This is a genomic window from Frigidibacter sp. ROC022, from assembly GCF_024723735.1.
In the GTDB taxonomy this organism is placed as follows: Bacteria; Pseudomonadota; Alphaproteobacteria; order Rhodobacterales; family Rhodobacteraceae; genus SLM-1.
Map to the genome: position 1 here is coordinate 1 of NZ_JANQDU010000005.1, position 112804 is coordinate 112804.

The 112804-nt window shown below is 67.6% G+C and carries 100 protein-coding genes, 1 tRNA gene and 1 pseudogene (1 of these 102 cut by a window edge); 54 read left to right on the forward strand and 48 right to left on the reverse strand.

The window, feature by feature from the left end; genetic code table 11:
* Positions 1 to 209: 209 nt before the first annotated feature.
* From NUW50_RS18360 to NUW50_RS18400, 9 genes are all read left to right on the forward strand, one after another.
* Positions 210 to 1118, forward strand: coding sequence for an AAA family ATPase (locus NUW50_RS18360; RefSeq protein ID WP_258290635.1), 909 nt, complete (start codon positions 210 to 212; stop codon positions 1116 to 1118).
* On the forward strand, positions 1115 to 1468 hold the full coding sequence (locus NUW50_RS18365) for a DUF4260 domain-containing protein (RefSeq protein ID WP_258290636.1): 354 nt from the start codon (positions 1115 to 1117) through the stop codon (positions 1466 to 1468). Before NUW50_RS18360 ends, NUW50_RS18365 begins: the two co-directional genes overlap by 4 nt.
* A gap of 89 nt (positions 1469 to 1557) precedes the next feature.
* Positions 1558 to 2805: a vWA domain-containing protein gene (locus tag NUW50_RS18370; RefSeq protein ID WP_258290637.1), complete on the forward strand. Its 1248-nt coding sequence runs from the start codon at positions 1558 to 1560 to the stop codon at positions 2803 to 2805.
* A gap of 92 nt (positions 2806 to 2897) precedes the next feature.
* The gene (locus tag NUW50_RS18375) at positions 2898 to 3410 is read left to right on the forward strand and encodes a DUF1203 domain-containing protein (protein WP_258290638.1); all 513 of its coding nucleotides are present in this window, start codon (positions 2898 to 2900) and stop codon (positions 3408 to 3410) included.
* A 4-nt stretch (positions 3411 to 3414) separates the two neighbouring features.
* Positions 3415 to 4371, forward strand: a complete 957-nt coding sequence (locus NUW50_RS18380; protein ID WP_258290639.1) for an XdhC family protein — start codon at positions 3415 to 3417, stop codon at positions 4369 to 4371.
* Between the two features lie 31 nt (positions 4372 to 4402).
* On the forward strand, positions 4403 to 5389 hold the full coding sequence (locus tag NUW50_RS18385; RefSeq protein WP_258290640.1) for a molybdopterin-binding protein: 987 nt from the start codon (positions 4403 to 4405) through the stop codon (positions 5387 to 5389).
* 236 nt (positions 5390 to 5625) lie between these two features.
* On the forward strand, positions 5626 to 6108 hold the full coding sequence (locus tag NUW50_RS18390; RefSeq protein WP_258290641.1) for a (2Fe-2S)-binding protein: 483 nt from the start codon (positions 5626 to 5628) through the stop codon (positions 6106 to 6108).
* Between the two features lie 37 nt (positions 6109 to 6145).
* Positions 6146 to 8518, forward strand: coding sequence for a xanthine dehydrogenase family protein molybdopterin-binding subunit (locus tag NUW50_RS18395; RefSeq protein WP_258290642.1), 2373 nt, complete (start codon positions 6146 to 6148; stop codon positions 8516 to 8518).
* Between the two features lie 9 nt (positions 8519 to 8527).
* Positions 8528 to 9322, forward strand: a complete 795-nt coding sequence (locus NUW50_RS18400) for an FAD binding domain-containing protein (RefSeq protein WP_258290643.1) — start codon at positions 8528 to 8530, stop codon at positions 9320 to 9322.
* Between the two features lie 72 nt (positions 9323 to 9394).
* Here NUW50_RS18400 and kynU read toward each other — a convergent pair whose 3' ends face one another.
* Genes kynU through NUW50_RS18415 form a run of 3 tightly spaced genes read right to left on the reverse strand, consistent with a single transcriptional unit; the run spans position 9395 to position 11710 of the window.
* Positions 9395 to 10588: a kynureninase gene (gene kynU / locus NUW50_RS18405; protein WP_258290644.1), complete on the reverse strand. Its 1194-nt coding sequence runs from the start codon at positions 10586 to 10588 to the stop codon at positions 9395 to 9397.
* Between the two features lie 3 nt (positions 10589 to 10591).
* Complete coding sequence (locus NUW50_RS18410) at positions 10592 to 10948, reverse strand: DUF1304 domain-containing protein (RefSeq protein ID WP_258290645.1); 357 nt, start codon at positions 10946 to 10948, stop codon at positions 10592 to 10594.
* A 12-nt stretch (positions 10949 to 10960) separates the two neighbouring features.
* Entirely contained in the window at positions 10961 to 11710 is a 750-nt protein-coding gene (locus NUW50_RS18415) for an SDR family NAD(P)-dependent oxidoreductase (RefSeq protein WP_258290646.1), read from the reverse strand.
* A gap of 215 nt (positions 11711 to 11925) precedes the next feature.
* Between NUW50_RS18415 and NUW50_RS18420 the strand changes: the two genes are divergently transcribed.
* The 4 genes from NUW50_RS18420 to NUW50_RS18435 all read left to right on the forward strand — a co-directional run bounded on the left by NUW50_RS18420 (position 11926) and on the right by NUW50_RS18435 (position 17180).
* A complete protein-coding gene (locus tag NUW50_RS18420; protein WP_258290647.1) occupies positions 11926 to 13500 on the forward strand; it encodes a Re/Si-specific NAD(P)(+) transhydrogenase subunit alpha in 1575 nt (524 codons plus the stop codon).
* 10 nt (positions 13501 to 13510) lie between these two features.
* Positions 13511 to 15019, forward strand: coding sequence for an NAD(P)(+) transhydrogenase (Re/Si-specific) subunit beta (locus tag NUW50_RS18425; RefSeq protein WP_258290648.1), 1509 nt, complete (start codon positions 13511 to 13513; stop codon positions 15017 to 15019).
* Between the two features lie 163 nt (positions 15020 to 15182).
* Positions 15183 to 15791 (forward strand): DUF922 domain-containing Zn-dependent protease, encoded by a 609-nt coding sequence (locus NUW50_RS18430; protein WP_258290649.1) that lies wholly within the window; start codon positions 15183 to 15185, stop codon positions 15789 to 15791.
* Positions 15792 to 15911: 120 nt separating this feature from the next.
* On the forward strand, positions 15912 to 17180 hold the full coding sequence (locus NUW50_RS18435) for a DUF3422 family protein (protein ID WP_258290650.1): 1269 nt from the start codon (positions 15912 to 15914) through the stop codon (positions 17178 to 17180).
* Between the two features lie 18 nt (positions 17181 to 17198).
* Here NUW50_RS18435 and NUW50_RS18440 read toward each other — a convergent pair whose 3' ends face one another.
* From NUW50_RS18440 to NUW50_RS18460, 5 genes are all read right to left on the reverse strand, one after another.
* On the reverse strand, positions 17199 to 18134 hold the full coding sequence (locus NUW50_RS18440; protein WP_258290651.1) for an ABC transporter permease: 936 nt from the start codon (positions 18132 to 18134) through the stop codon (positions 17199 to 17201).
* The gene (locus tag NUW50_RS18445) at positions 18127 to 19428 is read right to left on the reverse strand and encodes an ABC transporter permease (protein ID WP_258290652.1); all 1302 of its coding nucleotides are present in this window, start codon (positions 19426 to 19428) and stop codon (positions 18127 to 18129) included. Before NUW50_RS18445 ends, NUW50_RS18440 begins: the two co-directional genes overlap by 8 nt.
* Positions 19429 to 19513: 85 nt before the next feature.
* On the reverse strand, positions 19514 to 21211 hold the full coding sequence (locus NUW50_RS18450) for a peptide ABC transporter substrate-binding protein (protein ID WP_258290653.1): 1698 nt from the start codon (positions 21209 to 21211) through the stop codon (positions 19514 to 19516).
* Positions 21208 to 22296, reverse strand: coding sequence for an ABC transporter ATP-binding protein (locus tag NUW50_RS18455; protein WP_275982228.1), 1089 nt, complete (start codon positions 22294 to 22296; stop codon positions 21208 to 21210). The genes NUW50_RS18450 and NUW50_RS18455 overlap by 4 nt, the downstream gene beginning before the upstream one ends.
* A complete protein-coding gene (locus NUW50_RS18460) occupies positions 22289 to 23293 on the reverse strand; it encodes an ABC transporter ATP-binding protein (protein ID WP_258290654.1) in 1005 nt (334 codons plus the stop codon). The genes NUW50_RS18455 and NUW50_RS18460 overlap by 8 nt, the downstream gene beginning before the upstream one ends.
* Positions 23294 to 23560: 267 nt before the next feature.
* Between NUW50_RS18460 and argE the strand changes: the two genes are divergently transcribed.
* Positions 23561 to 24712, forward strand: a complete 1152-nt coding sequence (argE, locus tag NUW50_RS18465) for an acetylornithine deacetylase (RefSeq protein ID WP_443135121.1) — start codon at positions 23561 to 23563, stop codon at positions 24710 to 24712.
* 70 nt (positions 24713 to 24782) lie between these two features.
* Here argE and NUW50_RS18470 read toward each other — a convergent pair whose 3' ends face one another.
* The 4 genes from NUW50_RS18470 to purB form a co-directional block, all read right to left on the reverse strand.
* Entirely contained in the window at positions 24783 to 24947 is a 165-nt protein-coding gene (locus NUW50_RS18470; RefSeq protein WP_258290656.1) for a hypothetical protein, read from the reverse strand.
* 3 nt (positions 24948 to 24950) lie between these two features.
* Complete coding sequence (locus tag NUW50_RS18475) at positions 24951 to 25994, reverse strand: flagellar motor switch protein FliG (RefSeq protein ID WP_258290657.1); 1044 nt, start codon at positions 25992 to 25994, stop codon at positions 24951 to 24953.
* Positions 25995 to 26071: 77 nt separating this feature from the next.
* Positions 26072 to 26230 carry a hypothetical protein gene (locus tag NUW50_RS18480; RefSeq protein ID WP_258290658.1) on the reverse strand — a complete coding sequence of 53 codons (159 nt, stop codon included), beginning with the start codon at positions 26228 to 26230 and terminating at the stop codon, positions 26072 to 26074.
* A gap of 65 nt (positions 26231 to 26295) precedes the next feature.
* Positions 26296 to 27603, reverse strand: coding sequence for an adenylosuccinate lyase (purB, locus tag NUW50_RS18485; protein ID WP_258290659.1), 1308 nt, complete (start codon positions 27601 to 27603; stop codon positions 26296 to 26298).
* A 516-nt stretch (positions 27604 to 28119) separates the two neighbouring features.
* On the opposite strand from purB, the gene NUW50_RS18490 reads away from it, so the two are divergent.
* Together NUW50_RS18490 and NUW50_RS18495 are read left to right on the forward strand one after the other, a co-directional pair.
* Positions 28120 to 28479, forward strand: coding sequence for a hypothetical protein (locus tag NUW50_RS18490; protein WP_258290660.1), 360 nt, complete (start codon positions 28120 to 28122; stop codon positions 28477 to 28479).
* A gap of 446 nt (positions 28480 to 28925) precedes the next feature.
* Positions 28926 to 29567, forward strand: a complete 642-nt coding sequence (locus NUW50_RS18495) for a hypothetical protein (RefSeq protein ID WP_258290661.1) — start codon at positions 28926 to 28928, stop codon at positions 29565 to 29567.
* Between the two features lie 306 nt (positions 29568 to 29873).
* Here the strand turns inward: NUW50_RS18495 and typA are convergent, their stop codons facing one another.
* The gene (gene typA, locus NUW50_RS18500) at positions 29874 to 31691 is read right to left on the reverse strand and encodes a translational GTPase TypA (protein ID WP_258290662.1); all 1818 of its coding nucleotides are present in this window, start codon (positions 31689 to 31691) and stop codon (positions 29874 to 29876) included.
* Positions 31692 to 31865: 174 nt separating this feature from the next.
* Between typA and NUW50_RS18505 the strand changes: the two genes are divergently transcribed.
* Entirely contained in the window at positions 31866 to 32267 is a 402-nt protein-coding gene (locus tag NUW50_RS18505) for a hypothetical protein (RefSeq protein WP_258290663.1), read from the forward strand.
* An 11-nt stretch (positions 32268 to 32278) separates the two neighbouring features.
* On the opposite strand, the gene NUW50_RS18510 is transcribed toward NUW50_RS18505, so the two are convergent.
* Both NUW50_RS18510 and acnA read right to left on the reverse strand, forming a co-directional pair.
* Positions 32279 to 32881: a YitT family protein gene (locus NUW50_RS18510; RefSeq protein ID WP_258290664.1), complete on the reverse strand. Its 603-nt coding sequence runs from the start codon at positions 32879 to 32881 to the stop codon at positions 32279 to 32281.
* A gap of 78 nt (positions 32882 to 32959) precedes the next feature.
* On the reverse strand, positions 32960 to 35647 hold the full coding sequence (gene acnA, locus NUW50_RS18515; RefSeq protein WP_258290665.1) for an aconitate hydratase AcnA: 2688 nt from the start codon (positions 35645 to 35647) through the stop codon (positions 32960 to 32962).
* A 318-nt stretch (positions 35648 to 35965) separates the two neighbouring features.
* Here acnA and NUW50_RS18520 point away from each other — a divergent pair, with 318 nt between their 5' ends.
* The gene (locus NUW50_RS18520) at positions 35966 to 36688 is read left to right on the forward strand and encodes a DUF1223 domain-containing protein (RefSeq protein WP_258290666.1); all 723 of its coding nucleotides are present in this window, start codon (positions 35966 to 35968) and stop codon (positions 36686 to 36688) included.
* A 241-nt stretch (positions 36689 to 36929) separates the two neighbouring features.
* Here the strand turns inward: NUW50_RS18520 and NUW50_RS18525 are convergent, their stop codons facing one another.
* The 7 genes from NUW50_RS18525 to zwf form a co-directional block, all read right to left on the reverse strand.
* Positions 36930 to 37856: a lysophospholipid acyltransferase family protein gene (locus NUW50_RS18525; RefSeq protein WP_258290667.1), complete on the reverse strand. Its 927-nt coding sequence runs from the start codon at positions 37854 to 37856 to the stop codon at positions 36930 to 36932.
* 78 nt (positions 37857 to 37934) lie between these two features.
* On the reverse strand, positions 37935 to 38609 hold the full coding sequence (gene nthA / locus NUW50_RS18530; protein WP_258290668.1) for a nitrile hydratase subunit alpha: 675 nt from the start codon (positions 38607 to 38609) through the stop codon (positions 37935 to 37937).
* Entirely contained in the window at positions 38599 to 38907 is a 309-nt protein-coding gene (locus tag NUW50_RS21465) for an SH3-like domain-containing protein (RefSeq protein ID WP_338001368.1), read from the reverse strand. Before NUW50_RS21465 ends, nthA begins: the two co-directional genes overlap by 11 nt.
* A complete protein-coding gene (locus NUW50_RS21470) occupies positions 38885 to 39217 on the reverse strand; it encodes a ScnB-like protein (RefSeq protein ID WP_338001369.1) in 333 nt (110 codons plus the stop codon). Before NUW50_RS21470 ends, NUW50_RS21465 begins: the two co-directional genes overlap by 23 nt.
* A 130-nt stretch (positions 39218 to 39347) precedes the next feature.
* Positions 39348 to 40952, reverse strand: a complete 1605-nt coding sequence (gene pgi, locus NUW50_RS18540; RefSeq protein ID WP_258290669.1) for a glucose-6-phosphate isomerase — start codon at positions 40950 to 40952, stop codon at positions 39348 to 39350.
* A gap of 25 nt (positions 40953 to 40977) precedes the next feature.
* A complete protein-coding gene (pgl, locus tag NUW50_RS18545) occupies positions 40978 to 41649 on the reverse strand; it encodes a 6-phosphogluconolactonase (protein WP_258290670.1) in 672 nt (223 codons plus the stop codon).
* Positions 41646 to 43097 carry a glucose-6-phosphate dehydrogenase gene (zwf, locus tag NUW50_RS18550; RefSeq protein ID WP_258290671.1) on the reverse strand — a complete coding sequence of 484 codons (1452 nt, stop codon included), beginning with the start codon at positions 43095 to 43097 and terminating at the stop codon, positions 41646 to 41648. Before zwf ends, pgl begins: the two co-directional genes overlap by 4 nt.
* 351 nt (positions 43098 to 43448) lie before the next feature.
* Between zwf and NUW50_RS18555 the strand changes: the two genes are divergently transcribed.
* The gene (locus NUW50_RS18555; RefSeq protein WP_258290672.1) at positions 43449 to 44066 is read left to right on the forward strand and encodes a VPLPA-CTERM sorting domain-containing protein; all 618 of its coding nucleotides are present in this window, start codon (positions 43449 to 43451) and stop codon (positions 44064 to 44066) included.
* A gap of 150 nt (positions 44067 to 44216) precedes the next feature.
* Here NUW50_RS18555 and infC read toward each other — a convergent pair whose 3' ends face one another.
* Complete coding sequence (infC, locus tag NUW50_RS18560) at positions 44217 to 44729, reverse strand: translation initiation factor IF-3 (protein ID WP_258290673.1); 513 nt, start codon at positions 44727 to 44729, stop codon at positions 44217 to 44219.
* A gap of 269 nt (positions 44730 to 44998) precedes the next feature.
* On the opposite strand from infC, the gene NUW50_RS18565 reads away from it, so the two are divergent.
* Complete coding sequence (locus NUW50_RS18565) at positions 44999 to 46057, forward strand: hypothetical protein (protein WP_258290674.1); 1059 nt, start codon at positions 44999 to 45001, stop codon at positions 46055 to 46057.
* A gap of 106 nt (positions 46058 to 46163) precedes the next feature.
* Here the strand turns inward: NUW50_RS18565 and NUW50_RS18570 are convergent, their stop codons facing one another.
* The 6 genes and pseudogenes from NUW50_RS18570 to cysG form a co-directional block, all read right to left on the reverse strand.
* A complete protein-coding gene (locus NUW50_RS18570; protein WP_258290675.1) occupies positions 46164 to 46967 on the reverse strand; it encodes a ferredoxin--NADP reductase in 804 nt (267 codons plus the stop codon).
* 89 nt (positions 46968 to 47056) lie between these two features.
* The gene (locus tag NUW50_RS18575) at positions 47057 to 47593 is read right to left on the reverse strand and encodes a DUF934 domain-containing protein (protein ID WP_338001372.1); all 537 of its coding nucleotides are present in this window, start codon (positions 47591 to 47593) and stop codon (positions 47057 to 47059) included.
* Positions 47576 to 48352: pseudogene (locus NUW50_RS18580) on the reverse strand (phosphoadenylyl-sulfate reductase); the annotation flags it as partial. The pseudogene NUW50_RS18580 and the gene NUW50_RS18575, both read right to left, overlap by 18 nt.
* Positions 48342 to 50006, reverse strand: a complete 1665-nt coding sequence (locus tag NUW50_RS18585) for a nitrite/sulfite reductase (RefSeq protein ID WP_258290676.1) — start codon at positions 50004 to 50006, stop codon at positions 48342 to 48344. The pseudogene NUW50_RS18580 and the gene NUW50_RS18585, both read right to left, overlap by 11 nt.
* A complete protein-coding gene (locus tag NUW50_RS18590) occupies positions 49999 to 50304 on the reverse strand; it encodes a DUF2849 domain-containing protein (protein ID WP_258290677.1) in 306 nt (101 codons plus the stop codon). Before NUW50_RS18590 ends, NUW50_RS18585 begins: the two co-directional genes overlap by 8 nt.
* Complete coding sequence (gene cysG, locus NUW50_RS18595) at positions 50301 to 51704, reverse strand: siroheme synthase CysG (RefSeq protein ID WP_258290678.1); 1404 nt, start codon at positions 51702 to 51704, stop codon at positions 50301 to 50303. Before cysG ends, NUW50_RS18590 begins: the two co-directional genes overlap by 4 nt.
* A 145-nt stretch (positions 51705 to 51849) precedes the next feature.
* Between cysG and NUW50_RS18600 the strand changes: the two genes are divergently transcribed.
* Positions 51850 to 52311, forward strand: a complete 462-nt coding sequence (locus NUW50_RS18600) for an Lrp/AsnC family transcriptional regulator (RefSeq protein ID WP_258290679.1) — start codon at positions 51850 to 51852, stop codon at positions 52309 to 52311.
* A 118-nt stretch (positions 52312 to 52429) separates the two neighbouring features.
* Complete coding sequence (locus NUW50_RS18605) at positions 52430 to 53029, forward strand: superoxide dismutase (protein WP_258290680.1); 600 nt, start codon at positions 52430 to 52432, stop codon at positions 53027 to 53029.
* A 65-nt stretch (positions 53030 to 53094) separates the two neighbouring features.
* On the opposite strand, the gene NUW50_RS18610 is transcribed toward NUW50_RS18605, so the two are convergent.
* Positions 53095 to 53646, reverse strand: coding sequence for a TIGR00730 family Rossman fold protein (locus NUW50_RS18610; RefSeq protein ID WP_258290681.1), 552 nt, complete (start codon positions 53644 to 53646; stop codon positions 53095 to 53097).
* Positions 53647 to 53789: 143 nt separating this feature from the next.
* Here NUW50_RS18610 and NUW50_RS18615 point away from each other — a divergent pair, with 143 nt between their 5' ends.
* Positions 53790 to 56006 (forward strand): LysM peptidoglycan-binding domain-containing protein, encoded by a 2217-nt coding sequence (locus NUW50_RS18615; RefSeq protein WP_258290682.1) that lies wholly within the window; start codon positions 53790 to 53792, stop codon positions 56004 to 56006.
* An 81-nt stretch (positions 56007 to 56087) separates the two neighbouring features.
* Positions 56088 to 57926 (forward strand): ABCB family ABC transporter ATP-binding protein/permease, encoded by a 1839-nt coding sequence (locus NUW50_RS18620; protein ID WP_258290683.1) that lies wholly within the window; start codon positions 56088 to 56090, stop codon positions 57924 to 57926.
* A gap of 25 nt (positions 57927 to 57951) precedes the next feature.
* On the opposite strand, the gene NUW50_RS18625 is transcribed toward NUW50_RS18620, so the two are convergent.
* Both NUW50_RS18625 and NUW50_RS18630 read right to left on the reverse strand, forming a co-directional pair.
* Positions 57952 to 61716, reverse strand: coding sequence for an efflux RND transporter permease subunit (locus tag NUW50_RS18625; RefSeq protein WP_258290684.1), 3765 nt, complete (start codon positions 61714 to 61716; stop codon positions 57952 to 57954).
* 2 nt (positions 61717 to 61718) lie between these two features.
* Positions 61719 to 63089: an efflux RND transporter periplasmic adaptor subunit gene (locus NUW50_RS18630; RefSeq protein ID WP_258290685.1), complete on the reverse strand. Its 1371-nt coding sequence runs from the start codon at positions 63087 to 63089 to the stop codon at positions 61719 to 61721.
* Positions 63090 to 63333: 244 nt separating this feature from the next.
* Between NUW50_RS18630 and NUW50_RS18635 the strand changes: the two genes are divergently transcribed.
* From NUW50_RS18635 to NUW50_RS18660, 6 genes are all read left to right on the forward strand, one after another.
* A complete protein-coding gene (locus tag NUW50_RS18635; protein ID WP_258290686.1) occupies positions 63334 to 63966 on the forward strand; it encodes a hypothetical protein in 633 nt (210 codons plus the stop codon).
* A 100-nt stretch (positions 63967 to 64066) separates the two neighbouring features.
* Positions 64067 to 65449, forward strand: a complete 1383-nt coding sequence (locus tag NUW50_RS18640) for a PQQ-like beta-propeller repeat protein (protein ID WP_338001370.1) — start codon at positions 64067 to 64069, stop codon at positions 65447 to 65449.
* Positions 65450 to 65659: 210 nt separating this feature from the next.
* Complete coding sequence (gene der / locus NUW50_RS18645; RefSeq protein ID WP_258290687.1) at positions 65660 to 67144, forward strand: ribosome biogenesis GTPase Der; 1485 nt, start codon at positions 65660 to 65662, stop codon at positions 67142 to 67144.
* A gap of 172 nt (positions 67145 to 67316) precedes the next feature.
* On the forward strand, positions 67317 to 68141 hold the full coding sequence (gene rpsB / locus NUW50_RS18650) for a 30S ribosomal protein S2 (RefSeq protein WP_258290688.1): 825 nt from the start codon (positions 67317 to 67319) through the stop codon (positions 68139 to 68141).
* 102 nt (positions 68142 to 68243) lie between these two features.
* Positions 68244 to 69119: a translation elongation factor Ts gene (gene tsf, locus NUW50_RS18655; RefSeq protein ID WP_258290689.1), complete on the forward strand. Its 876-nt coding sequence runs from the start codon at positions 68244 to 68246 to the stop codon at positions 69117 to 69119.
* Between the two features lie 303 nt (positions 69120 to 69422).
* Positions 69423 to 70604 (forward strand): LysM peptidoglycan-binding domain-containing protein, encoded by a 1182-nt coding sequence (locus tag NUW50_RS18660; protein WP_258290690.1) that lies wholly within the window; start codon positions 69423 to 69425, stop codon positions 70602 to 70604.
* A 10-nt stretch (positions 70605 to 70614) separates the two neighbouring features.
* Here NUW50_RS18660 and NUW50_RS18665 read toward each other — a convergent pair whose 3' ends face one another.
* From NUW50_RS18665 to NUW50_RS18680, 4 genes are all read right to left on the reverse strand, one after another.
* A complete protein-coding gene (locus NUW50_RS18665; protein ID WP_258290691.1) occupies positions 70615 to 71535 on the reverse strand; it encodes a DMT family transporter in 921 nt (306 codons plus the stop codon).
* A 119-nt stretch (positions 71536 to 71654) separates the two neighbouring features.
* Positions 71655 to 72764, reverse strand: coding sequence for an OmpP1/FadL family transporter (locus tag NUW50_RS18670; RefSeq protein WP_258290692.1), 1110 nt, complete (start codon positions 72762 to 72764; stop codon positions 71655 to 71657).
* 130 nt (positions 72765 to 72894) lie between these two features.
* Entirely contained in the window at positions 72895 to 73770 is an 876-nt protein-coding gene (locus NUW50_RS18675; RefSeq protein WP_258290693.1) for a DMT family transporter, read from the reverse strand.
* A gap of 231 nt (positions 73771 to 74001) precedes the next feature.
* Positions 74002 to 74682, reverse strand: a complete 681-nt coding sequence (locus NUW50_RS18680; RefSeq protein WP_258290694.1) for a PAS domain-containing protein — start codon at positions 74680 to 74682, stop codon at positions 74002 to 74004.
* A 203-nt stretch (positions 74683 to 74885) separates the two neighbouring features.
* On the opposite strand from NUW50_RS18680, the gene NUW50_RS18685 reads away from it, so the two are divergent.
* The 12 genes from NUW50_RS18685 (at position 74886) to NUW50_RS18740 (ending at position 86688) form a co-directional block, all read left to right on the forward strand.
* Positions 74886 to 75764 (forward strand): YicC/YloC family endoribonuclease, encoded by an 879-nt coding sequence (locus NUW50_RS18685; protein ID WP_258290695.1) that lies wholly within the window; start codon positions 74886 to 74888, stop codon positions 75762 to 75764.
* A 2-nt stretch (positions 75765 to 75766) separates the two neighbouring features.
* Positions 75767 to 76429, forward strand: a complete 663-nt coding sequence (gene gmk, locus NUW50_RS18690) for a guanylate kinase (protein ID WP_258290847.1) — start codon at positions 75767 to 75769, stop codon at positions 76427 to 76429.
* A complete protein-coding gene (locus NUW50_RS18695) occupies positions 76426 to 76947 on the forward strand; it encodes a gamma carbonic anhydrase family protein (protein ID WP_258290696.1) in 522 nt (173 codons plus the stop codon). Before gmk ends, NUW50_RS18695 begins: the two co-directional genes overlap by 4 nt.
* 93 nt (positions 76948 to 77040) lie before the next feature.
* A complete protein-coding gene (gene ctaA / locus NUW50_RS18700; RefSeq protein WP_258290697.1) occupies positions 77041 to 78189 on the forward strand; it encodes a heme A synthase in 1149 nt (382 codons plus the stop codon).
* On the forward strand, positions 78186 to 79676 hold the full coding sequence (locus tag NUW50_RS18705; RefSeq protein WP_258290698.1) for a carboxypeptidase M32: 1491 nt from the start codon (positions 78186 to 78188) through the stop codon (positions 79674 to 79676). The genes ctaA and NUW50_RS18705 overlap by 4 nt, the downstream gene beginning before the upstream one ends.
* Entirely contained in the window at positions 79673 to 80893 is a 1221-nt protein-coding gene (locus NUW50_RS18710) for an MFS transporter (RefSeq protein WP_258290699.1), read from the forward strand. The genes NUW50_RS18705 and NUW50_RS18710 overlap by 4 nt, the downstream gene beginning before the upstream one ends.
* Positions 80894 to 80956: 63 nt before the next feature.
* Positions 80957 to 82354 carry an aminotransferase class III-fold pyridoxal phosphate-dependent enzyme gene (locus NUW50_RS18715; RefSeq protein WP_258290700.1) on the forward strand — a complete coding sequence of 466 codons (1398 nt, stop codon included), beginning with the start codon at positions 80957 to 80959 and terminating at the stop codon, positions 82352 to 82354.
* Entirely contained in the window at positions 82354 to 83313 is a 960-nt protein-coding gene (speB, locus tag NUW50_RS18720; protein WP_258290701.1) for an agmatinase, read from the forward strand. The genes NUW50_RS18715 and speB overlap by 1 nt, the downstream gene beginning before the upstream one ends.
* A 5-nt stretch (positions 83314 to 83318) precedes the next feature.
* Positions 83319 to 83705: a DUF1499 domain-containing protein gene (locus NUW50_RS18725; protein WP_258290702.1), complete on the forward strand. Its 387-nt coding sequence runs from the start codon at positions 83319 to 83321 to the stop codon at positions 83703 to 83705.
* Between the two features lie 130 nt (positions 83706 to 83835).
* Positions 83836 to 84885 carry a peptide chain release factor 1 gene (gene prfA, locus NUW50_RS18730; protein ID WP_258290703.1) on the forward strand — a complete coding sequence of 350 codons (1050 nt, stop codon included), beginning with the start codon at positions 83836 to 83838 and terminating at the stop codon, positions 84883 to 84885.
* Complete coding sequence (prmC, locus tag NUW50_RS18735) at positions 84882 to 85718, forward strand: peptide chain release factor N(5)-glutamine methyltransferase (protein ID WP_258290704.1); 837 nt, start codon at positions 84882 to 84884, stop codon at positions 85716 to 85718. The genes prfA and prmC overlap by 4 nt, the downstream gene beginning before the upstream one ends.
* Before the next feature lie 202 nt (positions 85719 to 85920).
* Positions 85921 to 86688 (forward strand): DUF4167 domain-containing protein, encoded by a 768-nt coding sequence (locus NUW50_RS18740; protein WP_258290705.1) that lies wholly within the window; start codon positions 85921 to 85923, stop codon positions 86686 to 86688.
* A gap of 12 nt (positions 86689 to 86700) precedes the next feature.
* On the opposite strand, the gene rsmA is transcribed toward NUW50_RS18740, so the two are convergent.
* From rsmA to lptF, 6 genes are all read right to left on the reverse strand, one after another.
* Positions 86701 to 87540 (reverse strand): 16S rRNA (adenine(1518)-N(6)/adenine(1519)-N(6))-dimethyltransferase RsmA, encoded by an 840-nt coding sequence (gene rsmA / locus NUW50_RS18745; protein WP_258290706.1) that lies wholly within the window; start codon positions 87538 to 87540, stop codon positions 86701 to 86703.
* A complete protein-coding gene (pdxA, locus tag NUW50_RS18750) occupies positions 87530 to 88516 on the reverse strand; it encodes a 4-hydroxythreonine-4-phosphate dehydrogenase PdxA (RefSeq protein WP_258290707.1) in 987 nt (328 codons plus the stop codon). The genes rsmA and pdxA overlap by 11 nt, the downstream gene beginning before the upstream one ends.
* Positions 88513 to 89742 carry a peptidylprolyl isomerase gene (locus tag NUW50_RS18755; RefSeq protein ID WP_258290708.1) on the reverse strand — a complete coding sequence of 410 codons (1230 nt, stop codon included), beginning with the start codon at positions 89740 to 89742 and terminating at the stop codon, positions 88513 to 88515. Before NUW50_RS18755 ends, pdxA begins: the two co-directional genes overlap by 4 nt.
* A 125-nt stretch (positions 89743 to 89867) precedes the next feature.
* Complete coding sequence (locus NUW50_RS18760) at positions 89868 to 92012, reverse strand: LPS-assembly protein LptD (RefSeq protein WP_258290709.1); 2145 nt, start codon at positions 92010 to 92012, stop codon at positions 89868 to 89870.
* The gene (lptG, locus tag NUW50_RS18765) at positions 92012 to 93112 is read right to left on the reverse strand and encodes an LPS export ABC transporter permease LptG (protein WP_258290710.1); all 1101 of its coding nucleotides are present in this window, start codon (positions 93110 to 93112) and stop codon (positions 92012 to 92014) included. Before lptG ends, NUW50_RS18760 begins: the two co-directional genes overlap by 1 nt.
* Positions 93109 to 94254: an LPS export ABC transporter permease LptF gene (gene lptF / locus NUW50_RS18770; RefSeq protein WP_258290711.1), complete on the reverse strand. Its 1146-nt coding sequence runs from the start codon at positions 94252 to 94254 to the stop codon at positions 93109 to 93111. The genes lptG and lptF overlap by 4 nt, the downstream gene beginning before the upstream one ends.
* A 129-nt stretch (positions 94255 to 94383) precedes the next feature.
* Between lptF and NUW50_RS18775 the strand changes: the two genes are divergently transcribed.
* The 6 genes from NUW50_RS18775 (at position 94384) to NUW50_RS18800 (ending at position 100397) form a co-directional block, all read left to right on the forward strand.
* The gene (locus tag NUW50_RS18775; protein WP_258290712.1) at positions 94384 to 95877 is read left to right on the forward strand and encodes a leucyl aminopeptidase; all 1494 of its coding nucleotides are present in this window, start codon (positions 94384 to 94386) and stop codon (positions 95875 to 95877) included.
* Positions 95878 to 95882: 5 nt separating this feature from the next.
* The gene (locus NUW50_RS18780) at positions 95883 to 96347 is read left to right on the forward strand and encodes a DNA polymerase III subunit chi (protein ID WP_258290713.1); all 465 of its coding nucleotides are present in this window, start codon (positions 95883 to 95885) and stop codon (positions 96345 to 96347) included.
* 63 nt (positions 96348 to 96410) lie between these two features.
* Entirely contained in the window at positions 96411 to 97022 is a 612-nt protein-coding gene (gene ccmA / locus NUW50_RS18785; RefSeq protein ID WP_258290714.1) for a heme ABC exporter ATP-binding protein CcmA, read from the forward strand.
* The gene (gene ccmB, locus NUW50_RS18790) at positions 97019 to 97675 is read left to right on the forward strand and encodes a heme exporter protein CcmB (RefSeq protein WP_258290715.1); all 657 of its coding nucleotides are present in this window, start codon (positions 97019 to 97021) and stop codon (positions 97673 to 97675) included. Before ccmA ends, ccmB begins: the two co-directional genes overlap by 4 nt.
* A 59-nt stretch (positions 97676 to 97734) precedes the next feature.
* Positions 97735 to 99255, forward strand: a complete 1521-nt coding sequence (locus NUW50_RS18795) for a UxaA family hydrolase (RefSeq protein ID WP_258290716.1) — start codon at positions 97735 to 97737, stop codon at positions 99253 to 99255.
* Positions 99252 to 100397 (forward strand): fumarylacetoacetate hydrolase family protein, encoded by a 1146-nt coding sequence (locus tag NUW50_RS18800; protein ID WP_258290717.1) that lies wholly within the window; start codon positions 99252 to 99254, stop codon positions 100395 to 100397. Before NUW50_RS18795 ends, NUW50_RS18800 begins: the two co-directional genes overlap by 4 nt.
* A 243-nt stretch (positions 100398 to 100640) precedes the next feature.
* Here NUW50_RS18800 and glyS read toward each other — a convergent pair whose 3' ends face one another.
* The 3 genes from glyS to NUW50_RS18815 form a co-directional block, all read right to left on the reverse strand.
* On the reverse strand, positions 100641 to 102854 hold the full coding sequence (gene glyS, locus NUW50_RS18805) for a glycine--tRNA ligase subunit beta (protein ID WP_258290718.1): 2214 nt from the start codon (positions 102852 to 102854) through the stop codon (positions 100641 to 100643).
* A gap of 54 nt (positions 102855 to 102908) precedes the next feature.
* Complete coding sequence (locus tag NUW50_RS18810; RefSeq protein WP_258290719.1) at positions 102909 to 103352, reverse strand: DUF6446 family protein; 444 nt, start codon at positions 103350 to 103352, stop codon at positions 102909 to 102911.
* A 70-nt stretch (positions 103353 to 103422) separates the two neighbouring features.
* Entirely contained in the window at positions 103423 to 104352 is a 930-nt protein-coding gene (locus NUW50_RS18815; protein WP_258290720.1) for a glycine--tRNA ligase subunit alpha, read from the reverse strand.
* Positions 104353 to 104582: 230 nt separating this feature from the next.
* Between NUW50_RS18815 and NUW50_RS18820 the strand changes: the two genes are divergently transcribed.
* On the forward strand, positions 104583 to 106289 hold the full coding sequence (locus NUW50_RS18820) for a serine protease (RefSeq protein ID WP_258290721.1): 1707 nt from the start codon (positions 104583 to 104585) through the stop codon (positions 106287 to 106289).
* Between the two features lie 48 nt (positions 106290 to 106337).
* Here NUW50_RS18820 and NUW50_RS18825 read toward each other — a convergent pair whose 3' ends face one another.
* A complete protein-coding gene (locus NUW50_RS18825; RefSeq protein WP_258290722.1) occupies positions 106338 to 106601 on the reverse strand; it encodes a hypothetical protein in 264 nt (87 codons plus the stop codon).
* 181 nt (positions 106602 to 106782) lie between these two features.
* On the opposite strand from NUW50_RS18825, the gene NUW50_RS18830 reads away from it, so the two are divergent.
* Entirely contained in the window at positions 106783 to 107046 is a 264-nt protein-coding gene (locus tag NUW50_RS18830) for a DUF2312 domain-containing protein (RefSeq protein WP_258290723.1), read from the forward strand.
* A 16-nt stretch (positions 107047 to 107062) separates the two neighbouring features.
* On the opposite strand, the gene NUW50_RS18835 is transcribed toward NUW50_RS18830, so the two are convergent.
* Positions 107063 to 107986 (reverse strand): aminoglycoside phosphotransferase family protein, encoded by a 924-nt coding sequence (locus NUW50_RS18835; RefSeq protein WP_258290724.1) that lies wholly within the window; start codon positions 107984 to 107986, stop codon positions 107063 to 107065.
* A gap of 67 nt (positions 107987 to 108053) precedes the next feature.
* The gene (locus NUW50_RS18840; RefSeq protein WP_258290725.1) at positions 108054 to 108926 is read right to left on the reverse strand and encodes a hypothetical protein; all 873 of its coding nucleotides are present in this window, start codon (positions 108924 to 108926) and stop codon (positions 108054 to 108056) included.
* 168 nt (positions 108927 to 109094) lie between these two features.
* Between NUW50_RS18840 and NUW50_RS18845 the strand changes: the two genes are divergently transcribed.
* From NUW50_RS18845 to NUW50_RS18860, 4 genes are all read left to right on the forward strand, one after another.
* A complete protein-coding gene (locus tag NUW50_RS18845; RefSeq protein ID WP_443135122.1) occupies positions 109095 to 110786 on the forward strand; it encodes an ABC transporter permease in 1692 nt (563 codons plus the stop codon).
* A complete protein-coding gene (locus NUW50_RS18850) occupies positions 110783 to 111325 on the forward strand; it encodes a gluconokinase (RefSeq protein ID WP_258290726.1) in 543 nt (180 codons plus the stop codon). Before NUW50_RS18845 ends, NUW50_RS18850 begins: the two co-directional genes overlap by 4 nt.
* 11 nt (positions 111326 to 111336) lie before the next feature.
* Positions 111337 to 111412, forward strand: a tRNA-Thr gene (locus tag NUW50_RS18855).
* A 271-nt stretch (positions 111413 to 111683) separates the two neighbouring features.
* Positions 111684 to 112804: the 5' portion of an ABC transporter substrate-binding protein gene (locus NUW50_RS18860; protein WP_258290727.1), read on the forward strand. It continues 421 nt past the right edge of the window; only the first 1121 of its 1542 coding nucleotides appear in the window; it begins with the start codon at positions 111684 to 111686; the stop codon falls past the right edge of the window.

A 112804-nucleotide genomic window follows, 5' to 3' on the forward strand; every position in this document is an offset into this window, starting at 1 on the left:
CATGGGGGATTTCCTCCAGGGATTTCGGTTGCAATCTCGGCGTCTTGGTAGGCGAGCCGGAATGGCTGTGCAATCCGGACAGCGCTAACAATTGCCCGACTGGCGGAAGAAAATTTCGCAAACCGGCGGCCGATGCGACAGGCCGGCAGGCCGCCGCCCCTTGACCTTGCCGGGCGGGCATGCAGCCTTGGCGCGAGGCAGGAGGCAGCATGGCGGACACTCAGACAATCGACGATGTGGCGGCGCTGCTGGCCGGGCAGGGCTATGTCGCGGGCCGGGCGCTGGCCACGGTCATCTTCCTGGGGCTGCGGCTCGGCCGGCCGCTGTTCCTGGAGGGTGAGGCCGGGGTCGGCAAGACCGAGATCGCCAAGGTCCTGGCCTCGGCCCTCGGCCGCCGGCTGATCCGGCTGCAATGCTACGAGGGGCTGGATGCGGCCTCGGCCGTCGCGGAATGGAACTTCGCCGCGCAGATGGTGGCGATCCGCACCGCCGAGGCTTCGGGCGGCGCCGACCGCGACGTCCTGACCGACGAGCTCTTCACCGAACGCTACCTGATCGAGCGCCCCCTGCTTCAGGCGATGCGGCCGCAGGCCGGCGGCGCCCCGGTGCTGCTGATCGACGAGGTGGACCGTACCGACGAACCTTTCGAAGCCTTCCTTCTGGAGGCGCTCAGCGACTTCCAGGTGACGATCCCGGAACTCTGCACGATCAAGGCGCCGGAACCGCCGATCGTGATCCTGACCTCGAACCGGACCCGCGAGGTGCATGACGCGCTGAAGCGCCGCTGTCTGTATCACTGGGTCGATTACCCGGATTTCGCCCGCGAGATGGAGATCCTGGCCGCGCGGGCGCCCGAGGCCAGCGAGACGCTCAGCCGCGAGATCGTCGGCTTCGTGCAGAAGCTGCGCACCGAGGACCTGTTCAAGAAACCCGGCGTGGCAGAGACCATCGACTGGGCGAAATGCCTGCTGGCGCTGGATGTGCTGACCCTCTCGCCCGAGGTGATCGCCGACACGCTCGGCGCGGTGCTGAAATACCAGGACGACATCGCCCGGCTCCAGGGCTCCGAGGCCAAGCGCCTGCTCGATGCGGTGAAGGCCGAGGTGGCGCAGCCATGACGCGGCTGCTCAGGGCCGAGGCTGCGGTGCTGGCGCTGGTCCTGCTGGCCATGCTGGTGCAGATCGGACCGCCCTGGTGGCTCTGGGTGCTGGTGCTGGTGACGCCCGACCTGTCCCTGTTCGGCTATCTGCGCGGCCCGCGGCAGGGGGCGGTGATCTACAATCTGGCGCACAGCTCGATCGGCCCGGCGCTGCTGGGCCTCGTCTCGATCCTTGCCGGCCCGGCGCCGCTGCTCTCGGCGGTGGCGATGCTCTGGGGCCTGCATGTCGCGGTGGACCGGGCGCTCGGCTACGGGCTGAAGCACAGGACCGTCTTCCGGGACACCCATCTCGGGCGGATCGGGCGATGAACGGCATGCATCTTTGGGTCTCAAATACTCATGCGACGACGGCGGCCGGAAGCACGACGGGGACGGGGCCGCGCCCCGGTCGCGGCTAGGTGGAATTCCCGGCGCTCGATATCCCCGACGACGGCAAGCTGACCGCGAACATCACCCATTTCGCGCGGGCGCTGCGCAAGGCCGGTCTGCGGGTCGGCCCGGCCCGGACGCTGGACGCCATTGCGGCGGTGGCGGCGGCGGGGTTCTCCAGCCGCAGCGATTTCTACTGGACCCTGCATGCCTGTTTCGTCTCGCGCCCCGAGGAGCGGCTGACCTTCGCCCAGGTGTTTCGGCTATTCTGGCGCGACCCGCGCTATCTGGAACACATGATGTCGCTGATGCTGCCTGCGGTGAAGGGGGCGCAGGAGGCCCGCGCCGCCGCCGCGGCCGAGAAGCGCGCCGCCGAGGCGCTTCTCGACGGGGCCAATGCGCCGGTGGATCAGCCCGAGGGCGAAGCGCCGGAAGAGCTCGAAATCGACGCCAGCCGCACCGCTTCGAGTGCCGAGCAACTGCGCAGCCTCGATTTCGAGCAGATGTCGGTGGCCGAGATGGCCGAGGCGCGGCGCATGCTGTCGCAGCTCAGCCTGCCGGTGAAACCGCGCGATTCGCGGCGCTGGCGGTCCGCGGCCGGGCGGCGGATCGACCGTGCGGCGACGCTGCGGGAGGCGATGCGCCGCGGCGGCGAGATCGGCGCCCTGAAGACCCGGACCCAAAGGCCGCGTGCCCCGGTTCTGGTGGTGCTCTGCGACATCTCGGGGTCGATGTCGGCCTACAGCCGGGTGGTCCTGCATTTCCTGCATACCGTCGCCAATGCCAGGGGCCAGGGCTGGGCCCGGGTGCATGGCTTCACTTTCGGCACCCGGCTGACCAACATCACGCGGCATCTGGCGACCCGCGATGTCGACGCGGCGCTGGCGGCGGCGGGCGCGCAGGCGCAGGACTGGCAGGGCGGCACGCGGATCGGCGAGGCGCTGCACCGCTTCAACCGCGACTGGTCACGGCGGGTGCTGGGCGGCGATGCGGTGGTGGTGCTGATCTCGGACGGGCTGGACCGCGGCGACCCCGAACTGTTGTCGCGCGAGGCGGAACGGTTGCAGAAATCCTGCCGCCGGATCATCTGGGTCAACCCTCTGCTCCGGTGGGACGGGTTCCTGCCCCAGGCGCAGGGAATCCGGGCGCTGCTGCCGCATGTCTCCTCGTTCCGGGCCGGGCACAATATCGAGGCGCTCGAGGCGCTGGCCGATGCGATCGGACGACCGGGCGACCAGGGCGAGAAGGCCCGGCTGATGGCGCTGCTCGAGCCCTGAGCGCGGCGGGGCAGGGGCCGGACCCGCAGGAAACGGGTCGCCACGGCGTGGGACCGTACCCAGGATGGGGCATCCAACAACCGGAGCCTCCCATGCCGATCCGCTGTCACCCCTATGATGCCGAATTCGTCGCCCGCGTCCGTGCCGGCGGGCCGGATGCCCACGGCATGCCCGCCGAGCGCCATGTCTCGGATGGTCAGGGCAATCCCTGCCGCGCCTGCCTGCACCCGATTCCGGAGGGCGCCGCGATGCTGATCCTCGCCGCGCGCCCCTTTCCCGAGCCGCAGCCCTATGCCGAGACCGGGCCGATCTTCCTCTGCGCCGATCCCTGCCTGCCCTGGTCCGGCGCCGGGCTGCCGCCGATCCTGCGCGAGGCGCCCGACTTTCTGCTGAAGGGCTATGGCCCCGACAACCGCATCGTCTACGGCACCGGCAGGGTTGTGCCGGGGGGCGACATTCTGGCTCGGGCCGTGGCCCTTCTCTCTGACCCCGGCATTGCCTATGTTGACGTAAGATCATCCCGCAACAACTGTTTCCAGACCCGGATCACCCGTGCCAACACCGCCCCCATCCTCCCCCTCCGCCCAATCCACCCCGAAACATGACGCCGTGCTCGAGGCCGCGCTCGACTGGCACAGGGCCGGCAAGGGCGCGGTGCTGGCCACCGTGGTCGAGACCTGGGGTTCGGCGCCGCGCCCGGTCGGCGCCAATCTGGCGGTGTCGGGCGATGGCGACATGGTCGGCTCGGTTTCGGGCGGCTGCGTCGAGGGTGCGGTGGTGGCCGAATCCTTCGATGCTCTGGAAAGCGGCGAGAGCAAGCTGCTGAACTACGGCGTCAGCGACGACGACGCCTTCGCGGTCGGGCTGGCCTGCGGCGGCAAGATCGGCGTGCAGGTGCAGCCGGTGGGCAAGCCCGGCGGCATCCCCGAGGCGATCCTGGCCGAGCTGGTGGCCGCCCGTGCCGCCCGCAAGCCGGTCGCCTATGTCGTCGATACCGAAAGCTGGGACCGGCGGCTGGCCGGCCCCGAGGAGTTTCCCGACCGGTTCCGCGCCGACCGCTCGGGCTTCGAGCCGGACGGAAAGACCTTCGTGGCGGTGCACAACCCGCCGCTGCGGATGGTGGTCGTCGGCGCGGTCCATATCGCCCAGCCGCTGATGCCGATGGCCCGGCTGGCCGGCTATGATGCAACCCTTGTGGACCCGCGCGAGGCCTTCGGCGCCGCGGCGCGCTTCCCCGGCGAGACGATCATGAACGACTGGCCGGACGAGGCGTTGGCCGAACACGGGCTCGACGCCCGCACCGCGGTGGTGACGCTGACCCATGATCCGAAGCTGGATGATCCGGCGATCATTGCGGCGCTGAAATCGGATGTCTTCTACCTCGGCTGCCTCGGTTCTCCCCGGACCCATGCGAAACGGGTCGAGCGCCTGACGGCGGCGGGGTTGAGCGAGGCGCAGATCGGCCGGATACATGCGCCGGTCGGTCTGGACATCGGTGCCAAGTCGCCCGCCGAGATCGCGGTGGCGATTCTGGCCCAGATGACGCAGGTGCTGCGCCAGCGATGACCATGGCGCTGCGCCAGGACCGGGGGCAGGGATGAGGTTCGGGCCGCTGCCTCTGGACCAAGCGCTCGGCGCGATACTGGCCCATTCCCACGCGGTTCCGGGTGGCCGGCTGCGCAAGGGCAAGGTGCTGACGGTCGAGGACATCGCGGCGCTTCGTGCGGCGGGCGAGGTCGAGGTGGTGGTCGCCCGGCTCGATCCGGAGGATCTGGCAGAGGACGCGGCGGCGGCCCGGATCGGCGCGGCGCTGCTGGGCGATCCCGAAGGGCAGGGGCTGCGGGCGACCCCGGCGGCGACCGGCCGGGTGAACCTGATCGCCACGGGGCCGGGCATTCTCGATCTCGATCCGGCCGGGGTGGCGGCGCTGAACGCGATCGACCCGGCGATCACCCTGGCCACGCTGCCGCGCTACGCGCGGGTCGGACCGGGGACCATGGCGGGCACGCTGAAGATCATTCCCTACGGCGTCGCCGGTGCCTCGGTGGCGCGTGCCTGCGCCGTGCCGGTCGGGCTGCGGGTCCGCGGGCCGGTCTTTCGCAACGTCACCCTGATCGAGACCCATCTGGGCCCGCACGACCCGCAAAAGGGCGAAGCAGCGATCCGCGCCCGGGTCGAGGCCCTGGGCATGGCGCTGGATGAGGTGCTTTCGGTGCCGCATCGCTGCGCCGAGGTGGCAGGGGCGATCCGGGCGGCCGGCGGCGGGCTGGTGCTGATCCTGACCGCTTCGGCCACTTCGGATATCGCCGATGTCGCGCCGCAGGCGCTGCGCGAGGCCGGAGGAACCGTCACCCGCTTCGGAATGCCCGTCGATCCCGGCAACCTGCTGTTTCTGGGCGAGGTCGGCGGCCGCGCCGTGATCGGCCTGCCGGGCAGCGCCCGCTCGCCGGTGCCGAACGGGGCCGACATGGTGCTCGACCGGATCGCCTGCGGGGTGGCGGTGAGCGATGCCGACATCGCCGCGATGGGCGTCGGCGGGCTGCTGAAGGAGACGCGGGCACGGGGCCGGCCGAGGGCCGGGTGAGTCGTTCGGGGACCGCCCCGCAAAGCCGCATGACCGATCGGCTGAATCCGGCCGACCTGTCCTGCAAGTCCAGAAGAACGCGCGGAAAACCCAGCAGGGGCGGGCTCTGCGCCGACTGCCGGCGCCCCGGCGGCCACGCGCGTCGCCCCCGCTCACGAATTCCTTTGCATTGGGGTGTTCCCATCTTCCGGGCTTGGTGCTTTAGTGCTGGTCAAACGGCATCCAGGGAGAGAATGATGACCAAGGTGTCCATGACCGTGAATGGCAAGACCGTCTCGGGGGAGGTCGAGGGGCGCACGCTCCTGGTGGAATTCCTGCGGGAAGGGCTGGGACTGACCGGCACCCATGTCGGCTGCGATACCAGCCAGTGCGGGGCCTGCGTGGTGCATGTGAACGGCGAGGCGACCAAGTCCTGCACGACCTTCGCCAGCCTCTGCGACGGGGCCGAGGTGACCACCATCGAGGGCATGGCCAATCCGGATGGTTCGCTGGGCAAGATCCAGCAGGCCTTCCAGGATCATCACGGGCTGCAATGCGGGTTCTGCACGCCGGGCATGGTGATGTCGGCGGCGGCGCTTCTGAAGGACAATCCGAAGCCGACCGAGGCCGAGGTGCGCCACTATCTCGACGGCAACATCTGCCGTTGCACCGGCTATCACAACATCGTCAAGGCGATCATGGCGGCATCCGGTCAGGATGTCTCGATCGCGGCGGAATAACAGACCCAATTCGGACAGTTTTTCAGGGAGGAAGACTATGCCAGATGGCGGCATCGGCGCACCCACCAAGCGGCGCGAGGACCTGCGGTTTCTGACCGGCAAGGGCCGTTACACCGACGACATCAACCTGCGGGGGCAAAGCTACTGCGTCTTCGTGCGCAGCCAGGTTGCGCATGGCAGGATCGTCTCCATCGACACCAGCAAGGCCGCGGCCATGCCCGGTGTCATCCAGGTCTTCACCGGCGACGATTTCGCCGAGGTCGGCAGCATTCCCTGCGGCTGGCAGATCCATGACCGCAAGGGCGAGCCGATGCTGGAGCCGGCACACCCGGTGCTGGCCCGCGGCAAGGTCCGCTATGTCGGCGATGCCTATGCCGCCGTCGTGGCCGAGACCGAGGCCCAGGCACGCGACGCCGCCGAAGCCGTCGAAGCCGAGATCGAGGAACTCCCGGCCGTGATCGACATGGTCAAGGCGGTCTCGGACAAGTCCAACCTCGTGCATGACGAGATCGGCTCGAACCTCTGCTACGACTGGGGCTTTGTCGAGGAGAACCGCGAGGCGACCGCCAAGGCGATCGACGAGGCCTATCACGTCACCACGCTGGAACTGGTCAACAACCGGCTGATCCCGAACGCGATGGAACCGCGGGTGGCGGTCGGCGACTATGACGAGACCAACGACCATTCCACGCTCCACACCACCTCGCAGAACCCGCATGTGATCCGGCTTCTGATGGGCGCCTTCGTGCTGGGCATCCCCGAGCACAAGCTGCGCGTCGTGGCGCCGGATGTCGGCGGTGGTTTCGGCTCGAAGATCTTCCACTATGCCGAAGAGGCCTTCGTCACCTTCGCGGCCAAGCAGATCAAGCGTCCGGTGAAATGGACCTCGACCCGGTCGGAAGCCTTCATGACCGACGCACATGGCCGCGACCATGTCACCAAGATCGAACTGGCGCTGGACAACGAAGGCCATTTCCTGGCGCTTCGGACAAACACCTACGCCAACATGGGCGCCTATCTCTCGACCTTCTCGACCTCGGTGCCGACCTATCTGCACGGCACCCTGATGGCGGGGAACTACAAGACCCCGCATATCTACGTGAACGTGAAGGCGGTCTTCACCAATACGGTGCCTGTCGATGCCTATCGCGGCGCCGGACGGCCCGAGGCGACCTTCCAGCTGGAACGGGTGATCGACAAGGCGGCGCGCGAGATGGGGATCGACCCGATCGAAATCCGCCGCAGGAACTTCATCCAGCCGGACGAGTTCCCCTATCAGACCCCGGTCGCGGTGTCCTATGACACCGGCAACTACCAGGCGACGATGGACAAGCTGATCGAGATCGCCGATCTGGACGGATTCGAAGAGCGCCGCGCCGCCTCTGCCGCCAGGGGCAAGCTGCGCGGTCTGGGCGTGAACTGCTATATCGAGGCCTGCGGCATCGCGCCGTCGAACCTCGTCGGCCAGCTCGGCGCCCGCGCCGGCCTTTACGAAAGCGCCACGGTCCGGGTGAACGCGACCGGCGGGCTGGTGGTGATGACCGGCAGCCACAGCCACGGGCAGGGGCATGAAACCGCCTTCCCGCAGGTGATCGCCTCGATGATCGGCATCGACCCTTCGATGGTCGAGATCGTGCATGGCGACACCGCCAACACCCCGATGGGCATGGGCACCTATGGCTCGCGCTCGCTGGCGGTCGGCGGTTCGGCCATGGTCAAGGCCACCGAGAAGATCATCGCCAAGGCCAAGAAGATCGCCGCCCATATCCTCGAGGCGTCGGATCAGGACATCGAGCTCAAGGACGGCATGTTCACCGTCAAGGGCACCGACAAGTCCAAGGCCTGGGGCGACATCACCCTGGCGGCCTATGTGCCGCACAACTACCCGCTGGAAAGCCTGGAACCGGGGCTGGAAGAGACGGCCTTCTACGATCCGTCGAACTTCACCTATCCCGCCGGCGCCTATGCCTGCGAGGTCGAGGTCGATCCCGAGACCGGGCAGGTGGAGATCGCCAGCTTTGCCGCGGCGGACGATTTCGGCAACATCATCAACCCGTTGATCGTTTCCGGCCAGGTCCATGGCGGGATCGGGCAGGGCATCGGCCAGGCGCTTCTGGAACAGGCGGTCTATGACGACAACGGCCAGCTGCTCTCGGGCAGCTACATGGACTATGCCATGCCGCGCGCCAGCGACGTGCCGTCCTATGTCGTGGATCATTCCTGCCAGACGCCGTGCACCCACAACCCGCTCGGGGTGAAGGGCTGCGGCGAGGCCGGGGCGATCGGTTCGCCGCCGGCCGTGGTCAATGCCGTGATCGACGCGCTGCACCGCGGCGGCCACACCCATGTTTCCCATATCAACATGCCGCTCAGCCCGTCCCGGGTTTGGGCCGCGATGCAGAAATCCTAGGAGGCGCGCATGTACGCATTTGAAATCGAGACCCCCTCGACCGTGCAGGACGCGGTGGCGGCGCTCAAGTCCGAGGGCGCCCAGGCCCTCGGCGGCGGGCATACGCTGATCCCGACCCTGAAGTCGCGGCTGGCCGCGCCCGAGAAACTGGTGGCGCTGTCCGGAATCGACGAGATCAAGGGCGTCCGTATGGGCGATGACAGCCGGCTCTGCATCGGCGGCGGCACCACCCATGCCACCGTGGCGGCCGAGGCCGCCGGGCATTATCCGGGCCTGGCCCGGCTCGCCTCGCTGATCGGTGATCCGGCGGTGCGCAACCGCGGCACGATCGGTGGTTCGCTGGCCAACAACGACCCGTCGGCCTGCTACCCGGCCGGCACCCTGGCCTCGGGCGCGACCATCGTCACCAATGCCCGCGAGATCGCGGCGGATGACTTCTTCCAGGGCATGTTCACCACGGCACTGGACGAGGGCGAGATCATCACCGAGGTCAAGTTCCCGATCCCGGAGAAATCCTTCTACGCCAAGATGTTGCAACCCGCTTCGCGGTTCCCGCTCACTGCGGTCTTCGTGGCGAAATTCGCCGACGGGGTGCGGGTCGCGGTCACCGGCGCCTCGGAAAGTGGCGTGTTCCGCTGGGCCGAGGCCGAGGCAGCGCTGTCTAGCGATTTCTCGAAAGCCGCGGTGGATGCGCTCAGCGCGCCGCCGGCCGACGGAATGATCGGGGATATCCACGGCACGCCGGAATACCGCGCCCATCTGGTCAAGGTGATGACCGGGCGCGCGGTCGAGAACGCCGCCTGAGGGCCGGGCGGCTTCGCCGCCCTGCCTGGGAAATATCCACGGGGCCGGGGGGCAGTCAGCCTCCCGGTCTTTTCATGTCACTCGTGCCCGCTGGTGATATTCAGGCCGATCCCAGAGCCTGCCGCCCATCACCTCGGCGATGATCCCGGCGGCGCGGCTGATATCCGCCTCGTCGAGATAGAGCGGGCAGATGCCGAAACGCATGATGTCCGGGGCCCGGAAATCACCGATCACGCCCCGCGCGATCAGCGCCTGCATTGCCGGGTAGCCCTGCGGATGACGGAACGAGACCTGCGAGCCGCGGGCCTGCGGATCGGCCGGCGAGGCCAGGTGCAACTCGGGTGTGCTCTGGCTGACAAGCTGGATGAACTTCTCACTCAAAGCAATTGATCTTGCTCGCAATTCATCCATGTCCACATGGTCCCATATGTCCAGCGCCGCGGCCAGGGCCGCCAGTTGCAGGACCGGCGGTGTGCCGACCCGCATGCGCTCGATCCCGGCGCCGGGACGGTAGGACGGTTCGAAGGCAAAGGGCGCGTCATGCCCCAGCCAACCCGAGAGTGCCGGGCGGATGTGTTCCTGCAGGCCGGGCCGGACATAGACAAAGGCCGGGGCGCCGGGGCCGGCGTTGAGATACTTGTAGGTGCAGCCTAAGGCCATATCGACGCCGCAGCCGGCCAGATCCACCGGCAGGGCGCCGGCGGAATGCGCCAGATCCCAAAGACTTAGCGCGCCATGTTCATGGCTCAGCGCGGTCAGGGCCGCCATGTCGTGCAGCCGCCCGGTGCGGTAATCGACCTCGGTCAGCATCACCGCCGCGACATCGGGGCCGATCGCCCCGGCGACCTCCTCGGGGGCCACGACGCGCAGCTCATGGCCCTGTTTCAGCGCCGCAATCAACCCTTCAGCCATGTAAAGATCAGTCGGGAAGTTCCCGGAATCACTCAGGATTATCTTCCGGTCCGGCCGCAGTTCCAGGGCTGCCGCCAGGGCCTGATAGACCTTGATCGACAGGGTATCGCCCAGCACCACCGCGCCCGGCTCGGCGCCGATCAGACGTCCGACCCGGTCGCCCAGAGCGGTCGGCCAGCCCATCCAGCCGGCCTTGTTCCAGCCGGTGATCAGCATCTCGCCCCATTCCCGGGTGACGGTCTCGGCAATCCGCGCCGCAGCACCGCGCGGCAGCGGCCCAAGGGAGTTGCCATCGAGGTAGATGATCCCGTCGGGCAGTTGAAATTCGGCCTTCAACGCTTTGAAATCCATCATGTTTCAGGCCACCCACCAGGCCAGGAGCGCGATCAGGGCCGGGGTGGCCTGAGCAAAGAGAATGCGCAGATTGACGGTCACCCCGCCGTAGACCCCGGCGACCAGGATGCAGGCCAGAAGGTAATAGACAAGATCGCGGCCCGAAGCGCCGGTGAGAAGTCCCAGCAGCAGCCCGACTGCGAGAAAGCCGTTGTAAAGTCCCATGTTGGCCGCCAGGGCCTTGCTGTCAAAGGCGAATTCCGGCGTGATCCCGAAGATCTTCCGGGTTCGCGGCCGTTCCCATTCGACCATTTCCAGCCAGAGGATATGGCCATGCAATGCCGCGACCCCCAGGGTCAGTATCCAGGCGATATAGAACAATTCCGCTTCCCCTCAGACTTGGCCGCCAGCGATTTCGATGGCCTGACCGTTGACGCTGGACGCGGCGTCCGAGGCCAGCCACAGCGCCGCCGCCGCGACCTCGTCGGCGTGGATCAGCCGTCCATGGCGATTGGCCGAGACCATGATCTCCATGGCCGCATCGGCGTCGATCCCGGCGCGGGCGCTGATGCTTTCGACATTCCGGGTGACGATATCGGTATCGACATAGCCCGGGCACAATGCGTTGAAGGTGATCGCGCTGCCAAGATGGTCCTCGGACAGGGACCGGATCAGGCCGATCATGCCGTGTTTCGAGGCGCTGTAGGCCGGGGCGCCCTTCAGGCCCCGCAGCCCGGCGATGGAGGCGACCGCGATGACCCGGCCGCGGCCCTCGGCCTGCATGTCGGGCAGGCAGGCGCGGATGCTCAGATAGGCGCCGTCCAGGTTGGTCGCCATGATGCTGCGCCAGAACTCGGGCGTGGTCTTGCGCAGCGAGCGGCCCTCGGCGATCCCGGCATTGGCGACATGGATCAGGATCGGTCCCCGCGCGGCCCGGGCCGCCGCGACCCCGGCCTCGACGCTTTCGGGCTCGGTGACGTCCATGACCTGCGGGAAAAGCCCCGGCGTCTCGGCCGCGGCGGCCTCCAGCACCTCGGCCCGGCGTCCGGTGATGGTGACGGGATGGCCCTGTGCCGCCAGCGCCCGGGCGATGGCCAGGCCGATTCCGCTGCCGCCTCCGGTGATCAGGACATGGTCAGGCATGGTCGGGTCCTTTCGACGGAGCCTTGGGGGAATTCCGGAGCTCCCGCGCAGATTAGCCATGCTGCCCGGCAGTGGAAAGGCGGATCACGGGCCGAAGGCGGTTGCAGCCCCATGGCCGGCAATGTCATGTATCTTCAGAACTTTGCCGTTCGGCTCCTTGTTTGCCGTTGCGGCAAAGTGTTTAATCACTCGAAACAGCTTTGGGGGATTGCAATTTGAAGATCGGTACGCCGAAAGAGAGTTTTGCGGGCGAGGCGCGGGTGGCGATGACGCCGGACAGCGCCAAGGCTCTGGCCAAGCTTGGTCACAGCTGTGTCATCGAGAGCGGTGCCGGCCAGGCGGCGGGCTTTACCGATGCGGCCTATGAAGCGGCCGGGGTCGAGGTGGCCAAGACCGCGGCAAGCCTCTGGAAGATGGCCGATGTCGTGGCCAAGGTCCGGCCCCCGTCGATCACCGAGGCCAAGCGGCTGACGGCGGGCAAGACGCTGATTTCCTTCTTCTACCCGGCGCAGAGCCCGGAGTTGCTGGAGCTTTGCAGCAAGCAGGGCGCGACGGTGATCGCGATGGACATGGTGCCTCGGATCAGCCGGGCGCAGAAGATGGACGCGCTGTCCTCGATGGCGAATATCGCCGGCTACCGGGCGGTGATCGAAGCCGGCAACAACTTCGGACGCTTCTTTACCGGGCAGGTCACGGCGGCGGGCAAGGTGCCGCCGGCCAAGGTGCTGGTGATCGGGGCCGGGGTGGCCGGACTGGCGGCGATCGGCACCGCGACCAGTCTCGGCGCGATCACCTATGCTTTCGACGTGCGCCCGGAGGTGGCCGAGCAGATCGAGTCGATGGGTGCCGAATTTGTCTATCTCGATTTCGACGGTCCGGCCCAGGACGGCGCCGCGACGGGCGGCTATGCGGCACCTTCCAGCCCCGAGTTCCGCGAGAAGCAGCTGGAGAAGTTTCGTGAACTGGCGCCGGATATCGACATCGTCATCACCACGGCGCTGATCCCGGGCCGCGATGCGCCCAAGCTCTGGCTGGCCGACATGGTCGCGGCGATGAAGCCAGGCTCGGTCGTGGTCGATCTTGCGGCGGAACGTGGGGGCAACTGCGACCTGACCGTGGCCGACGAGAAGGTGGTCAGCGACAACGGCGTGACGGTGATCGGCTATACCGATTTCCCAAGCCGGATGGCGGCCCAGGCCAGCACGCTTTATTCCAACAATATCCGCCACATGCTGAGCGATCTTACACCGGCGAAGGACGGCGTGATCCAGCATGACATGGAAGACGACGTGATCCGCGGCGCGACCGTGACCAAGGGTGGCGAGGTGACCTATCCACCACCGAAACCGAAGGTGGCGGCGATCGCGGCGCAGAAGCCGAAGGAAAAGCCGCGCGAGCTGACGCCCGAGGAACGCCGCGCGCAGGAAGTGGCCGAGTTCCGGGCCCAGACCCGCTCGCAGGTGACGTTGCTGGTCGCCGGTGGGCTGTTGATGGGGCTGGTCGGGGCCTATGCGCCGGCCAGTTTCATGAGCCATTTTATCGTGTTCGCACTGGCCTGTTTCGTCGGTTTCCAGGTGATCTGGAACGTCTCGCACAGCCTTCACACGCCGCTGATGTCGGTGACCAACGCGATCTCGGGCATCGTGATCCTGGGGGCGCTGTTGCAGATCGGTTCCGGCTCCTGGGTGGTGATGATCCTGGCCGCATTGTCGATCCTGATCGCGACGATCAACATCGTTGGCGGCTTCCTGGTCACGCGCCGGATGCTTGCCATGTTCCAGAAATCGTGAGGGGACGGGCATGAGCATCGGACTTGTCGGAGCGGCCTATGTGGCGGCCGCCATTCTGTTCATCCTCGCACTGGGCGGGCTGAGCGGGCAGGAGAGCGCCAAGCGTGCGGTCTGGTACGGCATCGCCGGGATGGCGCTGGCGGTCGGGGCGACGATCTTCGGCCCCGGGGTCGGCGCCTATGCGCTGGTGATCCTGATGCTGGCGATCGGCGCCGCCGTGGGCAGCTATGTGGCGATGCGGGTGCAGATGACCGAGATGCCGCAACTGGTGGCGGCGCTGCATTCCTTCGTCGGCCTGGCTGCGGTCTTCATCGGCTACAACGCCCATATCGAACTGGGCAACGTGCTGGCGCTGAAGGCCGGCTTGTCACCGACGCTGAACGATGTCGGGCAGCTGGCGGCGCTGCAGGAGGCCGGGGTCAAGGGCTTTGCCCTGGTGCTGGCGCAGAAGGACGCGGTCGAGATCAACATCCTGCGGGTCGAGGTCTTCCTGGGCGTCTTCATCGGCGCGGTGACCTTCACCGGCTCGGTCGTGGCCTTCGGCAAGCTGGCCGGCAAGATCGACGGCAAGGCGAAGAAGCTGCTGCTGCCGACGGCCGAGTCGCCGGTGCCCTTCATCTCGGGCCATTACCTGAACGCGGCGGCGGCGGTGCTGTCGGCGCTGCTGCTGATCGCCTATTTCTCGGGCGGCGGGCTCTGGGCGCTGCTGTTGATGACGCTGCTGGCCTTCTTCATCGGCTGGCACCTGATCATGGGGATCGGTGGCGCCGACATGCCTGTCGTGGTCTCGATGCTGAACAGCTATTCCGGCTGGGCGGCGGCGGCGATCGGCTTCACCCTCGGCAACGATCTGCTGATCGTCACCGGGGCCCTGGTCGGATCGTCCGGTGCGATCCTCTCCTACATCATGTGCAAGGCGATGAACCGCAGCTTCATCTCGGTGATCCTGGGCGGTTTCGGTGCGGCGGCCGGCCCGGCGCAGGAGGTCGAGGGCGAGCAGGTATCGATCGACGCCGAAGGCGTGGCCGCGGCGCTGAACGATGCCGACAGCATCATCATCATCCCCGGCTACGGCATGGCGGTGGCCCAGGCGCAGCAATCTGTCAGCGAGCTGACCCGCAAGCTGCGCGCCGCGGGCAAGGAGGTGCGCTTTGCCATCCACCCGGTCGCGGGCCGGCTGCCGGGGCACATGAACGTGCTGCTGGCCGAGGCCAAGGTGCCCTATGACATCGTGCTGGAGATGGACGAGATCAACGACGACTTCCCCGACACCGACGTGGCGATCGTCATCGGCTCGAACGACATCGTTAATCCGGCGGCGCAGGACGATCCGAACAGCCCGATTGCCGGCATGCCGGTTCTGGAATGCTGGAAGGCCAAGCAGGTCATCGTTTCGAAGCGGGGCCAGGGCACCGGCTATTCCGGGATCGAGAACCCGTTGTTCTACAAGGACAACACCCGGATGTTCTATGGCGATGCCAAGAAATCGGTGGACAGCCTGCTGCCTCTGATCGACTGAACCGGGTAGGGTATTCCCGCCCCTCGAAGGCCCCTGACCGTGATTGTCAGGGGCCTTTTTCGTGCCTAATTAGGTCTCAGTTCAAGACGAAGAGAATTTTTCATCAAGGCCCCGCCGCCCCTTGGCATCGGGTTCTTGCGTCATATTCGGGAGAGAGAAAGCCATGCCCACGAAGATCATCAACGGCGGCAACAAGTTCAAACACATCGATCTCAAGGGCGAGACGCTGGAGGCGATCGACAAGCAACGGCGCAAGTCGGGTTGCAAGGATCCGAACTCGCCCGGCAAGAGGTTCTATGGCCTCACCGAGGCGACGATCGCGCTCACCCCGGGCGAGATCATTCCGATCTTCCAGTCAATGATGGGGCTGGGTGCCCAGGTGACGGTCAAGTTCAAGGACGTGGAGGCGAAATACTCGGCCGTGACCACCCTGTGCCGGCCCGCCAACAAGGCCAAGCTGACCCCCAAGGCCAAGGCCGAGTGGGAGCGCTTCGAAAAGGAACTGATCAAGCACGAGAAGCTGCATTTCGACGACGCCAAGGCGCTGGCCGATACGGTCGCCACCGAGGTTCACAAGATGTCGGTGACCGGCAAGGGCAAGACCCTGGAGGAAGCCGGGGTGAATGCCGCGAAGGCGCTGAAGTTCGAATACAGCAAGACCTTCACCGGCAAGAAGCTGGTCGATCGGATCAACAAGGGCATGGCCAAGCGCGACTCGATCGACGGCCATGGCACGGGGTCGGGCGCCAAGCTGAAATACGCGATCAAGTAGGGTCGGCTGTGCCCTGATTGCCAGTCGACAATTGCATACCTGCCTGCGACCCCTTGCGCGGTTGTCTCGCGGGGGCGCTTCGGGGAAGTCTGGACCCCACGCCGCTGCTTCGAGGCCCCGATGATTGCCGACCACGACCTGCGCTATACCCTGTCGAACGAGCTTCACGCCCGCCCGTTTCCGGTGGTCTCGGCCCCTTCGGTCGTGGCCTGGCTGGCGATCAAGGCGCCCGAGGATGCCGCCGGGCGCGACCGTGAGGCCGACCGGGCCCAGCTTCTGGCGCTGCTCGACCGATATGGTGCGACGCATCCACCCCCCGGGGCGACGCATTGGTCGGGGGCGCTCGGCCGGCACCAGCTGAAATGGGAATGCCATACCGAGTTCGTGACCTACAGCGCCTTCGCGCCGGGCGCCGGGGCGCGGCCCTTCGATCCTTCCGCCTTCGATGTCTTTCCCGCCGACTGGCTGGACCGGATGCCGGGGGTGCGGATGACCTCGGCGCTGATCGAGGTCTCGCGCGGGGACGATGATCGCTGGGCCGCCGGACTGGAAACCGGGTTCGAGGCCGAAAGCCTCGCCGTTTCCTCGGTGCTGGACGGGGCGGCGAAGATTGCCGGGGATTTCCGGATCGACCCGGCCGGGCATGTCCGCTTTGCCCTGCATGTCTCGGAAGGCACCGGCGACCGCCGCGTCGGCCGGATCGTGCAGCGCCTGGCCGAGATCGAGACCTACAAGGCGATGTCGATGCTGGGCCTGGCCCGGGCGCGTGAGATGTCGGGCCGGATGGGCCTGCTGGACCGTGACCTGGCGCGGCTGATCGCCGAGATGCAGCATGGCGCCGACCCGGCCGCGACCCTGGCCGGGTTGCTGGGCGTCTCGGCAGAGCTCGAGGCGATGGTACAGGGGGCCTCGTTCCGCTTCGGCGCCACCGGGGCCTACGAGGCGCTGGTGCTGTCACGGATCGCCGCCCTGCGTGAGACCCGCTGGCAGGGCCGGCAGACCTTCGCCGAGTTCATGGCCCGGCGTTTCGATCCGGCAATGCGGACGGTGAAATCCACCGAGAGCCGTTTGATGCGGATGACCGAGGCCGCCAGCCGCGCCGGGGAACTGCTGCGGACCCGTGTCGATGTGGACCGCTCGGCGCAGAACCAGAAGCTGCTGGAAAGCATGGACCGCCGCGCCGATCTGCAACTACGGCTGCAACAGACCGTCGAGGGGCTCTCGGTGGTGGCGATCAGCTATTACGCGGTCAGCCTGGGCAGCTATCTGCTGCTGCCGCTGGCCGAGGCCTGGCACTGGCCGAAAAGCTGGCTGAGCGCCGCGTTGGTGCCGCCGGTGCTGGCCGGGGTCTGGCTGGCCATGCGGCGGATCCGCAAGCGGCTGCACTAGGGGGTTTCCCCGCGCGGCTCAGCGCCCGCGAATCCGCGGGTCCAGCGCGTCGCGCAGCCCGTCGCCGATGTAGTTCACGCTCAACACGGTCAACGAGATCGCCACCCCCGGCAGCACCACCCGCATCGGATAGAGCTGCAACTGGTCCACCGCGTCATAGAGCAACCGCCCCCAGGTCGGAAAATCCGGCGGAAAGCCGAGGCCGAGGAAGCTCAGCGCGCTCTCTGTGATGATCGCGTTTGCGATGCCCAGTGTGGCCGAGACCATGATCGGCGACAGCACGTTCGGCAGGATGTGGCGCGAGATGATCCGCCGCGACGGGGTGCCGATCGATTTCGCCGCCAGGACATATTCCCGCTCTTTCAGTGCCAGCACGTCACCGCGCACGATCCGCGCGGTCTGCATCCAGGAGGTGACGCCGATGGCGCTGACGATCAGGATGAAGATGCCGGTCTCGGGGCCGAAGCTCTGCGACAGGGTCTCGCGGAACAGCATCACCATGACCAGCAGCAGGGGCAGCAACGGCAGCGCCAGGAACAGGTCGGTGAAGCGCATCAGCGGCCCGTCGAGGCGGCGGAAATAGCCCGCCAGCACGCCGATCAGGGTGCCCAGCACCAGGCTCAGCGCCATCGCCATCAGCCCGACGAAGATCGACACCCGCCCCCCTGCCATCATTCGGGCCAGGAAATCGCGGGCCAGTTGATCGGTGCCCATCGGATGCGCCAGGCTGGGCGGCTGGTTGCGGCCCCGCAGCAGGTCGATCGCCTTGCTGGGCGATTCCGAGGGGTCCAGTTGCCAGATCCAGGGCCCGATGCTGACGAACAGGACGATCAGGATCATGATGACGGCGCCCAGCATCGCGCCCTTGTGGGTCTTGAACTGATCCCAGACATCCCACCACTGGTTGCGCGGCGGGCGGTGGCTCATGTCGGTTCCGGCCAGCTCGTCAGTCATAGCGGATCCTCGGGTCGAGCATGCCGTAAAGCACGTCTGCAATCAGGTTGAACAGCACGATCAGCACCGCGAAGATGAAGGTCAGGGTCTGGACCATCGGAATGTCGCTGCCCTGGATCGACAGGATCAGCTGCTGTCCCAGCCCGTTCACCTTGAAGACCTGCTCGGTGATGATGGCGCCGCCGAAGATCGTCGGCACCCCCAGGGCGATCACCGTGATGACCGGGATCATCGAGTTGCGCAGCACATGGAGCAACACCACGACCCGCTCGGTCAGCCCCTTGGCGCGGGCGGTGCGGACATAGTCCTGATGCAGGTTGTCCAGCATCGAGGCGCGCATGAAGCGTGAAATCTGGCTGGCGTTGAACAGTGCCAGCACCGCCACCGGCATCGCCATCTGTTTGACCTGTTTGACGAAACTGGGCCAGTCCACGACCTTCAGCGTGGTGTCGTAGATCGACGGGAACCATTGCAGCTTGACCGAGAAGATGATGATCAGCAGCACCCCGGTAAAGAAGGTCGGCACCGAAAAGCCGATCATCGAGATGAATGTGCCCAGCTGGTCGAACCAGGAATACTGGCGATAGGCAGAGATGATCCCGATCGGCAGCGCGATCAGCACCCCGACGAGATAGGCGATGCCGACCACCTTGAGGGTCTGGGGCATCCGCTCCAGCACGATGTCCATCACCGGGCTGCGGCTCTGGAACGACAGGATGCGCTGCCGGGGCCGGGTGCCCTCGGTCACTTCGACGGTAAAGCCGTCGCCGGGCACAAATGCCGTGTCGCCCTGCTTCAGTTCGAACCCGATCGAGCCTTCCAGCGGCTGGCCGACCCGGACCTCTCCCAGCGTCTTGCCGTCCGGTCCCCGAACCTCGAAGGCCGGCCCGTCGGGGCCATCGGTTCCGGCCAGCGCCGTCAGCGCATAGCTGCCCGCTGTGCCGGCGGCGGGGGCGGCAACCATCAGCGTGCCGTTGCCGGTGTTGCCGGGGCTGACCGCGACCACGGCATCGACGAAATCGGTCATCCGCAGATTGGTGCCGAACCAGTGGTCGATCAGATACATCGGTTCGGTGATGAAGAAATTGCCCAGCCATTTGACATAGCGGACATAGACCGGCTCCCCGAGACCCAGGCTCTCGCGGATACGCTCGCGGACCTCGGGCGGGATCGTCAGCGGCATGTTCGAGACCGGATCGCCGGGCGCAAGGTCGAGCAGCAGGAAGATCACCAGAGAGATGAACAGCAGGGTCGGGATCGCCAGGACCAGTCGCCTGATCGTGTAATTCAGCATCAGCGCCTCGCATCAGCCCGGGGCCAGAGGGCAACGGGAAGGGCAGGGTGGGGCGGTCCGTCGCCGGGCCGCCCCGGTTTTCCGGCTACTTGATCCGGTACCAGTCGGCAGCGTTCCAGATCTCGCTGTCCCAGACATTCATGATCACGCCACCCAGGGTGTTGGAATGGGCTGCGTTGCGGCCGCGGTAGACCAGCGGGATGATCACGTATTCCTGCATCAGCATGTCGTTCATCGCCTTGGCCAGGCGACCCCGCTCGTTGATGTCGCCGGTCTGCGCCATTTCGGCACGCAGGGCGTCATACTCGGCCGAGCAGAAGCGCGGCATGTTGTTGCCCTGCCACTGGTTCTCCGGCGCCGGGATCTGGCCGCAGGTCCAGTTCGACATGTAGGCTTCCGGATCCGTGCCGTCGAAGTTGTTGGTGAACATCTCGATATCGGCAAAGAACTTCTGGAACGTGTCGGGCGAGCCCGGGTCCGATCCGAAGAATACCGAGGCGTCGATGTTGCGCAGTTCGACCTCGACACCGATCTCCTGCCACCAGCCCTTGATCAGGGCCTGGAAGTCCTGGCGCACGGCATTGGTCGATGTCTGGAAGACCACCGACAGCCGCTTGCCGTCCTTCTCGCGCACGCCATCGGGGCCCGGCACCCAGCCGGCATCGTCGAGCAGCTTCTTGGCGCCCTCGATGTCCTGGTTGACGCAGTCGTCATTGGCGGTCGAGGCATAGACCGCCGGGGCCGGCAGCACGTTGCAGGTCAGCCGTCCGAAGGAGCCATAGCCGATCTCGACCAGCAGCGCCCGGTCGATGGCCTTGGACAGGGCCTCGCGGACCGGCTTCTCGGTCAGGAAGGGATGCGGATGCTTGATCGTTCCGCGCTCGTCACCGAGCGCCGGGTCCACGTCGGTCAGGTTGACCAGGATCCGTTCGACCGAGGTGCCGAAGGCGACGATGTTCTTGCCCTTGCCCACCGATTCCATCTGCTCGAGCACTTCCGGCGCCAGCTGAAGGTTCCAGGCATAGTCGAATTCGCCGGTTTCCATCACCGCACGACCGGCCGCCGCCGCATCGCCGCCGCCCTTGAAGGTCACCGTCGCGAAGGCCGGCTTGTCCGGATCGCGATAGTTCGGGTTGGCTTCCAGCGAGATCACGTCATTGGTCCGGAACTCGGTGACGACGAAGGGGCCGGTGCCGATCGGGCCGAAGTTGGCATCGGTGCATTCCGGCGCCTTGGCCCCCATGCAGTCCTTGAACTGGGCCTTCTGGATGATCGGGGCCTGGGCGCCGACGAAGGGTCCATAGGGGAAGGGCTTGGGCACGCTGAAGTGCACGATGACCGTCTGCGGGTCCGGCGTATCGACCGAGACCACGTCATTGAATTTCTCGATCTGGGCGCAGCCGCCGCCATCGGCGGTGCAGTATTCCCAGGTGAATTTCACGTCTTCCGAAGTCACCGGCGTGCCGTCGGACCACAGGAGACCGTCCGACAGCTTCCATGTGATGCTCTTCAGATCGGCCGAGACGCCGCCGTTCTCGACGGTCGGGATTTCATCGACAAGCCAGGGCGTCAGGGCGCCGTCCTGGTCATAGCGGGCCAGCGGTTCGATGATCAGCGACGAGGATTCCAGGTCCTTTGTGCCGCCGGACAGATAGGGATTCAGGATCGAGGGCGCTTGCCAGTAGATGATGTTGAGGTGGCCATCCGATCCGCGCTCGGCCATCGCGGCAGGCGCGATGACGGCAACGGCGGCAGCACCTAGCAGGGCTGTCTTCAGTTTCATGATCGTCTCCTTGTTGGGTGCTCGTTGGCCTCGGATGCCGCGGTTTCTTCCACGGTCCCGCTCTTTGGGTCGACATAGAGATGGCAGGCGACGAAGCGGCCCGGCTGCACCTCGCGAAACTCTGGGTCCTCGACATGGCAGCGTTCCACCGCCACCGGACAGCGGGTGCAGAAGTTGCAGCCCTTCGGCGGATTGGCGGGCGAGGGCACGTCGCCTTGCAGGATCACCCGCTCGACCTTGTCCTCGATCCAGGGGTCGGGCTCGGGCACCGCCGACAGCAGCGCCCGGGTATAGGGGTGGAACGGATCGGAATAGAGCTCTTCGCGCGGCGCCAGTTCCACCACCTTGCCCAGGTACATCACCGCCACCCGGTCGGCGATGTGGCGGACCATGGAAAGGTCGTGGCTGATGAACAGATAGGTCAGCCCCAGCCGATCCTGCAGGTCTTCCAGAAGGTTCACCACCTGGGCCTGGATCGAGACGTCCAGCGCCGCGATCGGCTCGTCGCAGATGATGAACTTCGGGTTCAGCGCCAGCGCTCGGGCGATGCCGATCCGCTGCCGCTGACCGCCGGAAAAGGCATGCGGATACCGGTTTGCAAAGCTGCGCGCCAGGCCGACGGCATCCATCAGCTCGTAGATCCGGGCCAGCTTTTCCTTCTTGCTCAGGCGGGTGTGCTCATCCAGCGGCTCGCCGATCAGCGCCGCCACGGTCATCCTCGGGTTCAGGCTGGCCTGCGGGTCCTGGAACACCATCTGCATGGTCGGGCGCAGGTCGCGCAGATTGGCCTGCGGCACCTTGGCGATTTCCGCGCCATCGACCACGATCGAGCCATCAGTTACGTCATACAACCGCAGGATCGCCCGGCCGCAGGTGCTCTTGCCGCAGCCGCTTTCGCCGACCAGCCCCAGGGTCTCGCCTTCATATATGTCGAAGCTGACCCCATCGACCGCCTTGACCTCGCCGACCCGGCTGCGCAGCACCCCGGCATAGATCGGGAAATGCATCTTCAGCCCGCGCACCTCGACCAGCTTGCGTTGCGTTGCCCCGCGGGCCGGAGCTTCGGTCGTCGCGATATCAGACATGCCGGGCCGTCCCGGTCTTGGCGTCCCAGAAACAGGCGGCGTCATGGCCCGGACCGGTGGCATAGCGGGGCGGGTTCCGGCTGGCACAGATTTCCAGAGCATGGGTGCAGCGTCGCCGGAACGGGCAGGAGCCGGGCTGCGCGGTCAGCATCGGCGGCTGACCCTCGATCACGCTCAGCTTCGGCTCGCGGGCGCCGCGCACCCGTGGCACCGTCTTCAGCAGCGCCCGCGTATAGGGATGCTGCGGATTCTTGAACAACTCGCGCACCGGGGCCTGCTCGACCACCTGGCCGCCATACATCACCATCACCCGGTCGGCGATGCCGGCAATGACGCCCAGGTCATGGGTGATCCAGACGATCGCCATGCCCAGCTTGTGCCGCAGCTCCTTCACCAGTTCGAGGATCTGCGCCTGGATCGTCACGTCCAGCGCCGTTGTCGGTTCGTCGGCGATCAGCACCTCCGGGTCGCAGGCCAGCGCGATGGCGATCATCACCCGCTGCCGCATCCCGCCCGAGAACTGGTGCGGATAGTCGGCCAGCCGCGCCTCGGGGTCGGGGATGTTGACCAGTTTCAGCAACTCTGCCGCCCGCACCCGCGCCGCCGCCTTGTCCATTCCCATGTGTTTGCGCAGCGGCTCCATGATCTGGTAGCCGACGGTGAACACCGGGTTCAGGCTGGTCATCGGGTCCTGGAAGACAAAGCCGATCCGGGCACCCCGGATCTGGCGCAGCGCATCCTCGGGCAGCCGCAGCAGGTCCTGGCCGTCGAACAGCACCTGGCCGTCGCGGATCTCGGCCGGCGGCATCGGCAGCAGCCCGATCAGCGACATCATGGTGACCGACTTGCCCGACCCGCTTTCGCCCACGACGCCCAGCAATTCGCCCGGCTTCAACTCGAAGCTTACGGAATTGACGGCATGTATCTCGCCGGCGCGTGTCCGAAACACGGTCTTGAGGTCCTTGACATCAAGGACGGGCAAGGCCCCATCGGGCATAGGCGACTCCCCAGTCGGACGTTTTTTGTTCTTGTTATTGTTCTTGTCTTTTTGTCTGGCCGGGTCTGACGCCCGATCTCAGGATTACCGGGACGTTAGCACCAATTCCCCGTCCGACAACAGCTAATCAGCGGAAATGGCGTAACGGTATGCATATGCCCGTTTGACTGGCAGGACCGCGTCGGAAAGCGGCGGCAGCGCTTGACCTCGGGCGCAGCCGGGGCCACCGTTTGCGCGCAGCCCGGGAGAAAGCCATTGGCCAAACACATGACAGCACGGGAAATTCTGGAACGGCTGGTGGCCTTCCCGACCGTCTCGCGCGATTCCAACCTGGCCCTGATCGACTGGGTCGAGGACTATCTGGCCAGCCACGGCGTCAGCGCACATCGGGTCTATGACCCGACCGGGCAAAAGGCCTCGCTCTTTGCCAATATCGGCCCCGAGGTCGCCGGGGGCACGCTGCTCTCCGGCCATACCGATGTGGTGCCGGTGGACGGGCAGGACTGGGCCTCGGACCCCTGGGTCGTGACCGAGCGTGACGGCAGGCTCTACGGGCGTGGCACCTGCGACATGAAGGGGTTCGACGCGCTGGCCCTGGCGGCGGTGCCGCTGGCGCTGGAGCGCGATCTCAAGCGGCCGCTGCAGATCGTGCTGACCCATGACGAGGAGGTCGGCTGCATCGGCGCGCCGCTGGTGATCCCGCATGTGCTGAAGACCCTGCCGAAAGCGGCAGCGGTGATCGTGGGCGAGCCGTCGATGATGGACTGCGTGACCGGGCACAAGGGCGGCACCGGATTCAAGGTTCATGTCCGGGGGGTCGAAATCCATTCCTCGATGATGCACCGGGGGGTCAGCGCGGTGATGTGGGCGGCGCGGCTGATCGACTGGGGCAACCAGGAGAACGAGCGGCTCTGGGCCGAAACGCCGTCCGATCTTGCGGCGCTGTTCGATCCGCCCTTCACGACGCTCCATACCGGCATGATCCAGGGTGGCACTGCACATAACATCACCGCCGGCGACTGCTGGTTCGACTTCGGCTACCGGGTGGTGCCGGGAGAGGATATCGAGGCGCATATGGCCCGGTTCCGCGCCAAGGTTGCCGAACTCGAGGCGCAGATGCAGGCGATCCACCCCGACGCAAGGATCGAGGTCGAAGGTCGCTGGCCGGTACCGGGGCTGAAGCCCGAGACCGATGGCGCCGCCGAGACCCTGGCCCGCAGCATCACTGGCGACAATGGCCGCCATGTCGTCAGCTACGGCACCGAGGCGGGCCAGTTCCAGGAGGCGGGCTATTCCGCCGTGGTCTGTGGCCCCGGCAGCATCGACCAGGCGCATCAGCCGGACGAATACATCGCCCTCGACCAGTTCGCCCGCGGCGAGGCTTTCGTGCGCCGGGTCGTTGATCGGCTCTGCGACTGAGTTCCGGCGATCCGGTCACTCCGGCCGGAGGGCCGCCACCGCCGGGGCGCATGGGGCAGGGACGCCGCTCTCAGCCCCGCCTCTGGCCCGGCCGTTTCGTAAGGGCCGGTTCCCGCACCGCCAGCAGGGGATGCCGGGCCGGGATCGACCGCCCCTGTGCCCGCAGCCAGACCCACAGATAGATCAGCGCCCAGATCAGCCCGACGAGCCCCTGGCCGGCGAGGTCCGGCAGCATCACCTAGTCCTCGCCCGCGATCAGGAAAATCTCGCCCGCCGCCTCCAGTTCGCGGATCGCAGCGACGACCGCATTCATCGCCGTTTCGCCGTCCTTCTCGCGCACCTTGCCCAGAGCCTCCATCTCTTCCCGCAGTGTCGCCGCCATGCGTTGCGACATGTTGCCCAGGATGAACTCGACCGTGCGGCCCAGATTGCGCTGGCCGGCGGCCTGAAGGGCGGTGACGAGCACCGCCTGATCGATGCCCCGCACGATCCGGGCGACATCGCGACTCTCGATCCGGTCGGGGATATTGGCGAATGTGAAGATTGCCAGCCGCACCTCTTCCGCCAGGGTCCGGTCGGTTTCGTCCAGGCCGGCCAGCACGTCGTCGCGGGTGTTGGACGGCGAGAAGTTCAGGATCGCCCCGATCCGTTCCACCGGGCCCTTGGCAAAGGCGGGAACCGGCATCGCGTCGATCTGGTCCAGGATGGTGCGCCCGATCCGCTGCACGATCGCCGGCCGCACCGCCTCGGTCAGCGACATCGCATAGGCGATGCGGCGTGCCCTTGGCCCCGGCAACCGGCCCAGGATTTCGGCGGCCTTCGAGACCTTCAGCTTGGCCAGGACCACCGCCCCGACTTCGTTGCTTTCGGCTTCGATCAGCGGCAGCAGCTCATCCGTGGACAGCGCCGCGACCCGCTCCCACGGGTCGCCCATCGCCTCGGCCCCGAGCTGTCGGCGGAACCGATCGGCTGCCACGGGCGAGATGGCCGGACCCAATGTGCCGAGCGCCCCGGCGATCCCGCGCGGAAAGGACAGGCCGATGCCATCGACCTCGCTGGCGAATTCCGAGGCGACCGCGGCAAGGGTGGCATGGTCGATGGTGCGCATCTTCGACATCTGCACCACCAACTCGTCCTGCAACGCGTCGGGCAGGTCGGCCAGCGACAGTGATGCTCCCTCGGCCAGCAAGAGCCGAACGATGACCGCGGCTTTCTGCGGTCGCGTCAAACGGCGCGGCAGCGGCGGCTCCGGCGCCCCTGCGGATTCTGGCTGGACCTGCATCCGGCACACTCCCGATCCTGTCGGATCAGGAAAACCAGAACAGGCTTAAGACCGGGTTAACCGCGCCGGGGCCGGTGTCAGCTCGAGGCGATCGGCACGCAGGCCGAGGCTTCGGCGTCCCAGGTGTGTCCGTCGGCGCAGGTGGCGGCGGCCTGTCTATCGTGCTCGCAGCCCTCTGCCGTTGCGGCAAGAGGCGAAAGCGCAAGGATCAGCGCAACAGAGGCGGTCTTCAGCATCGGGAACCTCCTTGGATACTGTGCGCCCCCAGCCTAACACGATTCTCGCCGCGCCGCGCCGGTTTTCACTCGGCGCCGAAGACCCGACGGAAGATCGTCTCGACATGCTTGCGGTGATAGGCGAGGTCGAACATCTCGTCGATCTCGGCATCGCTCAGCGCGGCGCGGACTTCCGGGTCGGCTTTCAGTTCGGCGGCGAAGTCGGCACCCTGTTCCCAGACCTTCATCGCATTGCGCTGGACTGCGGCGTAGGACGCCTCGCGGCTCAGCCCCTTCTGCGTCAGCGCCAGCAGCACGCGCTGCGAATTGTGCAGGCCGCCGAGCCGGTCGAGGTTGGCCTGCATGCGTTCGGGGTAGATCACCAGCTTGTCGACCAACCCGGTCAGACGGCCGAGTGCGAAGTCGAGTGTCACGGTGGTGTCGGGACCGATCATCCGTTCGACGGAGGAATGCGAGATGTCGCGTTCGTGCCAGAGCGCGACATTCTCCAGCGCCGGGGTCACCGCCATGCGCACCAGCCGCGCCAGCCCGGTGAGGTTCTCGCTCAGCACCGGGTTGCGCTTGTGCGGCATTGCCGAGGACCCCTTCTGGCCGGGCGAGAAGAACTCTTCCGCTTCCAGAACCTCGGTGCGCTGCATGTGGCGGATTTCGATGGCGATGTTCTCGATGCCGCTGGCGATGACGCCGAGCGTGGCGAAGAACATGGCGTGGCGGTCGCGCGGGATGACCTGCGTCGAGATCGGCTCCGGGGTCAGGCCGAGCATCTTGCAGACATGTTCCTCGACCGAGGGGTCGATGTTGGCGAAGGTGCCGATCGCGCCCGACAGCGCGCCGGTGGCGATCTCGGCGCGGGCCGCCTGCAGCCGGCGCTTGTTGCGGTCCATCTCGGCGTAGAACCGCGCGAAGGTGAGTCCCATGGTCGTCGGCTCGGCGTGGATGCCGTGGCTGCGGCCGATGCGGGTGGTGAACTTGTGCTCCATCGCGCGGCGTTTCAGCGCCGCCAGCAGCGCGTCGAGATCGGCCAGCAGCAGGTCGGCGGCACGGGTCAGCTGCACGTTGAAGGCGGTGTCGAGCACGTCCGACGAGGTCATCCCCTGGTGCACGAACCGGGCCGCGTCCTGGCCGACGATCTCTCCCAGATGGGTCAGGAAGGCGATCACGTCATGCTTGGTGACGGCCTCGATCTCGTCGATCCTCGCGGTGTCGAAGGTGGCGTCCTTCGCCTTCCAGACGGCTTCGGCGTTCTCCTTCGGGATCACCCCGAGCGCCGCCTGGGCGTCGCAGGCATGGGCCTCGATCTCGAACCAGATCTTGAAGCGGGTCTCGGGAGACCAGATGGCGACCATCTGGGGGCGGGAATAGCGCGGGATCATCGGGCCGTCCTTGGCTGCGGCGGGGTCGGAGCGGGTTTAGACTCCCCCCATGCAGAGGGCAAGAGCCGAGGCGTCCCCATGGGGACGGGGGTCAAGGGGTTGATTTTGTTGAGAAAGCCGTGCGGACGGGGGTTGTGGTTAATGGGAGGTGAAGGGGGATGGGGGGTGTAGGGTGCGTGTTTACACGCACCAAGGGAGCGGAGGCGCGGTGAGTGGGTAGCTTTAGGTGTGGCAAGCCACTCGGTTTGCTATCCATTTCCTTGCCGTCATCCGGATCAATTTAAAGTTGTTCGTGCGATTGAACTGCTTTCCAGCAGCTAGTAGAGAATTCGCAGGAAGAGAGGTCTTGGGAGTTCCCTTTTTTGGAGACGCGGTGGGAAGATGCCTTCCTAGCTCGTCGTCGGGTTGTCTTTGGATGTGCCGACCAATCTTGTTTTGGTTTTCCCCAAATCAAAATTGGTTCCCATTCTTGGGATGATTTTCCAGAAAATAAGGTTCCACGTAGGAGTAGAATATATGGCGGTTTACCGAAGGCGCTATCATGTCGCGCATCGATATCTTGTAGGCAGGCTTGTTTGCTGGATTCTCGAGCTCTTGGGATGGGTCATCGTGGCTGCTGGATGCCTTCTGATTATTGCAGGCTGGATCAATGGGGAAATGGTCGTGCAGTTCTTGGATATAGCCGATACAACTGGCCCACGGTTCATCAATATCGTGGCGTCAATCTCGGGTGGCATTATCATAATGACGGGTTTGATCATGGTCGCGGTGTGCCAATATTTCGTGGCGACCTTTGACAACTCCATGACTACGCAAAAGCTGCTAGTGTTGGCCGAGGAAGAAGCCTCGGCATGGGAGGACGAGGAGTCCTCTTGAGTGCCGACGATATCGCGTGCAGCGGTGAGGATAAGGTGCCTAGCGCCACAACATCTCGGTGCTCCCGTTGTGTGAGTGAATTCGATAAATCCGAATTGTCGGGGTCACGATACATGGTGCGTGATGTCACGCGCATATGGGATCGCGGATGCATGGTGCGTGCGAGCACGCACCCTACGGGTGTGCGGGGCGGTTCATGCGGGAAGTGCGGCGGTTGGTGGGGTGCGTGATGTTGTGCGCCATGTGAGGTCGCGGGGGTGTGGTGCGTGCGAGCACGCACCCTACGGGTGTGCGGGGCGGTTCATGCGGGAGGAGTGGCGGTTGGTGGGGTGCGTGATGTTGTGCGCCATGTGAGGTCGCGGGGTGTTGTGCGTGCGAGCACGCACCCTACTTGACGTACCCGACAGCTACGTGAAAGCTTCGCCTATCTTCTAGGAGGCGAAATCATGATCGCTACGTGCCCCCGGTGCGGGTTGATATTTCCTAGCGCATTTACCAACGGCAGCGTTTTCGGAAACATCCGCCAAGGCACTATCGTAACTTCGAACAGCGCCGAGCAATGCCCTCGCTGTGGCGCGATGGCCCGCACAGGGGACGGTACAACGGAAATCAGGGACGGTATCGCGCGAGTTGTATCGGCAGACTGGGCGACGATTGAGAATATTCGGAAGCTTCAAACTCTCTTTGCCGCAGCACAACAAGGGAACATTGAGAAGACAGCCGCAATCAGCGCCGCTGAAAAAATCCACCGCGAGGCCGCCATAACGCTTAAGGACGTTTTCAACGCGGGGCCGAATTGGGGCATGCTACTTCTTAGCGCCATCATGCTTTACTTGAACAGTTGCGTTTCTAACCCACCCCTTACCGATGAGGATGTGGAGAGAGCCATAGTATCCGCCGTTGAGGCCGCCGCGCAGGCGGCGTCGGAGGAACAGATGGCTAAGGCGAGAAACAGAAATCTAGACGCCGAAGAAAAGCATCCTAGTTCCGTACGAAACTACACATCCGAGCGTGAACCCACGTATGAAAATCGTAAAGCGAGGAGAGCAAGAAAGGCGAAGGAGAGAACCAAGAGCAGAACACGATAGAGCGAATAGCCCCCTTCTAGCTATCATCTTTGTCATCAGTAGCCGCGCGCAGCCGCGACGTCCACACCGTTGGAGCGGTGCGCGCCGGGGGGGGCGGGCGTGCAATCGGTGCGAAGTAGCGTGCGTGATGTCACGCGCCATATTGGACCACCGGGGGGGTGGTGCGTGCGAGCACGCACCCTACGGGTGCGCCGGGCGGGGGCATGCTCTCGGTGCGGAGGTAGGGTGCGTGATCTCACGCACCCTGTCGGATCGCGGAGGTGCGCCGAGGACGGGTCATGCGGAAGGGATGGAGGGCGGCGGCGCTCAGGCCACCTTGCCCTGCCGCTTGCGCTCATGCGGGTCGAGCCAGCGTTTGCGCAGGCGGATGCTCTTCGGCGTCACCTCGACCAGCTCGTCGTCGTTGATATAGGCAATCGCCTGTTCCAGCGACATCCGCACCGGCGGGGTCAGGCGCACCGCCTCGTCGGTGCCCGAGGCGCGGACATTGGTCAGCTTCTTGCCCTTCAGCGGGTTCACTTCCAGGTCGTTGTCGCGGGCGTGCTCGCCGATGATCATGCCGCCGTAGACCTGTTCCTGAGCGCCGATGAACATCTTGCCGCGCTCTTCCAGGTTCCACAGCGCATAGGCGACCGAGACCCCGGCATCCATCGAGATCAGGACCCCCTGGCGGCGGCCCTCGATCGGGCCCTTGTGCGGCGCCCAGCCGTGGAACACCCGGTTCAGCACCCCGGTGCCGCGGGTGTCGGTGAGGAATTCGCCGTGATAGCCGATCAGCCCGCGCGAGGGGACATGGGCGATGATCCTCGTCTTGCCGGCGCCGGCGGGCTTCATCTCGACCAGCTCGCCCTTGCGGGGGCCGGTGATCTTCTCGATGACCGCGCCGGAATATTCGTCATCGACGTCGATCGTGGCTTCCTCGATCGGTTCCAGAGTCACGCCGTCCTCTTCGCGGAAGATGACGCGGGGGCGGGAGATCGACAGCTCGAAGCCCTCGCGGCGCATGTTCTCGATCAGCACGCCCATCTGCAGCTCGCCGCGGCCCGAGACCTCGAAGGCGTCGCCCGAGGGGGTGTCGGCGATCTTGATGGCGACGTTCAGCTCGGCCTCCTTGAACAGCCGCTCGCGGATCACCCGGGACTGGACCTTGGAGCCGTCGCGGCCGGCCAGCGGGCTGTCGTTGATGCCGAAGGTGACCGAGATGGTCGGCGGGTCGATCGGCTGGGCGGGCAGGGCGGTCTCGACCGAGAGGGCGCAGAGCGTGTCGGCGACGGTGGCCTTGGACATGCCGGCGAGGGTGACGATGTCGCCGGCCTGTGCGGTCTCGATCGGGGCCTGGGAGAGGCCGCGGAAGGCGAGGATCTTGGAGACCCGGAACTGTTCGATCTTGTCGCCGGTGCGGCTGAGCGCCTTGATCGTCTCGCCGGTCTTCAGGGTGCCGCTCTCGACCCGGCCGGTGAGGATGCGGCCGATGAACGGGTCGGCGGAGAGCGTGGTGGCGAGCATGCAGAAGGGCTCGTCCTTCGCGGCCAGCTGCTTCGGGGCCGGGACATGGGCGACGATCATGTCGAAGAGCGCGTCCAGGTTCTCGCGCGGGCCGTCCAGTTCGGGATCGGCCCAGCCGGCGCGGCCGGAGGCGTAGAGATGCGGGAAGTCGAGCTGCTCGTCGCTGGCGCCGAGATTGGCGAAGAGGTCGAAGACCTCGTTCAGGGCGCGGTCGGGTTCGGCGTCGGGCTTGTCGACCTTGTTGAGCACCACGATCGGGCGCAGGCCGAGGGCCAGCGCCTTGGCGGTGACGAACTTGGTCTGCGGCATCGGGCCTTCGGCGGCATCGACCAGCAGCACGACCCCGTCCACCATCGAGAGGATGCGCTCCACTTCGCCGCCGAAATCGGCGTGGCCGGGGGTATCGACGATGTTGATCCGGGTGCCGCCATGTTCGACGCTGGTGCATTTGGCGAGGATGGTGATGCCGCGCTCGCGCTCGATGTCGTTCGAGTCCATCGCCCGTTCGGCCACTGCCTGGCCGGTGCGGAAGGCGCCGGACTGTTTCAGCAGTTCATCCACCAAAGTGGTCTTGCCGTGATCGACGTGGGCAATGATGGCGATGTTACGAAGGTCCATGGGTCGCTTTCCTGAGGTCGCGCGGGGCTTATCGCGCATGCGCAGAAAAGGCTAGGGGAAAGCGGTGCAACGCCCCGTCAGAGCGCCATATCGGGGCGGAAAGCCGGGGCGGGGCGCCGGGGGGCCGCGGAAATCCGGACTATGCCGGGCGGCAATCCGTGCTAGGCTGGCGCCATGATCCGTTGTCTTCGCCTGTCGATGATCCTCGGCCTTGTCGCCACGACGGCGCTGGCCGACCGTCCGCCGCCCGAGTTCTTCCAGGGCCGCTACCGCGTCGTCGGCCGGGATGCCGCGACCCCGCCGAAGCTGATCGACGAGGATGTGCGGCTGGAGGTGGCGGGCAAGGGGCTGACCTCGCATCTCTGCGGCCGGCCCGAGGGGCGGATGGATTACGATTCGATCTTCGAGGCCGACAATTTCCTGCATGGCGGTGTCGGGCCCTGGGTGGTCTGGTGTCTCTACACCAACAACGGCTCGAACTATCCGATCCTGAACTGCGGTGGCGATGCCGGAGAGCTGTTCACCCTGTTCCCGGACGAGGGCGGCTTTGCCGAGCCGCTGGACTGCGGCGACTAGGCCGGGGCGGCTCAGGTCGCGATATAGCGGTCGCGGCGGTGGTTGATCGCCAGGGTCAGGTTCAGCACCAATGCGCCGAGGAAGGACCAGCCGACGATCTGCGCCGGAACCAGCGTGAAGGCGAGCCCGAACATCACCGCGTCGAAGGCGAGCTGGGTCCAGCCGGCGCGAAAGCCGGTATGGTCCTGGATCAGCAGGGCGAGGATGCCGATGCCGCCGAGGCTGGCGCCATGCCGGAACAGCGCCAGCAGCCCGGCCCCGGTGATGCAGCCGAAGATCACCGCGGTGGCTCCGGGCTGGATCGCGCCCAGCGGGATCAGGCCCGGAATGAAGCTGGTGAACAGGGTCAGCAGGGCGACGGCGATGAAGGTCTTGATGGTGAAGGCCAGTCCGAAGCGGCGGTAGCCGAGCCAGTAGAACGGGATGTTGACCACGAAGAAGACCGGGCCGAAGGCCCAGCCGGTGGCATAGGAGATCAGCACCGCCATGCCGGCGGTCTGGCCGGTGACCAGCCCGGCCGACAACAGGAGATGCATCCCGAAGGCCGCCATCAGGGAGCCGAAGCCGAGCCCCTGGGCGTCGTCGAGCAAGGTGTGACGTGGCGCGTCGCTCATCGCGTGGTGCGGCCCGGTCCTGCGGGGGGCAGCGGTGCCGGGCCGAAGCCGCAGGGGCCCGGGCCCGGCACGCCCAATTCAGCCGGCCTTGGCAAGGTTGCGCAGCACATAATGCAGCACGCCGCCGTTTTCGACATATTCGATCTCGATCGCGGTATCGATCCGGCACTTGAGCTGGATCACCTTTTCGGTGCCGTCGGCATAGGTGATCGTGCAGGGCACCTCGGCCAGCGGGGTGACATCGGTCAACCCGGTGATCGAGAAGCTCTCGTCGCCCTTCAGGTTCAGGGTCTTGCGGTTGTCGCCGCCGGTGAACTCGAAGGGGATCACCCCCATGCCGACGAGGTTCGAGCGGTGGATGCGTTCGAAGCTCTCGGCGATCACCGCCTTGACGCCCAGCAGCGCGGTGCCCTTGGCCGCCCAGTCGCGGCTGGAGCCGGCGCCGTATTCCTTGCCGCCGATGACGACCAGAGGGGTGCCCTGCGCCTGCCAGGCCATCGCGGCGTCGAAGATCGCCGCCTGCTGGCCGTCGGGCCCCTTGGTATAGCCGCCCTCGACCCCGTCCAGCATCTCGTTCTTGATCCGGATGTTGGCGAAGGTGCCGCGCATCATCACCTCATGGTTGCCGCGGCGCGATCCGTAGGAGTTGAACTCGCGCGGCTGGACCTGGCGTTCGATCAGATATTTTCCGGCCGGCGAGGTGGTGGGGAACGACCCCGCGGGCGAGATGTGGTCGGTGGTGACCATGTCGCCGAGGATCGCCAGTTCGCGGGCGCCGGTCAGATCGGTGATCTTGCCGGGGGTCTTGGACATGCCCTGGAAGTAGGGCGGGTTCTGGATATAGGTGCTGGTCGGGGGCCAGTCGTAGGTTTCGCTGTCGACGGTCTCGACCGCCTGCCATTTCTCGTCGCCCTTGAAGACATCGGCGTATTTCTTCCGGAAGGCCTCGCGCGTCACCGTGGCGTGGACCAGATCGGCGATTTCCTTGGTGCTCGGCCAGATGTCCTTGAGATAGACCGGGTTGCCGTCGCGGTCCTCGCCCAGCGGCTCGGATGTCAGGTCGATGTTCATGTCGCCGGCGATGGCATAGGCGACCACCAGCGGCGGGCTGGCCAGGTAGTTGGCGCGCACGTCGGGGCTGATCCGGCCTTCGAAGTTGCGGTTGCCCGAGAGCACCGCGGTGGCGACCAGATCGCCATCGGCGATGGCCTTGGAGATTTCCGGTTGCAGCGGGCCCGAGTTGCCGATGCAGGTGGTGCAGCCGTAGCCCACGAGGTTGAAGCCGATGGCGTCGAGATCCTCCTGCAGGTTGGCCGCTTCCAGATATTCGGACACGACCTGCGATCCCGGGGCCAGAGATGTCTTGACCCAGGGCTTGCGGTTCAGGCCCAGAGCGCGGGCCTTGCGGGCGACGAGCCCGGCGCCGATCATCACATAGGGGTTCGAGGTGTTGGTGCAGGAGGTGATCGAGGCGATCACCACCTTGCCCGAGGACATGGTGTAATCCTCGCCCTCGACCGGGACTTCCTTGCCCAGCGGGCGCTTGAAGGTCTCTTCCATCTCGCGCGCGAAGGCGGCCTTGGCGCCGGTCAGCGGCAGGTAGTCCTGCGGCCGTTTCGGGCCCGAGATCGCCGGGACGATGGTGCCCATGTCGAGTTCCAGCGTCGAGGTGTAGACCGGCGCGTAATCGGCATCGCGCCACATGCCGTTGGCCTTGGCATAGGCTTCGACCAGGGCGATGCGTGCCTCGTCGCGGCCGGTCTGGCGCAGGTAGCGCAGGGTTTCGCCGTCAACCGGGAAGAAGCCGCAGGTTGCGCCGTATTCGGGGGCCATGTTGGCGATCGTGGCGCGGTCGGCGAGCGGCAGGTGATCCAGGCCCTCGCCGTAGAATTCGACGAACTTGCCGACCACGCCATGCTTGCGGAGCATCTCGACGACCTTCAGCACGAGGTCGGTGGCGGTGGTGCCCTCGACCATCTGGCCGGTGAGCTTGAAGCCGACCACTTCCGGGATCAGCATCGAGACCGGCTGGCCCAGCATCGCGGCTTCGGCCTCGATCCCGCCGACGCCCCAGCCCAGAACCGCAAGGCCGTTGACCATGGTGGTGTGGCTGTCGGTGCCGACGAGGGTGTCGGGATAGGCGACCTCGGTGCCGGACTGGTCCTTGTCGGTCCAGACCGTCTGGGCCAGATACTCAAGGTTGACCTGGTGGCAGATGCCGGTGCCCGGCGGCACGACGCGGAAGTTCTCGAAGGCCGACTGGCCCCATTTCAGGAACTGGTAGCGTTCGATGTTGCGCTCGTATTCGCGGTCCACGTTCATCTGGAAGGCGCGCGGATTGCCGAATTCGTCGATCATGACCGAGTGGTCGATGACCAGATCGACCGGGTTCAGCGGGTTGATCTTCTGCGCGTCGCCGCCGAGACCGATGATCCCGTCGCGCATCGCGGCCAGATCGACCACCGCCGGAACCCCGGTGAAGTCCTGCATCAGCACCCGGGCCGGGCGATAGGCGATCTCGCGGCTGCTCTTGCCGCCGTCCAGGGCCCATTGCGCGAAGGCGCGGATGTCGTCCTGGGTGACCGTCTTGCCGTCCTCGAAGCGCAGCATGTTCTCGAGCACCACTTTCAGCGCGGCGGGCAGGCGGGAGAATTCGCCCAGGCCGGCGGCTTCGGCGGCGGGGATCGAGTAGTAATCGACGCTGGCGCCAGCGGCGGTGAGGGTCTTGCGGGTCTTGGCGGAATCGTGGCCGACGGTGATGGTCATGGCGGTCTCCCGTGAAGGGTTGGCTGATGTCCCGGAATTTTCGGGTTCCAGGATCGGGTCCGGTGTAAGGGGTCCGAGGCTCGTGCCGCATGTGCCAAATCGGCGACCGCGTTGCAAGGATCGACTGAGCGAGCGGCCTGCGTGCGGCGTCGGAAATGGTCCGGTCCGGCGACTCGGTCCCAATTGGTATGCAATTGCATACAATGACCGTCACGGCGATGCAACGGCCTCGAATATGTCGCGCCTATCGCAAAACCTTGATTGGCCCGGCGCCGGGCATGGGGGTAGGAAGGGGGACCACATGGGGAACCAGGCAGCATGAAGACCCTCGCGATCGCCCTTGGGGCGGCTCTAGCCATCGGCTCGGCGGCCCAGGCGCAGGTCGGCCCGGAGAAGGACGCGGCTGCGACCCCCCTGGTGGTGGTCGAACTCTACACCTCGCAGGGCTGTTCCTCCTGTCCGCCGGCGGATGCTTTGCTCGAGAAGCTGGCGGCGCGGAGCGACGTGCTGGCCCTGGCGCTGCATGTCGATTACTGGGACTACATCGGCTGGAAGGACACCTTCGCCTCGCCGCAATACACCCAGCGGCAGAAGCTCTATGCCCGGGCCGCCGGGCATCGGACGATCTACACCCCGCAGATGGTGATCGAGGGGCAGGATCATGTGGTCGGGTTCCGCCCGATGGAGGTGGCCGACCTGATCAGCCGGCACCGCGACGTGGCGCCCGAAGCCGGGATCACGCTGAGCCGGGACGGCGACCAGTTGACGGTGCGGCTCTCGCCGACCGGCAAGGTCAGCGGGCCGCTGGTGGTGCAGCTGATCCGGTTCACCCCGTCGCAGGATGTCGAGATCGAGCGCGGCGAGAATGCCGGCAAGCGGATCCATTACGCCAATGTGGTGACCGAGTGGAGCCGGATCGGCGAATGGGACGGCCGCGCCGACATGGCCATCGAGGCTCCGGCGGCCGGCGATGCGGGCGTGGCGGTGATCGTGCAGAAGAAGGACATGGGGCCGATCGTGGCGGCGGCGATGCTGAAGTAGGGCCTGTGGCCTGATTTCCGGCGCCGGTCCTTTCCGGTTCATCCTGGCAGCGGGCATTGCCCGGCCGAGTCGGATGTGTGCGGAGGGGTCGGGGCGGAATGGTGCGTGAGATCACGCACCCTACGGCGTGAATCGCGATGCCCCGTGCCGTGGCTTTGACGATGGGTGGTGGCGCGCGCGGGCCTGCATCCTGTCGGCCACGGTCGGCAACCGCACCCGCCGGCGGTGCGGGCGGTGTCCTTCAGGCCCCGGGTTTCGTGACCTGCTGGTGGCGCTCGGGCTTCCAGCGCCGGTGAATCCAGAACCATTGGTCCATGTGGTCGCGAACCAGCGCGGTCAGGCTGTCGTTCAGCGCCTGGGTCATGGTCACCGGGTCGGACGCGGGGATCGGCGGTTCGATCCGGATGTCGAAGCCGAGCCCGTCGGGCTGGCGGATGCCGTAGATCGGGACCAGCAGCGCGTCGTATTTCAGCGCCAGTTCGGCCGCCGAAAGCGCGGTCGGCGCGGGCTGGCCGAGAAAGTCGAGCAATTCGCCATGGCTCATGTACTGGTCGATCACCATCCCGACCATGCCGCCGGATTTTAGGAACCGGATCATCTCGGCCATGCCCTTGCGGCTGCGGGGAAAGACCGGCGTGCCGATGCCCGAGATCGCGGCCACATAGTGATCGTTGAACCAGGCGTTGCGCATCGGGTTGTAGAGCCCGCCGACCTTGTAGCCATGGGCGATCAGCCAGGCGCGCGGAGCATCGTAATTGCCGAAATGCCCGGTGACGAGGATCACCGGCCGGCCCGAGTCGCGGGCCTCGCGCAGCGCCTCGACCCCGGCGCCCGTCGGGGTCAGGTCGCGGACCCGCGCGATGAATTCGGGGGCCGAGTAGATCTCCATCAGCGCGCGTCCGAAATTGTCGGGCACGCGGCGGATCAGGCGGCGGATTTCGGCCTCGGGCAGATCGGGCGTGGTATGGGCGAGATTGCCGCGCACCCGTTTGCCCCAGCCGGCCAGCGGCGCGATGACCCGGGCGGTCAGCCAGCCCATGGTGGCGATCCGGGCCCGGTAGGGCAGCAGCCGCACCGCGCCGATCATGCCGCGCACCGCCAGATCCACCGCCAGCCGGGGCAGGCTGCGATCCTGGGTCTTGCTGTCCTTGGGTTTCCTGCCTGCCATCCCCGGCCCCTGCCATTCGGTGCCGAGATTTAGGCCGGGCGGCCCGGGTTCACAAGCCGCGCGGCGCCGCGGCGCCGGTCACGCGCCGGGGCTGCGCGGCAGGCCGGTGCCGATCATCGAATCGCGGGTGACCAGTTCCGCCAGCGCCTCGGCCGTCATGCCCTCGGTGCCCTCGGGACGGGCGGGCAGCACGATATAGCGCATGTCGGCGGTGGAATCATGGACCCTGACCGTGGTGCTTTCGGGCAGGGTCAGGCCGAATTCGGCCAGCACCCGGCGCGGCTCCTTGACGGTGCGCGAGCGATAGGCGCGCGACTTGTACCAGTCCGGCGGCAGGCCCAGAAGGTTGCGCGGGTAGCAGGAGCAGAGCGTGCAGACGATGACGTTGTGCACCTCGTCGGTATTCTCGACCGCGATCAGCCGCAGCGGGCCGATGTCGAATCCCATTTCACGGCTGGCCTCGGAGGCATCGGCCAGCAGGCGGGCCTTGAAGGCGGGATCGGTCCAGGCGCGGGCCACGACCGCGGCGCCGTTGGCCGGGCTGCGGGCATCCATCGTCTCGATCTGGGCGGCGATCTCGGCCGGGGTGATCAGGCCGCGCTCCACCGCCAGTTCGCGGACCGCGATTTCCATCACCTGCCAGTAGCTGAGCGCGGTGTCCTGGTCCGGGCGGTAGGGATGGCCCGAGGGCGACATGCCGGTATGGTCGTGCGGCACCGCGCCGTCATGGCTGTGGTCATGGTCATGCGGCATCGAGTGGCTCCAGCCAGTGGGCGAAGATTTCGGCGTCGAGCGTATCGGTCGGGGTCTCGGCCGCCTTGCCCCAGACCTCGGCCATGGTGAAGCGGACCCGGTAGAGTGGGACCGGGTCGGCGGGCTGGCGCAGGGCGAGCTGTTCGGGGTTCGGGAAGGCACCGAGCGCCCGTTCGATCCGGCCCTCGCGCCCGCGCAGATACCAGGGCGTACGGATATGGCCCGGTGCGGCCCAGCTGCGGACCCGCACCCGGGCCCGGACCGGAAGCTGCGGCTCAGACACGGTTGGCGCCGCCATAGGTGCCGCCGCGGCGGGCGACCTCTTCCATCTTCGCCGCCAGTTCGGCGGTGCTCCAGGCCCCGGCCTCGACCATGTTGCGGCTGACCGAGGCGATCCAGCGTTCGTAATAGGTCATGGTCTCGAATGCCTCGGGGCCGAGATCCTCGATCGCCCGGCGCAGCCCGTCAACGGTGAAATGTCCCTTGCCGGACAGGAGCACCATCAGCGCGTCCACCCGTTTTTCCCACAGCGCATAATCATGCGTCGAGAGGTCCACCGCTCCGGCGGCCTCACCGCCCATGTCATGCCATGCGTGTCCGGGTTCCATGAGGCGAGCCTATGCAGGCGGATGCGGGCTGTCCAGAGGCGTGACGCCGCGCGGGTCGAGAGGGCAGGCGCCTCCGGCGGGAGTATTTGGGACCCGAAGATGGGGCGGCCGGCCCCAAGGGGATGCGGGGTCAGCCGCGCAGACGGGCGAGCAGCATCCGGGTGGAGCCGTCCTTGCCGGCGGGGTCCTCGCTGCCGTCGACCATGGGCCCGAGCGCGGTGGCGAGTTCCTTGCCCAGTTCCACCCCCCATTGGTCGAAGGAGTTGATCCCGAGAATTACGCCTTCGACGAAGACCCGATGCTCGTAGAGCGCCAGGATCCGGCCCAGGGTGGCCGGGTCGAGCAGGTCGTAGACCAGCGTGGTCGAGGGGCGGTTGCCGGGGAAGACCCGGTGCCGGGCCTGGCGGTCGAGCTCGGCGCCAGTCAGGCCGCGGGCCGCCATCAGCGCGGTGGCTTCCTCGAGCGAGCGGCCGCGCATCAGCGCTTCGGACTGGGCCAGGCAATTGGCGATCAGCAGCCGGTGCTGGGCTGCGAGTTCGGGCTCGTGGCCGCGGGCGCCGATCATGAATTCGCAGGGCACCACCCGGGTGCCCTGGTGGATCAGCTGGTAGAAGGCGTGCTGGCCATTGGTGCCGGGTTCGCCCCAGACCACCGGGCCGGAATCGCAGGGCAGGTCGGCGCCGTCCATGGCGACGCTCTTGCCGTTCGATTCCATCTCGAGCTGTTGCAGATAGGCGGGCAGCCGGGCCAGGCGTTGTTCGTAGGGCAATACCGCGCGGGTGGCATGGCCGCAGATCTGGTTGTGCCAGATCCCGACCAGCGCCAACATCACCGGCATGTTGTCGGCGCCCTCGGCCTGGCGGAAATGCGCGTCCATCTCGGCGGCGCCCCGGCAGAAGGCGCGGAACCGCTCGGCGCCGATGGCCAGCATCAGCGACAGGCCGATCGGGCCCCAGACCGAGTAGCGGCCGCCGACCCAGTCCTCGAACCCGAAGACCCGCTCGGGCGCGATTCCCCAGTCGGCGGTCCTGTCCAGGTTCGAGGACAGGGCGCAGAGATGCCCGCCCGCCGAATCGGCCCCGACCTTGGCGGCCAGCCAGTCGCGCGCGGCGGCGGCATTGGTCATGGTCTCGATCGTGGTGAAGGTCTTCGAGGCGATGATGACCAGCGTGGTCTCGGGCGGGCAGAGCGCCAGCGTGTCGTGGATATGGGCGCCGTCGACATTCGATACGAAATGGCAGCGCGGCCCGTCGGCATAGGGCGACAGGGCGATATGGGCCATCGCCGGGCCGAGGTCCGAGCCGCCGATGCCGATGTTCACCACATCGGTGAAGCGGCGGCCGCCGGGGGTGGTGATCTCGCCCTCCCGCAGGCCGGTGGCGAAGCGTGCCATCCGGTTCCGGGTCGCCACGACGCCGGGCATGACATCGGTGCCGTCAACCAGTATCCGGGCATCGTCGGGCGTGCGCAGCGCGGTATGCAGCACGGCGCGGCCCTCGGTCTCGTTGATCTTCGCCCCGGAGAACATGGCGTCGCGTTTCCCGGCCAGGTCGGCCCGTTCGGTCAGGTCGAGCAGGGCGCGACGGATCTCGGCGTCGATATTGGTCTTGGAATAGTCGAACAGCATGCCGCAGGCCGTGACCGAGAAATCCCGCGCCCGGTCCGGGCTGTCGAACAGCGACAGGATGCGGCGGCCGGAACTGGCCGAATGGAGCGATTTCAGCGCGGCGAACATCGGATGTCCTCTTTCGGGAATTGGCCTAGTCGGCGTAGTGGATGGTGGCGTTCGCCAGCACCCCGGCGACCGGCGCCTGGGCCGGTTCGAGGTCGCGGGCGCGCATCAGCGCCTCCTTCTTGTCCTCGCCGAGCAGCAGCAGATGCAGCGACATCGCCGAGGTCAGATAGGGCAGGGTGATGGTCAGCCGGATCTCCTCTTCGCCGGGGCGGCGCATCGGCATCAGCAACGGCGCGTCCGGGGCCAGCGCCTCGGCCAGGCGGTCGGAGTCGGGGAAGATCGAGGCGGTATGCATGTCGGCGCCCATCCCGAGCCAGAGCAGGTTGAAGGGCAGATGCGGCGTGACCATTTCGGTCAGCTCGTCGAGCACGTCCTCGGGCTGCGGGGTGTCGCGCCAGAGCGGGTGGAAACGCGCCGCGGCGGCGTGGCCGGTCAGCAGGCGGCGGCGGATCAGCCGTGCATTGGAACGGTCCGAGCTTTCCGGCACCCAGCGTTCGTCCGAAGGCAGGATGTCCACCCGGTCCCAGTCCAGCGCGACGCCCGCGAGCGTGTCGAAGATCGGCCCCGGGGTGGTGCCGCCGGGAACCCCGAAGCTGACCCGCTCCTCGTGCCCCAGGGCGGCGCGCAATTCGCTGGCCATCATGTCGGCGGCCCGCATGAACAGGAAGTCACGGTCCGGATATTCGATCATCTTCATGGCTTGATCTCCCGCCAGCGGCGTCCGTCGCGATGCAGAAGCATCATCGAATCCTCCGGACCGTTGGAGCCCGGGTCGTAGGGTTTCGGCACGTCATGCCGGGCTTCCCAGCCCTCGATGATCGGGTCGGTCCAGGCCCAGGCGGCCTCGACCTCGTCACCACGCATGAACAGGGTCTGGTTGCCGCGGATCACGTCCATGATCAACCGCTCATAGGCATCCGGCGCCTCTTCCAGCTCGGGGCCGAGCGCATCGGCGAAGGTCATGTCCAGCGGCACGTCGATGAGCCGCATCCCGCCCGGTCCCGGTTCCTTGATCGTGACGCCGAGCGTCATGCCCTCGTTCGGCTGCAGCCGGATGGTCAGGATGTTGCGGTGCTGGCCGGCATCGTCGCCGAAGATCGAATGCGGCGCGTCCTTGAACACCACGGCGATTTCCGAGGCGCGGCTCTTCAGCTTCTTTCCGGTGCGCAGATAGATCGGGGTCCCGGCCCAACGCCAGTTCGAGATATGGATCTTCAGCGCGATGAAGCTTTCGGTGCGGCTCTTCGGATCGCCCGCATCCTCGCGGTAGCCGGGTTCGTCGCCGGCGGCATACTGGCCGCGGACGATCTCGTGCGGCTCCAGCGGATCGAGCGCGCGGATCACCTTCAGCTTCTCGTCGCGCACCGCGTCGGGGTCGAAGCGGGCCGGCGGCTCCATCGCGATCAGGCAGAGGAGCTGCATCATGTGGTTCTGCACCATGTCCCGCATGGCGCCCGCGTTGTCGTAATAGGCGCCGCGGCCGCCGACCCCGACCGTCTCGGCCACGGTGATCTGGATGTGATCGACGTAATGCGAGTTCCACAGCGGCTCGAACAGCATGTTGCCGAAGCGCAGCGCCATCAGGTTCTGCACCGTTTCCTTGCCGAGGTAATGGTCGATCCGGTAGACCTGACTTTCCGCGAAATGCGCCGCCAGCGTGGCGTTCAGCGCCTTGGCCGAGGCGAGGTCGCGGCCGAAGGGTTTCTCGACCACGATCCGGGAATCGGGGGTGGCGATCTTGTGCTTGTGCAGGCGTTCGGCCAGGGCACCGAAAAGCGAGGGACCGACCGAGAAATAGAAGGCCCGGATCACCCCCGGCCGCATCCGCTGTGCCAGCTCGGCCCAGCCGTTTTCGCCGGTGGCGTCGATGGTGACGAAATGCAGGCGGCCGAGGAAGGCCTTGACCTGTTCGGGGTCGCGGTCGGCGTCGGGGACGAATTCGTCGAGCGCCTCGCGGATCATGGTGCGGAAGTCGGCATCGCCGATATCGGCGCGCGCGGCACCGAAGACCCGCGCCTCGGGCGGCATTTGTCCGGCGACGAAACGGTGATAGAGGCTGGGGAAGATCTTCCGCCGCGCCAGATCACCTGTGCCGCCAAAAATCACCAGATCAAAATCCTCGACGGGAATGACTCGTGCGACCATGGTGACCTCGATACCTGTTAGCGCTAACTAAGCCCGTCTTAGCTGTGTCGTCGCGACGAGTCTAGCATCAGCGCCGCCCGACACAATCGCCGGAGACCGAATTCATGCCGCCGGTCCTGCGGGACACTGTTTCGGAACCGGCGGTGGATTGTTTCCGCCGGGCCTGCAATGTCAACCATGGATTGATCCCGCGCAATGCCGCGCGCCTCGGGCGGGCGGACCCGGGAAGTTTCGGCCCTGACTGACGCAACGTGAGAAGGAATTCCTTTGTTCTGCATGGCGACATGACCTATGTTGTCCGGAACGGTTTGGCGGCGTGTCGGACTGCCGAGCCTGGACATGGGGTATTCTATGAATTTTCTGAAGACATTTGCTGCGGTCGCACTGTTGGGGGCCGGGATGGCCGGTGGTGCGGTGGCATCGACGGTCCACGACGTGGTGATCGAAGTCAATTCAGCAAGCAACACGGACGTTGTTTCCGACGTCTTCACTTTGTCGAACCCGATCGGCAGCAACAGCGGTCCGAACTGCCCGTCGGACGCGGGTGAAAGCGTCGAGGCGCCCTGTGGCCTGGTCAACAACGGTCAGATGGGGACACTGACGGCGGCGCCGCCGGTGGTGGAATTCGATCTGGTGTCGATGTGGATCGAGCGGGTCTGCAACGGACAATGCACGGTTCCCACCTTTGTCGTTAAGGGCTACTATGCGAATGGCACGACGATTGCGACCTACTTCTCTGCCGGCTTCGCGGATGGCAAGATCGATTTTGACGACATCGGTAGCGGCGGCTATTGGAACGGGTTGACCAAGGTCGAGTTCTCCCAGATCGATGGCAGCGGCAACGTGCGCTATGACAATATCGCCGTGCGCTACACCACGGCAGCTGTTCCGCTGCCGGCGGCCGGTCTGCTGCTGCTGGGGGCCTTCGGTGCCCTGGGGGCGGTCCGGCGTCGGCGCAAGGCCGCCTGACCGAAAACTGGCTGCGGCCACGGACCGAGCAGGATGCAGCGCCCCGCGGGGCGCTGTTTTCGTTTGTCCGGGGCGCCGTGCCGCGCCCGGCAAGCAAACGGCCCGGACAGAGCCGGGCCGCGATGTCGCGTTGAAATTGTCTCCGAGGCCCTATTTGGCCGGACCGACCATCATCACCATCTGACGGCCTTCGACCTTGGGCATCGATTCGACCTTGCCGATCTCTGCGATGTCGCGGGCGACCCGTTCCAGCAATTCGCGACCCAGTTCCATATGCGCCATCTCGCGGCCACGGAAGCGCAGGGTGACCTTCACCTTGTCGCCGGCCTCGAGAAACTTGACCACCGAGCGCATCTTGACCTCGTAGTCATGGGTATCGGTTCCCGGGCGGAACTTGATCTCCTTGATCTCGATGGTCTTCTGCTTCTTCTTGGCCTCGGCCTCTTTCTTCTGGGTCTCGTACTTGAATTTGCCGAAATCCATGATCTTGCAGACCGGCGGCACCGCGTTCGGGCTGATCTCGACCAGATCCAGCCCGACCTCCTGGGCCATCATCATGGCGCGGGACGGGCTGACGACACCGACATTCTCGCCGTCGGCACCGATCAGGCGGATTTCATGAGCACGGATTCGGTCGTTGACCTTGGGGCCGGTATCGCGCACCGGCGGGGCGTTGTGAGGTCTGCGGGCTATGACGCTTGTCCTTTTGCGATTAGCTGAAAGTATCGCGCAAATTAGCGGCAGCGGGCCAGCTTTTCAACCGGATTCTAAGCATGGCGGCACGGGGCGGATTCCCGGTGGCCGGGGCCGGGCTGCGGACTTTCCAAGCGCCGGGCAATCTGGCATAGGACCGCGCAAGGCAGGGCCGGCCCCCGGGGTGGGGATCGAAAGCCGTGCCACAGAGCCGTCTCATAGGACTGGGGGATAGTAGAATGAATAGAAACGGATTGATTGCAGCCCTGATCGCGGCCGCCGTCGTGGTCGGGGGCGCCTGGTACATGAAGGCGCAGAAGGACGCCGAGATCGCCGCCGCCGCGGAAGAGAAGGCCGCGGCGGAAGCCAAGGCCGCCGAGGAAGCCGCCGCGGCCGAGAAAGCAGCTGCCGAGGCCAAGGCCGCCGAAGAGGCCGCCGCTGCCGAGAAGGCCGCTGCGGAAGCCAAGGCCGCAGAAGAGGCGAAAGCCGCCGAGGAAGCCGCCGCCGCCGAGGCCAAGGCTGCCGAAGAGGCTGCGGCCGCCGAGAAGGCCGCGGAAGAAGCCGCCGCCGCCGAGAAGGCCGCCGCTGAAGCCAAGGCCGCCGAAGAGGCGAAAGCCGCCGAGGAAGCCGCTGCTGCCGAGAAAGCGGCTGCCGAAGAGAAGGCGGCCGAGGAAGCTGCCGCCGGCGAGGCGGATGAGGAAAAGGCCGCCGAGGAAGCCAAGGCGGCCGAGGAAGCCGCCGCCGCCAAGAAAGCCGCGGAAGATGCTGCCGCGGCCGAGAAGGCTGCGGCCGAGGCGAAGGCTGCCGAGGAAGCCGCCGCTGCCGAGAAGGCCGCCGAAGAGGCTGCCGCCGCCGAGCAGGCCGCGGCCGAGGCCAAGGCTGCGGAAGAAGCGGCCGCCAAGGCTGCGGAAGAGGCTGCTGCCAAGGCCGCCGAGGAAGCCGCTGCGAAGGCCGCGGAAGAAGCCGCCGCGAAGGCTGCCGAAGAGGCCGCTGCCGCTGCGAAAGCGGCAGAGGAAGCCGCCGCGGCCGAGAATGCCGCTGCCGATGCCAAGGCTGCAGAAGAAGCCGAAGCTGCCGCCAAGGCCGCCGAGGCGGCTGCCGCCGAGGCGCTGCCGGACCCTGCGGTGGTCTTCACCAAGGAAGGCTTCAACCTGGAAGACGCTCAGAAGCTGATCGATGCCTCCTCGCTGTCGGACAGCGACAAGGAGATGCTGAAGAAGGCGCTGGAGCGGACCGAGAACCTGCCGTCGCTGCTGCCCGACGTTCTGACGGCGGCGCGGGAGAAACTGGGGCTCTGACCCGGTTCATCCGGAACATCGGACGGGCGACCCATGCGGTCGCCCGTTTTCGTTCGCGGTTGCGCGTGGGGCCGAAGGTGCCGCGCCCGGCTGCCCCGGGGACAGGCTAGATTCCGTCGCCGACGAAGGACTTCTCGACCACATATTCCCGAGGTTCGGAATTGGCGCCCTCGCGCAGGCCGAAACCTTCCAGCACCGCCTTCAGGTCGATGTTGAGCGCCATCGAGCCGCAGACCATGGCCCTGTCGGTCTCGGCCGACATCGCCGGCAGGCCGAGATCGGCAAAGACCTTGCCCGAGGACAGGTTGTCGGTGATCCGGCCCATGTGCCCGGAGGTCTCGCGGGTGGTGGTCGGGTAGTAGAGCAGCTTGCCCTTGACGAATTCCCCGATCAGCGGGTCGTCGGGCAGGCTCTCGATCAGCTTCCGGCCGTATTCCAGCTCTGCCGTTTCCCGGCAGGTATGCATCACGATCACCTGCTCGTAGCGTTCATAGGTCTCGGGGTCGCGGACCAGAGAGGCGAAGGGCGCGATGCCGGTGCCGGTGGCCAGCATCCAGAGCCGCTTGCCGGGCAGCAGCGCGTCGAGCACCAGGGTGCCGACCGGCTTGGGCCGCAGGATGATCTGGTCGCCGGGCCGGATATGCTGAAGCTTCGAGGTCAGCGGCCCGTCGGGCACCTTGATCGAGTAGAACTCCAGTTCCTCGTCCCAGCTCGGCGAGGCGATCGAATAGGCCCGCAGCAGCGGCTTGCCGTTGTCGCCCAGCAGGCCGATCATCACGAACTCGCCCGAGCGGAAGCGCAGGCTGCGCGGCCGGGTGACCCGGAACGAGAACAGCCGGTCGGTCCAATGCGTGACCTCGGTGACGGTCTGGGCATCGGGCAGGGTCTGGATCGGTTTTGCGTCGGTCATGGGCGAGACGGCACTCATCTGGTTCCGGGGCATGGTTTCGGGTCGCTGGGGCGCCTCATAGTGAAAAGCAAGGGATTGGGAAAGATGTCTCAGGCGCGCAGGCGCGACTGATAGTCATGCGCGCGCCAGTTTGCGCGCCGCTGCCACTGCGGCCAGGGCTGGCGGCGAGCCAGCTCGGCGGGGATTTCGACCTCGTCGAAACCCGAGCGGCGGGCCATGGCATATTGATCGGCGATCACCGGCCCGGCGGCGCGCAGCCGGCCCTGAAAGCCCATCAGCCGCAGCTGCCGGGCATGGGTGAAGCCGCGCCCGTCCGAGAAGCTGGGGAAGCGGACCCGGATCATGTCGATCTCGGGCAGATGTCGGGCCAGCAGCTGCGGGTCGTCCTCGGGGCCGATCTCGATGGCCGTCACCGGGCCGGTGGGGCCCGAGAACTCGGCCAGCGGCGTTACCGGATGCGACCAGTCGTCAGCGGCAAACCCCTGATCGGTGACGATCACCGGCGCGTCGGGCTGCGGTGCCGGGGTGGCGTCGGCGGTGTCCTCCTGCGGTGCGTGCTCGTCGTTGCGGACCAGCACCGGGCGCGGGGCCGGCATCGCATCGGCGGGCACCGGGCCGCGCACCATCCGGCCGTTGACGAAATGGATGCCGCACTCCTTCTTGCCGGTGCCGCGCCAGCGTCCGGCGCGTTCGTCCTCGCCCTCGGCCACCGGCGAGGTGCAGGGCGCGCAGCCGATCGAGGGATAGCCCCGGGCCACCAGCGGATGCCGGGGCAGGCGGTTGTTTTGGATGTAGTCCTGCACGTCGGCCTTGGTCCAGCGGGCCAGCGGGTTGACCTTGATGCGGGCCTCGGCCTCGTTCTCGAAGAACTCCAGCGCCGCGCGGGTGCCGCCCTGAAAGCGCTTTCGCCCGGTGATCCAGGTGTCGAAGCCGCTGAGCGCGCGTTCCAGCGGCTCGGCCTTGCGCAGGAGGCAGCAGGCGTCCATGTCGCGCCGGTGCAGGCTGTTGTCCGGGTCGCGGGCCCGGAGCGCCTCGGGATCGGGATGGATCAGCCGCACGTCGCGAAGGCCCAGCCGCTCGGTCAGGTCGCGCTGATAGGCGAGGGTTTCGGGAAACAGCAGCTCGGTCTCCAGGAACAGCACCGGGGTTTCGGGCCGCATCACCGAGAGCATGTGCAGGAGCACCACCGATTCCGCCCCGAAGGAGGAGACCAGCGCGATCCGCCCGACCTCGGGGTCGTGCAGGGCGCGTTCCATCACCGCGGTGGCGCCGTGGTGGCGATAGCGGGCGTTCAGGCTGGCGACGCGGCGCGCCACCGGGGCCAGGGGGGGCAGGTCGAGGACCCGGTCCAGCGGTGACCGGTCCGGCGCGGAATCATGCGGCATTGGCATCGGCCTCTTGATAGAGCGCCGACTTGAAGGGCGCGGGGCCCAGGCGGCGATAGGTGGCAAGGAAGGTCTCGGAGGGGTCGTGGCGCATTTCGAGATAGGCGCGGACGATCCGTTCCACCGCGTCGGTCACCTCGTCATAGGCAAAGCCGGGCCCGGTCTTGTCGCCCAGCACGGCGTCTTCGGTGCCGTCGCCGCCGAGGGTGATCTGGTAGTTCTCGACCCCGGCCCGGTCGAGCCCGAGAATCCCGATATGGCCGACATGGTGGTGGCCGCAGGCGTTGATGCAGCCGGAAATCTTGATCTTCATCGGGCCGATCTCGTGCTCCAGCTTCAGCGCGTCGAAGCGCTGCGCGATCTCCTGCGCGACCGGAATCGCGCGGGCCGTGGCCAGGGTGCAGTAGTCCATCCCCGGGCAGGCGATGATGTCCGAGATCAGGCCGATGTTGGCGGTCGCCAGCCCGGCCGGCTTCAGCGCCGCGTGCAGGGCCGGCAGGTCGGCGCGGTGGACATGCGGCAGGATGATGTTCTGCTCGTGGCTGACCCGCAGTTCGGAATGGCCATAGGTCTCGGCCAGATCGGCCATGAGCCGCATCTGCGCGGCGCTGGCATTGCCGGGGGTCTCGCCATGCGCCTTGAGCGAGATCGAGACCACGGCGTAATCGGGGTTCTTGTGCGGGCTCAGATTGGTGTCGGCCCAGGCCCGGAACACCGGATCGGTCAGGGCCGCGTGATAGGGCGCGAGCGGTTTCTGCACATAGTCGGGCGGGGCGAAGGCGCGTTCGATCTCGGCCAGCAGGGCCTGATCGGCGCCGCCGAACTGGGGCCGGAGCGCCTGGAACCGTTCCTCGACCAGGGCCCGGAACTTGTCGAGACCGTTCTCGAAGACGGTGATCTTGATCCGCGCCTTGAACTTGTTGTCGCGGCGGCCGAGCATGTTGTAGGTGGCGACGATGGCCTCGCAATAGGGCAGCAGGTCGGCCTTGGGCAGGAAGTCGCGGATCACCGGGCCGATCATCGGGGTCCGGCCCAGGCCGCCGCCGACGATGACCTCGAAACCCGGCTCGCCGCGGTCGTTGCGGATCATCCGGAGGCCGATGTCATGCGCCCGGGTCACGGCGCGGTCGTTCGGGCTGCCGGTGACGGCGATCTTGAACTTGCGCGGCAGGAACTGGAACTCGGGATGGTCGGTGGACCATTGCCGCAGCAGTTCCGCCACCGGCCGGGGATCTTCGATCTCGTCCGCCGCGGCGCCGGCAAAATGGTCGGCGGTAACGTTGCGGATCGTGTTGCCCGAGGTCTGGATCGAATGCATCCCGACATCGGCCAGTGCCGAGAGGATTTTCGGCACATCCGGCAGTTTCGGCCAGTTGAACTGGATGTTCTGCCGGGTGGTGAAATGGCCGTAGCCGCGGTCCCAGGTCTCGGCGATCATCGCGAGTTGGCGCATCTGGCGCGGGTTCAGGGTGCCATAGGGCACGGCGATCCGCAGCATGTAGGCGTGCAGTTGCAGGTAGAGCCCGTTCATCAGCCGCAGCGGGCGGAATTCCTCTTCGGTGAGGCTGCCGTCGATCCGCCGCGCCACCTGGGCCGAGAACTGGGCCACGCGCTCACGCACGAAGGCGGCGTCGAAATCGGTATAGTCATACATTCTGGGTTTCCTGCTTGCCGTGCGGATAGTTCGAGGGGCCACGGGCCCGGAACGCCTCGCGGAAATGCACCGGCTCGGGGCCGTTCGGGCCGGGGCGTGCCTCGGCCAGATAGGGGCCGACGACCTCGGAATCGCGGGCGGAGGCGTCGAGCAGGCGCAGCTCGGCAATCGCCTCGTCTTCGATCAGCTCGGCTTCGGAATGGACCCGGCTCCAGCGGTTGTCGGCGGTCAGATAGACCACGTCGCCTTCCAGCAGGGCGTTGGCGGTGACGACCTTGGGGGTGAATTTGCGGCTCATGACAGGGCTTCCAGTTGCGGGGAAAGGCGCGCGGTGCTGCGGGCGGCCTCGCGCGGGGCGAGGCCGACAAGGACGATGGCCGGTTGGCCGGACCCGGTGCCCGAGATCGTCGCATCCAGCCCGGCCAGATCGCAGGCCAGGATCCGTTGATCGGGGCGCGAGGCATTCTCGACGATGCTGACCGGGGTCGCGGGATCGGCACCATGCATCAGGAGCCGGCCCTGCACGAAACGGGCCGCCTTCCGGGCCATGTAGATTGCCGCCACCGCGCCGGGCCGGGCCAGCGCCCGCCAGTCGTGCTCGGCATAGCCCTGCATGTCATGGCCGGTGATCAGCCGCATCTCGGCATTGCGGCCGCGCCGGGTCTGGCTCTGGTCCAGCGCCGCCACCGCGGCCGAGGCGGCGGTGATCCCGGGAATGACGGCATGCGAGAGCCCGGCCCCGATCACCGCGTCGAGTTCCTCGTCCAGCCGCCCGAACACCGTCGGATCGCCGGATTTCAGCCGCACCACATGCAGACCCTGCCGCCCGTGTTCGACGATCAGCGCATTGATGTCGTCCTGCCGTACCGAGGGGCCGAAGCCCTGCTTTCCGGCGGCGATGATCCGCGCCTCGCGCCGGGCCAGTTCCAGCACCGGGGCCGGAACCAGCCGGTCGTGGATCACCACGTCGGCGCGGTCGAGCGCCTTGCGGGCCTTGAGGGTCAGAAGCTCCGGATCGCCCGGCCCGGCGCCGACGAAATCGACATGGCCGGCACTTGGGGCCCGGCCCAGGTGGCTGTCCAGCAGGTCGCCCAGGCTGTGCCGCACCGCATCCTCGCCGCCGCGGGCAAGGGCGCGGGGGCCGGCAGTGTCGTAGTATTCGGCCCAGAAGGCGCGGCGGGCCCGGCCATGCGGCAGGGCCGCCGCCAGCTTGCGGAAACCCTTGCCGATCCGGGCCAGCGGTCCGAGTGCGGCGGGCAGGCGGTCTTCGAGATCGGCCTTGATCATGCGGGCCAGCACCGGGGCGGCGCCCTCGGTGCCGATGGCGATGGTGACAGGGCTGCGGTCCACGATGGCGGGGGTCAGGAAGTCGGACCCGGCGAGGTCGTCCACGATATTGACCAGCGCCCCCTCGGCCCGGGCGATGGCGGCAACGCGGGCATCCTCTGCGGGATCCTCGGTGGCGCCATAGACCAGTGTCGCCGCGCCTGCGTCGCCCGCCGCGAACCGGCGCCGGTGCAGGATCAGCCGGCCGGCATCGGCCCAGGCGGCGATCTCCGGGGCGGGCGACTCGGCATGGACGGTGATCCGCGCCCCGGTGCGCAGCAGCAGCCGCAACTTGGCCAGCGCCGCGTCACCGCCGCCCGCCAGCACCACGCGACGGTCCGAGAGATCCAGGAAGATCGGAAAATGTTGCATGTTGCGGGGCCTGATGCCGGGTTGCTCTTGGGCGCAATATAGAACATTGTCCCGATAATCTGCCACCGGCGGCGGCGAATAAGGACGCACGTTCCGATATGCGCCGCAGCCGGGAGGAAATCGCCGTCACGGAAGGAAAAGCGGAATGGCTGTCCGAATTGATCAAACCGACCGGAAAATCCTGATCGAGCTGCAACGCGACGCGGGCCGTTCGCTGGACGAGATCGCCAAGGCGGTGGGCAGTTCCAAGACCCCGGTCTGGAACCGGATTCGCAAGCTTCGCGAGGCCGGGGTGATCGGGCCGCAGCGGGTGACGGTGGACCCGGAGGCCCTGGGCTTCGAAGCCTGCTTCTTCGTTCTGGTCCGCACTTCGGAACATGATCTGGAGTGGGAGCAGAAGTTTCTCGAAGCGGTCTCGAAGCGCCCCGAGGTGCTTGAAGCGCATCGGCTGGCCGGGGAGATCGACTATATCCTGAAGGTCCGGGTCAGCAACGCCCGGGCCTATGACACCTTTTATCAGGCGCTGATCTCGGAAGTGAAAATCCACAACGTGACGGCGCTCTTGTCGATGCAGGAGATCAAGGCGACGACGGAACTGCCGATCTGAGCCGGAACCCGGCGCCGGCCGTGCGGGTTTCCCCGACGTCGCCGGTCGGGGTTGACGATGCCCCCGGACCGGCACAGGTATATGGCCAGCGAACACCCCCTCAGGAAAGGACTCCGAAATGGCTTTCTCACTTCCCGATCTTCCCTATGCCCATGACGCGCTGGCTGCGGCCGGCATGTCGAAGGAAACGCTCGAGTATCACCACGACCTGCACCACAAGGCCTATGTCGACAACGGCAACAAGCTGATCGCCGGGACCGAGTGGGAGGGCAAGTCGGTCGAAGAGGTCGTCAAGGGCACCTACAAGGCCGGCGCCGTGGCGCAGTCGGGCATCTTCAACAACGCCTCGCAACACTGGAACCACACCCAGTTCTGGGAAATGATGGGGCCGAAGTCGGGCCCGATGCCGGGCGAGCTGGAGAAGGCGATCACCGAAAGCTTCGGCTCGGTGGACAAGTTCAAGGAAGAGTTCGCCGCTGCCGGCGCCGCGCAGTTCGGCTCGGGCTGGGCCTGGCTGGTCAAGGACACCGACGGATCGCTGAAGGTCACCAAGACCGAGAACGGCGTCAACCCGCTCTGCTTCGGCCAGACCGCGCTACTGGGCTGCGACGTCTGGGAGCACAGCTATTACATCGATTTCCGCAACAAGCGGCCGGCCTACCTGTCGAACTTCCTCGACAATCTGGTGAACTGGGAAAACGTGGCCTCGCGTCTCTGAGCCGCGAGCCGACGAAATCCGGGGGGTCTGCCGTTTCGGCGGGCCCTTCTTCGTTCAGGGCGGGGTCAGCCCGCGGCGGCCTTCAGAACCTTCCGGGCTTCGGCCACATCCGGCACCACGGTGATCGCGGCGCGCAGCGAGGGATCGGCGAAGCCCTCGGCGATGCAATGGTCGATCAGGGCCAGCAGTGGCTGCCAGTAGCCCTCGACATCTATCAGGACGATCGGCTTGTCATGCAGGCCGAGCTGCGCCCAGGTCAGCACCTCGAAGAATTCGTCCAGCGAACCGGCGCCGCCCGGCAGCATGGCCACCGCGTTGGCATTCATGAACATCACCTTCTTGCGCTCGTGCATGGTCTCGGTGACGACAAAGCGGGTGAGGTCGCGCTTGCCCTGTTCGGCCTGGATCAGGTGGATCGGGATCACCCCGAAGGTCTCGGCCCCGTCCCTCTGTGCCGCCCGCGCCACCGCGCCCATGATCCCGACATCTCCGGCGCCATAGACCAGTTGCCAGCCTTCGGCGGCGATGAGCCGGCCAAGGTCCTCGGCGGCGGCGACATATCCGGGCCGGGCGCCGGGGCGCGAACCGCAATAGACACAGAGAGAGAAGTCGGGCATCGGCGGGACCTTTCACGGATGGATCAACAGGCCGTGCGCAACAGCACGTGTCGCAATCGGCTTTTGACCCCTGATAGACGGGTTGCTATGGTCGCTCAAGCGCCGCCTGACCAGGGCAGCGCGGCCATAGGGGGCCATGGGTTATGGCGAAGGCGGCGGCCGGTGCTGGACCGGCCAGAATTGCGGTATGGGTCGGCGCGGCGGCCGTTGTGGCGGCGTTGGGCTGGTTCGGCATGGCCCGGTTCGGCGGCGATGCGAAGCAGGCGGGCTCTGGTGAGGCCGATGCCGGGCAGCTGCCGCAGGCCGGGGCGGAGACGCCCGAGGCGTCGGCCCTGGCCGATGTGACACCGGACAAGCCCGCAGCCGATGCCGCGCCCGAAACGGCGGCCCCCGAGACCATCACCTCGGCGGCGCCGGCGCCACCCGCCGTCGCGCCGGTGCCGGAACCGCGTTTCGACGTGGTGCGGGTCGAGGCCGACGGCAGCGCGGTGATCGCCGGAACCGCGGCACCGCAAGCGCTGGTGTCGCTGCTGGTCGATGGGGAGCCTCTGGCCGAGGTCGCGGCGGATCGCCGGGGGCAGTTCGTCATCCTGACCACCATCGCGCCCGGTGATGCGGTGCGGCAAATCCGGCTGAGTGCCGCCCAGCCCGGGGCCGAGCCGTTGCTGTCCACCGAAACCGTGCTGCTGGAACCCGCGCCGCCGGTCGTGGCCGAGGAGGTGCCGGCGCCCGATGCTGCGGATGGGACCGGCGAAGCGGGGGCGGCCGAACTGGCTGCCGCCTCGCCGGTCGATTCCCCCGCCGGGCCGGAGGAAGCCGGTGGCATGGCGGCGTCGGAGGAACTGGCCGAGGACATGGCGGCCCGGGAACCCGCGGCTGTGGATGTCCCGGCCGACAAGCCTGCCGCCACGGAACTGGCGGAGGGGCAGGGCGCACCGCTCGGTGCCGATCTGGCATCGGTTGAGGACGCCGTGCCCGAAGCCCCGGATGCGCCGGACGAACCGGCCTCGGCCAAGCCCGACATGCCCGAGGAGGCCGTGCCGGAGGTTGCCGACGCGGGGCCTGCGGTCACGCCCGATGCGGGTTCGGTGGAAGTGGCCGAGGCAGAGGAGGCTCCCGAGTTGCCCGAGGAGGCCGCGCCGGAAGCCGCCGACGCGGCGCCTGCGGTCACGCCCGATGCGGGTCCGGTGGCGGTGGCCGAGGCGGAGGCGGCTCCCGAGTTGCCCGAGGCGGCCCGGGCCGCGGTGGCGGCGCTGGTCGCACCTGATCTCGAAGTTCCCGATGTGGCCGGTTCACTGGCCGCTGCGGGGGATGAGGACGCCCTGGCCCTGCCGCGCGGCCCGGAAGGCCCGGTGCTGGGCATGGCCGCGGCGCAGGCGCTGGCCGCGGACACACCGGCGCTCGGCGAGGCGGCGGCAAGGGTTCTGCCGGACGAGGCTGCACCGCTCGGGGCTGCTGCCGTCGCTGCGGTTTCCGAAGAAGGGCCCGATCCGGTCGGGGCCGGGGCCGCCGCGGCTCTGGCCGAGCTCACGCCTGGTTCAACCGTGCCGGCGTCGGGTGAAGCCGTCGCGCGTTTGCTGGCAAACCCGGCCCCCGAAACGGCTCCGGAAGTGGCGGAAGACCCGAGCCCGGCCGAGACGGCAGAGGCGGCGGCACCGGAACCTGCACCCGCCGTCGCGCCCCGCGTCGCAGCGCTCGCGCCGGACGAACCCGCGCTGCCCGGGGCCGAAGCGGCACCGCCGCAGGTCGCCGTGGCGCCGCTCGGCCCGGCGCCGGCCGCCGCCGCCAGCCCGGCCCCGCCCCGGGTGCTGCTGGCCGACGAAGCCGGGATCAAGGTGCTGCAGCCTGGGGGTGCGCCTGCGGTGCTGGACTCGGTGGCCATCGATTCGATCGCCTATGACACCGAGGGAGAGGTGATCCTGACCGGGCGCGGCACGGCGGACGGCTTCGTGCGGGTCTATATCGACAATTCCGAGGTCATCACCGCCGCCGTCGATGCCGATGGCCAGTGGCGCACCGACCTGCCGGATGTGGACAAGGGCGTCTACACACTGCGGGTTGACGAGATCGACGCCGAGGGCGCCGTGACCAGCCGGGCCGAGACGCCGTTCCTGCGCGAGGCCGCCGCCGATATCGTCGCGGCCAATCCGGAGCTGCGCGAGGTCGGCACCGGACCGGGGGCGCAACGGATGTCGGTGATCGTGCAGCCGGGCAATACTTTGTGGGGAATCGCCAAGGAAAACTACGGCCAGGGGGTGCTCTACGTCCGGGTCTTCGAGGCCAACCGCGACCGGATCCGCGACCCCGACCTGATCTATCCCGGCCAGGTCTTCGACGTGCCAAAGGCCGGGGCCGAATAGCGATTTGCCGGGCCGATAGCGCCTCTGCCTCTGGTCATGTCCGCGGCTCGCGCCTATGTGAGCGGCGAGCGAGGGCGGATATTGCGACGAACAACGGTAAGCGAGGCGCGGCTGGACGGGCGCTACAAGGGCAGCGGCTGGCGCACGGTCAAGCGTGTGGCACCCTATCTCTGGCCCGAGGGTCAGGCCTGGGTCAAATACCGGGTGGTGCTGGCCATCGCGGCGCTGATCCTGGCGCGGGTTGTCTCGGTCATCACGCCTTTCTTCTACAAGGCTGCGGTGGATGCGCTGTCGGGCGACGGGCAGGCGGACATCGCCTGGACGCTGGGCGCCGGGGCGGTCGGGCTGACGGTCGCCTATGGTATGGCGCGGCTGATGTCGGTCGGGTTCCAGCAGCTGCGCGACGTGATCTTCGCCGCCGTCGGCCAGCGGGCCCTGCGGCAATTGGCGCTGGAGACCTTCCGGCACATCCATGCGCTCAGCCTGCGCTATCACATCACCCGCAAGACCGGCGGCCTGTCGCGGATCATCGAGCGCGGCGTCAAGGGGGTCGAATTCCTGCTGCGCTTCATGCTGTTCTCGATCGGTCCGCTGATCCTGGAACTGCTGATGATCGCCGGGGTGCTCTGGTATCTCTTCGACGCCTGGTATCTGGTCGTCGTCTTCGTCACCATCGCCTTCTACACCTGGTTCACCTTCGCGGTCACCGAGATGCGGGTGAAGCAGCGCAAGGTGATGAACGATCAGGATACCGACGCCAACCAGAAGGCGATCGACAGTCTGCTGAACTTCGAGACCGTCAAGTATTTCGGCGCCGAGGCGCGCGAGGCCGAGCGCTATGACGGTGCGATGGAGAAATATGTCGCGGCGGCTCTGAAGACGACCTATTCGCTGAGCTTCCTCAACTTCGGCCAGGCGGTGCTGATCACCTGCGGGCTGGTGGGGGTGATGGTCATGGCGGCGATCGGGGTCGGCAAGGGCGTGATGACGGTCGGGGACTTCGTCATGGTCAATGCCTACATGATCCAGATCACCATGCCGCTGAACTTCCTCGGCACCGTCTATCGGGAAATCCGCCAGGCGCTGATCGACATGGCCGACATGTTCGACCTGCTGGGCCAGCCCCCGGAAGTGGTGGATGCGCCCGGAGCCCCGCCGCTGAAGATCACCGGCGGGGCGTTGCGCTTTGACGATGTGCATTTCGCCTATGACCCGGACCGGGAAATCCTGAAGGGCGTGACGCTGGAAGTGCCGGCCGGTCAGACCGTGGCCATCGTCGGGTCCTCGGGTTCGGGGAAATCGACCATCGGGCGGTTGCTGTTCCGGTTCTACGATGTCACCGGCGGCAGCATCACGATCGACGGCCAGGACCTGCGCGACGTGACCCAGGTCAGCCTGCACAGGTCGATCGGCGTGGTGCCGCAGGACACGGTGCTGTTCAACGACAGCGTCGGCTACAACATCGCCTACGGCCGCCCCGAGGCCAGCCAGGCCGAGATCGAGGAAGCGGCACGGGCGGCGAATATCCACGATTTCATCTCCGGCCTGCCGCAGGGCTACGAGACCAAGGTGGGCGAACGGGGGCTGAAGCTTTCGGGTGGCGAGAAACAGCGGGTGGGCATCGCCCGGACCTTGCTGAAGGACCCGCCGATCCTGCTGCTGGACGAGGCGACATCGGCGCTGGATACCGAGACCGAGCAGAGCATCCAGGGCGAGTTGAAGGCGATGGGCCGCGGCCGCACGGTGATCGTCATCGCGCACCGGCTTTCGACCATTGCCGACGCCGACCGGATCGTGGTGCTGGAAGATGGCCGGATCGTCGAGCAGGGCAGCCACGAGGCGCTGCTGGCCAAGGGCGGGCGCTATGCGGTGCTCTGGCAGCGGCAGGCGGCGGAAGAGGACGAGATCGCCGCGGAGTAGGGTCGGGGCATGGCAGCGCCGGGCCCTATTCGGCGGCCTTCATCGGCGGGCCGCCGCTTTCGTCATCGCCGGGGTCGCCGTCGCCCGGGTCGCCGTCGCCGGGGTCCTCCTCGCCTTGCTGCGGGCCATCCCCGGACTGATCCGGGCTCGGCGGCTGCTCTTCGGTTTCGTCCCCGGCCTCCGCTTCCGCCAACCGCCGGGCGCGCTCCATCAGGGCCGTGGTCGGGGCGTCCAGCGGCGGCAGGTCGTCATGCTCTTCGCCGTCTTCCGCGCTGCCCCATGCCGCGTCCTGCTGCGGCGGCGGCCAGGCGGTGTCCCAGAGGATTTCCGGCGATGTCACCTCGCGGGCGGCCCGGCGCTGTGCCAGGTCGCGGGCCGGGCGTGATTGGCGTCCCAGCATCAGCGCCGCGCCGACCGCCCCCAGCCGATAGGCTCCGGCGCCGATCCAGACCGGCAGGCTCAGCATCGCCGGGGTCAGCACCAGGGTCAGCACCGTGGCAATGCCGAGACCGAAGACCACCGCCGTGGCCAGCTGGGTCCACCACTGCGCTGCCGGCGAGTTGATCGAATAGCCGCCGTTGATGAAATCCAGCGACAGCGACAGCATCATCGGCGCCAGCCCCGCCATCGTGGTGATCGTGGTCAGCAGCACCGGACGGATGCGCATCTCGGCGGTGCGGATGATCGCCTCGATCCGGGGCATGTAGCGGGCCAGGTCCTGATAGGTGTCGATCAGCACGATGTTGTTGTTCACCACGATCCCCGCCAGCGCGACGATCCCGGTGCCGGTCATGATGATGCCGAAGGGCTGATCCATCACCAGCATCCCGATCAGCACCCCGGTGGTCGAGAGCACCACCGCCAGAAGCACCAGAACCGCGTTGTAGATCGAGTTGAACTGGGCCAGCAGGATCACGAACATCAGCCCCAGGGCGCCGAGGAAGGCCTGCATCAGGAAGGTCTGGCTGTCGGCCTCTTCCTGCTGGTCGCCGGTCCATTGCCACGAGACTCCATCGGGCAGCGGATCGGTTTCCAGCCAACGGGTCAGCCCGGCGATGCGCTCGGCCGGGGTGATCGCGGTGCCGTCCTCGGTGGTCTGGCCCGGCGCCACGCCGGCCTTGACGTCATAGAAGCGCTGCTGGTCGAAGCGGTCGATCTGGCCGACCTTGCGGACCGCCTTTCTGGTGATGAAGTTGGACAGCGGCACCAGCCCCGAACTGGTGCGGACCTTGAGCGTGTCGAGCGTGCTCAGCACCCGGTCGGATTCAGGCAGCCGGACCCGGATCTCGATCTCCTCGTCGGAACTGTCGACCCGCATGGTGTCGAGCAGGATGCCCCGTGTCACCAGCTGCACCATGCCGCCGACCGAGGCGACATCGGCGCCGAAGCGGCCGGCCTTCTCGACATCCACGGCAATCTGCCAGTCGATGCCGGGCAGCGGCAGGGTATCCTCGATCCCGGTCAGGGCCGGGGTCGCCTCGAACTTCTCGCGGACCCTGATGGCGGCCTCGGTCAGGGCGTCCCAGTCCTCTCCGGTCAGCCGCAGATGCACCGGTTTCGACGAGGCCGGCCCCATGGCGAGATTCAGCACCTCGGTCTTGATGCCGGGGATTTCGTCCATTCGCGCCTGCAGACGTTCCAGCACCAGATCGCCGTCAAGTTCGGGAATGTCGCGGCGGTCCTCCCAGGGCACCGTCTCGATCTGGATCTGACCGATGGAATCGCGCGGTCCCTGTGCAAAGGCGGCATTGCCCAGACCACCCGCTCCGGCAAAGGCGAAGGCGGTATGCACCCCGGGTTCGGTCAGGGCCACCTGTTCGACCTGGGCCACCAGCCGGTCCTTCTCTTCCAGCGACAGGTTGCCCCGGGCCCGGACATAGATGATCGCCTGCTCGGGCTCGGTCGCGGCGAAGAACTCGACGCCCTTGTTGTTGGCGCCATAGACCTGGAAGGTGATGACCACGAAGGTCAGCACGGCGCCGATGGCCACGAAGGGCATGACCGGGTTGCCGGTGATCAGGGCGATGAAATGGCCGAAGGGGCTGCGGCGATACCCGGCGCGAATCCGGGTCGGCTTCCGGGTGATCGTCACCGCGCCCATGGTGATCGAGGTCAGCGCCGCCCCGGCCAGGAACATCGCCCCGCCGGCCAGGCTGCCCAGATTGCCCTGCAGCCCGATCCGGGCCGGGTTCAGCACCACCATGGCCCCGGCGAAGGCCAGCCAGAGTGAAGGTGGCACCAGCAGGGCCCGCAGCGGCCAGACCGGCAGAACCCGGCGCAGCCGGGCCGAGGTGCGGTCGAAGATGCGCGAGATCCGGCCCGCGACCCCACCCATCACCGGCAGATAGATCAGCGCCACGATCAGGCTGGCGCAGAGCACGAAGATCAGCGTCACCGGCAACATGCCCATGAACTCGCCCGCCACGCCGGGCCAGAACAGCATCGGCAGGAAGGCGCAGAGCGTCGTCGCCGTGGACGAGACCACCGGCCAGAACATCCGCTTGGCGGCGTCGGTGAAGGCATGCATCGGCCCGACACCCTGCGAGATGCGCCGGTCGGCGAATTCGACCACCACGATGGCGCCATCGACCAGCATCCCGACCGCCAGGATCAGGCCGAACATCACGATGTTCGAGATCGTCACCCCCATGATGGCCAGGAAGGCGAATGTCAGCAGGAAGGAGGTCGGGATCGCGAAGCCGACCAGCAGCGCCGAGCGGCTGCCCAGGGCGGCCAGCACCACGATCATCACCAGCGCGATCGCGGTCAGGACCGAACCTTCCAGCTGGCCGACCATGGAGGCGACCTGACGGCTCTGGTCGTTCGACAGCCCGACCTGCACCGCCTTGCGCAGTTCCGGGTCCCAGCTGGCGCGTTCCGCCTCGACTTCGGACCGGATCAGCGCCGCGGTGTCGATGATGTTGAAGCCCTTGCGCTTGACCACCTGCAGGGCGACCGTGTCGCGGCCGTTGAACCGGGCGGTGCCGGTCCGATCCTCGAAGGTCAGCCGGATCGTCGCCAGATCGCCCAGGGTCACGGTCCGGTCGCCGTTCTTCTTCACCGGCAGGTCATAGACATCCTGAGGGGCCTGGAAACTGGCGGGAATCTTGACCGAGAAACTGCCGCCCGGGGTCTCGACCTCGCCCGCGGCGATGAGCTGGTTGTTGTTCTGCACCGCGGCCAGAAGTTCGCCGGCGGTGACGTTGTAGGTCTCCAGCCGCAGCGGGTCGATCACCACTTCCAGCATCTCGTCGCGTTGCCCGGCCAGCCCGGCCTCGAGCACCGGGTCCAGCGATTCGAGCCGGGTCTGCATCGCCTTGGCCAGGCGCAGCAGGGTGCGTTCGGGCACATCTCCGGACAGGTTGACGATCAGGATCGGAAATTCCGAGAAGTTCAGCTCGTTGATCGTGTACTTGTCGGCGCCGGCGGGAAAGGAAGCCTCGACCGTGTTCATCCGGTCGCGCAGGTCGGCGATGGTCTTGGTCTTGTCCCAGCCGAATTCGAACTCTAGCGCGATGCCGCCGTAGTTCTCGGCCGCGGTGCCGGTCATCTTCTTTAGCCCGTCCAGATCGGCCAGCTTGGTTTCCATCGGCCGGACCAGCAGCTTTTCCGAATCCTGCGCCGAGATGCCGGGGAAGGGGACCGAGACGAAGAGCGCCGGGATCTCGATATCCGGTTCGCCCTCCTTGGGCAGGCCGACATAGGCGATGGCGCCGGCCAGGATCGACATCACGATGAAGGCCAGAACCATGCGGGCCCGGCTGGCAGCCCAGTCGATCAGCCCGGACATGCTCAGAGCCCCTCGGTCCGGGTCGCCTCGACGGCAACGCCGTCGGTGACATAGTCCTGACCGACGACGATCACCTCGGCCTCGTCCGGCAGGCCGGTGATCAGCATCCCGTCCTGGCTGTCGCGCACGACGGAAACCGGGTGGAACCGTGCCAGGCCATCGGCCACCAGCCGCACCCCGAGCCTGCCGTCATCGTCGAGCGTCAGCGCCGAGGCGGGCAGCAGATGCGCCCGGGCCGGATCGCTCTCGATCAGGATTTCGACGGTCTGACCGTCGCGAATCGAGAGGTCCGGATTGTCCACCGTGACCTCGACACGGAAGGTCCGGGTCGCTTCGTCGGCGGCACGCGACAGGAAGCTGACCTGGCCTGCGACCTCGCGCCCGTCCGCCAGCCGTGCCCCGGCGCGGGCGCCTTCGCGGACCTTGGCGATCTCGGTCTCCGAAATGAAGCCGACCAGCAGGATCCGGTCGAGCTGCACCACGGTGGCGCAGAGCCCGCCGGGTTGAAGAAGGCTGCCGCGCTCGGCGCTGTCGGTTTCCAGCAGGCCCGAGAAGGGCGCCCGGATTTCCAGCTTCTCGATCTCGCGCCGGGCGGCGCCGACCCCGGCCTCGGCCGCAAGTATCCCGGCCTCGGTCGCCTGCACCGCCGCACGGGCCTGTTCGATCGCCGCTTCGGCGCTGCGCACCCCGGCGCTGACCGAGGTGACATTGGCCTTGGCGGCGCTGGCCCCGGCGCGGGCGGATTGCAGCGCCGACTGGGCCGAGTTCAGCTGGTTGTCCGAGGCGAATCCCTGGTCCTTCAGGCTTTCGGCCTGCCGATAGGCCAGTTCCGCCTCGGCCAGCCTGGCCTCTGCCTCGGCCAATCGGGCTTCGGCCTCGGGGATTCGGGCCTGGGCTTCGGACAAGGCGGCTTCGGCGGCGGCGATCCGGGCCTGGGTCTCGGGACGATGGGCGCGGGCCTCGGCCAGCCTGGCCTCGGCCTCGGCCAGGGCCTGCTCGCGGGTGCCGGGGTCGAGACGGCAGAGAAGATCGCCTTCCGAGACGCGCGCGCCGCGCGGTGTCGGTTCCGAGATCACCAGCCCAGAGGTCTCGGCGCGCACCTCGACCTGCCGCGCCGCTTCGGTCCGCCCCCGGACCAGCACCGCATTGGGCACTTCCTGCGCCCGCGACAGCAGCGAGACGACCTTGACCGGGCGCTGCGCGGCGGCTTCCTGCTCGGCAGGCGGGGCGAGTTCGGGCTCGGGTTCCGGGTCGGCGGCGGCTTCGGCCGCCGGGTCGCGGCCGGCCAGTTGCAGCAGCCAGTCGCGTTCCATCACCAGCGCATAAAGCGCCGCGCCGACCAGGGCTGCCGTCAGGATCGGGAAAAGTCGCATCTCTCGCCGCTCGCTCCGCCCGATCTGCTGCCGACCGAAGCAGATTGCCATGCCCGATCGCAGACTGCCCACTGCAAGGGCCGAATTGGCCCCAAATCCCCGAAAATCTATAGGTTCCGCGCCACAGGTGCAAGTTCAGCGCCCGCAGCGCCCCGACGAACCGCCGCCGCACTTGTCCGCCGGACGGGCTTCGGAGTATGAGAGGGCAGCGTTGTCAGCTAACGACCAAAAAAGGGGCAGGGGTGTGAGCAGCAATCCCGACAGTTTCATCGACGAGGTGACCGAAGAGGTCCGCCGTGACCGGCTGTTCGCCTTGTTCCGCAGATATGGCTGGATCGGTGTCCTGGCCATCGTGCTGATCGTCGGCTGGTCGGCCTGGCTGGAATGGGACGCGTCGCGGCAGCGGGCCCGCGCCCAGGCCTTTGGCGACGCGGTGATCGCGGCGCTGGAAAAGGCCGATCCGGCAGATCGCGCGGCGGCGCTGGAAGGCATCACCGCCAAGGACAAGAACCAGGCGACGCTGCTGACGCTGCTGGGCGCCGCCACCAAGGCCGATGCGCCGAAGCTGGCCGAGTTGGCGGCCGACCCGGAGATTCCGGCGGTCTACCGCGATCTGGCGGCGTTCCGGCGTCTGCTGCTGTTGAACGATCTCGACGAGGCGGAGCGCATCGCCGGATTCGAGGCTCTGGCGACGCCGGGGGCGCCGTACCGGGTGCTGGCCGAGGAACAGATCGCGCTGATCGACATCACCGCCGGGCGGACCGACAAGGCGCTGGAGCGGCTCGAGGCATTGTCGGAGGACAGCGAGGCCTCGGGGGCCTTGCAGCGACGCGCCAAGCAGTTGATGGTGGCGATCGGCGGGACGCCGGGCAACTAGCCCGGCCGGATGAGGCGGGCAGGGAAGGGGAGACCCGACCCGGGCTCGCGGCAACAGCGGAACCGGGGCGATCCCGGCGCGCAGGGGAAGAGGGCGGCAAGTGACGCGACAGGACGTAACGCGGATCGGGTCTTTCGGCATCGGGCTGCTGGCTGCGCTGGCGATGGTCTCGGGCTGCGGAAACCGCGAGCTGATCCTTCCCGGAGAGCGATTCGATCTCCGCGCACCGCTGACGGATTCGATGCCCGAGGGCGAGGTGGCCGGGGCCGCGGTGCCGCTGCCGCTGGCCGACGTTGCCGCGGAAGAGGACCGGACCCGGCCGCTGGCCCTGCCGGCGGCGCAGTCGCCGGCCTCCTGGCCGCAGCGCGGCCTGAACCCCGCGCATCTGCTGCCGAACCTGGCGCTTTCGGGCAATCTGACCCCGCTCTGGACGGTGAAGATCGGTCGCGGCAATGACCGCAAGCACCGGATCACCGCCGATCCGGTGGTCGATGGCGGCCGGATCTTCACGCTGGACAGCGAAGCCACGGTGATGGCGCATTCCACTGCCGGCGAGGCGCTGTGGAGCGCCGACCTGACAACCCCCGGCGACCGCGACGGCGATGCTTCGGGCGGCGGGCTGGCGATTGCCGGCGGCAAGCTCTTCGCCACGTCGGGTTTCGGTACCGTGACCGCGCTTGATCCGGCCAGCGGCCAGGTGATCTGGAGCCAGAAGATCGGTGCGGTCGGCTCGGCGGCGCCGACGGTGGTGGGCGACATCCTGTATGTGATGGGCCGCGACAACCATGCCTGGGCGATCCGGGCCGGCGACGGCAAGGTGATCTGGGAAGTGACCGGCACGCCTTCGGTCGAGGGCTATGTCGGCGGTGCCGGTCCGGCGGTGGATAACCGGATCGCGGTGCTGCCCTTCGCCTCGGGCGAGGTCGTCTCGGTCCTGCGCCTCTCGGGGGTGCGGAGTTGGGCCACCACGGTTTCGGGCCAGCGCCGCGGCAAGGTCTATGCGGCAGTCTCGGACATCTCGGGCGATCCGGTGCTGGCCGATGGCCGGGTCTATGCCGGCAATGCCTCGGGGCGGCTGGTGGCGCTGGACGCGGGGACCGGTGAACGGCTGTGGACCGCGACCGAAGGCACCTATGGCGCCGTGATCCCGGTCGGCGGATCGCTGTTCCTGGTTTCCGACAATGCCGAGCTGGTGCGGCTGGACGCCGAGACCGGGGCGAGGATCTGGGGCACCGCGCTGCCGAATTACGTCAAGGCCAAGCCGAAGAAGCTGAAGACCGTCTATGCGCATTACGGGCCGCTGCTGGCCGGCGGGCGGCTGCTGGTCGCCTCGACCGACGGGCTGATCCGGCTGTTCGACCCGGTCTCGGGCGCCGAGGCCGGACAGGTCGCGCTGCCCGGCGGCGCGGCCTCGAACCCGGTGGTGGCGGGCGGAGTGCTCTATGTCGTCACCGCCAAGGGCACCCTCGCCGCCTATCGCTGAGCCGAGCCGCGCCCGGGCACGGCCTGCTGCGCGAAGCCTTCACCCGGGTATTCGGGCCGGGGCCGTCGCAGGGGGCGCTGCCCCCTCGCCTGCGGCTCACCCCCGGGATATTTTCCCGGTGAAGCCGGGCAGGGGCGCCGGGCTGCCGCGACGCCGGGCTTTCCTTGCGCCGCGCTTGGGTGTATCCGGCGCGCTTGATCGGAGCCAAAGATGTCTTTCACCCTTGCCATTGTCGGCCGTCCCAATGTCGGCAAATCGACGCTCTTCAACCGCCTGGTCGGGCGGCGTCTGGCGCTGGTCGACGACCAACCCGGCGTCACCCGCGACCTGCGCGACGGCGCGGCGCGGCTCGGGCCGCTGAAGTTCACCGTGATCGACACGGCGGGGCTGGAAGAGGCCAGCGACGAGAGCCTGCAGGGCCGGATGCGGCGGCTGACCGAGCGGGCGGTGGCGCTGTCGGATGTCTGCCTGTTCCTGATCGACGCCCGGGCCGGGGTGCTGCCGGCGGATCGGATCTTTGCCGAGATCCTGCGCAAGTCGGCGGCGCGGGTCATCCTGGCCTGCAACAAGTCCGAGGGTCAGGCGGGCGAGGCGGGCTTTCTGGAAGCCTATGAACTGGGCCTGGGCGAACCTCTGGCGATCTCGGCCGAACATGGCGAGGGCATGTCGGACCTGATGCAGGTGCTGATGCCGATCGCCGACGAATTCGCCGAACGCGCGGCGGCGGAACAGGAACAGGCACCGGATACGGATATCGATCTGCCGGAGGAACTGGACGAGGCGTCGGCGGCGGGCGAGGACTGGCGCCCGACCGCGAAGAAGCCGCTGCAACTGGCAGTGGTGGGCCGGCCCAATGCCGGCAAGTCCACCCTGATCAACAGGATCCTCGGCGAGGAACGGCTGCTGACCGGGCCGGAAGCCGGGATCACGCGCGATGCGATCTCGGTGACCACCGACTGGGGCGGGGTGCCGATGCGGATCTTCGACACCGCCGGGATGCGCAAGAAGGCCAAGGTCCAGGCCAAGCTGGAGCGGCTCTCGGTGTCGGACGGGCTGCGGGCGGTGAAATTCTCGGAAGTCGTGGTGGTGCTGCTGGACGTGGAGATCCCCTTCGAGCAGCAGGATCTGCGGATCGCCGATCTGGCCGAGCGCGAAGGCCGCGCCGTGGTGGTGGCGGTCAACAAATGGGATCTCGAGGACGACAAGCAGGACAAGCTGAAGGAGCTCAAGGAGAGCTTCGGCCGGCTGCTGCCGCAACTGCGCGGCGCGCCGCTGGTGACGGTCTCGGCCAAGACCGGCCGCGGCCTGGACCGGCTGGCCGAGGCGGTGGTGAAGGTGCACGAGATCTGGAATCGCCGGGTCTCGACGGCGCGGTTGAACCAGTGGCTGTCCGGCATGATCGAGGCGCATCCGCCGCCGGCCCCGGGCGGCCGCCGGATCAAGCTGCGCTACATCACCCAGGCCAAGACCCGGCCGCCGGGGTTCGTCGTCATGGCCTCGCTGCCCGAGCTGCTGCCGGAAAGCTACAAGCGCTACCTGGTCAACGGCCTGCGCGAGAGTTTCGACCTGCCGGGCGTGCCGATCCGGCTCTGGTTCCGGGGGCAGAACGACAAGAATCCCTTTGCCGGGCGCAAGAAACCCGGGCCCTCCTCGCTGCGCAAGCATCTGGGCAGCAGCCATCGGCCGGGGCGCTGAGACCGGCGCAGGGCTTCGGGGGCCTTGCCAAGCCTGCCGAAGCCTCGTATAGGCACCGCACTTCACAGGCAGGGCTTGGGCCGAAGCGGGGAGACATCCCGCCGACGTCCGCCGGTTGTCCCGGATGGGATGAGTGGCCTTGCCGAGGATAGAAACCGGAAAGGAAACGGACATGGCACTGCCAGAATTCGGCTTGCGTCAGCTCCTGGAAGCTGGCGTTCACTTCGGCCACCAGACCGCACGCTGGAACCCCCGCATGGGCGAGTTCATCTACGGCGAGAAGAACGGCATTCACATCATCGACCTGACGCAGACCGTCCCGATGCTGGACGCGGCGCTGCAGGTGATCCGCGACACCGTGGCCAAGGGTGGTCGGGTGCTGATGGTCGGCACCAAGCGGCAGGCGCAGCGCCCGATTGCCGAAGCGGCAGACAAGTCGGCGCAGTTCTACATGAACCACCGCTGGCTCGGCGGCACGCTGACCAACTGGAAGACCGTCTCGCAGTCGATCAACCGGCTGAAGGCGATCGACGCGCAGATGGAAGAGGGCGCCGAGGGCCTGACCAAGCGCGAGCGTCTGTCGATGGAGCGCGAGCAGGCCAAGCTACAGGCTTCGCTGGGCGGGATTCGCGAAATGGGCGGTCTGCCGGACCTGCTTTTCGTGATCGACGCCGGCAAGGAAGACCTGGCGATTCTGGAAGCCAAGAAACTCGGCATTCCGGTGGTCGCGGTGGTCGATACCAACTCGTCGCCCGAGGGCGTGGATTACATCATCCCGGGCAATGACGACGCGGCGCGGGCGATCGCGCTGTATTGCGACTTGGTCAGCCGCGCGGCGCTCGACGGGATGTCGGCGCAGCTCGGCGCGGCCGGGGTGGACATCGGCGCGCTCGAAGAGGGCCCGGTGGAGGAAGCGGTTGCCGAAGAGGCCGCCGAGGCCGCTGCTGCGGACGCCGAGGCCGCCCCTGCCGAGACCGCTCCTGCCGCCGAGGCCTGAGCCGTCACGCGAAACTTACGGTACCGGGGTCCGATGTCCCGGTTCCACTGGCCCCGACGAACCGATCCTGTCGGGGCCGCAGCGATTTTAGGAGAGACTGATATGGCCATCACGGCTGCACTCGTGAAGGAACTGCGCGATTCGACCGGCGCGGGGATGATGGATGCCAAGAAGGCGCTGACCGAGACCGATGGCGACATGGAAGCCGCGGTCGACTGGCTGCGCACCAAGGGCCTGGCCAAGGCCGCCAAGAAGGCCGGGCGCACCGCCGCCGAAGGTCTGGTCGCGGTTACGGTCAAGGACGGCACCGGCGTCGCGGTCGAGATCAACTCGGAAACCGATTTCGTCGCCCGCAACGCCGAATTCCAGAGCCTGGTGGCCGGTGTTGCCGAGGCCGCCCTGGGCGCCTCGACGGTGGAAGAACTGGCCGCGGCCGAGATGAACGGCAAGACGGTGTCGGAAGTGATCACCGACGCGGTCGCCAAGATCGGCGAGAATCTGGCGCTGCGCCGGATGGCCCGTGTTGAGGGCGATTCGGTGGCGAGCTACATCCATACCGCAGCCGCCGACGGCATGGGCCGGATCGGCGTGCTGGTGGCGCTGAAGGGCACCGACAACGGCATCGGCAAGCAGATCGCGATGCATGTCGCGGCGGCCAACCCGGCCAGCCTGTCGGAAGCCGATCTCGACCCGGCGCTGGTGGCGCGAGAAAAGGCGATCTTCACCGAGCAGGCCGCCGAAAGCGGCAAGCCGCCGCAGGTGATCGAGAAGATGATCGAAGGCCGGATGCGCAAGTTCCTGGCCGAGGTGACCCTGCTGGGCCAGCAATTCGTCATCAACCCGGACATCACCGTGGGGCAGGCTGCCAAGGATGCCGGTGTCGAGATCGTGGGCTTCGTCCGTCTGGCGGTCGGCGAAGGCATCGAGAAAGAGACCGAGGATTACGCGGCAGAAGTCGCCAAGCTCGCCAAGGGCTGAACCGAAGGTCTTCCCCGAACCCGGGGGACAGGGCAGGGGCCGGTCATCGGACCGGCCCTTTGCTTTTGCCGCGGGGCGCCGCGCTGCCGGGTTTCCGCTGCGGCCATGTTTCTGAAGAACGGCCCGCAATCCATTGAACTTGATGTGGTTTCCCCGGATCGCCCGCACCGGGGCTTGATGACAAGTTCTGTCAGACTTCCGAAATTCCTGTCGCGGGACCCCGCTTCCGGCTAGGCCTGTCCCATCAATCCGAACCGGGGCGGCGCCGATGTCGTCCCCTGATCGTTCCGAGGGGAGAGAGCCATGGCGGGTCCGCCGTTTGCAGATATCTGGAAGGTCGAAGAGGTGAAACGCTCGCGTGCGTTGACGGCGGCGCTGGCCAAGGCCCTGTCGGCACCGGGCTTTCTGCGTCAGGTGGATCAGGCGACCAGCGAGCCGGCCAACCGGCCGCAACCGCCTGCCGAGGTGGCCAAGCTCTTCGACAAGGTGGTCGCCGATGCGGTGAAGAAGGAAAGCCGGGCCTACAAGGGCATGGGGATCAAGACCAGCCTGCAGTATCGGGCCGACAAGGGGAAATGGCGCGCCACGGGCTCGGCCACGGTGGCCTATTTCAAGAAGAAGATCGGTGCCAAGACACATACCGTGAAGCCCGGCGAGACGCTGTTCAAGATCGCCAAGGCGCATTACGGCGACGGGGTCTATTTTCCGGTGATTGCCGAGGCCAACCCCAAGAAGGTGAAGCTGGGCGGCGATTTCATCGTCGCGCATTCGCAGATCAAGCTTCCGGCCATGGAAGTGCTCGACAAGGCCGCCGATACCGACTGGATCGCCAGGACGACGCGCGGCGACCTGAGCAAGATTGGTGGCCATTCGGCCCGGGAGATCGAGCATCCCTGGATCAACTTCGACCTCACCGGCGCCAAGGAAACCAAGATCACCGCCAATACCGGCAGCTGCGTGGTGGAGATATTCGTCAAGCTCAAGGGCACCATCGCCGGCAAGAAGGACGGTCCGATCAAGCTGAAGTTCGACGAGAAGGGCCACAAGATGGAGATGCAGAAGATCCTGGGCAAGCGTCTCGTCATCAAGGCCGAGATGGACAAGATGAAGCCCGAGGCGGCCTTCTCCACCGAACTGACCGGCCCGCTGGGCAGCGCCGGGATCAAGATCACCCCGGACATGAAGGCCAAGGCGGTGATCAACGGCAAGCTCTTCACCCGCAAGATCGAGGGCTACACCTTCGAAGGCAAGATCGGGGCCGAGATCAGCTTCCGGTTTCTCTGCGTGCCCTCCGACCTGCCGCCGGGCGTGCAGCAGAGCTGGAAGGCGCATGAGGTCTATGGCGAGGTGTTGCAGAGGGCGGTGGTCGGCACCGGGGTGATCGTGGTCGGCGGCGGCGCGATCCTGCTCAGCGGCGGGACCGCCGGGGCCGGGGCTGTCGCCTATGGGACCGCCGCGACGGCGGGTGGAGTCGGCGCGCTCTGAGACGCGCGGCTCAGGCCGCCCGCATCCGTCCGACCCAGGCCGCCAGCCGCCCGTCCAGCACCAGAAGGCCCAGCGACAGCAGCGCGAAGCCGGCATAGGCGGCCGGGCGCAGCGTCTCGCCCAGCACCACGGCGCCCAGCACGATGGCAATCGGCGCGACCAGCAACGTGACCACCGAGGTATTGGCGGCGCCGATCCTGGCCAGCAGCCGGTAGAAGATCATGTAGGCCACCGCCGAGGCAAAGACCGCCAGGTAGGCCAGCGCGGCGACGGCGGGCATCGAATAGTCCAGCGTCGGAACCCCGTCGATCAGCAGCGTCGCCGGGACCATGATCAGGGCCGAACAGGTTAGCATTCCCGCCGCTGCTGCCTCAGGGGCGATGCCGGTCAGCCTGACCCGCGCCCAGGCGCCCGAGATCGCGTAGCAGAACGATGCCAGGATCACGGCCAGCTGCGCCAGCGAGCGCAGGTCGAGCTGGCTCAGTGCCTCGAGCCCGGTCGCCGTCGCCACCCCGGCAAAGCCGAGCGCCACACCCAGGACCTTGCGACGGGTCAGCTGTTCGTCCGACAGCACCGCCGCCGCCACCAGCACGCCGAAGATCGCCGTCGAGGCGTTCAGGATCGAAGCCAGACCCGAGGCGATATGGCGCTCGCCCCAGGTGATCAGCGAGAAGGGCAGGACATTGTTGAACAGACCCATCACCGCGAGCGAGGCCCAGAGCCCGACCCCGCGCGGCACCCGGATTCCCATGGCCAGAACATAGATCCACAGCACCAGTGCCGCACCGCCGACCCGTATGGCGACGATGGTCAGCGTCGGCACCTCGTCGCCCGCCACCCGCATCGACAGGAAGGACCCGCCCCAGAGCGAGGCCACGGCAAGGATGCCGAACCAGGCGGCGGGGGGAATGGAGAGGCTGCGTGTTGTCATCGGATCGTCTTGCCAGAACCTGCCGCGGCAGACGATCCGATCCTTGCGGCAATGAAAAGGCCCCGGACGCTGCCGGGGCCATGAAGATTGCTGATACCGGTCATCACCGGCGGCGTGGCTCAGAAGGTGAAGCCGATCTTGACGCCGATCCCGACGGCGGAGTTGCCCGAGAAGTCGGCCCGCGCGGTGTCCGGGGTGCCGGTCTCGGCAAAGGCATCGCCCAGCAGCGTATAGTTGATCCCGGTGGTGATCTTCATGTTGTCCTTGGTGTAGATCGCCGCCAGCGTGATCCCGGTCTTGCCGTTGGTCGGCGCCAGCGGCGAGACCAGATCATCCCCGGTCGCCGGTTCGTAGGTGATCGAGGCGGCGCCGGACCAGGTGTCGTTGAACTTGCGCCCGACACCCAGGGTATAGGTGACCGTGTCATGCAGGTTGATCAGCCCGTCCGGCACCGACTGGATGAAGGTCGCCGGGTCGAGCCGGAACTCGGACCATTTCACCCAGCGGATCTGACCGAAGACCAGGGTATCGGCGGCGACGCCGGTCTGGAAATCGAGGTTGACCGACTGCGGCGTCTTCACCGTGGTCGGGGTCACGCCGATCACCGCGGCGCCCAGGGTTTCCACTGTGTCGAAGTCATGCTCGATCGCGGAATTGTAGGTCAAGGCGACGCGCAGCGCGATGTCGGGAATCTCGTAGGCCGCGCCGATGACATAGCCAAGCGCCATGTTGCGGTCGAGGGCGACCGAGTAGCCGCTGAGCCCGCCGTAGGCGGCGCCTTCCAGGTGGACGAAGGCCCGGGCCTGCTGCAGCCGAACCCCGCCATGGACCGAGAACCGGTCCATCTTGTAGCGCCCGAGGATCGTCGCCGAGGTGGTGGCGGCATAGGCCTTGGTATTGCCCAGCATCACCGAGGTGGGATCATAGAGCACATCGGCACCGAAGGGCCGGTCGAGGATGAAGGCCAGCGAGAGCCGGTCGTTCAGATCCTGCTTGTAGGCCAGGCCGAAGGCGGCATAGGGATCGGCGACATTGCCGGTGGCCGCACCGCCGTAGCCTACCAGATCGTTGCCCGTGACCGATGGCGAGACATAGCCGAACGACAGTTCGGCATAGGTGCCTTTCTCGAACAGGGCCCCGATCGACTGGCCGGAGCGGTCGATCCCTCCCGCCGAAGCCGCGCCAGCAGCCAGTGTCATGCCCGCCAAGGCGTGTAAAAAGTACTTCATCTTGATCCTCCCGCCCCGCCTCTGCCGCGAGGCAACCTCTTCCCAGTGCCTCGATATTAGGCGGCCCGGAAAGGCGTGCAATCTCTGACGCCGCGTCACGAAATTGTCATTCCGTCACGGCGGGGGCGGTTCAGCCGCGGCCCCTGTCGCGCGATTCGATCAGCAGGTTGACGTAATTCGCGAGGAAAATGATCGCGGCGCCGATGAAGACGGCGGTGGTCACGGGCTCGTTGTAGAACAGATAGCCGACCAGCGCCGCCAGCGGCAGCCGGGCGAAGTCGATCGGGATCACCACCCGCGCCGGGGCCAGGCCAAGCGCGGTGGTCATGCAGTAATGGGCCCCGAGCCCGGTCGCGGCGACGACCGCCACCCAGGGCCAGGCGGCGGCGGCCGGCCAGGCGATGGCCAGGTCGGAGCCGGCGCAGACCAGGCCCAGCGTCGCCTGCATCACGGTCAGCCAGAACAGGATCGCGGTGACGCTGACGCTGCGGGTCAGCAGCCGGGTCGCCACCGCGGTGCCGGCAAAGCAGACCGCGGCCCCGGCGGCGGGCAGGATTCCGGGCGCCAGACCCGATAGCCAGGGCCGGGTGATGATCAGCACCCCGAGGAATCCGACCAGCGCCACGCCCAGATGCCGCGCCTTCAGCGCCTCGCCCAGCACCAGCGCCGAGAGGCCCATGGCCCAGATCGGCATGGTGAACTCAAGCGCGAAGACCTGGGCCAGCGGGGCCACCGTGATCGCATAGAGCCAGAGGTTCTGGCCGGTGAAATGGGCGATGTTGCGCAGCCCGTGCAGATGCAGCTTGCGGGCCGAGATCTGCCCGCGCGTTCCGGTGAGCGCGGAAATCGCGAGCACCAGCGCCAGGCCGATCACCGAGCGGTAGAGCATGATCTCGAAGGTATCCAGCCCGTCCGAAATCTTCCGCGCCGCAACCGCCATCAGGGTGAACGAGAGCACCGAGCCGATCATCCAGATCGCCGCCCGTAGCGATGCCGCTCTTGCCATCCGTTTCCTCCCTCCGGCGCCCGCCGTTGCGCCGCCGCGGTCCGGGTTCTGGGTGGTGGCGCGGGGAAAGTCCAGATCCGGCGGGGCAGGGAAGGGGTGCGGCAGGGGCAGGTTTCGCCGCGCTGCGCGCGCCGACCGGGCGAGGGGCGCTGCCCCTCGCGCTCCCCGGGATATTTCCCAGGCAAAGCGGCAGGGCGGAGGCAAGGACCGGTGACGGTGCCCCGGGCGGGGCTATTCCTTCCTGCCCCGGATCAGCCGCAGCGCCGGCCGACCGGGGCGGAGGGGATAGCTGTAGCCGCGCGCGGCGGCCTCGGCCAGGCCGGGGCTGTGCCGCGGGTCGGTGCTGTCCGGCGGAACCTTCTCGATCGGGACGTGGTTCTGCGCGACGATCGCGAAGCGTCGCGGCTGGCGGCCGATCGTGCCCTTGGCCTCGAGCGCACCCAGAATGCGGGTCACCCTGCCTTCCTCGTCGCGCAGCGGCAGCAGCAGCATCCTTGCGTCCAGCGGCGCGCGACCGATGCCGCGTTCGCCGGTCAGCACCAGCGAGACCCGGGCGGGTCCGGAAAAGGCCCGCTCCAGCATTCGTCCGGCGAATTCACGGTCATCGGGCAGGAACAGCGCGGTCAGCGGCATGCCGCGCACCTCCATCCCCATCAGGTCGGCCAGATGCGCACCGGCCAGCCGGAACCGGGCCAGGCCGGGGGCGATACGTTCGAGGATGAAGGCCTGGGCCAGGGCGGATTCGATCCCGCGCGGGTCGATCCGCGACCGGGCCGGGACCGCGCCCTCGGGCGATTGCGCCGACAGCGCCGACCAATAGGCTTCGACCGCGTTCACGGCGGGAAAGATATTGTCCATCCTGCGCGGCTCCAGCCCGATGATGTTGCTGCCCTTGACATAGTCGACCTTCATGTCCGTCGCGCCCCTTCCGCCCTGTCGCCGTTCCGGTTGTTCCGGCATCAGGGCTCTGTTAACCAATATCCGGCAAGTCTTACCGACGCGTTAATAGCATGAACAGGTCGGGAACGGGGGCAGAAACGGGCAGAATGGTTAATGCAAGCAAAGACATAGCGCCTGACGCCGCGACGGGCGGAGCAGAGGGCGGATTGCTGTCGATGACCGGTTTTGCCGGTGCCCGGGGCGCGATCGAGGGCTGGGACTGGGTCTGGGATCTGCGGGCTGTGAACGGCCGCGGGCTGGATCTGCGGCTGCGGTTGCCGGACTGGGTCGAGGGGCTTGAGGCCGGGGTGCGCCGCGCCCTGCAGGGCCGGATCGCGCGCGGCTCGGTGACGCTGTCGCTGCGGCTGACCCGGCGCGCCGGGGTCGCGACCGCGCGGCTGGACCCGGAGGCGCTGGCCGCCGCCGTCGCCGCCCTGGCCGAGGTCGAGGCCGCCGCCGAGGCCGCCGGCGTGACGCTGCAGCATTCGACCGGGGCCGAGGTGCTGGCGCTGCGCGGGGTGATGGAGGCGGGCGGCGACGATGCGGCGCCGCCGGAACTGGTGAAGGCGCTGCTGGATGATCTGCCCGGGCTGCTCGACGCCTTCCAGGCCATGCGGCGGACCGAGGGCGCGGCGCTGGCGCGGGTTCTGACCGCGCAACTCGACCAGATCGCGGCCCTGACCGCCGAGGCCGCCGGCCTGGCCGAGGCGCGGCGCGACGAGGTGGCCGAGACCCTGCGCACCAACCTGGCCCGGGTGCTCGACAACAGTTCGGGCGCCGATCCGGACCGGGTGGCGCAGGAACTGGCGTTGCTGGCGGTCAAGGCCGATGTCACCGAAGAGATCGACCGGCTGACGGCCCATGTCGCCGCCGCCCGGGCGCTGCTGTCCGCCCCGGGGCCCGTGGGGCGCAAGCTGGACTTCCTGACCCAGGAGTTCCTGCGCGAGGCCAACACGCTTTGTTCCAAGAGCGGCTCGGCGCCACTGACCCGGGTCGGGCTTGACCTCAAGGCGGTGATCGACCAGATGCGCGAGCAGGTTCAGAACGTGGAATGACTATGGCGGATCAGGCGGCGGAGCGGGCGACGGGGCAGCGGCGGGGATTGCTGATCATCCTGTCATCGCCTTCCGGGGCCGGGAAATCGACCCTGGCCAGGCGCTTGCGGCTGTGGGATCCGACGATCCGGTTCTCGGTCTCGGCCACGACACGGGCGCCGCGGCCGGGCGAGCAGGACGGGCGCGAATATCATTTCCGCAGCCGCGCCGATTTCCTGCAGATGGTCGAGCGCGGCGAGATGCTGGAACATGCCGAGGTCTTCGGCAATCTCTACGGCTCGCCGGCGGCACCGGTCGAGGCGGCGCTGGCCGAAGGGGCGGATACGCTCTTCGACATCGACTGGCAGGGCGGGCAGCAGATCGGCGGCTCGGCGCTGCGCGAGGATGTGGTCTCGATCTTCCTGCTGCCGCCTTCGATGGCCGAACTCGAACAGCGGCTGCGTGGCCGGGCCCAGGACAGCGATGCTGTGATCGAGGGCCGGATGGCCAAGAGCCGGGCCGAGATCAGCCATTGGAAGGCCTATGACTATGTGCTGGTGAATGACGACGTGGACCTCTGCGAGGCGCGGTTGCGGGCGATCGTCACCGCCGAGCGGCTGCGGCGCCAGCGCCAGCCCTGGCTGGAGGGTTTCGTGGACGGGCTGATGCAGGAGAAAGACAGATGATCTATGCGCTGGAGGGACATGTCCCCGAGATCGACCCGTCCGCCTGGGTGGCGCCGGATGCGGTGATCGTCGGCAAGGTGCGGATCGGACCGGGGGCCTCGGTCTGGTTCGGTTCGGTGCTGCGCGGCGACAACGAGTGGATCGAGATCGGCGCCGGTTCCAACGTGCAGGAACACTGCGTCATGCATACCGACCCGGGCTATCCGCTGCGGGTCGGGCCGGGCTGCACCATCGGCCACAAGGCGATGCTGCACGGCTGCACGATCGGCGAGGGGGCGCTGATCGGCATGGGGGCGACGGTGCTGAACGGGGCGGTGATCGGGGCGGAAAGCCTGGTCGGGGCCTGTGCGCTGATCACCGAGGGCAAGGAGATCGCACCGGGATCGCTGGTCGTGGGGGCGCCGGGCCGGGTGGTCCGGGCGCTGGACGCCGAGGCGATCGAGGGGCTGAAGCGCTCGGCACAGCATTATCAGGCCAATGCGGCGCGGTTCCGGGACGGGTTGCGCGAGATCGGCTGACGCGGAACACCCCGGCGCGCAGCAGGTTGAAGCCGGCCGGGGCCGGGCATAGTAGGGTCCGGTGAAATCGGTCGGGTGGACCACGAGGCGGGAATGGCTGGCAAGAGATCAATCTTCGAAGAGGTTCCGGAAGGCACGAGCAGCCGTTCGGGACCGGTACTGTCGGCGGTCGGCGCCATCGACCGCCCCAAGGGGGCCCGGCGCGGGGTGCGTCTGTGGCTGATCGTGCTGGCCCTGCTGGTGGGCGTGATGGTGCTGGTCGGCGGGCTGACCCGGCTGACCGACTCGGGTCTCTCGATCACGGAATGGAAGCCGGTGGCCGGGGCCCTGCCGCCGATGTCGGCCGAGGACTGGCAGGAGGAATTCGCGCTCTATCAGGAGACGCCGGAATTCAAGCTCCAGAACAACGCCATGACCCTGTCGGAATTCAAGAGCATCTACTGGTGGGAATGGGGGCACCGGCAGCTCGGCCGGTTCATCGCACTGGTCTGGGCGCTCGGGTTCCTGGGCTTCCTGCTGGCCCGCAAGGTCCCGCCGGGCTGGACCGGGCGGCTGCTGACGATCGGGGTGCTGATCGGGGTGCAGGGCGCGGTCGGCTGGTGGATGGTCTCTTCCGGGCTGAAGGGCACGATGCTGGACGTCGCCAGCTACCGGCTGGCCACGCATCTGGGACTGGCCTTCGCGATCCTCGGCCTGATCACCTGGGACGCGCTGCTGCTGTCGCGGAGCGAACATGAGCTGATGAAGGCGCGGCGCGCCGGCGAGGCCCGGCTAGCAGCTTTAACATCGACCGCCATAGTATTGATATTCCTACAAATAATCATTGGCGCCCTGGTCGCGGGGATCGACGCCGGGCGGGGCTATACCGACTGGCCGCTGATGGCGGGGAGTTTCGTGCCCGACGGCATGTTCGACCTCGAACCGCTGTGGCGCAATTTCTTCGAGAATGACGCCACGGTGCAGTTCATCCACCGGATGACCGGCTATCTCGCGGGGCTGGCGGTGCTGTTTGTCTGGCTTTCTGCCCGGCGCTCGCCGCATGCCCCGACCCGCAGGGCCTATGGTCTGGCTCTGATCATGGTGCTGGTGCAGATCACGCTGGGCGTCGTCACGGTGATGCATTCCTCGCCGCTGGAGATCGCCATCTTCCACCAGGGCGGGGCGATTCTGCTTCTGGTCCTGATCCTGCGTGCCCGCCATCGGGCGCGCTATCCCATCGAACGGAGCCTGCGCCAGTCATGACCCAACTCTCGAACCTGCCCTATGCCGATCTGATGGCCTATCAGCGCGAGACCGAGGCCCTGGCCCAGGTCGCGGAAAGGCTCGGCTGGGACCAGGAAACCATGATGCCGCGCGGCGCCGCCGAGCAGCGGGGCGAGGAAATGGGCGCGATGGAAAGTGTCTTGCACGCGCGCCGCACCGATCCGCGGATCGGCGACTGGCTCGCGGCATTGGAGGGCGCCGATCTGCCCGAGGCCGAAGCGGCGCAGGTCCGGCTGATCGGCCGCAGCTACCGGCGCAGCGTCAGGGTCCCGGCCAGGCTGGCGGCGGAACTGGCCCGCGTGACCTCGGTGGCGCAGGGCATCTGGGCCGAGGCCCGCAGGAACGAGGATTTCGCCGCATTCGCGCCGACCCTCGCCAAGGTCATCGCGCTGCGCCGGGAAGAGGCCGAGGCGCTGGCCGATGGCGGCGATCTCTATGACGCGCTGCTGGATGATTACGAACCCGGCGCCACCCAGGCCAGTCTCTCGGCGATGTTCGAGGGGCTGCGCCCGCGGCTGGTGGCGCTGCGTGACCGGATCATGGGGGCCGAGCAGCCCAAGGGGCTGTCCGGACGTTTCGACGAAGACAGGCAGCTCGCCGTCAGCCGCGATCTGGCGGCGGCCTTCGGCTATGACTTCAACCACGGCCGGATCGACAAGGCGGTGCATCCGTTTTCGTCCGGTTCGGGGCTCGACGTGCGGATCACCACCCGGACCAATCCCGAGGATCCGTTCAACTGCTTCTACTCGACGATTCACGAGGTCGGGCACGCGGCCTATGAACAGGGCATCGACCGGGCCTATCTGCTGACCCCGGTGGGGCAGGGCTGCTCGATGGGGGTGCACGAAAGCCAGAGCCGGATCTACGAGAACCAGATCGGCCGCGGCCGGGCGTTCTCGGGCTATCTCTTCGACAAGATGCGGGCGGCCTTCGGCGATTTCGGGATCAGCGATCCGGAGGCGTTCTATGCCGCCGTCAACCGGGTGCATCCCGGCTATATCCGCACCGAGTCGGACGAGGTGCAGTACAATCTCCATGTCCTGCTGCGCTTTGATCTGGAGCGGGCGCTGATCTCGGGCGATCTGCCGGTCGAGGACCTGCCGGCGACCTGGAACAGCCGCTTTGCCAGGGATTTCGGGGTCGAGGTGGACAAGCCGTCGAACGGCTGCCTGCAGGATGTGCATTGGTCGGTGGGGCTGTTCGGCTATTTCCCGACCTATTCGCTGGGCAATGTCTATGCCGGTTGCCTGATGCAGGCATTGCGCGACGCGGTGCCCGATCTGGACGAGTCCCTGGCCCGCGGCGACACCTCCCCGGCGACCGGTTGGCTGCGCGAGAACCTGCAGCGCCACGGCGGGCTGCGCCCCCCGCGTGAGACCATCGCCCATGCCTGCGGGTTCGAGCCGTCCGAAGCGCCGCTGCTGGACTATCTGGAAACCAAGTTCTCGGAAATCTACCGGCTTTGAGCACCCCGCCGCCTCTGCCTTTGTCCGGGTCCGACGCCGACCAGCCGGGCGACGCATTGGCGGTCTGGCTGCTGGCCGTGGGCCAGACGCTGGGCTATGCGAGCCTCTACTATTCCTTCGGCGCCCTGCTGGTAGCGGTCGGCGACGAGACCGGCTGGAGCAAGGGCCAGATGGCGCTCGGCCTGACCCTGTCCCTGATCTGCGCGGCGCTGTCCTCGCCCCTGACCGGGCGGCTGGTGGACCGGGGCCGGGGGGTGGAACTGCTGGCGGGCGGTGCGATCCTGGGCGGGCTCTGCCTGCTGACCATCGCCCAGGCCCGCAGCCTCTGGCAGTGGTATCTGGCCTGGATCATCGTCGGCCCGGCGATGGCGGCGAGCCTTTACGAGACCTGTTTTGCCTTCCTCACCCGCCGCCTTGGCAGCGCCGCCCGGCCGGCGATCATCCGGGTGACGCTGGTGGCGGGGCTGGCCTCGACCCTGGCCTTCCCGCTGGGCGCCAGCCTGTCGTCGCTCGCCGGCTGGCGTTGGGCCTTCTCGGCCTTCGCCGGGCTGGAACTGCTGGTCGCCGCTCCGGTGATGATCTACGCCGGGATCCGGCTGAGACGGCGCGAGCGGGCCGGGGCTGCGCCGCCTCCGCAAAGCCGCGACGCCCTGCGCCGGGCATTGGGCCAGGCCCGTTTCTGGCTGCTGGCCCTGGGCTTCGGCCTGGCCTGGATGAACCATTCGATGCTGGTCACCTATTTCATCCCGCTGTTCACCGGGCTGGGGGTCTCCGCCTCGCTGGCGGTGGCGGCCGCGGCCACGGTGGGGCCGTTCCAGGTCGTCGGCCGGATCACGCTGATGCTGCTCGACGCCCGCGCCCCGGCGCTGCTGGCGACAAGGACCGGCTTCGCGATGCAGGCGGCGGCGGCGCTGATCCTGTTGATGGCCGGGGCCGCGCCGATGCTGGTCTTCCTCTTTGCCGTCGCGCAGGGCTCGGCGATCGGCATCCTGTCGATCCTGCGCCCGGTGCTGATCGCCGAGGTCATGGGCCGCGACGGATTCGGTGCGATCTCGGGCGCCATCGCGATGGGCCCCCTGCTGGCCAATGCCGCGGCCCCGGTGACCGGGGCCTTCCTGCTGGGGCTGGGCGGCCCGGTGGCGCTGGTCTTTGGGGCGCTGGCCATGGCGGCGGTCGGGCTGGGGCTGATGCTGATGGTGCGGAGCCGCGCCGCCTAGACTGCCCGTGGCATGGCTCCGCGCCGGCTTGACCGCGCCCCCGGGGCCGGGCCAGATATGGCGATGCATACAATCCTCAATACGACCGACGAATTGGTCGGACTCGACCAGGCGCATGTCCTGCATCCGTTTCACCACCTGGGACAGGACAGGCAGCATCCCGAGCCGCCGCTGATCCTGATCCGGGGCGAGGGTGCCCGGGTCTGGGACAGCCGCGGCCGCGACTATTTCGACGCGGTTGGCGGGCTCTGGTGCACCAATATCGGGCTCGGCCGCAGGGAGATGGCCCGGGTGATCGCCGAGCAGGCCGAGAAACTGGCCTTTGCCTCGACCTTCGGCGCCATGAACAACGAGCCTTCGATCCGCCTTGCCGCCAGGGTCGCCGAACTGGCCCCGGGCGATCTCAACCAGGTCCATTTCACCACCGGGGGATCGACCGCCACCGATACCGCCTTCCGCATGGTCGCCTATGCACAGAGCTGCATGGGGTTTCCGGAGAAGCGCCATGTGATCTCGCGCAGCCACAGCTATCACGGAGGCACCTATGCGGCGATGTCGCTGGGGCGGCGGCGCGGCGACCAGCCGGCGGAATTCGCCTATGAATCCGAGACCATCCACCATGTCTCGGCGCCCTACCAATACCGCCCGCCCGAAGGCGTGGCGCCGGAGGCGCTGACCGACCATCTGGTCGCGGAATTCGAAGAGACGATCGCCCGGATCGGCCCCGGGAAGGTCGGCGGCTTCTTTGCCGAGCCGATCCAGGCTTCGGGCGGCATCCTGGTGCCGCCGCCGGACTATTTCCCCCGCATGGCCGAGGTCTGCCGGCGCCACGGCATCCTCTTCGTGGCCGACGAGGTGGTCACCGCCTGGGGCAGGGTGGGGCACTGGTTCGCCAGCGACGGGCTCTATGGCGTCACCCCCGACATCATCTGCACCGCCAAGGGGCTGTCCTCGGCCTATCAGCCGATCGGCGCGGTGATCTTTTCGGACCGGATCATGGCGGCGATGCAGTCGGGGGAGCGCTGGTTCACCTCGGGCTTCACCTATGCCGGGCATCCGGTGGCCTGCGCGGCGGCGCTGAAGAACATCGAGATCCTCGAGGACGAGGGGCTGCTGGCCAATGCGGCGCGGGTCGGGGCGCATCTTGGCCGGCGCCTGGCCGAATTGCGCCAGTTGCCTCTGGTCGGCGATACCCGCGGCGAGGGGCTGATGTGGTGTCTCGAAGCCGTGGCCGACAAGGCCAGCCGCCGCCCGCTGCCCGATGCGGCGCAGGTCTCGATCCGGATTTCGAAGGCCACCGAGGCGCGCGGTCTGCTGGTCCGGCCGCTGGGCCCGCTGGTCATCCTGTCGCCGGCGCTGATACTGACGCTGGACGAGGCCGACTTCATCGTGGATACGCTGGCCGAGGTGATCCCGTTGGTGGCGGATACGCTGGTCCACGATGGCTATGAGGTGAGTTGATGGCACTGGAAGATGCAAGGACCCAGGTCGATCTGGCCTTTACCCGCGAGGACCGGCGCGGGCTGGCCTTCGAGAACGCCTTCGGCGGCGCCACCTCCTTCCTGCGGCGGCGTTATTCCAAGGACCTGACCGGGGCCGCCCTGGCGGTCACCGGGATTCCCTTCGATCAGGCGGTGACGCATCGACCCGGCACCCGTTTCGGCCCGCGCGCGATTCGCGAGGCCTCGGCCCTGCAGCCCTTCGATCCGCCCTATGGCTGGGACTTCGACCCGTTGGGCGAATTCGACATCGTCGATTACGGGGATCTGGCCTTCGATTATGCCCGGGTCTCGGAATTTCCCGATGCGCTGACCGCGCATATCCGCGGCATCCTCGATGCCGGGGCGGCCAGCCTGGTGCTGGGCGGCGACCATTACATCAGCTTTCCGGTGCTCAAGGCCCATGCCGAAAAATACGGCCCCCTGGGGCTGATCCAGTTCGACGCCCATTCCGACACCTGGGTCGATGACGATTTCTCGCGGATCGACCACGGAACGATGTTCTACAAGGCGGTGAAATCCGGGATTGTCGATCCGGCCCGTTCGGTGCAGATCGGCATCCGCACCGTGAATCCCGACACGATGGGCGTCACCACGATCGACGCGCCGACCTGCCACGCCAGGGGGCCGGACTGGGTGGCGCAGGAGATCAAGCGGGTGGTCGGCGATCGCCATGCCTATCTGACCTTCGACATCGACGCGCTCGACCCGGCCTTCGCGCCCGGCACCGGCACCCCGGTCTGGGGCGGGCTGGCGAGCTGGCAGGCGGCGGCGATGCTGCAGGGGATCAGGGGCGTCAACCTGACCGGCGGTGACGTGGTCGAGGTCTCGCCACCCTATGACACCAGCGGCGCCACCGCGATTGCCGGTGCGCATGTGGCGATGGAGATCCTGTCGCTGATCCTCTGGACCCGGCGCTGAAACGGGTGGGGGTCGCCGCGCTGCTGCTGCTCGCCCTGCTGCTGGGCGTGCAGCTCTATGTCCGGCTGGCACCGCTGCCGAGCCGCACCGAGGCCGATGACCTCTCGCCGCGGAACAGTTTCGCCGCGGTCCTGACCCCGGCCGATCCGGGTGCCGAGATGGCGCGGCTCGATGCCCGCATCCGCGCCACGCCGCGCACCAGGGTCCTGGCCGGTTCGCCGGCCGAGGGCCGGGTCAGCTATGTCACCCGCAGCCTGCTCTGGGGCTTTCCCGACATCACCGATCTCTGGCTGGAGGGCGCGGCCCTGCATCTTCGCGGCCATGCGGTCTACGGGCGCAGCGACCTCGGCGTGAACCGCAGGCGGATCGAAACCTGGCTGGCTGGCCCCTAGACGCCCCCGTTCATCTTTGGGTCGGAAATACTCCGGGGGGGCCGGGGGGCAGCGCCCCCCGCCCTGGCTTTCCCCGCAGCAGGCCGCGGCTCCCCTTGACCACTTGGAAGACATCGGGCAGGCAGCGGCCATGGTTCCTTTGGACAAACTCGACCAGATCACCCAGCGTTTCGAATATCTCGAGGCGCAGCTCGGCACCGGCGGCGGCGATATCGCGGCCCTGGGCCGGGAATATGCCGAACTGCGTCCGGTGGTGGCCGAGATCGCCGGTTACCGCAGCCTGCTGGACGAGATCGCGGGGGCCGAGGCGATGCTGAGCGACCCCGAGATGAAGGAGCTGGCGGAGGTCGAGCTGGAAGAGCTGCGGCAGCGCCTGCCCGAGGTCGAGGACCGGCTGCGGATCGCGCTGCTGCCCAAGGATGCCGCCGACGCGCGGCCGGCGATCCTGGAAATCCGCCCCGGCACCGGCGGCGACGAAGCCGCGCTCTTCGCCGGCGATCTGCTGCGGATGTATCAGCGCTATGCCGAATCCAAGGGCTGGCGCTTCGAGGTGCTGGATCTGACCGAGAGCGACCTTGGCGGGATCAAGGAGGCTACGGTCAACATCCAGGGCGACGGGGTCTTTGCCCGGCTGAAATACGAAAGCGGCGTGCATCGGGTGCAGCGTGTCCCGGAAACCGAGGCGCAGGGCCGTATCCATACCTCGGCGGCGACGGTGGCGGTGCTGCCCGAGGCCGAGGAGGTCGATATCGACATCCCGGCCAGCGACATCAGGATCGACACGATGCGGGCCTCGGGCGCCGGCGGCCAGCACGTCAACACCACCGACTCGGCGGTGCGGATCACCCATATTCCGACCGGGATCGTCGTCACCTCCTCCGAGAAATCCCAGCACCAGAACCGCGCCAATGCGATGGCGGTGCTTCGGGCGCGGCTCTACGATCAGCAGCGGCAGGCGCTGGACGACGCACGATCCGCGGAACGCCGGTCCCAGGTCGGATCGGGCGACCGGTCCGAGCGGATCCGGACCTACAACTTTCCGCAGGGCCGGCTGACCGACCACCGGATCGGGCTGACGCTCTATGCGCTCGACCGGATCATCGGCGGCGATCTGGACGAGGTCATCGACGCGCTGATCCAGCACGATCAGGCGGCGCGGCTGGCCGAGATCGAGGCGTGACGGCAGCGGTCACGGCGGCCGAGGCGCTGCGGACCGCGACCCTTGCCCTGCGCGAGGCCGGGATCGAGGAGGCCCCCCGCGACGCCCGGCGCCTGCTGGCACATGCGCTGGACATCCCGCCGGACCGGGTGACGCTGATCCTGCCCGAGCCGATGACCGACGCGGCGACCTATCAGGCGTTGATCGCCCGGCGGATCGCCCGCGAACCGGTGTCGAAGATCATCGGACGACGCGACTTCTACGGCCGCGCATTCCGGGTGACGCCCGAGGTGCTGGACCCGCGGCCCGAGACCGAGCTGCTGGTCGATCTGGCGCTGGAGGGGACGTTTTCCGATGTTCTCGACCTTGGCACCGGCAGCGGCTGCCTGCTCCTGAGCCTGCTGGCCGAGCGGCCCGGGGCGACGGGGCAGGGGGTCGATGTCTCCGCCCCGGCGCTGGCGGTGGCGCGGGCCAATGCCGATGATCTGGGCCTTGCAGGGCGCGCCACGTTCCTGCAGGGCGACTGGTTCGCGCCGGTCACCGGCCGGTTCGAGCTGATCGTCTCGAACCCACCCTATATCGCGGCGTCGGAAATGCCGGAACTGGCCCCCGAAGTGCGCGACTGGGACCCGGCGCTGGCGCTGACGGACCAGGGCGACGGGCTGGGCGCCTATCGGGCGATCCTGGCCGGCGCGGCGGCGCATCTGGTGCCCGGGGGGCGCCTGATCGTCGAGATCGGCTGGCAGCAGGGCGCCGAAGTCGCCGGGCTGTTCCGCGCCGCGGGACTGCAGGATGTGGCGGTCAAGACCGATCTTGCGGGCCGCGACCGGGCGGTCATTGGGCGGAATCGGTGACAGATCCCCGGATTCTCGCGAAAAACGGGCGGGTTCCGACGCTTGGGGCTTGTCTTCACGGCAGGCCCATGTATAGCGTTTCTTCATCGCCGGGGGCGCATGATTGCAGCCCCGCGATACAGCCACCCGCCTTGAGCCACTCTCACGCGACGTATTTGCCGCACCCGAGGCTCAGGCAGCGCAGTAATCGGATCAAGGTTGCATGAGATCATCCAAGTCACGTTCGCGTTCTAAGCAGAACCGTAGCCGCTCGGTCGGCAATGTCATCAACCGTGTGTTCGATTCGTCGGGTCCGGAAGGCAAAGTGCGCGGCACGCCGCAGCAGATCATCGACAAGTACAATCAGCTTGCCCGCGACGCGCAATTGTCGAACGACCGGGTGGCGGCCGAGAATTTCCAGCAGCATTCCGAGCATTACACAAGGATGCTCAGCGAAGCCATGCGCGAGATGGAAGCGCAGCGCCAGGCGAACCAGAACGAGTCCGGCAATCAGGGCGGCGGCCAGAACAACCAGCAGAACGGCAACGGCGGCGGCAACCAGCAGGGTGGCGGCCAGAACCGGAACGACCGGAACCGCGACGATCAGGGCCGCAACGACCGCAATCGGGATGACCAGAACCGCTCCGAGCGCAGCCGCGACGACAATGCGCGTGGCGAGCGGAACGAGCAGCCGAAGCTGCGCGAAGACCGCGACGACCGTCCGGCGCGCGACGACCGGAAGCGCCGCGACGATCTGGTCGAGCAGCCCGCGGTCGAGCCGGAACTCCCGGCCTTCCTGACCCAGTCGGCCCCGGCGCCGGCACGGGCCGAAGGCCAGGTGGATTCCCTTGCGGTCGATGACGGCCCGGCGGCCGAGACCGACAGCGGACTGGTGGAAACCCCGGAAAGCGCAGCCCCGACGGCCAAGCCGAAGCCGAAGACCACCCGGGCCCGCAAGCCCAAGGCGAAGCCGCCCGAAGCCGCCGAATAGGCGTCCCGGCCCTCAGCCCGCCGCCAGACGGCGGGCGAGGGCGCAAAACCCTTCCAGCCCGATTTCCTCGGCCCGCGCGGTCGGGGCGATGCCGACCTCGGCCAGGATCGCCTCGATCTGCGGATGCAGCCCGCGCAGGGCGGCGCGCAGCATCTTGCGACGCTGGTTGAAGGCCGCCGCCACCACCCTGTTCAGCACCGCCGGATCGGCCGGATAACGCGGCTCGGGCAGGGCCGCGAGATGCACCACGGCCGAATGCACCTTGGGCGCCGGGGTAAAGACCTCGGGCGGCAGATCCATGACGATCTTCGGCTCGGCCCGCCACTGAGCCAGCAGCGCCAGGCGGCCATAGGCCTTCGATCCCGGTTTCGCCACGATCCTCTCGGCCACTTCGCGCTGGAACATCAGGGTGAGGCTGTCCCAGAAGGGCGGCCAGACCTTCGGCGTCAGCCAGCGCACCAGCAGCTCGGTCCCGACATTGTAGGGCAGGTTGGCGGCGACCTTGATCGGCGGGGTCAGATGGGCCAGCGGATCGATCTCGAGCGCGTCGCCCTCGATCACCTGCAGCCGCCCCGGATAGGCCGCCGCGATCTCGGCCAGGGCCGGAAGGCAGCGGGCGTCCTTCTCGATCGCCAGCACCTTTCGCGCGCCCTCGGCCAGCAGGCCCCGGGTCAGCCCGCCCGGCCCGGGACCGATCTCCAGCACATCCGATCCGGCGAGATCCCCGGCCAGCCGGGCGATCCTGGCGGTCAGGTTGAGGTCGAGCAGGAAGTTCTGGCCCATGCTCTTCCTGGCGCTGAGACCATGGCTGGCGATCACCTCGCGCAGCGGCGGCAGGCCGTCAATCTGCATGCGCCACCCCGTGCCGCCGCGCCGCCATCCGCGCCGCCATACGCAATGCCGCGATCAGCGAGTCGGCCCGCGCCGCCCCGGTTCCGGCGATGTCGAAGGCGGTGCCGTGATCGGGTGAGGTGCGGATGAAGGGCAGGCCCAGGGTGACATTCACGCCTTCGTCGAAGGCCAGTGTCTTGATCGGGATCAGCGCCTGGTCGTGATACATGCAGACAGCCGCGTCATAGCCGGCCCGGGCCCGGGCGTGGAACATCGTGTCGGCGGGATGCGGGCCGCTCAGCGCCATGCCTTCGGCCTGAAGCCGGGCGATCACCGGGGCGATCAGGTCACGGTCCTCGCAGCCCATGGTGCCGCTCTCGCCGGCATGCGGGTTCAGCCCGGCCACGGCGATCCGCGGCGTCGCCAGCCCGAAATCCTTGCGCAGCGCCGCATCGGTGATCCGGAGCGTTTCCTCCAGCAGCTCCACCGTCAGCAGGCGCGGAACCTCGGAGATCGCGACATGGATGGTCACCGGCACGACCTTCAGCGCGTCGGAGGCCAGCATCATCACCACCCGGTCAACCCCGGCCAGATCGGCCAGAAACTCGGTATGTCCTGGAAAGGCGAATCCGGCACCGGACTTCAGCGCCGCCTTGTTGATCGGATTGGTGACCACCGCGCCGGCCTCTCCGGCCTGCACGAGCGCGACGGCACGAGCGATGACCGAGATCACCTCGGCGGCATTCTCGGGCGCCGGCCGGCCCGGAACGGCAGGTTTCGGGAAATCGTGGCGCAGCAGCGGCAGACGCCCGGCCGGAACCGTTGCGGCCTCGCTGGGTGCCGCGATTTCCTGCACCGATCCCTGCGGAAAATGGCCCGGATCGCCGATCACGAAGAAGGGCAGCGCCCGGCCCAGTTCGGCCCGGGCCTTCACCGCGATCTCGGGGCCGACCCCGGCGGGTTCGCCGCAGGTCAGCGCCAGCGGTGGCACGCTCATGGCTTGCGGATGATCGCGTCGGCTCGCAGCTCTTCCAGATAGCCCTTGGCCAGGCTCTGCACGCGCTGGTCCAGCAGCCGCTTGCGGATGTCCTCGCGGCTCACGTCTTCGGGCAGCGGCACCTGGCGCGAGCAGAGCATCAGCAGCGCAAGATTGCCGCCCCGGGTCAGCGCGTCCGAGAATTCGCCGGGGTCGAGCTTGGCCAGTTCCAGCGCGATGTCGGCCGGCACTTCCGACATCTCGGCGGTCGTCACTTCCAGCGCCTCGGGCGTGCCGCGCTTGCGGTTGGCCTCGTAGAGATCGTTGCAGGTGTCGGCATTGGCCTTCAGCTTGGCGGCCTCGGCCAGTGCGGCAGGGCTGCGGCCACCGGGAATCTGATACAGCGCATATTCCACCGTCAGCGGGCTGGGCGGCGGGGCGATCCCGTCCTCGACGGCGCGCAGCTGGAACAGGGCGATGCCGTTGGGGATCGGCAGCGGCTTCGAGACCTGGCCGGGCGCCAGCGCCAGCAGGACCTGCGCCAGTCCGGGCTGCATGTTGGCAACCTCGACCCAGTCGAGCCGTCCGCCCCGGGCCCGGCTGGGCGAGGCCGAAAAGGCCCGCGCGGCGCGGCTGAATTGCTCGGGCGTTGTATATTGCGAGATTTCGGCGGCCCGACGCTGGGCCGTTGCCTTGGCGGCGGGCGTATTGGCCGGCAGGATGATCTCGGAGAACAGAAGCCGCACCGCGGTCGGGCGCGGAGCCGAAGCCGACAACGCCTGATCGATATCCGCATCGGTGACGGTGACCCGCCCGGCAAAGCGGGTGCGCACCACCTCGCGCCACAACAGCCCGGCGCTGACGAAATCGCGGAAGGTCTGTTCCTCGACCCCGCCCTCGGCCAAGGCCTTGATGAAGGTCTCGCGATCGAGATTTGCCCGCGCGGCGAATTCGTCCTCCCCGGCGGCGATCTGCTCCTCGGTCAGCACCAGCCCCTGAGACTCGGCGGCACCCAGTTGCAGGCGCTCCTCGATCAGTTGCTCCATCGCCGCCTCACGCGGGTCGCCCGGTGCGTTCAGCAGCGAAAAGAACTTGGCCCTTTGCTGGACCTCGTATTCGGTGATGACCCGGTCGTTGATCTGCATCACCGGCGCAAACAGGTTCTGCGCGGCGGCGACATGCGGTTGCAGGAACATGAGCCCGGCGACCAATGCGGCGGTAAGGCGGGAGGTGGAAAAGATGTTCACGTCGAAAGCGTCCGTTCTGCTCTGGCTCGTTTCTTGGTCTTTTTCGCGCTCGGGTCGTTCAGGTCCGTCCTGGTCCAGTCTGCGGCCTCGCGGCGGCGCATTCAAGCCACGGCCCCGGCGTCAACCTAGCGTGCGCAGGAGCCGCGGTCGATACGCCCGTCGTTGCCGAACCCGTTCAGTGCCACTTTCAGGCCCACGTCGGTGGTCGGCTCCACACTAGTCGAGGAGGTGAAGCGACGCGAGAGGGAAAGATCCAACGTCACACATTCGTTGCTGTAAGCCAGGCCGAGGCTGGCCGAGGCGGCGCGATCGACCTCGGCATCATAGCGGATGCCGAACTGGCCGGTCCAGTTCCGTCCCAGCTTGTAGGAGCCGTCCAGCGTGACTTCGTTCGTCTGGCTGTCCAGGCCAATATCGGGATCGGCGATCAGCCAGATGTAGCTCGCGCCCAGGTTCAGTTTCGTGTCGGAATAGGTCAGCCGGGTTTCCGATTTCGTGACCGAGAGACTGTCATCCAGCAGGGTGCGGCTGCTCAGCCCGAGGCGCGAGCCGATGCCAAGCCGGAACCCGAGCAGCCAGTCCGAGGAACTTCCGTCGAGCCCGCTGGAGGCGGTGAAGCCCGAATCCGCCTGGCTCCGGAACACCCGTCCCACCGTGGCCCCCATCGACCAGCCCTGGGGGGCGAAATGGGACCATTTCAGCCCGACCGCCGCGCGCAGGCCGGTCTCCTGCCCATCGTGACCCGGATAGCGGTTCAGCGAAAGCAGGTTGCCTTCGTCGAATTCCACCAGGGCGCTGTCCTCGTTGGGCGGCAAGGTCCCGTAGCTCTTTGACCAGGCAACCTGCGCCAGCGGCTCCAGCACCGAGGTCGCGCCACCGGCGGTGGTGCGCGCCAGGGGCCAGCGCAGGGTCAAGCCCAGGGCCGGCGTGACCAGAGAGAACCGTCCGGGGTAGGTACTGTCCTGGCTGACGGAATAGGCATCGGCGGTCAGGCGGCCCTCGAACTCGGCCTCGATCCCGGGCCCGAAGATTTCGCTTCGCCGCCATCCGGCCTGAAAGCCCAGCCGGACCACGTCGCGGCCGTCGATATCGACGTCCGAGGTCCGCTGGTGGCCCTGCAGGGTCAGGGCGAAGCTCCCTTCGCCCCCCGCCAGACCGGGGAACCGCTTTTCCCAGGTCGCGCTGCCAAGGAAATAGGGAAGCGTGTCCTCGATCGGGATCTCGCTGTCGCGCAGGGTGCGGAAGTTGATCAGGCGGCCGACGATTCGCTCGTTGCGCCGAATCCGGTCGGCGCGGAGGAACGAGGTCAGCCGGTCGGCATCCGAATAGCCGTAGTCCAGCAGGTAGTCCGTCTCGGTCGTCAATTCCACCGCGAAGCTCAGGCGGAAATCGCGGGGCAGGTCGAAACGGCCCTGGCCGAAGAGGTATCCGCGGGTCAGGTCTGGCAGCAGGGTGTCGCGGCTCAGCGCGCCCTCGAATTCGATCCGGCCGCGGCGGAACGCCTGCCGATAGCGCATTTCGAGCGTCCGGGTCTGGGCCGAGACATAGGGCGTGAAGGTCAGGTCCCGGCTGTCGCCCAGGGCGATGAAATAGGGCACCTTCAGTCCCGTGCCCAGAAGGCTGGTGCTGCGCAGGTCGGGAATCAGGAAGCCGGTCGCACGTTTCAGGGTCGGATCGGGCAGGCGCAGACGCGGCAGCCAGAGCACCGGCAGATCGAGAACCCGGAAGGTGGCATCGTCGAAATAGAGCTGCCGGGCTTCCTGGTCATGGACCACGCGGCGGGCCCGGATCGACCAGAGAGGCACCGGATTGTCGGCACAGACCTGGCAGGAGGAGGCGACGGTCTTGGACAGTTCGGTATAGCGGCCCTCGACCCGGCGGACCTGCGCGGCGGCCAGTTGCAGCTTCTGGTCCAGCACCAGACGGGCCGAGCTCAGGATGCCGTTGCGAAGATCCGCGTCCAGTTCGGCGGCATCGGCCAGGATCAGGACGCTGTCGCCCTCGACCAGAGTGATCGGCCCCTCGATCACCAGCTTGCCCGTCGCCCGGTCGAAGCTGATCCTGCTCGCCCGCATCCGGGCACTGCCATAGATCACCTCCACCGAACCCTCGGCCACCAGCCGTGCCGCCCCCTCGACCCGGACCCGGTCGGCGATCAGCGCCGCCGGCCCCTGCTCGGTCTCGACCGAGGCGCCGCCCTGCGCCATGGCCGGGGCCGCGAGGCCCAGGCTCAACGCCAGATACAGCGAGATGGCCGCCAGACACCGCATCAGCCGTCTTCCAGATGCAAGAGCAGGCCCAGCGACAGCAGAACCGCGGCCACCGGAGGCGACCAGGCCGCCAGTTCCACCGGGATCTGGCCCCGGTCGCCAAGAACCTGCGCGAAGTTGCGGATGAAATACACGCCGAAGCCCATCATCAATGCCAGCAGCACCATGACACCCGAATGCCCGAAACGCACATGTCGCATGGTGAACCCGGCGCCGACCATGACCATGGCGGCCAGAAGCACCGGCAGGCTCAGCTCCATCTGGAACCAGACCCGGTGGCTGCGCGCCGAAAAGCCCGAATCTTCCAGTTGCCGGATGAACCGGGGCAGGTCCCAGATCGGGATTGATGAGGGGGTGCCGAAACTGTCGCGGATCCGGTCCACGGTGAGATCCGATTCCAGCACCATCTTGTCGGTGCGCACCGCCTCGCGCTCGGGATTGGCGATGCTGTCGTCGAATCGCCACTCCTTGACGCCGGTCAGTTGCCAGGCGCCATCGGCCAGATGCGCCCGGTCGGCCTCGATTCGATAGGCCGGGCTGCCATCGGGGTCGAAGCCCAGAAAGGTGACCGACTTCAACTCGGTGCCGTCGAGGCTGGAATCGGAGGCGCGGATCACGGTCTGGCCGTCGGCGCCGCCCTGACGCAGCCACAGCGCGCCCTGGCTCAGCGACAGGACCGAGGCAGTCTGCGGATTGAACCTGTTGGCCAGCACCTCGTATTGCTTCGAGGTCGCCGCCACGATCGGGTTCAGCCCGGCCACCGCCAGGACGCCCAGAATCGCCGCCACCGCCACCGGCGCGGTCAGCGACCACAGCGCCGAACGGCCCGCCGCACGGCTGATCACCAGTTCCGAAGTCCGTGCCAGGTTGAGAAACAGGATCACCGAGGCGAGGATGGTGATCAGTGGCAATATCCGGGCCAGCCCGGCCGGCAGGTTCAGCAAGGTCAGCCGCAGCACCTCCACGAAGCCGATATCGGCCATGTCGAAGCTGCGGATCTGTTCGAGCATGTCGATCAGCCCCAGCATGGCGGCGAAGGTCAGGAAGGTGCCGAGAAACACCGTCAGGAATCGCCGGGCAAAATAGAGATGCAGCGTCACGACAGCGCCTCACCATGCTCCACGGCGGCGCGTCCGCGGCGGGTGAACAGCGCCGGCCGCGCCGCGACCCACAGCGACACCGTGGACATCGCCAGCCCGGCCAGGCTGGCCACATAGGCCAGCGGCCAGAGATCGCCATCGCGCCGCACCAGCCCGGCCATGGCATTGTCGAGCGATTTCAGCACGATCAGGGCGAAGATGGCGCCCAGGATCTGGCGCCAGAGGCCAAAGCGCGAAAAGCCCCCGACCAGCAATGCCGAGAATCCGGTCAGCGCCGCCACCAGCGCCAGCAGGGCCTGGCTGATCCGGCCGTGCCCCTCGTAGCGCAGCTGCCCGGCGGTGGCGCCGGTCTCGTCGATCGCCGCCTGGTCGGGGAACAGCAGCGTCAAGGTCGGCATCTCGCGGGCCGAGCGCCGGGTCGAGGGTGTGGATTTGATCAGGGCGCCGATATCATAGGAAAAATCGGTGAACCGGGTGATCGCCAGGCTTTCGTCATGCAGCCGCAGGGTCTGGGCCATGCCGTCGAACATGACCAGCTTCGGCCCGGTGTCCGAACGCACCAGCAGCGCCCGCTTGGCGGTATAGGTGGTGCGCTGGCTGTCCGAGGTGGCATCCGACAGGAAGATGTCGCGCAGTTCGCCCTCGCGGGTGATCTCGCGGATGTAGAAGGTGATCCCGTCCGCCGGGTGCAGGAACTGGCCTTCGGTCAGCAGCCGGGCGGTGACGTTCTGGTTGATCTCCGACTGCCTCGCGTTGAAGGCCCGGATCGAGGCCGGCACCAGGAAATGGGTCAGGACCGAGATCAGCGCCGCCACGATCAGCCCGAAGACCACCACCGGCCGTGCCAGCCGCCAGGGGCTGTAGCCGGTGGCCTGCACCACCACCAGTTCGCTGTCCGAGGCCAGCCGGTTGCTGACATAGACCGTGGCCGCGAATGCCGCCATCGGCAGCACGATGCGGATCACGTTGGGCAGGCTCAGCGCGGTGAATTCCAGGAACACGATCGCGGTCTGGCCGTTGGCGATCAGCTGGTCGAACAGCGCCACCGCCCGGTTGACCCAGTAGATCGAGACCAGGATCAGCGAGAAGAAGCCGAACAGAACCATGAACTGGCCCAGCAGATAGCGGTCGAATCTGGGCAATGGCTCCTCCGGACAGTCGTTGGGCGCAGCTTATCCGCTCCGGCGCGGCGCGAAAACTGGTATCTGGCCAAGACAGGGACCCTGTCGTAGGTCTTGGAGCGAACGGCGGATCACCGCTTGGAGGATAGAATGACCGACCTGATCGCATTGGACCTTTTGCCGGCCGAGGCCGAAACCCTTCTGAAAGCGCCGGGGCGGCTGGCGTTGATCGCCGAGGCCGGCGAGACGCTGTCGCCGCTGCAACGGCGCCTGGACCGGGCGATGCGGGGCGGGCTGAAACGGGCGGTGGCCAGCGAGGTCTTCGGCAAGCTGAAACCGGGCGAGGCGATGACGCTGTCCTTCCCGCCGGGAATCGAGGCCGAGGCGGTGATCCTGGCGCGGCTGCCGAAGCGGGCCGGGGTCGAGGCGTCGCGCAAGGCCGGGGCCGCCATCGCCAAGGCAGCCTCGGGCAAGGCGCTGACCCTGCTGGCGGGCAACCGCCGTGATGCGGCGGACCTGGCGCTTGGCGTGATGCTGCGCAGCTATGCCTTCACCGCCCACAAGACCGCCGAGGAGGATCCGCCCGAGGGCGTCCGGATGCTGGTCTCGAACCCCGAAGCGCTGGCCGCGCCGGTCGAACGGGCCCGGGCTCTGGCGGCCGGCGTGTTCTGGACCCGCGACCTCGTCAACGAACCGGCCAATGTGCTGACCACCACCGAATTCGCCTCGCGGCTGGAGGAACTGACCGCGCTCGGCGTCGAGGTCGAGGTGCTGGACGAGCCGGCGCTGGAGAAACTGGGGATGCGGACGCTGCTGTCGGTCGGGCAGGGCTCGGAGACCCCGACCAGGGTCGTGGTCATGCAGTGGAAAGGCGCCGAAGGGGCGCCCTTCGCGCTGGTCGGCAAGGGCGTCGTCTTCGATACCGGCGGGATTTCCCTGAAACCCGCCGGCGGGATGGAAGACATGACCATGGACATGGGCGGCGCCGGCACCGTGGCCGGCACCATGAAGGCCCTGGCCCTGCGCAAGGCCAAGGCGCATGTCGTCGGCCTGGTCGGCCTGGTCGAGAACATGCCCGACGGGCGGGCCACGCGGCCCGGCGACGTGGTGCGCTCGATGAAGGGCGACACGGTCGAGATCATCAACACCGATGCCGAGGGACGGCTGGTCCTGGCCGATGTCCTTTGGTACGCGCAGGAGCGGTTCAAGCCGGTCGGCATGGTCAACCTTGCCACCCTGACCGGCGCGATCATCGTCGGGCTCGGGCATGAGTTCGCTGGCGTTTTCTCCAACAATGACAAGTTCGTAGGAGACTTTCTTAAAGCTGCGAATGCCGAGGCCGAAGGCGCCTGGCGGATGCCTCTGTCGCCGGCGCTGGACAAGCAGCTCAAGTCGAATATCGCCGATATGAAGAATGTCGGCGGGCGGCCCGGCGGCTCGATCACCGCGGCGATGTTCCTGAACCGCTTCGTCAAGCCGGAAGTGCCCTGGATCCATCTCGACATCGCCGGGGTCGCCTCGGTCAAGAACGGCACCGACCTGGCGCCCAAGGGGGCAACCGGCTGGGGCGTGCTGGCGCTGAACCGTCTGATCGAGACCGGCTACGAGCCGCGGCCCGAGGGCAAGACCGGGAAGCGGGGCTAGCCGCCGTGGGCGAGGCCTGGTTCTACCATCTGACCGACAGCCCGGTGGAGGTGACCCTGCCGATGCTGCTGGAAAAGTCGCTGGAGCGCGGCCAGCGGGTGGTGGTGCGGGGCCGCGACAAGGCGCGGCTCGACTGGCTGGACGAACGGCTCTGGCTGGGGGCGCGGGACGCTTTCCTGCCGCATGGGCGCGACGGCGGACCGCATGATGCCGACCAGCCGGTGCTGCTGACCTGCGGCCGCGAGCGGGCCAACGGAGCGGCCTTCCTGATGGCGGTCGACGGTGCCGAGGTCGGGGTCGAGGATCTGGAGCAGGTTGAACGCGCCTGTGTTCTCTTCGACGGCAACGATCCGGAGGCGGTCGAGGTGGCGCGGGGCCAGTGGCGGCTGCTGACCGGGGCCGGGGCCCGGGCCTTCTACTGGGCCGAGAGCGGCGGCCGCTGGCAGAAGAAGGCCGAGAGTGGCGGCTAGAAGGGCGGCGCCGGGGGCTGTCTGCCCCCGGACCCCCGAGAGTATTTGGAAGGCAAAGATCGGATGAACGCGCTGCTGGAGGCCGAGGAACTGAGCGTCGGGCGCGGCGGCGTGACCCTGTTGCAGGGGCTGTCCTTTGCCGTGGCGCAGGGCGAGGCGTTGGTGCTGCGCGGGCCGAACGGCTGCGGCAAGACCACGCTGATCCGGGCGCTGGCCGGGTTGCAGCCGGTGCTGGCCGGCGAGTTGCGCGGGGCCGAGGCGGTCTATGCCGGGCATCTCGACGGGATCAAGGCGCAGCTGACGGTGGCCGAGAACCTGCAGTTCTGGGCCCGGGTGATGGGCGGCGGCGGCATCGACGCGGCGCTGGCGGCCTTCGACCTCGGGGCCCTGGCCGACCGCCCGGCGCGCAACCTCTCGGCCGGGCAGAAGCGACGGCTGGGCCTGGCACGGCTGCTTCTGGCGGGGCGGCCGCTCTGGCTGCTCGACGAACCGACGGTGTCCCTGGACAGCGCCTCGGTCGGCGCCTTTGCCGGGGTGGTCGAGAGCCATCTGGCGGGCGGCGGCGCGGCGGTGATCGCCACCCATGTCGATCTGGGATTGTCGGGCCGCGATCTCGACCTGCGCCCGTTCCGCGCCCTGACCCAGGCCGCGGACGCTTTCGGAGACGGCTGGTGATCGCGCTCATCCTCCGCGACCTGCGTCTGGCGGTGCGGGCCGGCGGCGGTTTCGGCCTCGGCCTGGCCTTCTATCTGATCGTCGCGGTGCTGGTGCCCCTGGGGGTCGGCCCCGAGGTGCAGGTGCTGGGACTGATCGCGCCCGGCGTGCTCTGGGTCGGGGCGCTGCTGTCGGCGCTGTTGTCGCTCGACCGGATGTTCGCGCTGGACTGGGAGGACGGCACGCTGGATCTTCTGGCGACCTCGCCGCTGCCGCTGGAATCGGTGGCGCTGGCCAAGATGCTGGCGCATTGGCTGGTCACCGGCCTGCCGCTGATCGCGGTGGCGCCGGTGCTGGGGCTGCTGCTGAACCTGGCGCCCGAGGGCTATCTCTGGCTGCTGGTGTCGCTGGCGCTCGGCACCCCGGCGCTGAGCGCCATCGGGGCCTTCGGGGCGGCGCTGACCGTCGGGCTGAAGCGCGGCGGGCTGCTGATGTCGCTGCTGGTCCTGCCAATGTATGTGCCCACCCTGGTCTTCGGTGCCCTGGCGGTGATCCGCGGTGCCGCCGGGCAGGCGGTGAGCACCCCGCTGGCGCTGCTGGCGGCGATCAGCCTTGGCGCCCTGGCGCTGCTGCCCTTCGCCGCGGGGCTGGCTTTGCGGCTGAACCTGCGCTGATCCCTCTTTTCGTCCTACCAGAGCCCGCCTATGCTGCCACCGCAGCCGAGGAGGACCACATGCCTGCGCCGATCATACTGTCACCGGGCGATTCCGTCGCCATCGTCACCGAACGCGCGAAAGCGGGAGAGCAACCGCTGGGCAGCGGGGTGGCGCTGGCCGGGCCGGTCTCTCCGGGGCACAAGCTGGCGCGGGTGGCGCTGGCCAAGGGCGACGCGGTGACCAAGTTCGGCCAGATCATCGGCTATGCGACCGAGGACATCCCGATCGGCGCCCATGTCCATACCCACAACTGCGCCTTCGGCGCGCATGAGCAGGATTACCAGATCGGGGTCGATCTGGAGGCGGCGCGGGCGGCGATTCCGCAGATGGCGCCGCGCAGCTTCCAGGGCTACCGCCGCCAGGGCCAGGTCGGCACCCGCAACATGATCGCGCTGATCTCCACGGTGAACTGCTCGGCCACGGTGATCCGCCGCGCCGCCGACGAGATCATGCTCTCGGGGATGCTGAAGGACTACCCTAATGTCGATGGCGTGGTCGCCTTCACCCATGGCACCGGCTGCGCCATGGATGTCGCCTCGCCGGGCTTCGGCAATCTGCAGCGGGTGCTCTGGGGCCATGCCACCCATCCCAACATCGGCGCCGCGATCTTTGTCGGGCTGGGCTGCGAGATGATGCAGATCGCCCGGATGAAGCAGATGTTCGACGAGACCGGCTCGGACCGGTTCCACGGGCTGACGATCCAGGAGACCGGCGGCACCACCCGGACCATCGCCCGGATCATCGACTCGGTGAAGGAGCTGCTGCCCGAGGTGAACCGGGCGCGGCGCGAGACCGTGGATGCCTCGGAGTTGAAGGTCGCCCTGCAATGCGGTGGATCGGATGGATTTTCCGGGATCACCGCCAACCCGGCCCTGGGCGTCGCCACCGATATGCTGGTCGGTCTGGGCGGCACCGGGGTGCTGGCCGAGACGCCCGAGATCTACGGTGCCGAACAGCTCTTGCTGCGCCGTGCCGCCAGCCCCGCCGTGGCCGAGAAGCTGATCGAGCGGATCCGCTGGTGGGAGGATTACACGCGCATCCATGGCAGTTCGATGGACAACAACCCCTCGCCGGGCAACAAGGCCGGCGGGTTGACGACGATCCTGGAGAAATCGCTGGGCGCCGCGGCCAAGGGCGGATCGACCCCGCTGACCCAGGTGCTCGACTACGGGGCCAAGGTCACCGAGAAGGGCTTCGTCTTCATGGATTCGCCGGGTTACGACCCGGCCTCGGTCACCGGCCAGATCGCCGGCGGCTGCCAGCTGGTGGTCTTCACCACCGGGCGCGGTTCGGCCTTCGGCTCGAAACCGGCGCCGACGATCAAGCTGGCGACAAACGACCGGCTCTATCAGGCGATGCCCGACGACATGGACATCAACTGTGGCGACGTGGTCAGCCAGGGTGTGAGCCTGCAGGCGAAAGGCACTGAAATCCTGGAGAAAATCCTGGCCGTGGCCTCCGGAGAACACAGCAAGTCCGAGGTGCTGAACCTCGGCGACAACGAATTCGTCCCCTGGCAGATCGGAGCGGTGATGTGACCTGGCTGAACGAGGAAGAACGGCGCGGAAGCTGGGTCGGGCGGGTCTGGCGGCCCGGCATCGGCCCTTCGGTGGTGACGATCCGGGGCGGCGAGGTGGTGGACATCACCGGCCCGCACGCGCCCACGGTGCGCGATGTCTGCGAATTGCCGGAACCGGAGGACTGGGTGCGCTCGGCGCCGGGCGAAGTGATCGGCACGCTGGACGAGATCGCGGCGGCCGAGCCCGGCAATCCCGAGGCGGTGCATTTCCTGGCGCCCTGCGACCTGCAGGCGGTGAAGGCCTGCGGCGTGACCTTCGCGCGGTCGATGGTCGAGCGGGTGATCGAGGAGAAGGCCGGCGGCAATCCCAAGCGCGCCGAGGCGATCCGCGAGCGGGTCGGGATCATCATCGGCGACTCGCTGCGCAACATCACCCCCGGCTCGCCCGAGGCCCAGGTGGTCAAGAAGGCGCTGATCGAGGAGGGACTGTGGAGCCAGTATCTCGAGGTCGGGATCGGTCCCGATGCCGAGATCTTCTCGAAGGCCCAGGTGCTGAGCGCCGTCGGGCCGGGGGCCGAGGTCGGGTTGCATCCGATTTCGAACTGGAACAACCCGGAACCGGAAGTGGTGCTGGCCGTGGCTTCGACCGGGCGCATCGTCGGTGCCTGCCTGGGCAATGACGTCAATCTGCGCGATGTCGAGGGCCGTTCGGCGCTGCTGCTCTCGAAGGCCAAGGACAACAACGCCAGCGCCTCGCTGGGCCCGCTGATCCGGCTGTTCGACAGCGGTTACACGCTGGACGACGTGCGCCGGGCCGAGCTGACCCTGACCCTGACCGGCGAGGACGGGTTCGAGATGACCGGCCACAGCTCGATGTCCGAGATCAGCCGCGACCCCGAGGATCTGGCCCGGCAATGCTGCGGACGGCATCACCAGTATCCGGACGGATTCATGCTCTATCTCGGCACCCTGTTCGCACCGACCGAGGATCGCGATGTCGAGGGCGAGGGCTTCACCCACAAGCTCGGCGATCTGGTGCGGATCGAAAGCCCCGGGCTGGGGCAGCTGGTCAACACGGTGCGGCTCTCGACCGAATGCCGGGAATGGACCTTCGGGATCCGGGCGCTGATGGAAAACCTGGCCGGCCGCGGGCTTCTGTAGCGCGGGGCGGGCAGCCGCGGGGGTTTTCCACCCCCGCACCCCGGAGGATATTTCCGAGGTAAAGCCGGAAGGGATTTCTTAACCCTGCCGCGCCAATCTGGATCGGCGGTACAGGCGGGGACGCCGATGACCGCAGGTGAAGCGGCACCCTGTCCGGTCTCGGGCAGGGTGTTTCCGGCTTTACCTTGCAAATATCCCGGGGGGCGGCCGCAGGCCGGGGGTGCAGAGCCCCCCTGCGCCGGCTCAGCCTTCGACCCGGGTCAGATCGGCGACCGAGAGGCAGAGCCGGCGGATCCGGTTCAACAGGTTCAGCCGGTTGCGGCGCTGCACCTCGTTGTCGGTATTGACCTGCACCGCCTCGAAAAAGGCATCCAGCGGCGCGCGTAGCGCGGCCATTGCTTCCATGGCGGCGGAGAAGTCTTCGGCCTGCATCGCCGGAGCGATCTTCTCCTCTGCGGCGTCGAGGGCGGAAAACAGCGCCTTTTCAGAGGCATCCTCGGCAAACTTGATGTCCGCGCCATAGGAATATTCGACACCGTCCTTTTCCTCGGCCTGGCTGACGATGTTGTTGGCGCGCTTGAAGCCCTGCAGCAGGTTCTCGCCGTCATCGGTCTTCAGGAAGGCGGCCAGCGCTTCGGCGCGTTTGACCAGCAGGGTCAGGTCGTCGTTGTTCGGCATGGCGAGGCAGGCGTCGATGACGTCATGCGGGATGCCGCGGTCGCGGAGATAGACTTTCAGGCGATCGTGGAAGAAGGCGAGGAGGTCCGTTGCTCTTGCTGATAGTTCATCGGCGACCGCCTCCGGAACCGAGGTTCCTAGGATTTCGATTGTCTTCTTTGCCGCCAGTTCTTTGGTGATCTCGCCGGATTGCACGTCTCTCAAGCTAACCTGCGCTGTCTCGACTTCTCCGAGTCGTGAGTTCAGGTAATGAATAACTACCAAGCGCGTAAGCAAAGGTTGAATGCTTGCTCTAACTTGGTTCTCCAACACCAACCGGATCACGCCCAGGGCGGCCCGCCGCAGCGCAAAGGGGTCCTTGCTGCCGGTCGGCTTCTCCTCGATCGCCCAGAAGCCGGTCAGGGTGTCGATCTTGTCGGCCAGCGCGACGGCGACCGAGACCGGGGAGCTGGGCACCTCGTCCGAGGGGCCGAGCGGCTTGTAATGCATCTCGCAGGCTTCCGGCACGCCGTCGTCATGGCCGGCTTCGGTGGCGTAATAGCGCCCCATAAGCCCCTGTAATTCCGGGAATTCCCCGACCATTTCGCTTTGCAGGTCGGCCTTGCAGATGCGCGCCGCTTCGGCGGCCAGATCGGGGGCGGCGCCGACCAGAGGGGCGATCTCGCGGGCCAGTGCCTCGATCCGCTGCACCCGCTCGGCCTGGCTGCCCAGCTTGTTGTGGAAGGTGACATCGGCGAGGCCCTTCGCCATGCCTTCCAGACCCTCGGTGCGGACCACCCGCAAGTCATTGTCATAGAAGAATTTCGCATCCGACAACCGCGCCGAGAGCACCTTCTGGTTGCCGGCCAGGATGGTGGCGCCGTGGTCGCGGGTCTCGCGGTTGGCGACGGTGATGAATTTCTCGATCCGGCCGGTCTTCGGATTGCGGACCGAGAAGAACTTCTGATGTTCCTTCATCGAGGTCTGCAGCACCTCGGGCGGCAGGCCCAGGAAGCTTTCATCGATCGCACCCATCAGCACCACCGGCCATTCGACCAGCCCGGCGACCTCGGTCAGAAGGCCCTTGTCCTCGACCAGTTCCAGCCCCTGGGCAAAGGCCTGCTGGCTGGCGTCGTGCCAGATATGTTCCGCGCGTTCCGTTGGGTCAAGCAGAACGTAGGCGCGCTTCAACTTCGCCCTGTAATCATCGAAGGATGTTACAGAAAAGCGATCCGGCGCATGGAAGCGATGGCCCTCGGTCGTGTCGCCGGCGGTCAGCCCGTCGAGGCTCAGCGGCACCACCGTCGCGCCGCTCTCGTCGCTGAGCAGGCAGAGGATCGAATGCAGCGGCCGGACCCAGCGGAGCGTGCCGGCGCCCCACCGCATCGACTTCGGCCAGGGGAAGTTGCGGATCGTCGCCTCGAGCACCTCGGCGATGATCTCGGCGGCCTCGCGGCCGGGTTTCTCGACTACCGCGAACCAGGCCTCGCCCTTGCCGGTGTCCTTGACGGTCAGCTGGTCGCGGGTCACGCCGGCACCGCGCAGGAAGCCCTCGATGGCGGCCTCGGGGGCGCCGACCCTGGGGCCCTTGCGCTCTTCCCGGACGGTCTGCGAGCGCGCCGTCAGCCCCTCGACCGAGAGCGCCAGCCGGCGCGGGGTGGCGAAGGCGCCGGCCGAGTCATAGGTCAGCCCGGCGGCGACGAGCCCGTCGGTCATCAGCCGTTTCAGGTCGTCCGAAGCCCGGGCCTGCATCCGGGCCGGGATTTCTTCCGAGAAGAGTTCGATCAGGAGGTCGGGCATGGGCTGTCGGTCCGGTCGGTCAGGGCTGCGCCGCGGCGCAGCAGGGAGAAAGGGTCATTCGGCGAGTTCGGGTTCAAGCTGGTGCCAGGCATAGCCGCGGCCATCGGGAAAAATCGCCACGATCCGGTCGACGCCGGGATGGATCGCGCGTTCCGAGACGAAGGCCAGCGCCTCTCCGCTTTCTAGCGCCTCGCCGATCGTCTCGGCGTCATAGCAGGAAAACCAGCCCGGCCCGGTCAGCGGCACCGGGTCTTCGGCCAGTTCATAGGTCTCGGTCAGGGTGGCAAGGCTGGTCGGCGTCTCGAAACAGGCCCGGAACCGCAGCGGCGAGCTGTCGGCGTCGATGCCCTGGAAATTGTCGGTGACGATCTCTTCCGGCTCCCCGGTGGCGACCGAGACCAGACGGATCTGCGCCGCCGCGTCGGTGGCCGCCACGTCGCGGTAATAGCCATAGACCTGCAACCAGTAGATCGCGGCGCCAGCGATCAGGGACACCATGACGATTGCTCCTGCTGTAAGTTTGCCGGTCATCGGTTCAGGCCGCCGTTGCCTCGGGCCGAGGGGGCGGTCACGCTGTCCACCCGCCGGCCTCGGTCTGCAGGAAGGCGTCGGCGCAGGCCTTGGCCAGGGCGCGGACCCGGCTGATATAGGCCTGCCGTTCGGTGACCGAGATCACGCCGCGGGCGTCGAGCAGGTTGAACAGATGGCTGGCCTTGATGCATTGGTCATAGGCCGGATGCACCATGATGATGCGCTTTCCGGTCTTGGGATCCTCGGCCGGGGCGGCCAGCAGGCTGGCGCATTCGGCCTCGGCGCGCTGGAAATCGCCCAGCAGCTTCTCGGTATCGGCGGCGTCGAAATTGTGCCGCGAGTATTCCTCTTCGGTCTGGCGGAACACGTCGCCGTAACTCAGCGGGGTCGGGGACTGCGGGTCGTTGAAGGGCATCTCCATGACGTGATCGACGCCCAGCACATACATGGCCAGCCGCTCCAGACCATAGGTCAGCTCACCCGAGACAGGGTGGCAGTCATGCCCGCCGACCTGCTGGAAATAGGTGAACTGGCTGACTTCCATGCCGTCGCACCAGACCTCCCAGCCGAGGCCCCAGGCACCCAGGGTGGGGCTTTCCCAGTCATCCTCGACAAAGCGGATGTCATGCAGTTCCGAGTCGATGCCGATCGCGGCGAGACTGCCCAGGTAGAGCGTCTGCAGGTCGGGTGGCGAGGGTTTGATGATGACCTGATACTGGTAGTAGTGCTGCAGGCGGTTCGGGTTCTCGCCATAGCGCCCGTCGGTGGGGCGCCGCGAGGGCTGCACATAGGCTGCCGCCCAGCCCTTGCTGCCGAGGGCGCGCAGGGTGGTGGCCGGATGGAAGGTGCCGGCGCCGACCTCCATGTCATAGGGTTGCAGCACCGCGCAGCCCTGCGCGGCCCAGTAGGCCTGCAGTCTCAGGATGATTTCCTGGAAGCTGCGCGGAAGCGTCACGGTATCGGCCATGGGGTCCAGCCTGTCTTTGCTGCTGTCGGAGGGCGCGTTCTCCTTATGCAACAGCCGGTTCGGGGTCAATTGCCGCGCGGTGCTTTTGACGTGCATCGGCTTTTCGGCGCGGGTAGGGTGGCCCGGTATTTCAAGCGAAACAGGACATCCGAGACAATATGGGCAGATTGGCCGCAGCACTCGCTTTCGTTTTCTCCCTTTTCACCGCCACCTTCGCTGCGACGCAGACAATGGCCCAGAGCACGGGAAAGACCTGGGTTCAGATCGAGGCGCATCCGACGCTGAGCGACGGTGAAAGGCGGGCCCGTGCCTATGCGGCGCTGTTCCCCGATGTCGAGGGGTTCCGCCTGCGCTCGGGCTGGTATGCCGTGGCCCTGGGTCCGTTCACCGAGGCCGAGGCGGCGCAGAAGCTGCGCGCCCTGCGGTCCGAACGGCTGATCCCGGCGGACAGCTATCTGCATGACGGTTCGGCCTATACCCAGCAGTTCTGGCCGGTGGGTGGCGCCTCGCTGTCCACGCCGTTGCCGGAGGCGGTGACGCCCGGCACCGGGGATGAGGTCGCCGTGGCCGAACCGACGCCGGAGGTGGTCGTCGAACCGCCGCCGCCCGCCGACGAGACCCCGGCCCAGGCGCGCCGCTCGGAAGCGGCGCTGAGCCGGGAAGAGCGCAAGCTGATCCAGATCGCCCTGCAATGGGAAGGGGTCTACAACTCCGGCATCGACGGGGCCTTCGGGCGCGGCACGCGGGCCGCGATGGCCGCCTGGCAGGCGCTGAAGGGCTATGAGGAAACCGGGGTGCTGACCACCATGCAGCGCGACGAACTGGTCGGCGACTACCAGGCGGTGCTGGCGAGCCTGGGGATTCGCCCGGTGCGCGACAACACTGCCGGGATCTCGGTGGACCTGCCGATGGCGCTGGTCGAGAAGGGTGCCGATCAACCGCCCTTCGTGCATTACGATTCCAGGGACGGCTCGGCGGTGAAGGTGATCCTGATCTCGCAGGCCGGCGACGAGAGCACGCTGTTCGGGCTCTACGACATCCTGCAGACGCTCGAGATCATGCCGCTGGAAGGGCCGCGCCAGCGCCACAAAGGATCCTTCGAGATGGAAGGCGCCAATGCCGAGATCATCAGCCATGCCGAGGCGCGGCTGACAAAGGCCGGCAACGTCAAGGGGTTCATCCTGATCTGGCCGCAGGGCGACGCCAAGCGCCGCGACCTGGTGCTGTCGGCGATGCGGTCCTCGTTCGAGGTCATGCCCGACTCGGTGCTGCCCGATACCGCCGGGGACGGCGGGGCGCAGGACATCGACCTTCTGGCCGGGCTGGAGATTCGCCGCCCGGACGTGTCGCGCTCGGGCTTCTATTTCGATGCCGAGGGCCATGTGCTGACCTCGGCGGATGCCGTGGCCTCCTGCGAGCGGGTGACGCTGGACACCGACCTGGAAGTCGAGGTCCTGGCCCGCGATGCCGATCTCGGGGTCGCCGTCCTGCAGGCGAAGGAGCCGCTGGTGCCGATCGACTTCGGCCGCCTGCAGCCGGGCCAGCCGCGGCTGGGATCGGAGATCGCGGTTTCGGGCTATGCCTATGACGGGCGCCTGGGCGCGGCGGTCCTGACCTTCGGGCAACTGGCCGATCTCAAGGGGCTGGATGGCGACAGCCGGGTCACGCGGCTGAGCCTGAAGGTGACGCCGGGCGATGCCGGCGGGCCGGTCTTCGACGGCTCGGGCGCGGTGATGGGGCTGCTGCTGCCGCCGCGGAACGACGGCCAGGTGCTGCCCGACGACGCGGCCTTCGCGCTGAGCGCCGAGACTCTGGCCGGGTTCCTTGCCGAACATGGGCTGGCCCCGGTGGCGGCCGAACCGGCGGGCGACATCGCGCCGGAAGTCCTGACCACGCGGGCGCGGGACATGACCGTGCTGGTCTCCTGCTGGAACTGATCCGGACGGGTTGCAGGCCGGTGCGCCGTTTGCGGCGCACCGCCTGACCTAGCTGAGCACGATCCCGGTCACGACCAGGATCAGCCCCATGGCCGAGAGAAGCAGCGCCGCCAGGTTGATCGGCACCAGCCGGGCCAGGGCGGCGCGGGCCTCGGGCTCGGGCAGGGCCATGCGGCGCAGGCCGAAGGCCCGGATGATGCACCAGATCAGCACCGCCAGGCCGATCAGGGTCAGCGCAACGCCGATGATCAGCATCGGGTGCATGCTGGCGCCCTGCAGGGCGTCGGTCACGGGATCGGTCGCTTCTTCCATGGCGTTCGGCCCTTCTCGGTTGCTGTCTCGGCTCGCCGGTGATTGCGGCGCCGCCTAGCCGCCCGGGGCCGCGAATGCAAGAGCGGCCATGCGTCCGCTCCGGCGCCTCGCGGGGCTTGCAGGGCGACGGGGCGGAGGCTAGGACAGGGCCTCGCCTATCATATATGCCAGGAAACCGTTCATGTCCGACATGCCCTCCACGCCCGACGGCAGCTACCAGGTCACCGCAGACGAATTGCGCCAGCTGATCGAACGCTATGAGCGTCTCGAAGCCGAGAAGAGGGACATCGCCGACGCCCAGAAAGAGGTCATGGCCGAGGCCAAGGGCCGGGGTTACGACACCAAGGTGATGCGCAAGGTCATCGCGTTGCGCAAGCGCGACAAGGACGACATCGCGGAAGAGGAAGCGATTCTGGACATGTACAAGGCCGCCCTGGGCATGTGATCGCGCCGGCGGCATTTCAGCCGCCCGCGTCCGGGTCCGCTTCGGCCAGAAGCTGCGCCAGGCAGGTTTCGGCGGCCGGGCAGGGGCCTTCGTGCAGCATCGACAGGGCTTTCCACAGCGCCCAGCCCCGGGCCCGTTCCCAGGTTGCGGGGTCGAAGCGCAGCGCCAGCCGGAAGGCGGCGCGGGCCGGGGCGTCGAGCAGGCTCCAGGCCAGGGCCAGGTCGGCGGCGGGGTCGCCGATAGCGCAGTTGCCGAAGTCGATCAGCGCGGCGAGCCGGCCGTCCCGCATCAGCAGGTTCCCCGGCGCCAGGTCGCCATGCAGCCAGACCGGCGCGTGCTGCCAGGAAGTGGTCAGCGCCCGATTCCAGATCGCCAGCACCGCATCGCGGTCGTGGCCGCGGGGCAAGGTCCCGGCGAAGCGCCGGGTCTCGGCGTCATAGACCCGCAGATCGCCGCCGCGATGGAAGTTCTGCGGCCCCGCGGCGGGTGCCCCTGCCACCGGCTGCCCCTGCAGGGCACGCAACACCCGCGCGAGATCCCCGGCCAGCCGGCTCAGATCGTCGCCCGGCGCCAGCACCCGCCCCGGCAGCCAGCGATAGATCGACCAGTCGATAGGATAGCCCTCGGCGGCGCGGCCCAGTGCCACCGGCTGCGGGATTTCCACCGGCAGGCCCGCAGCCAGGATCGGCAGCCAGTGCTGCTCTTTCGCCACCTGCCCGGCATAGCGCTGCGCCGAGGGCAGCCGGACCAGCAGCGCCTCGCCCAGCCGGAAGCTGCGATTGTCATGGCCCTGCGGATGCATCGCCTGCACCGGCAATCCGGCCCAGTCGGGAAACTGCCCGGCGATCAACCGCCGCACCAGACCGGCGTCCAGCACCGGCAGCCGGGCGTCGATCGGCGCCGGGCCGGGAATGGAGCTGTCTTGCGGGTCTGAGGCCATCCGGTCATCTCCTTGCCGGTCAACGCGGGGGCACCGGTCGACCGGCACCCGGCGCCCGGCAGCCTGGTCAGGGGGCGATGAAGGTCACCCCCGGAAGATCGGCGATCAGCTTCAGGTCATCCTCGTAGGTCCGGGTGATCGCCTCGACCAGCTCGGCGGTCCAGCCCGGCACGTCGATGACTTCTTCGATCTCCTCGTCCTTGGCATATTTGTCCAGGAAGGCGGCGAGGATCCGGCGGCGCTGAACCTCGTTCTGCGGCGGATGGCTGCTCAGATAGGCGCGCAGCCGCTTCATCCCCTCGGCCTCCATGATCTGCGACAGGATGTCGAAACCGCCCCGGAGTTTGGTCTCGAGGTCGTGATCGGCGACCTGGCGGATCACCTCGGGCCAGATCAGCGGCGTATCCTCGTTGCACCAGACGATCACCGGGCAGTCGGGATTGGCCGCCACGATGCGGGCGATCGGCTTCGACCATTTCAGTTCCAGCGGATCGACGCCCATCATGAATTCGCCGAAGGTCTTGCCCTTCATCCCCTCGAACACCGCCGGGACATGGGTGGCCGGGTTGCGGATGCCCAGGGCAAAGCGCACCTCATGGCCGGGGAAGCAGTTGCGCAGCCAGGCAGTGCGGTCGGCGCGGGCATAATAGCTGCCGCCCGCCATGATCATCGCCGCACCGCACATGAAGGCCTCGTAGCTCAGCACGACGTGATCGGCCTCGGTGGTGTCGAGAATCGTGTCGAGGATCAGGTCCAGCGTTTCCTCGTTGGCCGGTTCGCCCTTCAGCCTCGTGGCCACGTCGCGCAGGATGTCGCGGAATTTCGATGGTCCGGGAATGAAGATGTTCTCGGCGGCCAGTTTCTGGTTGTTGCGCATCAGCGAGCGCATCAGCCGGTCACCGTCGGTGCGATGTGCCCCGATATGGAAAGTGATCTTCATGCTGTCAGTCGTTTCCCTAAGCCATGGTCCCGCTGGTCCTGAACCGGCGGCAGCCGTCACCGCGGGCGGCCGGGTTTCGGGGCGACTATAGGCACAGGAGAGCGGGCAAGGAAAGTTCCGGCCGGGGCTTTCTGGACAGCCGTTGCAGGCTTGTCTAAGGCTCGTGCGATGGAGCAGGTGTTGCGCAGAGAGACGGGGCGGAAAGGCGGCGGCAAGTGGCTGTGGCGCCTGGGGGCCTGGGCCATCGCCATGGTGGCGGTGGCGCCGATCCTGGCGGTGATCTGGATCGCGCTGCATCCCGAGACCAATATCTGGCCGCATCTGATCGCGACCACCCTGCCGCGCTACCTGGGCAATACGCTGATCCTGGCGGCCGGCGTCGGCGGGCTGGCGGCGGCGGTGGGCGCCGGGGCGGCCTGGTTCGTGGTCATGTACCGCTTTCCCGGAGTCCGGCTGGTGGAATGGCTGCTGCTGCTGCCGCTGGCGATCCCCGCCTATGTCGGCGCCTATGCGCTGGTCGATTTCCTGGAGTATTCCGGCCCTGTCCAGACCGCCCTGCGCGAGACATTCGGCTGGACCAGTGCCCGCGACTACTGGTTCTTCCAGGTCCGCTCGCGCGGCGCCGCGATCGTGGTGCTGGCGGCGGCGCTCTACCCCTATGTCTACCTGCTGACCCGTGCCGCCCTGCGCGAGCAGTCGGGGGCCGCCTACGAGGTCGCCCGCTCGCTGGGCAGCGGTCCTTTCGCGCTGTTCTGGCGGGTCGGCCTGCCGCTGGCGCGACCGGCCATCGTGGTCGGCACCGCGGTGGTGATGATGGAGACCGTGAACGACTACGGCACCGTCGGCTATTTCGCGGTGCAGACCCTGACGACCGGGATCTTCACCACCTGGCTCGAGGCCGGCAATGCCGGCGGCGCGGCGCAGATCGCCTGCCTGATCCTCGGGCTGATCCTGCTGCTGGTGGTGGCCGAGAAACTGGGCCGGCGGCGGTTGCGTTTTCACCAGAGCGGGCGCGGCGCGCGGCCGGTGATGCCGACCCGGCTGCCGGGGCTGCGCGGATGGATCGTCCTCGGCTTCTGCCTGATCCCGGTCGCGGTCGGCTTCGCCCTGCCGATGGCGGTGATCCTGCGCCACGCGCTGGCGCAAAGCCAGGGCTGGCTCGACCCCGGCCTGGCGCGGGCCTTCGCCCATACGCTGGTCACGGCGGGCGGCGCGGCGCTGGTCTGCGTCGCGGCGGCGCTGTTCCTGGTCTATGCGCAGCGGCTGTCGCACAGCGGTGTGCCGCGGCTTCTGGTGCCGCTGGCGTCGATCGGCTACGCCGCCCCCGGTGCCGTGCTGGCGGTGGGCATCCTGATGCCGCTGGCGGCGCTGGATCACCGGCTGGCCGATCTGATCCTGGCCGTCACCGGGGTCGAGCCCGGTTTGCTGCTGACCGGTTCGGGTTTCGCGATCATCCTGGCCTATTCGGTGCGCTTCTTCGCGATTTCGCTGGGGGCCGCCGATGCGGCGCTGGACCGGATCCCGCCCAGCCTGCCGATGGCGGCGCGGTCCCTGGGGCAGGGGGCCGGCGGCACCCTGCGCCGGATCACCCTGCCGTTGATCCGCGGCTCGGTCGGCACCGCGCTGCTGCTGGTCTTCGTCGACGGGGTCAAGGAACTGCCCGCGACCCTGCTGCTGCGGCCCTTCAACTATGAAACCCTGGCGACGCGGGTACATGAAAAGGCCTCGCTGGAGCAGATCGGTCAGGCGGCTCCGCCGGCAGTTCTGGTGATCGGCGTCGGCCTGCTGGCGGTGCTGACCCTGGCGCGGGCCAACCTGCGCCGGGACCGGCGCGGCATGGCCGGGCGGGTCGACCCATGAGCGGACCTGCGCCCGAGCCGGTGATTCTGGTCATGGGGGTCTCGGGCTCGGGCAAGAGCACTCTGGCCCGGAGCCTGGCTGAGGAACTGGGCGCGGTCTATCTGGAGGGAGACCGGTTTCACCCGCCCGCGAACGTCGCCCATATGAAGGCCGGCAAGCCGCTGACCGACGAGATGCGGTGGGGCTGGCTTGAATCGCTGGGCCGGGCCGCGGCCGAGGAACGGGCGGCGGGGCGCCAGGTGGTGATGACCTGCTCGGCCCTGAAACGCAGCTACCGCGATCTTCTGCGCCGCGAGGCCGGGCCGCTGGCGATCCTGTTCCTGCATGGCGAACAGGACAAATTGGCCGCCCGCCTGCGCCATCGCAAGACCCATTACATGCCGGCCAGCCTGCTGCCCAGCCAGCTTGCCACGCTCGAACCGCCGGGCCCCGACGAGCCCGACACCGCCCGCCTGCCGATCCGGCCGGCACCCGCGGTGGTGCTGCGTCTGGCCCTGGAAGCACTCGCCACGCTTGCCAGCCGCGGGCCGGCACAGTAAATCGACCCGGTGCCCCTATAGCTCAGCTGGTAGAGCATCTGATTTGTAATCAGGGGGTCGGGAGTTCGAGTCTCTCTGGGGGCACCAAATCCAAACGAGCGTATCTTTCGGCCTTGGCGCCGCGTCCTGCCTGGGCGGGATGTGGCGGATCTGGCCGGGCGTTACGGGGCGGGCATGGTCCGGCGCCGTTGATTCCGTCTTTCGCAAGTCGGGCACCGGAACTCGCCCGATTCTGCAGCGTCCTGTCGGACCGACGCGTCGGAAGGGAGCGGGGCGGCGAGTTTTGTTGACATACCGTATACCGTACACTTAGCCTCGGTTTCAGGGCGGCGAAATGGCCCGGAACAGGGAGCGTATCATGGAAAAGTTTGGGATCGAACGCGGCGGGTCGAAGGGGCTGGCGTCAAGCCGGCGCGGCTTTCTGCAAGGCGCGGCGGCAATGGGGCTGGCCAGCGTGCTGCCGTTGCGTGCGGCGGCACAGGACGGGATGCCGTCCGGCGCGGTGATCTTCGGCAATGCCGAGCCTCCGACCGCGAACTACTGGGACCCGGCCGCCGGCTTCGGCCTGGTGGACGAGCAGGTCGCCTCGCTGGTTCATGACTCGCTGCTGTCCTTTGACCAGGAAGGCAATATCGGCCCCGGTCTCGCCGTCTCGCATGAGGTGAAGAGCGACAAGGTGGTGGCCCTGACACTGCGCGAAGGCGTCACCTTCCATGACGGCTCGCCGCTGACCGCCGAGGACGTCAAGGCCTCGATCGACCGGCTCGGTGCCGGCGGGCTGGCCCAGGCCATGGTCGTGACCCCCGGGATCACCGTCGAGATCAAGTCGCCGACCGAAATCGAGGTGGTTTCGCCGGATGCCTTCGGGGTGATCCTCTCGGCGCTGGCCTATATCAAGATCCTGCCCAAGGCGAATATCGACAACCCCGACAATTTCGGCAAGGGCGGCCTGGGTACCGGTCCCTACAAGTTCGTTTCCTATGACGGCACCTCCGTCATTCTCGAAGCGAATGCCGATTACTGGGGCGGTGCGCCGGGCATCAAGACAGTGACCTTCCGCTACATCGAGGACGCGCAGGCGCGGATCAACGCGCTGTTGTCGGGCCAGGTCGATATCCTGACCCGGGTCTCGGCCGAGGACCTGTCGCGGGTCAAGGACAACGACGAGTTCTACATCAACAGCCAGACCCCGCCGGCGCAGATCGTCGCGATCTACCAGCACAACGGCCCGCTGGGAGATCTGAAGCTGCGCCAGGCCATCGCCCATGCGATCAACCGCGAAGGCATCGCGGCCTCGATCATGCAGGGCGCCAACGCGGTGGGCTTTTCCTCGCTGCCGACGACCTCGTCGCTCTACGAACCGCTCGAGCCCAAGTTCGAATACGATCTCGACAAGGCGCGGGCGCTGATGGCGGAATCGGCCTATCCCGACGGGGCGACGCTGCGCATGTCCACCTCGACCCTGGTTCCGAACCAGAT

What these genes read in the sequence shown, in the direction of transcription:
- NUW50_RS18675 (WP_258290693.1), bottom strand. Translation starts at nt 73,770, where the DNA reads ATGGCAAGAGCGGCATCGCTACGGGCGGCGATCTGGATGATCGGCTCG.
- NUW50_RS18695 (WP_258290696.1), top strand. Translation starts at nt 76,426, where the DNA reads ATGATCTATGCGCTGGAGGGACATGTCCCCGAGATCGACCCGTCCGCC.
- glyS (WP_258290718.1), bottom strand. Translation starts at nt 102,854, where the DNA reads ATGCCCGACCTCCTGATCGAACTCTTCTCGGAAGAAATCCCGGCCCGG.
- NUW50_RS18430 (WP_258290649.1), top strand. Translation starts at nt 15,183, where the DNA reads ATGCCCACGAAGATCATCAACGGCGGCAACAAGTTCAAACACATCGAT.
- gmk (WP_258290847.1), top strand. Translation starts at nt 75,767, where the DNA reads ATGGCGGATCAGGCGGCGGAGCGGGCGACGGGGCAGCGGCGGGGATTG.
- NUW50_RS18375 (WP_258290638.1), top strand. Translation starts at nt 2,898, where the DNA reads ATGCCGATCCGCTGTCACCCCTATGATGCCGAATTCGTCGCCCGCGTC.
- NUW50_RS18815 (WP_258290720.1), bottom strand. Translation starts at nt 104,352, where the DNA reads ATGGCCGATACCGTGACGCTTCCGCGCAGCTTCCAGGAAATCATCCTG.
- NUW50_RS18670 (WP_258290692.1), bottom strand. Translation starts at nt 72,764, where the DNA reads ATGAAGTACTTTTTACACGCCTTGGCGGGCATGACACTGGCTGCTGGC.
- zwf (WP_258290671.1), bottom strand. Translation starts at nt 43,097, where the DNA reads ATGGTCGCACGAGTCATTCCCGTCGAGGATTTTGATCTGGTGATTTTT.
- NUW50_RS18570 (WP_258290675.1), bottom strand. Translation starts at nt 46,967, where the DNA reads ATGACCGACGCAAAACCGATCCAGACCCTGCCCGATGCCCAGACCGTC.
- prfA (WP_258290703.1), top strand. Translation starts at nt 83,836, where the DNA reads ATGGTTCCTTTGGACAAACTCGACCAGATCACCCAGCGTTTCGAATAT.
- NUW50_RS18385 (WP_258290640.1), top strand. Translation starts at nt 4,403, where the DNA reads ATGAGGTTCGGGCCGCTGCCTCTGGACCAAGCGCTCGGCGCGATACTG.
- rpsB (WP_258290688.1), top strand. Translation starts at nt 67,317, where the DNA reads ATGGCACTGCCAGAATTCGGCTTGCGTCAGCTCCTGGAAGCTGGCGTT.
- NUW50_RS18825 (WP_258290722.1), bottom strand. Translation starts at nt 106,601, where the DNA reads ATGGAAGAAGCGACCGATCCCGTGACCGACGCCCTGCAGGGCGCCAGC.
- NUW50_RS21465 (WP_338001368.1), bottom strand. Translation starts at nt 38,907, where the DNA reads ATGGCGGCGCCAACCGTGTCTGAGCCGCAGCTTCCGGTCCGGGCCCGG.
- speB (WP_258290701.1), top strand. Translation starts at nt 82,354, where the DNA reads ATGGCACTGGAAGATGCAAGGACCCAGGTCGATCTGGCCTTTACCCGC.
- NUW50_RS18680 (WP_258290694.1), bottom strand. Translation starts at nt 74,682, where the DNA reads ATGAAGGTCGACTATGTCAAGGGCAGCAACATCATCGGGCTGGAGCCG.
- NUW50_RS18830 (WP_258290723.1), top strand. Translation starts at nt 106,783, where the DNA reads ATGTCCGACATGCCCTCCACGCCCGACGGCAGCTACCAGGTCACCGCA.
- nthA (WP_258290668.1), bottom strand. Translation starts at nt 38,609, where the DNA reads ATGCCGCATGACCATGACCACAGCCATGACGGCGCGGTGCCGCACGAC.
- cysG (WP_258290678.1), bottom strand. Translation starts at nt 51,704, where the DNA reads ATGCAACATTTTCCGATCTTCCTGGATCTCTCGGACCGTCGCGTGGTG.
- rsmA (WP_258290706.1), bottom strand. Translation starts at nt 87,540, where the DNA reads ATGCAGATTGACGGCCTGCCGCCGCTGCGCGAGGTGATCGCCAGCCAT.
- NUW50_RS18450 (WP_258290653.1), bottom strand. Translation starts at nt 21,211, where the DNA reads ATGAAACTGAAGACAGCCCTGCTAGGTGCTGCCGCCGTTGCCGTCATC.
- NUW50_RS18590 (WP_258290677.1), bottom strand. Translation starts at nt 50,304, where the DNA reads ATGAGCCGCAAATTCACCCCCAAGGTCGTCACCGCCAACGCCCTGCTG.
- NUW50_RS18610 (WP_258290681.1), bottom strand. Translation starts at nt 53,646, where the DNA reads ATGCCCGACTTCTCTCTCTGTGTCTATTGCGGTTCGCGCCCCGGCGCC.
- NUW50_RS18360 (WP_258290635.1), top strand. Translation starts at nt 210, where the DNA reads ATGGCGGACACTCAGACAATCGACGATGTGGCGGCGCTGCTGGCCGGG.
- NUW50_RS18585 (WP_258290676.1), bottom strand. Translation starts at nt 50,006, where the DNA reads ATGTATGACTATACCGATTTCGACGCCGCCTTCGTGCGTGAGCGCGTG.
- NUW50_RS18840 (WP_258290725.1), bottom strand. Translation starts at nt 108,926, where the DNA reads ATGAAGATCACTTTCCATATCGGGGCACATCGCACCGACGGTGACCGG.
- pgi (WP_258290669.1), bottom strand. Translation starts at nt 40,952, where the DNA reads ATGTTCGCCGCGCTGAAATCGCTCCATTCGGCCAGTTCCGGCCGCCGC.
- der (WP_258290687.1), top strand. Translation starts at nt 65,660, where the DNA reads ATGTCTTTCACCCTTGCCATTGTCGGCCGTCCCAATGTCGGCAAATCG.
- NUW50_RS18520 (WP_258290666.1), top strand. Translation starts at nt 35,966, where the DNA reads ATGAAGACCCTCGCGATCGCCCTTGGGGCGGCTCTAGCCATCGGCTCG.
- NUW50_RS18555 (WP_258290672.1), top strand. Translation starts at nt 43,449, where the DNA reads ATGAATTTTCTGAAGACATTTGCTGCGGTCGCACTGTTGGGGGCCGGG.
- NUW50_RS18365 (WP_258290636.1), top strand. Translation starts at nt 1,115, where the DNA reads ATGACGCGGCTGCTCAGGGCCGAGGCTGCGGTGCTGGCGCTGGTCCTG.
- NUW50_RS18660 (WP_258290690.1), top strand. Translation starts at nt 69,423, where the DNA reads ATGGCGGGTCCGCCGTTTGCAGATATCTGGAAGGTCGAAGAGGTGAAA.
- purB (WP_258290659.1), bottom strand. Translation starts at nt 27,603, where the DNA reads ATGATCCCGCGCTATTCCCGCCCCCAGATGGTCGCCATCTGGTCTCCC.
- NUW50_RS21470 (WP_338001369.1), bottom strand. Translation starts at nt 39,217, where the DNA reads ATGGAACCCGGACACGCATGGCATGACATGGGCGGTGAGGCCGCCGGA.
- NUW50_RS18795 (WP_258290716.1), top strand. Translation starts at nt 97,735, where the DNA reads ATGCCTGCGCCGATCATACTGTCACCGGGCGATTCCGTCGCCATCGTC.
- NUW50_RS18850 (WP_258290726.1), top strand. Translation starts at nt 110,783, where the DNA reads ATGAGCGGACCTGCGCCCGAGCCGGTGATTCTGGTCATGGGGGTCTCG.
- NUW50_RS18685 (WP_258290695.1), top strand. Translation starts at nt 74,886, where the DNA reads ATGACCGGTTTTGCCGGTGCCCGGGGCGCGATCGAGGGCTGGGACTGG.
- NUW50_RS18525 (WP_258290667.1), bottom strand. Translation starts at nt 37,856, where the DNA reads ATGGCAGGCAGGAAACCCAAGGACAGCAAGACCCAGGATCGCAGCCTG.
- NUW50_RS18440 (WP_258290651.1), bottom strand. Translation starts at nt 18,134, where the DNA reads ATGACTGACGAGCTGGCCGGAACCGACATGAGCCACCGCCCGCCGCGC.
- NUW50_RS18625 (WP_258290684.1), bottom strand. Translation starts at nt 61,716, where the DNA reads ATGTCCGGGCTGATCGACTGGGCTGCCAGCCGGGCCCGCATGGTTCTG.
- NUW50_RS18835 (WP_258290724.1), bottom strand. Translation starts at nt 107,986, where the DNA reads ATGGCCTCAGACCCGCAAGACAGCTCCATTCCCGGCCCGGCGCCGATC.
- NUW50_RS18845 (WP_443135122.1), top strand. Translation starts at nt 109,095, where the DNA reads ATGGAGCAGGTGTTGCGCAGAGAGACGGGGCGGAAAGGCGGCGGCAAG.
- NUW50_RS18395 (WP_258290642.1), top strand. Translation starts at nt 6,146, where the DNA reads ATGCCAGATGGCGGCATCGGCGCACCCACCAAGCGGCGCGAGGACCTG.
- NUW50_RS18425 (WP_258290648.1), top strand. Translation starts at nt 13,511, where the DNA reads ATGAGCATCGGACTTGTCGGAGCGGCCTATGTGGCGGCCGCCATTCTG.
- NUW50_RS18510 (WP_258290664.1), bottom strand. Translation starts at nt 32,881, where the DNA reads ATGAGCGACGCGCCACGTCACACCTTGCTCGACGACGCCCAGGGGCTC.
- NUW50_RS18600 (WP_258290679.1), top strand. Translation starts at nt 51,850, where the DNA reads ATGGCTGTCCGAATTGATCAAACCGACCGGAAAATCCTGATCGAGCTG.
- NUW50_RS18665 (WP_258290691.1), bottom strand. Translation starts at nt 71,535, where the DNA reads ATGACAACACGCAGCCTCTCCATTCCCCCCGCCGCCTGGTTCGGCATC.
- NUW50_RS18775 (WP_258290712.1), top strand. Translation starts at nt 94,384, where the DNA reads ATGACCGACCTGATCGCATTGGACCTTTTGCCGGCCGAGGCCGAAACC.
- NUW50_RS18575 (WP_338001372.1), bottom strand. Translation starts at nt 47,593, where the DNA reads ATGGTGCGCGGCCCGGTGCCCGCCGATGCGATGCCGGCCCCGCGCCCG.
- pdxA (WP_258290707.1), bottom strand. Translation starts at nt 88,516, where the DNA reads ATGAGCGTGCCACCGCTGGCGCTGACCTGCGGCGAACCCGCCGGGGTC.
- typA (WP_258290662.1), bottom strand. Translation starts at nt 31,691, where the DNA reads ATGGACCTTCGTAACATCGCCATCATTGCCCACGTCGATCACGGCAAG.
- kynU (WP_258290644.1), bottom strand. Translation starts at nt 10,588, where the DNA reads ATGATGGATTTCAAAGCGTTGAAGGCCGAATTTCAACTGCCCGACGGG.
- NUW50_RS18480 (WP_258290658.1), bottom strand. Translation starts at nt 26,230, where the DNA reads ATGCTGAAGACCGCCTCTGTTGCGCTGATCCTTGCGCTTTCGCCTCTT.
- NUW50_RS18715 (WP_258290700.1), top strand. Translation starts at nt 80,957, where the DNA reads ATGCATACAATCCTCAATACGACCGACGAATTGGTCGGACTCGACCAG.
- NUW50_RS18630 (WP_258290685.1), bottom strand. Translation starts at nt 63,089, where the DNA reads ATGCGACTTTTCCCGATCCTGACGGCAGCCCTGGTCGGCGCGGCGCTT.
- acnA (WP_258290665.1), bottom strand. Translation starts at nt 35,647, where the DNA reads ATGACCATCACCGTCGGCCACGATTCCGCCAAGACCCGCAAGACCCTC.
- tsf (WP_258290689.1), top strand. Translation starts at nt 68,244, where the DNA reads ATGGCCATCACGGCTGCACTCGTGAAGGAACTGCGCGATTCGACCGGC.
- pgl (WP_258290670.1), bottom strand. Translation starts at nt 41,649, where the DNA reads ATGAAGATGATCGAATATCCGGACCGTGACTTCCTGTTCATGCGGGCC.
- NUW50_RS18400 (WP_258290643.1), top strand. Translation starts at nt 8,528, where the DNA reads ATGTACGCATTTGAAATCGAGACCCCCTCGACCGTGCAGGACGCGGTG.
- NUW50_RS18470 (WP_258290656.1), bottom strand. Translation starts at nt 24,947, where the DNA reads ATGCTGCCGGACCTCGCCGGCCAGGGGCTCGTCGGGCTGATCTGGGCG.
- NUW50_RS18455 (WP_275982228.1), bottom strand. Translation starts at nt 22,296, where the DNA reads ATGTCTGATATCGCGACGACCGAAGCTCCGGCCCGCGGGGCAACGCAA.
- NUW50_RS18490 (WP_258290660.1), top strand. Translation starts at nt 28,120, where the DNA reads ATGGCGGTTTACCGAAGGCGCTATCATGTCGCGCATCGATATCTTGTA.
- NUW50_RS18390 (WP_258290641.1), top strand. Translation starts at nt 5,626, where the DNA reads ATGACCAAGGTGTCCATGACCGTGAATGGCAAGACCGTCTCGGGGGAG.
- NUW50_RS18460 (WP_258290654.1), bottom strand. Translation starts at nt 23,293, where the DNA reads ATGCCCGATGGGGCCTTGCCCGTCCTTGATGTCAAGGACCTCAAGACC.
- ctaA (WP_258290697.1), top strand. Translation starts at nt 77,041, where the DNA reads ATGGCTGGCAAGAGATCAATCTTCGAAGAGGTTCCGGAAGGCACGAGC.
- NUW50_RS18760 (WP_258290709.1), bottom strand. Translation starts at nt 92,012, where the DNA reads ATGCGGTGTCTGGCGGCCATCTCGCTGTATCTGGCGTTGAGCCTGGGC.
- NUW50_RS18615 (WP_258290682.1), top strand. Translation starts at nt 53,790, where the DNA reads ATGGCGAAGGCGGCGGCCGGTGCTGGACCGGCCAGAATTGCGGTATGG.
- NUW50_RS18435 (WP_258290650.1), top strand. Translation starts at nt 15,912, where the DNA reads ATGATTGCCGACCACGACCTGCGCTATACCCTGTCGAACGAGCTTCAC.
- NUW50_RS18705 (WP_258290698.1), top strand. Translation starts at nt 78,186, where the DNA reads ATGACCCAACTCTCGAACCTGCCCTATGCCGATCTGATGGCCTATCAG.
- NUW50_RS18820 (WP_258290721.1), top strand. Translation starts at nt 104,583, where the DNA reads ATGGCCCAGAGCACGGGAAAGACCTGGGTTCAGATCGAGGCGCATCCG.
- NUW50_RS18445 (WP_258290652.1), bottom strand. Translation starts at nt 19,428, where the DNA reads ATGCTGAATTACACGATCAGGCGACTGGTCCTGGCGATCCCGACCCTG.
- NUW50_RS18740 (WP_258290705.1), top strand. Translation starts at nt 85,921, where the DNA reads ATGAGATCATCCAAGTCACGTTCGCGTTCTAAGCAGAACCGTAGCCGC.
- NUW50_RS18605 (WP_258290680.1), top strand. Translation starts at nt 52,430, where the DNA reads ATGGCTTTCTCACTTCCCGATCTTCCCTATGCCCATGACGCGCTGGCT.
- NUW50_RS18415 (WP_258290646.1), bottom strand. Translation starts at nt 11,710, where the DNA reads ATGCCTGACCATGTCCTGATCACCGGAGGCGGCAGCGGAATCGGCCTG.
- NUW50_RS18565 (WP_258290674.1), top strand. Translation starts at nt 44,999, where the DNA reads ATGAATAGAAACGGATTGATTGCAGCCCTGATCGCGGCCGCCGTCGTG.
- NUW50_RS18505 (WP_258290663.1), top strand. Translation starts at nt 31,866, where the DNA reads ATGATCCGTTGTCTTCGCCTGTCGATGATCCTCGGCCTTGTCGCCACG.
- NUW50_RS18810 (WP_258290719.1), bottom strand. Translation starts at nt 103,352, where the DNA reads ATGGTGTCCCTGATCGCTGGCGCCGCGATCTACTGGTTGCAGGTCTAT.
- NUW50_RS18475 (WP_258290657.1), bottom strand. Translation starts at nt 25,994, where the DNA reads ATGCAGGTCCAGCCAGAATCCGCAGGGGCGCCGGAGCCGCCGCTGCCG.
- ccmA (WP_258290714.1), top strand. Translation starts at nt 96,411, where the DNA reads ATGAACGCGCTGCTGGAGGCCGAGGAACTGAGCGTCGGGCGCGGCGGC.
- NUW50_RS18495 (WP_258290661.1), top strand. Translation starts at nt 28,926, where the DNA reads ATGATCGCTACGTGCCCCCGGTGCGGGTTGATATTTCCTAGCGCATTT.
- argE (WP_443135121.1), top strand. Translation starts at nt 23,561, where the DNA reads ATGACAGCACGGGAAATTCTGGAACGGCTGGTGGCCTTCCCGACCGTC.